Genomic DNA, 115,343 nt, shown 5'->3' on the forward strand with positions numbered 1-115,343 from the left:
CTGGCAATGGGATGGGTGAGTTTTTATAAAAAGAATGATATCCGCGATATTCTCGATATCCCACCGCATGTGGATCCTATTGCCCTTCTTTCTGTCGGATATACAGATGCATACCCGGATAAGCCTATTTTAGAAACAGCGAACTGGGAAAAGCGGTCGAGGTTAGGCCATCTTATTTTTGAAAATAGGTGGGGAAATTGTTGTGGGTCTCATAGTCAAATCAAGTAATTAAATAGCCGGGTCTCCGATAAGGATATAAGCTTCTAATTGTTGCCGAGACAACGATTGGTAGCTTTATTTTTTTATTAAACCACAAAAGCCTTGTTGGCAACAATTGGGGAGAAACTTTTTATTTCGGCTAACTATTTTGGGATTTAGGGGAATAGGCCCCGGTCAAACATTCTACATGAAGTAACCTTCCACGACCTGGTAAACCTCCCCTGGTATAATTATTAGAAAATTTGGAATAATCTGTTGCGATGTCAAACAAATCTTGCTAGAATAAAAAACACTACATAGGAAGTGTAAAAAAACTGTCTATTCTAATCGACTCTACTGGCTCAAAGTAGAGCGTTTCCTTAGAAAGAAACCAGTTTTATGCCTGGAGATAAGTATGTTCAAAATACTGCTCGTGTGCATAGAACTGGTTTTTTATTTCTTTTAAGAAAGTTTAACTTTTTAAAGGGTTAACGTATAAGAAAATACAAAGGCTTTCGCCATAAGTACTTGGCGACAAGCCAAGTTTTTCTAAAGGAAATGGAGGTAGTGCTTTGGATCATCTTATTGAACTCGACAGAAAGCATTTTTTACATCCGACTTCGTCCATCCAGCAACAGCAGGCGCAAGGTTCCAAGCTGCTGGTGGAAAGCGGAGAAGGGATTTTTCTGAAAGACCGGGATGGAAAAGCCTATATCGATGCGATGTCATCCCTCTGGAATGTTCATATCGGGCATGGCAGGGAGGAATTGGCAGGTGTCGCAGAGGCACAGATGAAAAAACTGGCGTTCAGTTCTGCCTTTTCTACCTTCACCCATGAGCCGGGAATCCTGCTCGCTGAAAAAATTGCATCAATCGCGCCTGGAGACTTGAATGCCGTCTTTTTTACTTCCGGTGGTTCGGAATCGAATGACACGGCGATCAAGCTGGTACGTCATTACTGGAAAATTCAAGGGCAGCCGAACCGCAGGAAAATTGTTGGCTTGAAGCGGGCCTACCATGGGGTAGCCGCTGCTTCCACCAGTGCGACAGGTATCCCTGAGTTCTGGGAGATGGCCGGTCATATGATGAATGATTTTACCCACGCGGAAACTTCCTATCAAAGTACAACGAAAGAAGCGGTGGCATCGTTACGGGAGAAATTCGAAGCGGAAGGTCCGGAAACGATTGCGGCTTTTATTGCAGAACCGATTCAGGGGGCTGGGGGAGTGCTGATTCCGCCTGATGATTACTTCCCTGCGATCCGTCAATTATGCGATGAATATGGGGTTTTATTTATCGCAGATGAAGTCATTACTGGTTTTGGACGGACAGGAAAGATGTTCGGGCTGGAACATTCGAACGTTGTGCCGGACGTCATGACCTTTGCCAAAGGGGTGACCAGTGGATATATCCCTCTTGGCGGGGTGGTAATTTCTGATTCCATTCATGAAGTGCTCCAAGTGCATTCCAAAGGTACCCTCTTTCATGGATTCACCTATAGTGGCCATCCAACTGCTGCAGCTGTGGGGTTGAAAAATATTGAATTGATCGAGAAGGAGGGGATGGTCGAAAATTCCAGTGAAATGGGCGACAAGCTGTTAGAAGGTTTTAAAAAGATCAAAGGGGATTTGGACATCGTAGGGGATGTAAGAGCCAAGGGGTTATTAGGAGCAGTAGAACTGGTGAAAAATCCGGAAACGAATGAAAGTTTCTCAAAAGATCAGGCAGTGGCACCGAAAGTCATTGAGGAATTGCATCAACGCGGTGTTATATGCAGAGCAGTCACCTACGAATCCAGTAACATCATCTGCTTTGCACCCCCGCTGATCATCACTGAGCAACAAATCAATGCCCTATTGGATAAGTTGCATGATTCCATTTTATCCATACAAAAACAACTATGAAGCACACGAATAAGTCAGAGGAGGAAGGAAATATGGATGAATCTGATCTGATATTTATTAATGGAACTGTATTGACGATGGATGACGAGGCACCCACGGCAAATGCTGTGGTCGTAAGGAATGAAGAAGTTGTCTATGTCGGGGAAACAGAAGCGGCCCTTGCCTGGAAGCAGAAACAGACAGAGGTCATCGATTTGGCAGGCAAGACGCTGATGCCCAGTTTCATAGAAAGCCATATCCATCCGTCCATTTATGGACTAACACTATTAGAAGTAGATTGTAAGCCGACAGCCACTCCGTCGATTGCAGCTATCACAGAAAAAATAAGTGAAAAAGCGGCCGACATCCCCGAAGGAAAATGGATACTGGGATGGGGCTGGGATGATAGCAAAATGGTGGACAAACGTAATCCTACGCGTTGGGACCTCGATCAGGTTGCGCCGAATCATCCGGTCGTCTTAAAGCGGACATGCGCCCATATGGCAGTCGCGAATTCCAAAGCACTGGAATTAAGCGGGATATCAGAAAATACGCCAAACCCGGAAGGAGGAAATATCGAGCGGGATGAGCAAGGCAGGTTAACAGGACTGCTGCAGGAGAAAGCTCAAGGGTTATTGAAAGCGCCAAAGTATGGGCCGGAGGATATGGCCAAAGGGATGAAATTAGCCCAGGAGCAGTTCGCCGCCTGGGGAATCACAACCGTCCATTGTATGTCTACGCAGACCGCTGATTTGCAGTTATATCAATCCTTATTAGAACAGGATGAATTGAATGTCCGGGTCAGACCCTGGATGTGGGCGATTGACCAGAATGGTTTCGACGGGTCGATGGAAGAAGTATTGACAGTCGGCTTGAGAAGCGGTTTTGGTAATGACATGCTGAAAATTCAGGGATTGAAGTTTATGCTCGATGGCAGTGTCGGCGGCAAAACGGCAGCTTTCTCTGAACCTTACCTCAGCACACAGGAAACAGGTATCCTCTATAACACCGTCGAAGAAGTCGCTCCCCTGATGAAGCGTGGAATTGAAGCAGGCTTAAGAATTGCCATCCATGCCATCGGCGATCGAGCCATTGATGTAGCAATCAATTCCTATGAACAAATCAACGAAACAACACCGATAAAGCATATGCGCAACCGCATTGAACATTGTATTTTTCCTACCACTAAGCAACTCCGACAAATGAAAGAACACGAATTAATGGCAGGCTCATCGATAGGTTTCCTCTACCATATTGGCGATAACTACCTGGCTAAGTTAGGGGAAGAAAGAATGAAGCATGCATTTCCTCATCAATCATTCAAACAGGCAGGTGTCATCGCACCGGGGAACTCTGATTTACCAGTCAATGATGGCAACCCATGGATGGGCATTTATGCAGCTGTCACTAGAAAAACTGCTAATGGCCAAGTCACCGGATCAGAAGAAAAAATAACCGTGTGGGATGCTTTGAAGGCTTTTACAACTGATGAGGCTTACAGTTCGTTTGAGGAAGAGACGCTGGGAATCATCAAACCAGGTGCAAAAGCCGATCTGATGGTACTTTCTCAAAATCCGTTGGATATCGATACCGAACAGCTGTTAGACATGGAAACAGAAGCAACTTACTTAGCAGGCAAGAAAATTTTTAGCAAGTCAACAACAAGAAAGGGTGGGTCTATTGTTCAGTAATCAGCAAGAGACGATTTTAATTACGATTATCGCTGTTTATTTTGTGTTCTTATTTGGGCTTTCTTTATTTGTCAACCGGAGTACCAAAACATATGAAGATTATAATGTCGCGGGCCGTTCTACCAAATTGATGCCGCTCATATTGACTTTTGTAGGGACGGCGATTGGCGGCTCGATTCTGCTTGGATACATGACAAAAGGGTATCTCTTTGGGATGGGCCAGCAGTGGCTGGCGATAGGGTTTACTTTGACTTCCATCGTGATAGCAGTATTTTTATTGAAGCGGATTCGTCTGCTTGGCGAGAAATACAATATGGTCACACTAGGGGACTTTACGGCGTTACGTTATGGAGAAGGTGCCAGGGTTCCGACGGTGATCAGTATTCTTTGCGCTTATTCTGCCATAACAGGTATGCAGTTTGTCGCGATCGCCACCATTTTGAATTTGACTATAGACCTTAACATGACTACCGGGATTTTAATCGGATGGGTACTTTTAACCTTGAAAACGTATTTCGGCGGGCTCAAGTCAGTCATGCTTCAGGATGCAATCCATGGAACCATCCAAACCGTTGGTATTTTCTTTTTATTATTTGTCATTCTCTTCATGGTCGGAGACTGGGAACCGGTTGCGGAAAATGCAAGAAATGCAGAAGGCGGGAATATGTTGAGCATATTCAATATCGGTACTTCCGAATTTCTGGTTTATATGCTGACGATCGGAGCTTACCAGTTTGTCAGACAGGATGTATGGCAGCGATTTTGGGCAGCTAAAGATAGTAAGACCGCAAAAACCGGTTTTTGGGCTGCCATTGTCCTCGGATTCCTGACAGCAGCTATAGCGGTTGTGATTGGATTTTTGGGCAAGTTCGGTTTGAATATGACGAATATAGATCCGGCATTGATTTACTATGAAATCATTGGGCAGGTGTTACCATTCCCGTTAGTGATTGTGATGCTGATTGCATTATTGGCTACGGTCATTTCCTGCGCGGATTCATTTTTCCTGGCTGCTTCTTCGTCGATTGTTAATGACATTATTAAACCTAGAGTTGGACACAAAGCCAGTGATAAGAAAATGCTGACTTACAGCAGGCTGTCCGTGGTTATCGTCTCCATCGTGTCCGTACTGCTTGCTCTATATATTCCACAGCTGGTTACGCTCTGGATCACGGGAAGTGCGATGCTGGTATCCGGTTTGCTCGCACCGGTGCTATTCGGGTTATTCTGGAAAAGAACTACGAAAACGGCAGGACTCTCTGCGATGTGGGGAGGACTAATGGTAGCTGTAGCCTGGCAGATCGCGGGTCATCCTTTCGGTCTCCATCCCGTTTTTCTCGGTTTGCCTATTTCAATCATCACTCTAGTGACGATTACGTTGGCATCGGAAGGCGAAAAAGAACATGCGATGTATTCAGAATTGAAGAAGTCAAGTTAATTATTAATACTTACAAAAAAGCCACAGTGCTATAGTCTCGAACCATGCACTGTGGCTTTTTAAACTTTGAATGATGGAAATGATTTAGCAGGAGTTCAGAAGTTGGCTGGGGAATTTGAAGAGATTAATGGCATGGATTGGACCTGGTTGTATTCGTAGTCTATATAAAACCGTTTTATTTTAAACGAAACACTTAAGTTAAAATGTGGAAATGTTTTCATGTGGGTAATATAGTTGTTCCAATCATCATCTTCCTTAAATATCCATTTAATGAAGCTGTATGAAGATTTACGCCTTCTTTTCTCTGATAATTTTCAACTTTTTTTAAAAATAGTTTAAGGCTATGAAGAATAATGATATCAATGATTGAACGCATTTCTATGGTCTGTTGATTCTTTTTAAATAAAACAATTTTCTAAATATTGTTGAAATTGCAAGGGTGTCTATGTATAATTCTTTTTAAGAAAGCGTTTTCTCATCTTTCATAAGGATTCATTCGGCCGAATGTGGAAACGTTTTTACATGCTGAAAAAGACAAGCTAATTGGATGAAAAAACAGTCGGGATGAAGGAGGTGGAGGTTGTAAACCGTCGTCGACCTTATGGCTAATTAAAAAGGAGGTATGTGATTTGAATATGATGAAGAAGAACTCAAGTTTCGTTGTTGCGATGATTCCAGCGGGAATTGCTTTGAACTGGGTAGCAAATTCCATTGTTGAAATGTTGAAGCTTCCGTTGTTTCTGAACAATATCGGCACTGTTTTAAATGCGATTGTTCTTGGTCCATTGTGGGGTGGAGCTACCGCTCTCATGACAAACGTCATCTTAGCATTGATTGTTCGTTGGACATACATTCCATTTGCCTTAGTAGGAATACTGGTAGCCTTTTTATCCTACTTTTTCTATAAAAAAGGCTGGTTCAAAAAAAGCTGGAAGGTTGTCGTTTCCGGTGCATTTACAGGTATTGTCGCCTCTGCATTAGCGACTGTAATTTCCGTCTATGTTTTCGGCGGATTTTCTGGACATACTGTCGATGTATTGACTGCAGGTCTAATTGCATCTGGACAACAAATTTTTAACGCAGCATTTATCGCCAACATCCCTGGCACAGTAGCTGATAAAGTACTTACATTCTGGATCGTCTGGATGATCCTGAAAATTTTCCCGGTCCGCTTCCTGCCAAATGCGAAAGAAATTCGCGAGAAGATTGGGATAGGAAAGAAAAATAATACCGGCAAGAAGATTTCTGCATAAAAAAAGAACATCAAATCAACATACAACTTGTGGGAGTAGTTGATTGATGCTCTAAACAGCTTATCTATTATTCTATTAGAAACTGAATGGAAATTCAATTATTAGTACTCAGCCTGGTTTGGTAGAGGGATAAAAAATATAATATATCCCTCTACTATACTATAAAGGAGCGATCATTAATGAAATTTGTTCGTTTTAAAACTGACAAAGAATCTGTGATAAAACAAGGCATACTGGCAGAGGGAGGAGTAAAGGAAATAAGGGGAGAGATTTTCACCCAATGGGAGTATACCGGAGAGAATTTACCGGAAGACTCAGTCCGATTAGCCGCGCCACTTGCTCCTAACCATATTATTGGGATTGGTGCCAATTTTGTAGCTAATGAAGAAGACTTGCCAGAGAAAGGGCCTGACATGCCAGTCTTTTTCTTTAAGCCAAACGCTTCTGTCATCGGACCGGGAGAAGAAATCAAATTGCCCGCCTCCGTAGATGAAGCGAAGTTTGAGTCGGAGCTGGCGGTTGTTATTGGGAAGGAAGCTTCCGGAATCAGTGAAGAGGAAGTGTTCGATTATGTGTTTGGTTATACAGTCGGTAACGATGTGACCGCGCCGAAGTTTTTCCATGAGGATGGGCACTGGACGTTAGGGAAATCGTTCGACACGTTCACGCCACTTGGTCCAGTTATTGAGACAGAGTTCGATGCGCTGGCAGCTCGTATCGAAGCTGTTCATAACGGCGAGAAAAAACAGGACAGCCCTACTTCTTTGATGATTGTTTCAATCCAGCGTATGATTGCTTATTTAAGTAATGTCATGACCCTTAAGCCAGGGGATGTGATTCTAACTGGAAGTCCAGTAGGGGCAGATTTTCTGAAAGAAAATGACGAAATCGCTTGTTCCATAGAAGGGATCGGTACGCTTAAGAATAAAGTGATTAAAGTAAAGCAAGCTTCAATCGTTTAAACATTCTTTTATAATTATATAAAAACGTTTCCACACGCTTCCCCCGGATAATAGAAATCAAATGCTGAAAATTATAATAAAAGTTTTCAGAAAATTATTGAATCATTTGCCCGATAGCCGTATAATAACCATAAGTAAACGTTTTCAAGACAGGCATAAAAAGAACAAGAGCGTTTTCTACTTATGCCTATAGGGAAACGTTTCCACAAATTATTTGGGGAAGTGAAAAATGTGGAAAAGACAGTAACGATTAAAGATGTTGCTCGGAAAGCAAACGTATCGATTTCAACCGTTTCCCGAGTATTGAATAACAGTGGCTATACCAGTGCAAGTGTGAAAGAGAAAGTTAACAAAGCGGTGGATGAATTGAAATTCCAGAAAAACATGGTGGCAACCGCGATGATAAAGAAACAGACATCGACCTTCGGATTGATCATACCTGATATTAAAAACATTTTTTACGGAGAGCTGACCAGGGCAATTGAAGATAAAGCCCATCAGCACGGATTCAATGTCATCCTTTGCAATACCGATAACAACCTCGAAAAAGAAAAAGAGTATCTGAACTTCCTGCTCCGGAAAGGGATTGATGGAATCATCTTTTCTACACCGGAAATTAATGATAGGAATATCCGGGAAGTAATGAAATCCAGACCGGATCTTCCGATGGTCATCCTCGGAAGTAAAGTGCAGAATGTCAGACTTGATGAAGTGTTAGTAGATAACGTTGATGGTGGTTACACAGCTACGGAGCATTTGATCGACCTCGGGCATGAAAGAATAGGGTACATTGGTGGTCAACCGGACTCTTATGCTACAGTCGAACGTTTAAAAGGGTTCAAGGCTGCAATGGAAGAACGGGCACTCCCGTTGGATAAGAACCATATCAAACTGGATGAATTTAAAATTCACAGTGGTTATGAAAAAGGAAAAGAGATACTTGCGGAGAATGATCGACCGACGGCAATTTTTGCTGGTAACGACGCAATCGCTGTAGGTGTTTATAAAGCAGCCCGTGAGTTGGGGATAAGAATTCCAGAAGATCTATCCGTTATTGGATTTGATGATTCTCAATTCGCGGAGATTGTCGACCCGGGGTTGACAACGATTCGAACGCCAATTGCTGAAATGGGAGAAAAAACAGTGGAACTGGCTGTTCAAATCATAAAGGAGAACAAGAACTTTAAAGAAAGCATCATGTTTCCGCCAACCTTGGTGGAACGTGCATCGACTGCCAGTGTCAAGAAGGTTCATTAAGCAATCACACGCAACAAGGCAAAGGAGGAAAATATATGAATAGTTTGTACATGCCGAAAGATAGTCTGATCCATAGCCTGGATCCAAGGACGAAGATGTTGTTTGTTGTATTTGTTGTCGCAAGTTCGTTCATCCTTAATGATCCTGCCTTACAGCTTGTTTTTCTGGTAGCGTTGTTTCCATTGGTGGTCATGGCGAAAGTAGTAAAACCGTACCTCATCTCGATTCAGTTTTTACTGCTGTTCGCCGTACTGATCATGACAGTGCATGGCATCTATAACCCGATTGGAGTCACTCCGGTTTTTGAAATTTTCGGAGGCCTGACCTTTAAATATGAATCGATGGTCTACGCATCTGTCATGTCCTTCCGGATTCTGGTTATCGGTACCGCCGCCGTGTTATTCGTCATGACAACCCACCCATCCGATATGGCGTCGGCACTTGTAAAGTGGAAAGTCCCTCACTCGTTCGCGTTTATATTATTATCAACCTTTCAGATCATCCCCATCATTGCCAGGGAAGCCAAAATCGTCATGGAAGCCCAGCAGGCAAGGTGCCTGGATGTGAAAGGAAGCCTCATACAACGTGTTAAAAATCTGGTTCCGATGTTCGCCCCCCTTTTTATTATTACATTCATGAAAGTGCATCAGCTATCCTACGTGCTCGAATGCCGTGCATTCAGTCGTAAGGGAGAAAAGACAAGCCTTCGCGAAACGAAAATTGGTTCACTTGACTATACCTTCCTCTTAGGAATGCTAGGGTTCCTGGCATTTGAAATTTATTTAAAATTATTCATGATGGGATCACTACAGCTTACGACTGATGCTTTGCTCACCTACTCATTGTTCGGAACATGGATCGTATTTGGATTCATGATCATCAAATTTGTGGTGAAACAATTTCAGGGAAAGATCGGAGGGGCTAACTGATGGCAGCAAAAGCAATAGAAGTGAACAATCTGACCTTCAGCTATCCGGACACCGATGAGCCGGTATTGAAAGATATCAATTTTTCTATTAACCATGGGGAAATTCTCGGTATCATCGGACCAACAGGAGCAGGAAAATCAACGCTCGCCATGTGCGTGAATGGACTGGTTCCACAAGTCATCAATGGAGAGATGGAAGGAACGGTAAAAGTGAATGGCTCTGAGGTAAGTGAAAGTTCGGTTGCCAAAATGTCGGAGGATGTCGGCTTCGTTTTCCAGGAACCGGAGAACCAATTGAGTCAGATGACAATTGAAGAAGAAGTAGCATTCGGAATGGGAAATCTGGGAGTTCCAAGAGATGACATGCGTGTCCGGATTACAGATGCTCTTGAGCAGGTCGGTTTGACCGGTTTTGAAAAAAGAAGTCCTTTGGCGTTATCTGGCGGCCAGCAGCAAAGGCTTGCGATTGCAGCCGTGCTGGCGATGCGGCCTTCGATCATGATTATGGACGAGCCAACTTCGATGCTTGATCCGAAAGGAAAAAATGAAGTGTATGATGTCTTGAAAAACCTGAAAGATTATGGGATGACCGGCATTATCATCGACCATGAAGTAGAGCGTATCGCCGCATACTGCGACAAAGTCCTTGTCCTATATGAAGGAGAAGTACAAATGTTTGCTCCTTCCGAAGAAGTATTTACAAATATTAAAAAAATGCATGAGCTTACTCTTAATGCTCCTCAAGTTACGGAGTTTCTGAGCAGCTATAATCAGGCTTTTGGCAAAGATGTAAAGTTGTCTACGACATTGGAAGAAGCAGTTGACAATTTTGAAAGCGTATGCAAATAAACACATGGAGGTGAAGTGAGTGGAACCATATATCTCAGTGAAAAATGTCTCTCATAAGTACCCGAACGGCGTGACTGCCATCAAAGATATTAACCTCGACATTCACGAAGGAGAAGTGGTAGCTATCCTTGGCAGTAACGGATCCGGCAAAACAACACTCGTCAAACATTTCAATGGCCTGCTCAAACCTACCAAAGGCGAGATAACGGTAGGTACGATGAATACCAAAAAAGAGAGGATTTCGAAGCTGTCCAGCCGGGTCGGTTATGTATTTCAGAATCCAAATCACCAGACATTCCTCCCATCGGTCAAGCAAGAATTGGCTTACGGTTGTAAAAATCTGAAGATGACGGAAGAGGATATAGAAACGCGTGTCCAAAAGGCGATCGATCTCTTTCGGCTGGAAGACCGCTTGGATGATAACCCGTTTGATTTGAATTCGAGCCAGCGGAAAGAAGTGGCGATGGCGTCAATCATGGCGGTATCACCGAAAGTGATCGTCCTGGACGAGCCGACTACCGGACAGGATCACAAAGGATGCAAGCGGGTGCTCGAGCTGGTACGGATGTTCCAGAGAGAAGGGCATATCGTTGTACTCATCACCCACGACATGCACCTGATTGGGGAACTAAACTGTCGGACGGTGGTCATGAATCAAAGCGAGAAGATCGCAGACGATCACGCAAGTGTTGTGTTTTCGGATAAAGGCATTATGGAGGAAGCCGGGCTGCAGCCACCGCAGATAACCCAGTTTGCCAATCAAATTACTAACCTGGATGAAATGAAAACCTATTTAACCGTCGAATCAATCATTGAATGGATGAAAGCGAATAAAGAGGAGGATGTAAAAGTTGGTACAGGATCTTAAATGGAAAGCTAAAGCAGATCGACCAGAGAACGCCGATCAATCACAATACCATATCCGTTGTCGCCCGGGTGATGTGGAGAAATATGTACTATTGCCAGGGGATCCAGAGCGAGTCGGGCAAATGGCGGCATTGTGGGAGGAAAAACGGCATGTCGCTACCTATCGGGAGCATGTGACCTATACCGGAAAAGTTGGAGGCGTTGGTATTTCTGCTTGTTCTACAGGGGCAGGCGGGCCATCAACCGCAAGTGCGTTAGAAGAACTCGCTGAAATTGGCGCCGAAACATTCATTCGCGTAGGCACTTGCGGAGCCATGCAGGAAAACATTGAACCTGGTGACTTGATCATCTGTGCCGGAGCGGTCCGTTACGACGGGACAAGCGACCAGTACGTCGATCATAAATATCCTGCCATCGCGAACCAGGAAGTCGTGATGGCACTGATCGAAGCGGCAGAACGCATTGGTGCGACTTATCACGTCGGAATCGGTTATACTGCAGCATCCTTCTTCTGCGGCCAGGGAAGATCCGGGTTTAACAACTACAGGCAAAGCTGGATGGAAACCATTATGGAAGATATGCAAAAAGCCGGTGTATTGAATTTTGAGATGGAAGCCTCAACTGTGCTGACACTAAGCAGCCTGTTCAACCTGAGAGCAGGTGCCGTGTTTACAGTAGTAGCCAACCGGGTGAAAGATGAATTTGAATACAAAGGGGAAGGCGTAGCCCAATCGATCGCTGTTGCTACAGAAGCGACGAAGATACTGAACGAATGGGATGAATTGAAAAAACGCTCAGGAAAACCTTACTTTTTCCCTTCATTATTACAGCAAGCCCAAAAATAGATTAGGAGGAATACTATGAAAATCGGTATTATCGGAGGAACAGGTTTTTATAATTTAGTAGATGATATGAAAGAAAGAACAGTGACAACTGAATATGGGGATGCCATCGTCTATGAAGGCGAACATGCTGGAAAGGAAATCTACTTTTTGCCAAGGCACGGTAAGACACATGACAGCCTGGCACATCAAATTAATTACCGCGCTAACATGATGGCGCTAAAGCAGCTGGACATTGATCATGTCATTGCGATGTGTGCGGTCGGATCACTGAACCCGGAAATTCCCGTTGGGAAACTGGCGCTGCTTGATCAGTTCTATGATGCTACGACTAACCGCATTAATACTTACGATAAATATTCCGTAGAAATCACACAGCCATATTGTCCTGATCTAAATCAGACGTTTAAGAATGCAGCGGAAACATTAGATATCGACTTAGTACCGAAAGCGAACTATGTCTGTGTCGATGGTCCACGATATGAGACAGCACTGGAAATTCAGTTGTACAAGCAATGGGGAATGGATGTCGTAGGCATGACGAATGCAACCGAAGCTATTTTAGCCCGTGAGCTTGGCCTGGCCTATGCCGTGGTAGTCATCTCTACTGACCTCGCGGCGGGTACAACGGATGTGCCACCTGATCTTGATACCCATAAAAATGTCGTCAAAGATAATCAGGAAAAAATCAAGGAGCTATTCTTGAAAACAGTAGAACTGGCGACAGACGACAAGCCATCGATTGCCCATGAAGCATATGAACGGGCGCTGGCAGCACGGGCGGAAAAGCTGAAAAAAGCACAAGTAACAAACGCGTAGGGGCCATGAGTGTTCTTATAAAAAATGCGGAAATGGTAACGATGGATGACCAGCGGGTGGCAACTGGCAATTTGCTGATCGAAGATGGCAAAATCAAGCATGTTTTTCCGGAAGGAGAGCTGCCAGCCTTCTGTCACGCAACGGAAGTGTTCAATGCGGAAGGAAAGCTAGTGATTCCTGGCATGACAAATGCCCACTACCACTCTTATTCCAATCTATTAAAGGGGACGGAAAGCACCTACCCGCTTGAAGTCTGGTCCCTGTTCACCGTTGCTTACGGACACTCGCTGTCGGATGAAGATATCCATGATGCTGTCCTGTTAGGTGCCGCGGAGATGATTCGAAACGGCATCACAGGCTGCATCGATCATTTCCCGCATTTTTCGAAAGCAGAAGCCGCATTGGAAGCTTACCAAAAGTCCAAAATGCATGTCGCTTTTGCACCGATGCTTCATGATGTTCCAGATTACGAGTTTTTGCAGATAGACTTTCCAGATACTATCAAACAAAAGTTTGCTGCTTCGAAACCACCGACACCGGAACGTATGAAAGGTTTTTATGAAGATTTAATCAATCGGTGGCACAGAAAAAACGAGCGGATTCAGATTATGGTCGGACCGAATGCACCGCAGCGGTGCAGCCGGGAAATGCTTCGAATATGCAGGGAACTTAGTGAATTATACGACCTGAATGTCCATACCCATTTACTGGAAACGTATATCCAACACGATTACGGTATGAAAGCCTACAAAAAAGGTATTATCGGTCATCTTGACCGCGCAGGCTTGCTAAACGAACGTTTATCCGCGGCTCATGCGGTTTGGCTTGCACCCGATGAAATCGATTTGTTGAAAGACCGAGGCGTATCCATCATCCATAACCCTGCCAGTAATATGATTTTAGGAAGTGGTACAGCTCCGATTATGACATATATGGAGAAAGGCATGCCAGTAAGTCTTGGTACCGACGCCAGCAACTGCGGGACAAGCCATACCTTATTCGAAAAGATGAGACTGGCGCTAATGATGCAGCGTAACAACGCTTCCGAATATAAGTGGTGGCTGACAGCACACGACATGCTTGAAATGGGGATCTGCCAGGGAGCGGCAATGATGCCAGGCAGGCGGGGTAAAATAAAAGTCGGTTATGATGCGGATCTTGTTTTTATCGATAAAAATAGCCCTACATGGGCGACTGTTAATAATACTCATGAACAACTGGTCTTCCATGAAAATGGCCAATCGATTGAGTCAGTGATGATCAAAGGCGAATGGGTCATGCGCGAGCGTAAAATCGTATCCTTTAATGAAGGAGAAGTGATCGACCGGGTGCGGAGGCGTTCTGCCTACCGACAGGAAAGCACTGCGGAAGCCTTAGCATTCGCTGAAGAACAGCAACCGTTTTTTGAAGCGATTTATAAATGAAGAGGAGGAATCACCATGTCACTAGATTTGTTGAAAAAAGAATTAGAGTACGTCTCCCATAAAGTCTATCAAAAAGGCTATACCCAGGCGACGGGCGGAAACATCAGCGTAAGAATTCCTGGTACGGATAACGTTTTAATCAAGCGAAGCGGTATCAGTTTAGGTGAAGTAAGCCGTGAAGACGCATTGATCGTCAATATGGAAGGCGAAGTGGTCGAGGGTCAGGGAAAGCCGTCGAAAGAAATCGGCTTTCACTTAGGTATCTATAAAGTACGCCCCGATGTCAATGCAGTCGTTCACTGCCATCCGAATTATGCTATTGGTTATGCCTGCCTCGGCATGGAACTTCCACTTCCAACCGTGACCGCGAGAAAACTTCTCGGACATGTTCCTGTCACTGATGTAGCACCTTCCGGATCAAAAGAACTGGCCCAGCATGTTACGGACGTATTCACCCAGTACCCTGATATTAAAATCTCTTTAATGAAAGACCATGGCGTCTGCTCAGTTGGCCCGACTCTTGAGGCTGCTTATAATGTGGTGGATCTCGCGGAAGCCACAGCGAAACAGGCGTTCATTCTATCTCAGCTGCAGGCGAATGTAGCAGTCACCAGCTAATAACGGAGGGAGGAATACGATGCGACTAATCGAAGAACTAGCCAATCGTCACCGGCAGTCTGAACTCGCTTTGCCGATCTGGTTTGAAAACGGAACATTGAAACTGCTTGATCAATTAAAGCTTCCTTTTGAAGAGGAAATCCAGTCAATAGCATCCATAGAGGAACTGGCCGAGGCAATCCGTTCGATGATGATTCGTGGCTCAGGAGCCATTGGGCTTTGTGGGGCTTATGGTGTTTACCTGGCAGCTTACGAGTCAAAAGGGGATGTAGAAAAGATCCGCCAGGCAGGTGACTTATTGAAAAGCACCCGTCCTACTGCTGTTAACTTAATGAAGACAGTTGATGAAATGGTGGCCACAGCTGAATCGACTCAAGGTGATGTTGAAGCACTTGAACAGAAAGCAGTAGAAATCATTGAGCGCCAGCTGGAATTTGAATACCAGCTCGGTAAATATGGCGCAGAATTGATTGAAGACGGCGATACCATTATGACTCACTGTCATTCGGGAGCCCTTGGAGGTGCCGGCTACGGCGGCAGAGCTTTATCGGTCATCCGGGCAGCCCATGAACAAGGGAAGAATATTCACGTATTCACCTGTGAAACCCGTCCGTACCTTCAGGGTGCCAGAATCACAGCCTACGAGCTGAAAAAGTTTGGTATTCCACATACATTAATTACCGATAACATGTCCGGGTTCTGTATGTCCACCGGAAAAATAGACAAAATCGTGGTCGGATCCGATCGGGTTTCAGCTAATGGGGATCTCGCTAATAAAGTAGGCACTTATATGCACGCGCTCGCTGCCAAAGAAAACGGCATCCCATTCTACACGGCCACCTCCAGTCACACGATTGATTTTAATACACCATCGGGGGATGCGATTGAAGTGGAAATGCGAAACGCCGATGAAGTGACAAAAATCAAGGGAGTGCGTATCGCACCTGAAGGTACCAATGCGCTGTATCCATCCTTTGATATTACACCGAATAAGCTCATTTCTGGAATCATTACGGAAACAGGCGTCATCACTGCACCTTTTGAGCAAAATTTAAACAGATTAAATAAAAAAGTGAACGTCTAGCTGGGAGGAGGTCTGCCTGATGGTAAGAGAAGCAGTACTTGCTTTGATCGCCGGAATGGTCATAGGTATAGTATTTAAGCTGATCAAACTTCCCCTGCCGGCACCTCCTGTGCTAGCCGGTGTGCTGGGTGTGGCAGGTGTGTATGTCGGGGGAAGGATTGTCGAAGCTTTTCTAGTAAGGTTCCATTAACTAGTTTTAAAAGGAGGATGATGGATGAGTAATTACGTACAAGCAGGAAGATTACAAGTCGATTCTGCTCTCTATGAATTTATTGTTTCCGAAGCACTGCCGGAAAGCGGGATATTACAAGAAGAATTTTGGGAAAACTTTGATAGGCTGGTGCATGACCTGGCTCCTGAAAATAAACGTTTGCTGGAAAAAAGGGATGAGTTTCAGGAGAAAATCGATACCTGGAACCTGGAGAATAAAGGAGACTTTGATTTAAATACTTATCAAGCGTTTTTGAAGGACATCGGTTACTTGGAAGCTCTGGTAGAAGATTTTGAAGTCACAACAGAAAATGTCGATGATGAAATCGCTAAGCAGGCAGGACCTCAACTGGTTGTACCAGTAGATAATGCAAGGTATGCGTTGAATGCGGCGAACGCCCGATATGGCAGCCTTTATGATGCCCTTTACGGAACGGATGTAATCAGCGAATCAGATGGGACAGAGCGTGGTGAATCTTATAACCCTGTGCGCGGACAAAAAGTTATCCAGTATGCGAAGGCATTTCTGGATGATGTTTTCCCATTGGAAAAATCCAATCATTATGAAGCGGCTGGTTATTCCGTTAAGGGTGGAGAACTGGTCGTAAAGCTTCTCAGCGATAAGCATACGAAGCTCGAGCATCCTGAAAAATTCAAAGGATACAAAGGATCGCCGGAGGAACCAACTGCCATTTTACTCGAAAACAATGGTCTGCATGTAGAAATCCAAATTGATTCGTATCACCCAATCGGTAAAACAGACAATGCGGGTGTGAAGGATATTTGCATGGAAGCGGCGACGACAACGATTATGGATTGTGAAGATTCGGTAGCTGCAGTAGATGCCGAAGACAAAGTCCAGGTGTATAGCAACCTGCTGGGCTTGATGAAAGGGACATTAAAGTCTACATTCAATAAAGGCGGAACGGCTGTGACCCGGACGCTTAACCAGGACCGATGCTATATCACGCCTGAGGGAGAGGACATCACCCTCCATGGCCGCTCGCTGATGTTCATGCGTAATGTCGGCCATTTGATGACCACTGATGCCATTTTAGATAAGGATGGCAATGAAATCCCGGAGGGCATCATGGACGGCGTAGTGACCAGCCTTGTTGCCAAGCATGACCTGCTTCGGAATGCAAAGTTCCAGAATTCCGAGAAAGGTTCCATTTATATTGTGAAACCTAAAATGCATGGGTCAGAAGAAGTGGCCTTTGCCAACAAGCTCTTTAATCGCGTAGAAGATATGCTCGGACTGGAGCGGCATACAATTAAAATTGGCGTCATGGATGAGGAGCGCCGTACCACACTAAATTTAAAAAATTGTATTGCCGAAGTGAAAGAGCGAATCGTCTTTATTAATACCGGTTTCCTGGACAGGACTGGGGATGAAATCCATACATCGCTGCAAGCGGGGGCGATGATCCGGAAGAAAGATATGAAATCCTCCAATTGGCTGAAGGCCTATGAGCAGTCTAATGTCCAAGTCGGACTGTCAGCAGGACTACAGGGACGTGCCCAAATCGGGAAAGGTATGTGGGCCATGCCTGAAATGATGAAATCGATGATTGATGAAAAAGGCGGGCAGCTGAAAGCAGGCGCAAACACAGCATGGGTGCCTTCGCCTACAGCAGCGACTTTGCATGCGATGCATTATCATTCTATCAATGTCAGGAAAGTTCAAAATGACATCAAAGCCCAAATGGAAGATGTACAAGGTGACATCCTCGATGTACCTGTTGCGAAAGAAACAAATTGGAGCAGCAATGAAATCCAGCAGGAACTTGATAATAATGCGCAAGGCATTCTTGGCTATGTTGTCCGCTGGATCAACCACGGTGTCGGCTGCTCGAAGGTACCGGACATCAACAACATCGGTCTGATGGAAGACCGGGCGACCCTAAGAATTTCCTCTCAGCATATGGCCAATTGGCTGCGCCACGGCATCGTCACGGAAGAGCAGGTAGAGGAAACCCTTTACCGTATGGCGAAGGTGGTGGATGAACAAAACGCCGGTGATCCACAATACCACCCGATGGCAGCTGATTATGAAGGATCGGTTGCTTTCCAGGCTGCCTGTGACTTGGTTTTTGACGGGGCCAACCAGCCAAATGGTTATACGGAACCGATCCTCCATCGCCGCAGGGCAGAAGCAAAAGCGAAACAAAAAGTAAGCCAAGTGTAAAAATAGGAAGGACGTAATCATATTTAAAGATTACGTCCTTTTTTCTGTATATGAGGTTATTGTCTTTGTAAGTGATGGATATTAGTTAGGTCTATATTCTCCTGATATACTTCCCTGATTTCTCAAAATCTCTTGTCATGTTCTTTGAACGGAAAGAAATACTACTCTATTATTTAAAGCCAAAACAGTCAGAGACTTTTTTCTATAGAATGGCACCTCCACAGGACTTTCTATGGAATTATATAGTCCTTTGTAAGTGATTCGATGTTATCTCGTTTTTTCGGGAATTTTGTCGGATAATAAACAGGAAAAGGAGGGAGTTGATGTGAAGTTAGAAAAAGTCCGTTCCAGACAGTTGCCAAAAAAGCCGGTTATTTATATGCCAGTGAAATGGTGCCGTGAAATAGACATTTGCATCGGGGAGCAGGTTGATATCAGGTTTCATCAAAACGACATCTTCATTGAAAAAGCAAATCCCGAAAGCCCACATAATAAAAGGTATGTGACCGAGACGACTGCGATCAACATACCAAAAGAGATTGAGAAAGAGTTACGTATAGAGCCTTATCAGCCTTATAGTCTGTATATCGATCGAACTCATAATCGTTTTGTCATTTCTCTTGAGCAGGAAGAGGAAGCATACATGAATTGATTTAAGTCGGCTAAGCCGCAGTGCTGTTGAAGGAATAACGGACTGTGGCTTTTTTGTGGCTTATTAGGCCAATTATATATTTGCGCACAGTAGGCAGGGGATATTTTTCTTTTACTTGCAGATGGAACAGCGGCCCCTTGACTAGAATCGATAGCCTACTAAAACGCTGCTATTACGGAAATTATTTAACTTTATTTAATAAGTATAAGCAAAAGATCTAGGGGATTAATTTAAAAATAGGACTGACATAGCCATCATGAGGGAAAAGAAAAACGGTCAAGGAGGTTTATGCTATATGGAACATAGAATTTCCCACAAGGGTATGGATGAGTTATTAAAGCAATTGGAAGATGACTATGTGAAAGCTGTCAAAGACAATGAAAGTACGACCGTAGAAGGTTTCATTGAGAAATTTTTGTATGATTCCTGGGACTATAATGAACAGAATATAGACAAAATCAAAAGCGTGTTGAGCCGTTACAAAAGTGGTGAAATTTATCAAAGGATCTTCAGCAGCGCCTTCAAGGAAATGGTCGATCATCTTCAGGTGAAATTGGAGCACCTCGATCAGGACAAGGTCTACCCTGTCCTTCACTCAAACCAGGGAGCTTCTTTGCTCGTCGCTTTCGTAGACGGTTTGGTCATCCAGTACTATTTAGGGGTGTATGACGCCGATCAGTTAAGGGAAATGACTCCATACGTAAAACGTGTTATTCTTCAAGCATTGAGAACGGAAGTCGATGGCTAAGGGGAACGGAATGTCTGGAAGATAAAAGGGGTGAATCCGGATAGTGGGTTCACCCCTTATTCATGGGTGGGGCATAAATAGAATGGATTTAAATTCAACTATAATAATGGGTGCTTTCATTTATTATGCTCATTGTGATTAACTAGTAAGTATCTTCATGTAGGATGCAAACATAGGAGTTTTAATGATAGTTTAAAAAAGAGGAATAATAAATGGCGTGTGCTCTTTTCTGAAACATGAGCAATAATTAAAAGTATTTCAAATAAAAGTAAAAGGATGGTTTTATGAAAGCTGTACAAGTGACAGGCTACGGAGACGTAGATCAATTAAAAGTAATGGAAACTTCCATACCTGAGCCCAAAGAAAACGAAGTCCTTGTAAAAGTAAAGGCTTGTGCTATTAATAACACAGAAATCTGGATGAGAGAAGGTGCTTACGGCACCGGTTCAAAATCTGGATGGAGACCAGAAGGAGTACAGTTCCCACGTACACCTGGATCTGACATAACAGGAAAAATAGTAAAAGTGGGAAATTCAGTAGAGGAATCGATGAAGGGGAAAGATGTTGTTTTATTTCCTTTTACCTCCAGTGGAGAGGAAGGTTCCGAACATATTGCTGAGGATATGTCTTTTATAGGTTCAGAATACGACGGAGGTTATGCCGAATACGTGGTTTGGCCAGCAGAGCTTTGCTATGACATGCCTCTCACCAGCTATGCAGAGAGTGCTGTCTTTTCAGTAAGCGGGTTAACTGCCTGGCATATGGTTAAACAAATTAAAGTTCAACCAGGTGAGACTGTTATGGTAACTGGGGCAAATGGTGGTGTAGGATCATTAAATGTACAAATTGCCTCTAAAGTCTTTGGTGCTAGGGTTATCGCAATCATTGGGGACTTAGAAGGGGAAGAAAAAATGAAGGAATTAGGAGCCACACACGTTTTATCATATAAATCCGATAAGCTTTCCGAAGAAATTTTAGAAGTGAATGGAAGTCCGGTCGACTCCGTGCTGGATGTTGTAGGAGATGCTTTGTTTTCCACCTCTCTTCAGGTTCTTAAGAAAGGAGGCAAGTTCTGTATTTCAGGATCTGCTGGCGGTCAGCAGACAAATCTTGATTTTAGAACGTTGTATCTAAAACATATTACCATGTATGGATCCGTACTGGGCACGAGGACAGAGTTTAAAGATATGCTTCAGACGATATCTGAAGGGAAAGTTAAGCCCGTCATTGACAAAGCCTTTCCTTTAGAAAAAGCAAGAGAAGCTCAAGTATATTTTAAGAATAAAGGGAAGTTAGGAAAAATTTTATTGCTGCCTGAAGAATAACCGTTCATTTAATTCAACCGTACAAGGACCCTTGGAGTGGCTTCAATTATTATCTATAAAATCAGCAGTAATTGCAGGTTTATTTACCTGAGCACAGAATTTTTCATTTCAGAAAAGGACCAAAGAAAGTTTATAGGAGCTCCCTCGGTAAATGTGGGAACTCCTATTATCTTTAGTAAGTCAATCATCGTAAGGGCTGATTTTTAAATTTCCTCATTTTTTGGTAAGGAATAACCGATCTCATCATTGGCATTATTAACCTCATTATTCCCTTGAGGAAGGTTATTCTGAATACTTTTCATAACTTGGCTATTTTGAGCATTTTGAGTCAGTTGCTGCAAACCACCATTGCGGTTCATCCTTGAAATGCCGTACATTGCTGCTGCTCCTACTACACCCGCAGTCCCGAGTGCTAACCACGTATTTCTTTGACCTTGATTACCATTCATTACATTCATCCCTTTTCTATTAATTATAGTTAGTTACTTCCGACGCAACAAACATTAGTTTAACTTAAATAAACACATATAAACTTCCTATTTCTCCCATAAACTCCAAAAGGCGCTAAAGTGTAAATTGCACATAATAATTGGAATTAGATACTCCATTTGACAGGGCTGAACAAGAACTGGACCTTAGAAAAAAAACATCCGAAGAAAGAAATTATCAGTAAAAGGCTGATGTTCGCTTCTAAAAATAATAGCCCCGACACTTGCAAGCTATATTATAGTTTCAAAAAGGAACCTCCTCATTTTATTTAATATAAAATGGATTCGTCAGTAAGGTAGTAGGGTATAAGCAAGCTGGGAAATTTAGCATATAGATGGATCTGGGCATGAGAACGTGAGAATCCCTGTATATAATGCCTGTCTTCCAGTTAGATAGTATATGGGGGGGCAGGCTTTTTATTATGCAATGAAAGAATTAAATTGCAGTAATATCTGAGTTTCTTAATAAAGATTATGAAAAACAATTTTTTAAATATGGAAAATAAACGGAAAGACACAATTGATATACAGTAAATGGAAAAAGTTTAAAGCGAGCGACATATAAAATGCGGCTAAAAAGACTGGTCAAGTGTTTAGGTGGTTTGTTTTTGTACAGACAAAAGCCTATTCGGGGGAACTGTACGTGTTTTAATATTCTAACAAATGGGAAGGTGGCTAAAGAGTTCATGTTGTTAGACCATTCAAAAATGCATAGGAGGCTTTTCAACGTTTATGGAAACAAAAAGGATCAGGTGGGCAGTTTTTTTGCCCATGGCTATTTTATTAACCATCACCGTCATGGTGGGAATTGTTAATCCTGCAGGGTTTTACAATGGGCAGACAGCCATTGTGGACTTTGCTTTCATCAACTTCGGGTGGCTATTCAATTTGACGGTGTTTTTAATCATCTTTCTTTGTTTATACTTAGGGTTTTCAAGGTTTGGTTCCATTAAGTTTGGAGGAACGGATGCCCAGCCAATAGTAAAAAAGTACACCTGGTTTGCGATTTCCCTAACCGCCGGTATTGGGGTAGGGATTTTATTCTGGGGACTTGCGGAACCGATTACGCATTTCAGTTCTCCACCGGAGGAGTTAGGGGTAGGCCCTAAAACCGAGCAGGCGGCTGTTTTTTCTCTTTCATCCGCTCTGACCCATTGGACGCTGGCACCTTACGCCATTTATGTCCTGTCAGGCATCGCTGTCGCTTACGCCCACTATAACTTGAAGCTTCCTTACAGTATCAGTGCCACGTTGTATCCGCTGATTGGAAAAAGAGCATTCGGATGGATTGGTACATTGGTCGATATTCTGGCTATGTTCGCTATTGCCGGAGGAATGGCAGCCGTGCTTGGGGAAGGCATTCTTCAGATTGGCAGCGGCATCGCCCATTTAACCGGGTTAAGTACAGGACCTTTGATGTGGGGATTATTGATTGCGGTCATAACGGCTACATATGTAATTTCCAGTTATACCGGCCTGCAAAAAGGGATACGGTTTCTGGCTGATCAGAATACGAAAATCTTTCTTTTCTTGCTCGTATTCGTGTTTGTGTTTGGCCCGACTGTTTTCATTTTGAACCTGGGAACACAGGCTACGGGTTATTTTTTGACTAATATGCCACAGCGCTTTCTATGGATGAGTGCGATGGAAGGTTCAGATTGGCCGAGATGGTGGCCGATTTTCAACTGGGCCATCTGGCTTGCCTATGCTCCGATTACCGGGATGTTCCTGGCTCGTTTAGCCTACGGCAGGACATTGCGTCAATTCGTGGTCGTCAACTTACTGCTTCCCTCACTATTTGGCATGCTCTGGTTTTGGGCATTTGGGGGGTCCGCTATTTTCTTCGATTGGAAAGGGGACGGCCAGCTGTGGAATCTTATTAATAATGAAAAGGGCGGTCTGGAGTTGTCCTTGTTTGTGTTCCTGGAACAACTGCCACTATCGACAATTATCAGCTGGCTCATGTTAATCACAATCTTTATCTCTTTTACAACACTGGCTGATTCATTGACAACCACTGTGTCAGCACTGACAACAACGGGCAACACGATTATGAGTCCGGAGCCACCAGCAAAAGTGAAAGTTTTCTGGGGTGTTGTGATGGGACTGATGGCACTCCTGACGATTACGGCTGGTACCGGGGGAGAAATTACCGGTGTGGATGCGGTCAAGCAAATGGCTACCGTCGCAGGTTTTCCTGTACTTTTCTTTGTGATCGTCCAGGCAGTTTCGACAGTGAAAGGCATCGTTAATCACGCCAACGTTGCCCGTCCTGGTTATCAGCCAGGTCCGGTCGAAGTAGAAAAGAGAAAGGTATCAAACTAGCGTTCAGTTAAGATAATGGAAAGGGGAAATAAAGGATGGAAACCACTTTGAGAGAAATGACACTAGCCTATAGGGAAATTAGAGGGCATACGGAAAAACTGGTGTCTAATCTGAACACCGAAGATTTTATGGTCCAGGCGGCTACCCATGTCAGCCCGACGAAATGGCATCTCGCCCATACAACCTGGTTCTTTGAAAAATTTATACTGGAGGCCTATCAGTCTGGTTATCGGCATTTCAATAACGAATTCAATTATTTGTTCAATTCCTATTATGAAACTGTTGGTGAACCATATCCGCAAAGCCAGAGAGGAGCGATTACCCGCCCGACGGTCGCAGAGACATTGAGCTATCGAAAGTATGTGGATGAGCAATTGCTGGATTTGTTGGAGAAGGTGGAAGGAAAGGACGCAGAAAAAATTAATCAGCTGGTGGAAATTGGTCTTCATCATGAGCAGCAGCATCAGGAATTGATACTGATGGATGTCAAATATAACTTTTCCTTCAACCCTCTCTATCCTGCCTTCCAGGAAAGAAAGGATCAGCCGTCATCAGAAGCACCGGAACTCCACTTTCATGACATTGAAGGTGGTTTAGTTGAAGTGGGGCATGATGGTAATGGTTTTGCTTTTGATAATGAAGGGCCCCGTCATAAAACCTACCTGGAACGATACCGGCTGGCGAATCGCCCAGTCACAAATGGGGAGTTTCTCGAATTTATGAATGACAATGGGTATCAAACCTCCCACTATTGGCTATCGGATGGCTGGCAGAAGGTGAACGAAGAGAAATGGAGCCATCCCCAATACTGGGTCAAGCAGGACGGAGAATGGTATATATTCACATTGGCAGGTTTGAAGAAACTGGACTTGCATGCACCTGTCGTTCATGTGAGCTTCTATGAAGCGGATGCCTACGCACGCTGGGCCGGTAAACGCCTGCCGACCGAGCAGGAATGGGAATATGCCATGGAAGACCAGGAAATAGAGGGGAACTTCATGGAAAACGGTAGTTATCACCCGAACGCTTATTATGATGGAGGAATGTTTGACAAAGCCTTTGGAGAAACGTGGGAATGGACGCAAAGTCCATATGTTCCTTATCCAAGAAACAAACCGCTTGATGGCTCCCTGGGAGAGTATAATGCCAAGTTCATGGCTAACCAGATGGTCCTGAAAGGCGGTTCGTGTGTAACCCCTCGTTCTCACACACGCCTGACCTATCGGAACTTTTTCTACCCGGATATGAAATGGCAGTTCAGCGGTTTCCGGCTGGCTGATAATGGCTAGGGCTGGAAGCTTAATATGCTTATCTAAAGCCGCTCCTACAAAGGGAGGCCACTGTAAAAGTCCTTTCCCATCTAAAAGAGCTTTTAAAGTTTGTTGTTGATTCTCACAAATCGCTTTTCGGTGGATGCTCGCCGCGGGCACGGCCTCAGCTAGCTTGGTCAAGAAGATCACTTGACCAAGTGGATTTTCGGCTCGCGCTATTCCCGCAGGCGTCACCACCGAACGCTCACCGTGGAATCAACAGAGGTAAAACGAAAAAGAGTGATTTTCTTTGATTTATAAAAGAAAGTCACTCTTGTTTCTTGTACAATGAAAGTAATACATAAAAGTGAGGGATTCGATGTTAGACCGTCAATTATCTATGAGTTTAAGCCAGTACGAAGGACTATCCGATAAAGGACCATCTTCTTCGGGAAATTAATGAGCTTATAGACTTTTCCTTCGTTTATGACGAACTGAAGAAAAAATACTGTCATGACAATGGACGGAACGCTGTTGATCCCATTCGTATATTCAAATACCCTCTCCTTAAAACATCTATACGTTGTCTGACGTGGATCTCGTGGAACGAGCTCAGGTCGACATGTCCTTCAAACATTTCCTCGAAATGGCTTCAGCTTATTAGCTTACTTCCGTTGCAAACGTCTAAAAGACAAAAATCTTTTAGATCTTCTGATTGGAAAAACCGTGGAGGTTGCTCTTGAGAAAGGTGTGATTAATTCAATCGAAGTTTCTCATCCTCGATGCAACGCACACCAGGGCTCGATACAATCAAACCTCTCGTCAAGAAGTATTGCGTACCCGTTCTAAGAACGTCTGTAAAATGATTTATTCTGTCGATGAATCGATGAAGAAAAAATTTCCTGAGAAACCAACCGAAGATACGCTTAAAGCTGAGCTGGACTATTCGGATCGTCTTGTTGAAGTCATAGAAAAGCAGCCGAAGTTGTCTTTATCCCTAAAATCAAAGAACCATTGAATTTACTTAAAGAGACGATTACAGATGACCAACTGGAATAACAGGAATCCCAAGATCCTGATGCCCGTTTGGGGCATAAATCAGCTGACTCTGCTTTCCTTTGGATAATAAGATACACCTCCGCATGTCTCAGGAACGTATCATAAGGCGTGATGGCGATTTTCACAGCTGATTCGAAACGAATCGTTAAACTAATGAAGGAATAGAGGGTACAAACAACTATAAATTAGACGAAAAGCGGTCTGTATAGAAATTACATTCCACATAGACCGCTTTTTTAAAATTCTACTTTTCGATGGAAGGAAAAGCCGAGGGGTGTTGAACTAAACACATGCCTCGGCTTTCTTTTTTTATCTTACAATTAACTGGTAAAGCAATTAAGTCAAAAATGAACTAATTTTCTAAATATAGAAGGATAACTTCTTTTTATTTTATTATATTGGAGAAAATATTCACATACAGACAAATATGTGCTATTCTTAAATTATGAAAAGGCTTACAAAAAAGAGGTGGTGATCATGCGGAGTGTTTTACAGAGCTATGATATAGCAAGTACGCACCTGAACAAGAGCTTCACTTATCGTATATTGAAACCCAAAAAGATGCTATCCGATGAAGTTGATCTTCTTCTAGTACATGATGGCGATGATTACTTGGAAATCGGGAAGCTACAAGAAACGTACAATCACCACTTGGAAAAAGGCCTTGGTAAAAATACATGCTTTGTACTTTTACCACCAGGTTCTTCAGAGGATCGTTGGCATTATTACCATTCAGATGGGAATTTACACAAAGCTTATCAGCGGTTTATCTACGAGGAATTGTTACCGGAACTTCAAACGAGTATGAAAACTGCAAAGCTGGGTATGCTTGGTGATTCGCTTGCTGGAGCGGTCAGTCTTAGAATAGCTATAGAAAATCCCGGAATATGGTCGCATTTGCTTCTGCAGTCAGCTGCTTTTTCAGAAGAAGATATGAAGCTAAGCGAAAGTCTGGTAAGAAAGCTGCCTTGGACGGTTTATCAATCGGTAGGAACACTGGAAGATGAATTTATCTCACCAATCACACAAAAATGTCTTTACATACTAACTAGAAATCGTCAAATGCCTCATACTATACGGCCTGAGAATTATGTGTATGTGGAAAAGGACCACGGACACTTGTGGGAGTGCTGGCGTGAAGATCTTTCTTCCGCCGTTGAAATATTTTATCAATATTAAAAAAGGGGTTGAGGAGTTTGAAAAAGTTTCCTTTATTGTTTGCGATGGCTTTTGCTTTGATTCTTGTACTTGCAGCCTGCTCCGGTTCAAGTGAAGATACTTCAGCAGAAGGGGACAGCAATGACGATTCAGCTAATGAAACAGAGAAAGAGGAGTCAGTTGAAATTGAGTTTTGGACTATGCAGTTGAAACCGACATTTACAGATTATATTGAAGGGGTTATAGCAGACTTTGAGGAAGAGAATACTAACATTACTGTAAAATGGGTAGATGTCCCTTGGGGCGACATGGAGAAGAAGATACTTTCAGCGGTAGCTTCAGAAACAGCACCTGATGTAGCAAACCTAAACCCGCAATTTGCTTCTAAACTTGCAGAGCTGGATGCACTGATAAATATGGACGAAGCTGTACCAGAAGATAAGAAGGGTGAGTATTTTGAAGGAATCTGGAAATCAAATTCCTTCGGAGGGGAGACTTTTGGAATCCCTTGGTATCTGTCTTCCCAAGTGAGTATGTATAACAGCGATATTCTAGAAGAAGCTGGCCTAACTGGAGAAGATGTGCCAACTAAATATGCGGATGTAGTTGAATTCTCTAAAACTATTAAAGAAGAGACTGGACAGTATGCTTTCTTCCCTCCGATTGATGGAAGTCATTTGTTAGAAACAATGGTAACCATGGGTGTGGAGCTGACCAACGAAGATATGACAAAAGCTGCCTTCAATACAGCTGAAGGTAAAGAAGCGTTCCAATTTTTTGTTGATATGTATGAGAATGAGTTGATCCCACGTGAAGTATTGACTGAAGGACATGGTAAGGCGGTAGATATGTACCAAGCTGGTCAATTAGCTGTTCTTGCAACCGGTCCGCAATTTTTGAATACGGTACAGGAAAACGCTCCGGATATTTATGATGCTACTGGTGTAGCACCAATCATTACGGGAGAAACCGGTCTGATGAACGTAGCTGCTATGAACCTTGTTGTACCTAAAAAGACGGAACATAAAGATGCAGCGGTCCAATTCTCTCTGTTCATGACTAACGCAGAAAATCAAGTGGAATTTGATAAGATTGTACCGATTCTTCCTTCTATTGAAACAGCGCTAGATGATCCTTACTTCAATGACCTCCCGGAAGATCCATCTCCTGAAGACGAAGCACGTATTATTTCTGCAGAGCAACTGAAAGACTCTGAAGTGCTTGTGCCTCCAATGAAGAACTATACAGACCTGCAAAAGGCTATGACAGATGCACTGCAAGCTGCTATGCTTGGTGAAAAATCTATTGATGATGCACTGGCAGACGCTGAACAAAAATGGAATGCTGCTTTGCAATAAAGTTGTTCCAGAAGAAGGAAGAGCGGCTGTCTCTTCCTTCTTTCATGGAAATGTATCATTTGCAAGAGAGAAGCTAAGGCATGGTGGTGAAGAGATGATAAAGGACGAATTTTTTAAACAAGTAAAAGGCAATCTTATTGTTTCGTGCCAAGCCCTGGAAGATGAACCCTTACATGGGTCATCTATTATGGCGAAAATGGCGCTGGCTGCTGAAATGGGTGGAGCATCTGCTATCCGTGCAAATGGTTACCAGGATATTAAAGCAATTCGAACGGTCACTAATTTACCAATCATCGGACTTGTCAAACAAAATTATATTGATTCTGAAATTTATATTACCCCTACTAAAAAGGAAGTAGATGAACTGATTCAAGCTGGAGTATCAATAATTGCATTAGATGCTACAAGTCGTAAGCGTCCAAATGGAGAGAGATTGAAAGATTTAATAACCTATATAAAGAAGAAACAAATAGGTGTTATGGGTGATGTATCAACAGCCGCAGAAGCTCTTAAGGCTGAAAACCTTGGAGTTGACTGCATTGGTACGACTCTGTCTGGTTACACACACTACTCTCCTCAGCAAGCTGGACCTGATTATAAGCTGGTGGAACGTTTAGTAGAAAGTGTAAACGTTCCAGTAATAGCAGAAGGTAAGTATTGGATTCCGGAGGAAGCGTGGCATGCACTGGATCTCGGTGCTCATGCCGTTGTAGTAGGTTCCGCAATAACAAGACCACAATTAATTACAAAGCGATTTACAGACTATTTAAATACGAAAGCAGGTGCTCAACATGACACAGAAGTTGTTGGAGGGGAATTTATTAAACGTAATTCGTAGTTATTACCCTTCTTTGACAAAGTCGGAACAAAAAGTAGCAGATACTGTATTGGATGATATCAATAGTGTTCTGTATTGTTCTGTTACAGACTTGGCAGATAAATCAGGTGTTGGTGAAACTACTGCACTGAGGTTCTGCAGAAAGCTGGGATTCAAAGGTTATCAGGAGTTTAAACTTACTCTTGCTAAGACATTGTCAAATGACAACAAAGAGGAAGTAGTGGAAGAGGGAGTGCACCATCAGATAGCTAAGAATACAAAAGCTGTCATAGATGAGACCCTGGAAATGGTAGATGAGGATTTATTAAATTCATGTATCAGTGTAATCCACCAGGCGAAACAGCTTCGATTTTATGGGGTTGCAACTTCCGGATTAACAGCCCTGGATGCCAAAAATCGTCTGTTACGTATAGGCAAGGCCAGTGATGCAATCATTGATCCTCATATTCAGTCTATGGATGCTTCAACCCTTGGTTCAGGTGATGTCGTTGTCGGCATCAGTGTTTCAGGCAGTACCAAAGATACACTTGACTCTTTAGAAATAGCTAAGAAAAATGGAGCAACTGTCATTGCAATTACGTTTTATGCCCGCTCCCCAATTACACAAGTAGCAGATTACGTACTATTGAGTGGAGGTAAAGAATCCCCTCTTGAAGGAGGTTCATTAGCAGCTAAAATCTCTCAATTATTTATTATAGATCTACTGTGTACGGGGCTTGCACTGCATGATAAAGAAAAAGCATTACAAATGAAAGAAAAGACTGCGAGATCTGTTATTAACAAAATCTATTAAGTGCAGTATGAGGTGAAAGTATGTACGTAATTGGTGTGGATATTGGCGGCACAACTATAAAAGGTTTATTAGTTAACGAAGAACTGGAAACCATTCATAAAAAAATCGTTCCAACCCGAGCCATCCTGGGGAAGGAAATTATTTTAAGTAGTTTAAAAGAAGTTATTGATGAACTTTTACATCACAGCCCAGAACTTCCAGGCGTCATTGGTATTGGCAGTGCCGGAAGAATTAACTTCCAGACCGGGGAGGTTGTTTATGCAACAGAAAATTTACCTGGCTGGCATGGTTTCCCGTTAAAATCCTGGTTGGAAAACAGTTATCACCTTCCTGCTATCGTGGATAATGACGCTAATACAGCGTTGTTAGGAGAATTAATTTTGGGAGGAAGACTGCCTGATGAGGAACATACTATTATGTTGACGCTTGGTACGGGGGTGGGCGGCGCGAACTACTTTTTTGGCCGGATGGTACGTGGCGCTCATCACCAGTCCGGTGAGTGGGGACATACCATTTTATATCCTCACGGACGCTCTTGTAATTGTGGAAAGCAGGGATGTATCGAGCAATATCTATCAGGAAGTGCTTTAAAAAAAGAAGCAGAAAGAAGAACCGGCCGTATGTTTTCAAAAGGTGATGAAATATTTCAGCAATGGAAAAGTGACATGGAGATAAAAGAAGTAGTGCAGAAATTTATTAATGATCTTGCATTAGTGGTGGAGAACATTTCTACCAGTATTGATCCAGATCAGGTGATACTTGGCGGAGGTGTGGTGGATTCCTGTGATTATTGGTGGCCGGACCTGCTGAGAATCTTAAGAGAACGAGAGATAAAAACCAAAGTGAAAGCTGCTTCACATATGAATGTTTCAGGAATGTACGGAGCTGCTTACCTGGCATTAAAGCAAAGAGAAGAAAGTGAGGGAGGACGATGAAACATCGTAGGATAACACCGATTATGTTCTTGCTTCCAGGGTGCATCATACTTGGAGCGTTTATCTTTTATCCAATGATCCAGGCGATCTGGTTAAGTTTCACGAACTATAACATGGTGCAGCAAAACCCTGATTTTGTTGGAGTTGCAAATTACAAGGAACTGTTTGCTGATGCGTTGTTTTGGAAAGTACTCGGGCAAACGTTGCTGTATTTAATCATAGCCGTTCCTGCATTAGTGTTTTTACCAATTTTTTTAGCTATTCTTGTCAACCAGCAGCTGAAAGGGATTACTTTCTTTCGTTCTATCTATTATCTTCCTGTTGTTACTTCCATGGTGGTCGTAGGTATAGCATGGAAATGGATGTATGCAGACCAAGGTGTGTTAAATTATTTGCTAGAAACAGTGGGCCTTATTAATGAGCCAATACATTGGTTGACCTCTACTTCAACGTCTTTATTCGCAGTTATGGCTGTAACGGTATGGAAAGGTCTTGGTTATTATATGGTCATCTATCTTGCTGGTCTTCAAGCCATTCCATCGAATTTGTATGAAGCAGCTGAAATTGATGGTGCAAGTAAATGGCGTCAAATCATTCACATCACGATTCCACTATTAATGCCTTCCATAATGATTGTTACGATCATGTCCTCTATATCAGCAATGAAAGTTTTTGAAGAGATCTACGTTATGACCCAAGGGGGTCCGTTGAACAGTTCCATGACCCTGGTCTATTACATTTATAATGAAGCATTTGAAAGTCTCGAAATGGGGTTTGCCAGTGCGGCAGGGGTCATTCTTTTCATAGTCACGTTGATGTTCTCCATTGTAAATATTGCTTTTATGAATAAACGCGAGCAAGCGATGAAAGGGTGAGAGGAATGGAACAAAACTCCGGTGCACTAAAACAGAACCCAAAGCCGAATGTCCCGATAGAAGATCGTCAAAATCCAAAGTCTGATCCAACTGTAATCAAAGGACCGAGGAAGAAAACGAAACCAACACAAAGAAAAGTTATACAGAAGGCAGCTGCATATATTACTTTGATATTTGTTTCATTAATTATGGTAGGCCCGTTTCTTTGGCTGCTCGCCACTGCTTTAAAGTCTGGCTCGGAAAATATCTTTGCTTATCCGCCAAAGTTTATTCCGGAAAGCCCAACATTATCTAACTTCACTGCTGTTCTAGAATATTTTCCTTTTTTCACTTATTTAATGAATAGTACGATTGTAGCTGTGTTGACAGTGGGAGCAAATTTACTTTTCTGTTCATTAGCAGCCTATCCGCTTGCACGTATGAACTTTCGAGGTAAGAATATTGTATTCATTTTAATCATTAGTACGATGATGATCCCTTTCCAACTTCTTATGATTCCTATCTACATTCTGGCTCTGAATTTAGGGTTGCAGAACACTTACTTGGGATTGGTTCTCCCGCATGCTACGACTGCTTTTGGAATATTTCTCATGCGACAGGCGTTTTTGACCATTCCTTATGAATTGGATGAGTCGGCACGAATGGATGGAGCAAATGCATTCCAGGTATGGTGGAAAATCTTAATGCCACTTGTTCGCCCTTCCTTAGTCACTTTAGCGATTTTTACATTTATGATGGCCTGGGGAGATTTCTTATGGCCATTGATCATTTTGAATGACCAGAGTATGTACACATTGCCGCTTGGTGTCCAATCCTTACAAGGAAATTTCTCGTCTAACTGGCGTTATATTGCTGCTGGGTCGATTATTTCCGTGTTACCGATCATCATTGTTTTCGCCATTTTGCAACGGTACTTTATTGCAGGCGCAATGAAAGGAGCGGTAAAAGGATGAGAAAAGAATCTAGCACCTGTCATGTAGTGTTCCATACCCATTGGGACAGGGAATGGTACTTGCCTTTTGAATTGTTCCGTTACCGGTTTATCCATGTGATGGAACGAATCATTAAAGGAATAGACTCCGATGATATTGAAAAGTTTGTCCTCGATGGCCAGATGGCGGCCCTCGACGATTACTTTGAAGTATGTAGTGACCAGCAGCGGAAAAAAGTTGTTCGGCTTATTAAAAATGGGAAGATCATTATTGGTCCATGGTATGTGCTGGCTGATGAATTCCTCGTATCCGGGGAATCTCTATGGAGAAATTTAGAGATCGGGCTTGAAATGGCAAAAGAATATGGACAACCGCAAATGGTAGGCTACTTGCCTGACACATTTGGCCATAACAGTCAGATGCCGCAATTGTTGAATGCATTTCAAATTGAGAATGCTGTTCTTTGGCGAGGTATTAGTCCGGAAGCATCTGAGTTTTGGTGGCAAAGCCCGGATGGAAGTCGTGTATTTACTGCCTTTTTGCCTGAAGGTTATTACCAGCCGCTCCTTAATGAAGAAGACCCCAGTAAAATGGTGAACGAATACATTGATAAAGTGAAACCGTATGCTACAACCTCGCAATTGTTGCTTACCAATGGTGGCGATCATTTGATGCCTGCTTGGAATTCGATGAAAGAGCAGATGAATAAAGTCAGTAATGAAGAAGTAGAACTAGTGACCTCATCATATGAACAATTCCTGAAAGACATCCGGGAGGAGACTGGTAACCTTAAAACTTATAAAGGTGAATTGCGGTCAAACGACCACTTTTATGTGTTACCAAATGTGCTTTCCACAAGAACATATTTAAAAAAACAGAACCAGGAAATCGAGGATGAAATTACTGGTTATGTAGAGCCGCTGCTTGCGATTGCAGGTGTTTCCCATATGGAACGTTATCTTAATGACACGTGGAAGCTTCTCCTCCTAAACCATCCTCATGACAGCATTTGTGGGTGCAGTATTGATGAAGTACATAAAGAAATGCAAACCAGAACAATGAAATTGAAGCAGCGAATGGATGCCCTTAAACAAGAGGCTTTATATCGATTAGGAGCTCAAGAGTTATCTCTCTCAGGCGATAGTGGACGAAAACCTTTTACTGACATGAGTAAGTTCACTATATTTAACCCTCATGCCTATGAATATACAGGTTGGGTTGAAGGCGTGATTTGGCTTTATGAAGATGAATCATTTGTTATTAAAGACAATCAGGATAAGACACTTAACACAATTGTTTTAGATAAAGTACAAAGCCGACATTTTGCCTCACCTACGGATGGTTTCCCGGAATTCAAAAGTATGTGGAACTATGAAATTGCTATATATGTACAATCACTTCCTGCATTATCACTACAACCATTTTCTGTCGAACAAGGAAAGGCACAAATACCTGGCTTATCATCTACTGCAACGATCAGTAACAAGTATATGGAAATTAATTTAGAAAAAGCTTCACTTTCAGTCAAAGACTTAATGACAGGCGAAGAGTACAACGAATCAAACCGATTGTACAGCTCGCTGGATGCCGGAGATGAATACAATTATTCACCTCCTCTTAATGATCTTATTACCGAAGGAAAACTAGAGGGAGAGCCTGAAGTGAACGTAACAGATAGCTTCCAGGAACTGAGCTATCAATTGCTATTAGAACCACCTGCCTCACTTGATTCTGAGAGGAAAGGGCCAGGTGATAGAACGTCAGCTATCCATGCTGTTTTTACTATACGTCTTTATTCGGACGATCCGATAGCTAAAGTTGATATTCAGCTTCATAACGAGTGTAAAGACCAGCGGTTGCGCATTGTCTTTCCTCAAATAGGCGAAGTGAACGAAACATCTAGTGATACAGCTTTTGATCTAGTGACTCGCTATGCAGCCAAGGAAGAGGCTTTTGATGCTGAAAAAGGAACAGAGGTTCCTGTAGTAGTAGAACCGAGCTATTCGCTAATCTCTGTAAACAGGCTTGTTTTTATGCATCGTGGATTACAAGAATATCAGATTAATTCAAATAACGAATTAGAAATTACGTTACTACGAAGTGTCGGATGGCTTTCAAGAGAAGATCTCCGGACGCGCGGGGGTGGTGCTGGGCCTGGTTTTGAAACTCCAGATGCTCAATGTCTGGGAAGTTACTCTTTCAGTTATGGATTTGGGTTTCAGGAGTCAAAAGAGATAGCTTTAACAAAAGCAAAAGAATTCCGTTTACCGCCAGTTTTTTTGCCAGGAGAGGTGTCAACCGATCCGCTGATCAATTTTTCAGAATCAGTGTTGCAGCTCAGTGCTTTCCGGCAAAAAGACGAAGGAATGGAAGTTCGTGTCTGGAACCCAAAGGATAGTGACTTAAAAACAGATTTCTATTCTGACTGTTCTGTATATAAAGGATTAGAGAAATGCAACCATTCAATAACAATTCCTGCAAAAACAATCGTCACATTGAATCTAGAACGAAGGTGAGTGTAACCATGAAAAACAGGATTGCATTATTACCCGTGGATGGGCGCCCCGTGACAAGAAATCTGCCGATGGAGCTTGCACACCTGGCCGGGTGGCAGGTGGTGGCCCCGGAAGTAAATGACTTGGGGTTTCTGAAGCAACCTGCATGTGTGAAGGAAATTCGCGCATGGCTGATGGAAATAGCCTCCTATGTAGATGGTCTCGTACTATCTATAGATATGTTGTTGTATGGGGGCTTAGTACCTTCCCGTATCCATGTGTATCAAGTGGATGAGCTGATCCAACGTATGGGATTGTTAAAAGAACTAAAGGAAACGTATCCCGATATAACTTTAATGGCCTTTAGCTCCACAATGCGAATTTCCAATAACAACATCAATGAAGAAGAGAAATCATATTGGGAAGATTATGGGATGAAATTGTGGGCACTATCCTACCATTCCCATCGATACGAGAAGCTGGGAGAAGAACAGGATGGATTACTGGTTGAGAAGCTGAAGAAGGAAATACCAGAAGATATACTCCGCGATTACCGGAACACAAGACAGATTAATTTTACAGTGAACAAGTCATTATTGGATCTGGTTCAGGAGGGTGTGTTGGACCATCTGGTGTTCCCACAAGATGATACGAGTGAATTCGGCTGGAATGTCAAGGAACAGGAGGAATTGCAGTATATAATTCGCAATCGTTCTCTCGACAGATTTGTTTATTTATATCCGGGTGCGGATGAAGTTGCAAGCACCTTACTAACACGAATGGTTTTTCAATTGGAGCAAGAACCATTACCAAGCTTTTATCCAGTATATAGCGGGGAAAAAGGTGCGCTTGTTCCCGCCATGTATGAAGACCGACCAATAGCTGAGTCCGTGAAAGGGCAGCTTGTGGCAATTGGATCTCGTACGGAAGATGACTTCCAGGCAGCAGACATTATCATTGGAGTGAATGTGCCAGGCCAAAAACAAGGGGACTTAGCGCTTGGGCTAAATTTGCATCAGGTGGATACAAATGATCGAAATGTTAAAGAATGGATAGGGCGGCTGCATGCGTATAGGAAAAGAAAACCTGTAGCAGTCGTGGATGTAGCCTATGCAAATGGTGCTGATCCTGCAATGGTTCCACTTCTGCTCGATCAATTGGAATGGAAGGAACTCTTCGGCTTTGCAGCTTGGAATACGGCAGGTAATGCTATTGGCACTACTGTTTCCCAGGCCGCTTTGATCTGGTTAGCCGATAAAAAGGGAAAGTCTTCAGATGAAGATCGTATCAAACAGCTTGTGTTACGTATGCTTGATGATTATGTCTATCAATCTATTACTCGTCAGAAAGTGCGAGCAGAGCTTTACAAGGAGAATGCTGTTCAGTTAAATCAGGTAGCAACTCCGCTATATCAAAAAGAAGTTTCCCGGTTCCTGACGAAATATGCATCGGAATGGATGGTGGAAAGTATTTATTACCCATGGGAGCGTACGTTTGAAGTTGGGGTGAACATAAGAAAGGAGGGGTTGAATGAAGGCTGATATCCTTGTTATCGGAGGTGGGATAGGCGGAACACTTGCTGCTTTATCAGCAGCACGGCAGGGGAATACTGTAATTTTGACAGAGGAAACAGATTGGATAGGCGGGCAGCTTACCGCCCAGGCAGTGCCCCCTGATGAACACCCTTGGATAGAATCGTTTGGATGTACAGAAACCTATCGCAAATTCCGTAACAGTGTACGTGATTATTATCGGGAACATTACCCAATGAAAGAGGATGCAAAAGCAGTCGGTCATTTGAATCCTGGTTCGGCCTGGGTCAGTCGTATTGCCCACGAGCCACTGGTCGCTAAACATATTCTTGAGGATATGTTGCAGCCTTACAGAAGCAATGGACAAATAACAATACTTTTCGATACTCGTACGTGCTCAGTGGATATGGACAAGGATCGTATTAAGTCTGTTTATGTAAGAAAGGAAGAGAAAGAAACGCTTAAGCTTGAAGGAGAATTTATCCTGGATGCAACAGAATGTGGAGACCTACTTCCACTTGCAGGCGTTGAATACCGTATTGGAGCAGAATCGAAAGAAATGACAGGAGAGCCTCATGCCCTGGAGGTTTATCAACCGGATGATATGCAATCATTCACCCAAGTGTTTGCCCTGGAGTATCGTCCTGAAGAAAACCATGTTATTGAAAAGCCTGAAATGTATGAGGTGTGGAAATCCTATCAGGCGGATTTTCTCGATCATCTTCAGTTAAGTTGGAATATACCAGACGCTGATACAGGCAAATCAAAGAAGTTCCGAATGTTCACTCAAGGAGAGAAATTAGGGTTATGGGAGTATCGCCGGATCATTGACCCCGAATTATTTCAGGAAGGCTTCTTTCCAGGAGAAATTTCATTAATTAATTGGCCACAAAATGATTACTGGAAGGGTGCGATCATCGATGTGAATGAGAGAGAAAAAGACAAGCATCTTTATGCGTCCAAACAGTTGAGCCTGTCCCTTTTATATTGGCTGCAAACAGAAGCACCGCGTGAAGACGGTGATTCAGGCTATCCTGGTTTAAAGCTTCGACCTCATATAGTCGGAACAAAAGATGGGTTCGCTAAACATCCGTATATCCGCGAATCCCGGCGTATTAAAGCTTTAGAAACTGTGGTTGAACAAGATATTAACGCAGATGTTTCTCCTTATGAAGGAGTCCGTAGTCGTAAAAATTCGGTTGGCATCGGTGCCTATCGAATGGATCTGCACCCGACCACCAAAAGCCACCGTTTATTTTATGCCCGAAGCTACCCGTTTGAAATTCCCTTGGGAGCTCTAATACCGAAACGAGTGAAGAATTTGATCCCTGCATGCAAAAATATCGGATGTACCCATTTGACGAATGGTTGCATGCGCGTGCATCCTGTAGAATGGAATATTGGAGAATCAGCAGGTGCACTTGCATCCTTTGCACTAGAAAGGGGTCTGAATCTTAAGGAAATCTATCAAAATGAGGACTATACTTCTGCGTTTCAACAGGAATTAAAGAAATTGGGCATCCAGCTACATTGGCCTGAAGAAGTAGGAGTTATTTAGTGTTGGGTTAGTAATAGGAGTTTTTGTCTATTATACCTGGAGTCTTTTTTACTAGCAATGAAGAAAATATCCAACTTATCTATTGTTTTGAAGAATTAATTCACTTTTAGGGGGTGAGATATGATAGTATCTTTATAACTTCACATGACAGCGCTTGCAAAAAATTAAATGGAGGGATTACATGAAGAAATGGTTTGTTCTTTTGTTGACCACGTTTTTGGTATTGGTTAGTTCACTTCCGACTTTTGCAGCTTCCGACAAATCTCGTACGGAAGTTTTGAAGAGTTTAGTAGACCATGAAGAGTTTGAAGGAAGAGTATTATGGTACGATCTTTCAGCCAATATCAACAACTTAAGTTCACCAGAAAAGGTGAAAGATATCGTAACGAAAACAGCCGATGCCAACATTGATACAATCATCCTGGATGTGAAGAACTATACAGGATTTGTTGGTTACAACAGTGAGATTGCCCCACATATGAGTACCTCTACGATTAAAAACTACCACGAGTTCCCTGAAGGATATGACCTGCTCCAGACAGTTATTGAGGAAGCCCATGACCAAGGAATAGAAGTGCATGCAAACGTAAACGTGTTCTCCGAAGGAAATAATAACTATAAAGATGGCCCTGCCTTTGACAATCCAGAATGGCAAACCCAATTTTATATGGCAAACCGAATTCTTAAAACCTCTGAAGGTGAGACATACGATATTACTGGTATAAACAAGGAAAGGGGTACCAACCAGCTTGTAGTTTTTACTCCTGATCAATATGAAGTTTCCCCTTCCAATCAATGGGGGGTAGAAGTACAAGTCGTTGACGGAGTGATTACTGAGATAAGAGATCGCATCTCTGGTGCAGAACCTTTGGAGGTGCCTGATAATGGGGTAGTCCTTTCTGCACACGGAGACGCAAGAACATGGGTGCTGAATTCCTTGGAAGAAGGGGAAACCGTCGATTATAACGAAAGTGAGTCAAAAATTGTACCAGCGTCAGAATATCCTACGTTCTCTACGTTTGTGAACCCGATTCGAGAAGATGTAAAGAGTTATGAGATAAGCATCATTGAAGAAATCATAACTAATTATGACGTAGATGGAATTGTTTTGGATCGAGCTCGTTATTCAAATCAATATGCAGATTTCAGTGACTTAAGCAAAAATGCTTTTGAAGAGTATATCGGTGAAGAAGTACAGAACTGGCCCGAGGACATTTTTGAAATTGAATTGACCGAAACAGGCGAGGAAATAAATAAAGGAAAATGGTATAAAGAATGGATTGAATTCAGAGCACACAATATTCAGTCTTTCTTCAAGCAGGCTGAAGAATTTGTGCATGACTATGATGAAGATCTGTTTTTCTCTACTTACGTAGGAGCATGGTATCCCCTTTATTATAGTGAAGGCGTAAACTGGGCGAGCCAAACTTACCAACCGGATTATGATTGGGCTAGTGATGATTATCATGAAACAGGATACGCCGAGTATCTTGATTTCTTAATGACAGGAAACTATTTTACTCAAGTAACGAGAGATGAGGCAGTAGAAGCAGGCAATCCGGATTGGTATAGTGTGGAAGGTTCAGCAGATATAGCGATGGATGTAGTGAATGAAGCGACTCTATTATATGGCAGCCTGTACCTGCAACAATATGAAGGTGATCCGGAACAATTCCGAAAAGCTTTGCGTTCGGTGCTAGAACGGACACACGGCATTATGCTCTTTGACCTGGTTTATCTGGAACAATATGAATGGTGGGATATTTTAGAAGAAGAGTTTTCTGAGAAGAAAAAGTCTCCACATCAGAACCCTGGAATAATGAATTTGGTTCGGGGAGAAAGCTAGTCAGATAGCCAGGCAAGGGAAATATGTCTCTTGTCTGGCTAATTAAAAGGAGGAAGGCCAGTTGAGTAAAAAATTATTATATATCCTGTCTGTCTTAGTTTTATCTATTACTATTGGTGTTCTTTCTACTTCATTCATTATGGCTGAAGAAGCGGATGCCACTACAGTAACGAATGAAAATGGCGAGAGTATTAATGTAGATACCGAGAATGATCGTAATAACTCTAATAAACTAGTATTATTTGATCCGACTTTCAGTTATTTTACCGAAACCAATGATGATTCTTTAGAGGTGGTTCTAGAGAGGGTAGAAGGAACAAATTATCAAGTGCTTCGCAAAGGGAGTGGTGATCAGGCGATTCCTGAGAACGGGTTAGTGTTATCGACAGGATCTCAATCGACAGATACGATTATGAGTTTCCTTAATAGTCTTAGCGAGGGAGAAACTGTAAAAATAGGTGAACCTGTTGAAAAAGTTTATGAAAATTTACTAGATGACATTAATCCAACAGATGAATCAAACCCAGATGGGGCTCCTTTTCCAGGTAATCGCGGTGCTGATCAATTATTGCTGTATACAACAGAATTTGGTTCAAGTACGGGTACCAACCCTTATGGTTATGAAATTACGGTGACCGATGGCGTTGTGACAAAGGTAGGGGGCGGAGATAGTGCTATTCCTGCCAATGGGTTTGTTGTCAGTGGCCATGGAGTAGGTGCAGAATTTTTAAAGAAAGCAGAAATAGGAATGAAGGTAGTTTATGAAAATAATGGATACATTAAATTAATCAGAGATGCATCTATTTTCATTTTTAAAAGCGAGCAAGCATTGAATGAAGCGAAGCAGAGTATCGCTTTGGCTGAAGAAAACTATATAGATGCTGATTTTGATAAGGCTTATCGATCGATTGAAGAAGCGGAAGATTTGTTAGTAAAGGCTGATGAGTGGAAGGATAATGATCCACAGCGAGCATTAAATTATACAAAACAGGCTACGCAGGCCGCATATGATGGTTATTATTATTCCTTGCCATCAGAGGTAGGGGAGCAGCGTGCTATCTGGTACCGTCCTGAGGAAAAGGATTTGGAAGATGTCACTACTACTCTGAATAGGATGGAGCAGGCTGGATTTAATTCTCTTTATCTGGAAACTACATTTTGGGGCTACACCATTTTTCCAAGTGAAACGATGAAGTCCTATGGATTGCCTGAGCAGCATCCGATTTTTGCTGACCAGGATTATGGAAAGTATGGGTCCGATGTCCTTCAGGCTTTCATTGAAGAAGGTGAGAAACGGGGTATTACTGTTCAGTCATGGACAGACGGGTTTATGATTGGACATAGCAGCCTTGGGTTGCCATCTCAATTTAAAAAATATCCGGAATGGAGTGCTGTTCAAAGAAATGATGAACCAGGAACACCAGGATATGATTCCAGCAGTAATTATTATTGGCTTGATATTGCCAACACGGAAGTACAACAATTTATGCTGGAAATCTATGAAGAACAGCAAAAAAACTATGACATTACTGGCTTGAACATCGACTATATGCGATACCCTCACCATGATTTTGAACGGAGTTATAGTTTCAGCACAGCTAATAGAGAACAATTTGAAGCTGAATTTGGTACTTACCCGATAGAATTGAGTCCTTCCGATCAATTGTGGGAAGAGTGGGAGCAGTGGCTGCGAGAACAGGAAAATACTTTTGTTGAAAAGCTTCATGAACAAAGCAAAAGTATCGACGCTGCCTTTATGCTGACTGCCACCCCAGAACCAGGGCCCGAAGCTGTACTGATCAGTGACTGGGTAGATCATATCGATGGAGTCATTCCACAAGCATACGGCCATGATTTCAACAGCATTCAATCGACGGTAAAAGCAAGTAAAGAATTGACACCTTCATCCATGATGTATTACACAGGTATCTATTCCTTCTACCATCATGTCGATGAAAAAGCAGCCGTAGCTGATGTATTAGCTGCAGCCCATGGGACGTCAGGGGGGAATATGTTTGCGTTTGGTCAGGCAAGTGCACCTTCTGTGGATGCCTTAGGAAAAGGTCCGTGGAGAGAAGCGGCGGTCAATCCTGGAGAATCACCTAGAGAAGCAGTACTGGCAACGGTCCAACAATTGCAGAAGCAGACCGAAAACATCTACATTCCAAAAGGAGCAATTAACAAGAATGAGGGACAAGCTCTAGTAAACAATCTTCTTAAGTGGAAAGTGATGATGGAGCGCCCGTCTAAATCGTTAACACAGGAAAAAGTTAATAAAGAATTAGTAAAGACCATGGATAATATTGATGCTATGAACAGTTTGGATGACGTAGTGAAAGATCGGTTGTCAGAAAAGATAGAGAAAATGGAAAAATGGTTGAATTACTATTATGAAAAACAACGGTAACTAAACGTGCTGGAAATTAAGTTGAAGCCGCATTGCGCTTATTCACTATACGCAATGCGGCTTTTAAATTACACTAGTGTTTCTTCTTGACTGATATCTTAATTTTTATCTGAAAAAGGCCGAGCATAATAGCAAGTTAGGTGACTTCCTACAAGGGGAGTCTTTTTTGTAGAGTAAGCCTGTCTAATGACTATCATTAGATAGTATAAAGTTTATTATAGTGAAGAAACTCCCAGCGGACGGTCTTTATAAACGGGATAAGAACCGTAAGCATATAGCAACATTAAAAACTAAAAAAATGGCTGAAATCGAAAAAATTATTCTTATTTAGCAACCTCTTTATCATTATTCAAACAATAAAAACATATCATAAATGAATAATAATTTATTGTAAAACGATAAATGGTGTGATAGATTTTAACTGACAACAAATAAGTGAGGTGCTGTTTATGAAACGGGAAACACTCTTCTTGAAGATCGCTGTGTTTCTTATGGGGCTTCCCATACTTGCTTTGTGTATATTTGGGGTGCCTTCCATAGCTAAGGGAGTTTCGGAATTTCTTGGTATGTCTTATGTGCATTATCCTGTTTTGATAGTTTTGTACGCGACGGCGGCAGCGTTTTTCCTGGCGTTATATCAGGCTTATAGACTGCTGAGTTATATTGATAAAAATAAAGCTTTCTCGGATTTATCGGTAACTGCTTTAAAAAATATCAAATACTGTGCGATCACAATCAGCGGCTTTTATGTGCTGGCCATGCCGCTCTTTTATCTCGTCGCAGAGTACGATGATGCTCCAGGTGTGATTGTCATAGGATTAGTGATAATTTTCGGCTCCATGGTGATTGCCGTGTTTGCTGCTGTCCTTCAGAAGCTGCTTCGAACTGCCATTGATATAAAATCAGAAAATGATTTAACGGTCTGAGGTGAAGAACATGGCGATTATAATCAATATTGATGTGATGCTGGCAAAAAGGAAAATGAGCGTGACAGAACTGTCGGATAGGGTTGGCATTACGATGGCTAATCTTTCGATATTGAAAAATGGTAAGGCCAAGGCGATTCGAGTCTCCACACTGGATGCGATTTGTAAGGCTTTGGATTGCCAGCCGGGGGATATTCTGGAATACCAGCCGGATGAGGAAACGGATGAATAATTCCCTTCAGGATTTCTATATGGAAAAATCCGTTGGCGGCAGAATCAGGAGAGCGATCAAACAACTTTTTCATTTTGGCTGGGAACAAGCCTTATCCTGCCTGTTCTCGGTCGTCATTTTTGCTTCTTTGGCGATTACACAATTTATCCCTCTTCCATTTCTCCCACGTTATGATTGGCTCCTCATCATCTTTCTCTTGATGCAGGGCTGGATGATGCATTATGGACTGGAAACGCGGGATGAACTGAAGGTGATTACCCTCTTTCACCTGATTGGACTTGCGCTTGAAATTTTTAAAGTGCATATGGGTTCCTGGTCTTATCCGGAAGATGCGTATTCCAAAATTTATGGCGTGCCTTTGTATAGTGGATTCATGTATGCAAGTGTGGCGAGTTATCTTTGCCAGGCGTGGCGAAGGCTGAAGGTTGAACTGGTTCAGTGGCCGTCATTTTGGATCGTTGTGCCTCTTGCAGCTGCGATTTATTTGAACTTTTTCACACACCATTACTGGATCGATGTACGCTCGGGCTTATTGGTACTTGTAATCATCGTATTTTGGCGATCGTGGGTCATCTATTCGGTGAATGGAAGCCGTTATCGCATGCCGCTCGTCCTTTCTTATGTACTTATCGGGTTTTTTATCTGGATCGCTGAAAATATTGCCACATTCTTCGGAGCATGGGAATACCCGAATCAAACGGAGGCGTGGAGTCTCGTACATGTAGGCAAGGTAAGTTCCTGGCTCTTATTGGTGATCGTCAGCTTTTTGATCGTGGCGACGTTGAAGCAAGTAAAGGGGAAAATATATCAAGAGTAGGGAATGTATGATTTTGACGAAAAACCAATGTATGCATCGATGTGTACGTTTTAGGAAAAGGACAGAAAGGACAGCTTGAAATCCCAAGCTGTCCTTTTTGATTTACGAGTTTGACTGAAAAAATAGTGCCTCTCCCCTGATGAGTTAACGCTTTCCTCCAGTGGGATCAGGCACTTGCAAGGAACTGCATTGGCAAAATCATCTAAGCATGTTTTAAATCCCAGTTAATAAACATTTAAGGAAGGGGGAGATGAGATTGATTTTAAAAATGATAGACTTGAGTCTAATGGCAGAACACTTGCCTGTTCATAAAGCAGAACTGGATAAATTAGCGTCTTATATCTGTGTTCTACAAAATCAAGAGGTAAAGCAAGTGGCAGAAGAACAGTATATGATCATGCAAAATCATGTAAAAGTAATGATAGGACTAATGAATCCAAACGAAAATGAAACCATTGATGTGAATGCTTTACACCAATGGGAGCCGGTTCAACTCGACTGTCAGAACGTTTCACCTGGAATGACTCAAGAGAATATTTTGATTGAATTAATAGCATCTGCTGAAACAATGGCTAATAAAAACTTTAACTCAGGGCTTAGGATGAAAGCGGAAAATGTACGGAATATCCATGTTCACATGGCCTTGCAGCAAATGATGATTTTAAATCGTTATCTTGCTTTAAAAGATAAACTTCTGAAGGATACTGCACCACAGAGTACCTTGGAGAAACAGACTAAAACTTTTGAGGAATTTAAACGTATGTTTGACAAATAATTACTGGAGGTATTTCCGTTCAAGAAATATTACCCCGCCTGCTATTAAAAACGAAACCACAGTTTGTCGGTAAATGAGGAACTGTGGATTTTTCTATTACTCAAAAAATCACCCTCAAAGTAAACCATTTACCTTGATAGCTTCCAGGGCTATTATGGTAGATAGAGGATTAAAACTATTAATGGAGTAGATATGGGCCGGTTGGCGGCAAAATGCATGCTCCTAACGAATATATTGACCTGGACAGTTTGAAGACGGTGACGAATGTAATTGCTGATTTCATTTTGCGGTGGTGTGAAGAAAAATAATCAGCGCGAGGATTCTGGCTGGTCCTTTTGGTAGTACAAAATAAAGGAAATGCTCGGAGGATAAACTCCGAGCATTCTTTCGTTCATTAATATACATTACTTGTTAGGCAGCGGGGCTTCAGGCGAAACGAAGCCCTTGTCTACTAACGTTTCCCAGAATTCCTTCGGAATCTCCCGTTGGATCATTTCAATATCTTCTTTGATTCGGTCTGGCCGCGTGGAGCCTGGAATCACGGCTCTTACGGCAGGGTGGGAGGTAGAAAATTGCAGGGCTGCTGCTTTTAACGGGACATCGTATTGTTGTCCAATTTCCTTCAGTTTGTTGACATGTTCAATAATCTCTTGGGGAGCTTTTTCATAATTATAATGGTCTCCGCCGAGCAGCACACCGCTATTATATGGGCTGCCTACGACTATATCTACATTCTTTTCTTCCGCCTTTTTCATCATGCGCTGTAAAGCCTTCTCATGCTGCAGAAGGGTGTATTGGGTTGCAGACAAGCACATGTCCGGTTGTGTTTCCTCCAGTTCCATGGCAAGTTCAATCGGTTCGGTCGTATTGACGCCAAGTCCCCAGGAACGGATGACCCCTTCTTCGCGGAGCTGCGTCAATACTCGAAACGCTCCTTTTCTAGCCTCTTCGAATTTTTCAGTCCATTGATCCCCGTGAAAATCAGGGGAGACATCATGCACAAATACAAAGTCCAGCCGATCAGTTTTTAACCGCTCCAGGCTTTGCTCGATCGACCGCTTCGTTGCATCTTCCGTATAATCCGTAATAACTTTATTATCACGGGCATCCTCGAATAAACCCTCTTTTTCTTCTTTTTCATCGGTCATATAACGGCCTACTTTGGTACTTAACACATAGTCATCACGATCATAGTTGGATAACACCTCACCAAGGCGCATCTCTGCTAAACCAGCTCCGTAGAAAGGAGCGGTATCAAAGTAGCGTACCCCTTGATCCCAGGCGTTCTGGATCGTTTCCCGAGCTTCCTCTTTCGGAACGTCCCGGAACATGTTTCCTAAAGGCGCTGTGCCTAAGCCAATTTTATGTTGTAATGCCTGATCAAGTGATTTCATCATTATTCCTCCTCTTGTTTCATTGATATAGGACTATATCCAGCTGAATGAAAAATGAAACAAGGCGCATCGAAGGCCACCAATGGTGAAGGGGATTCGACTTATTGAAGCTTCCTTCGTTGAAGAATCTTATGTCACTGCTGGAATCATTGCAAATGGAAGATTTATTAATTAAAAGACAGGAAGAGAATCTATTATTCCATTTATTGGATTTGATGGAACATAGAACTAAATATTACAATGGATATGGAAAGATAATAAAATTAAAATCTACTAGGGGAGCCAGTTTAGCAGGCTGAGAAAAAAGCAAAGACACTTTTTGACCCTCAGGACCTGATCTGGATCATACCAGCGTAGGCAAGTAGTTTATGTATGTCATCTACTACAACCAGGTCCTGTGTGTGGGTCTGGTTGTTTTTTTATATAAGCCCCGAAAAATATGGAGGGTTAGACATGCAACTAAATAAACAGACCGTTCTGATTACAGGAGCAAGCAGAGGATTAGGCGCTGCAATAGCGGAAGCGTTTGCAAATGAAGGGGCAAATGTCATTGTTAACTATTTTAAAAGTAAACAGAAAGCGGAAGAGCTCGTTGAACGCTTAGGGGGTAACGCGATCGCTGTTAGAGCAGATATCAGGGACAAGAATCAAGTCGACGAAATGGTTGATCGTGCTGTAAGTCATTTTGGTACACCGTTATCAACCGTTATTAATAATGCCCTGGTAGATTTTCGTTTTGATCCTGTTTCCCAGAAGAATGCAGCAGAGTTAGAGTGGGACGACTTTCAGACTCAATTTGAAGGAACAATTAAGGGAGCTTTGAACGCAGTACAGTCCAGTCTGGATTATATGAAGGAGCTTGGGTTTGGGCGAATCATCAACATCGGTACCAACCTCCTGCAAAACCCTGTAGTAGCTTATCATGAGTATACAACCGGGAAGGCCGCTTTACTGGGTTTCACCCGGAATATGGCAAAAGAATTAGGGCAGTATGGGATAACCGTCAACATGGTGTCCGGCGGTTTATTAAAAGAAACAGATGCCAGTAGTGTGACGACAGAGGAAGTATTCGGAATGATTGAACTGGTGACACCGCTCCAGAGGGCGACTAGTCCCCAGGACCTGGCTGATACTGTATTGTTTTTTGCGTCGCCCTGGGCAAGAGCGGTCACCGGTCAGAATCTTGTTGTAGATGGCGGACTGGTAATGGATTAAGATTAACAAGATTGGAAAGTTTGAAGGAATCTTTCTAGTTGCTATCTTATTTTATATATATGATTTTTATCATCCTAACAATTAGGATACGATACCAGTTGCCTGCCCCCCTCGTTGATTAACATTTACTTCAGGGGGCAGGCACATAATAGCTACATAGATGGATGTTCTTTCCTGACCAGGCGATGTTCTGCCTTAACGCCAGGATGTTCCGACCTAACTCACATAGGTTCCTCCCTAACGAAGGAAACTTCTTCCCTAACGCGATAAAGTTCTGACTTAACTAAAATGGGCTGCCTGTCCACTGCTGATGAAAAATTTACTGCAGTGGGGCAGGCATGTTGGATGAAGACCGGTATTTGTATCCCTTAGTCGTTGTTTACTTTAGCGGCGTTAATGACATTCTTCAGTAGTTCCATATCGTTCATAATTTCTTCTTTTAGAAATTCACTTTCATTTTTTTGATAATCTTCTTCCAGCCGTTGGAGCTCTTTCATAAAGAGTTTCAATTCTATTTTATTTATCATTTTAAAATCCTTTCCCATAGGATGAAAAGTTTTCATGTTAGCCAATTAGACTTTCCATCGCCCATAAAAATAAAAAAGCCGAAAAGAACAGGGGTAGCCTGTTCTCTTCGGCTTATGACTGGCACATTGTTTCCAGTTCATTACTGCCTACATGTTATGCTTAGGTTTTATTATAAAAGTTATAATGCTTTTATCGAGTTCAAAATCCCAGTCGACAAACACATCCTGGATTTCCGCATCAAGGACGCTGGAAAAATGGGTACTTTTACTCAGCATTTCACCTTCCAGCTGTCTTTTGGCCACTCGCAATTTTTCATCAAATCCAAGCGCAATTAATTGTTTTTCAATTGGAACGATTATTCCTTCACGGATAACAATCAAGGCACGTGAACTGAGCATATAGGACTCTATACGATCCGGTACTTTTTCTGTCTGTTCACTGATATGGATAATTTCTTTGTGTACTTCTGATTTTCCTTCATAAGCGGAACTTTTTTCCGGACCTCTGTCTGGAATGGCAGGACTTGCACCAACGATTATCCCGGATTGATTCGCCAGATTCCAATCATAAAAAAAGTGTTGGATATCCATATCGGTAATCGCTTCAATTTGCCCGCACAGTTCTGGGGTCAAGGCTTTCATCAGATATTCCCTTGTTGTTTTTACCGTAATATCCTGTCCTTGCTCCAGTAGTACCTGTTCCATTTGGGAAACAAAACCACATATATAAAAAAGGACAAAGGGAGAGGATACCGTTACATGGATGGCTTCCGGTCCTTTACCGAATTTATCCCGCAGCAACTTGCCGAAATTATTGGCAAGCTTTTTCTGCTGTGCTTTCACTTCCATTTTACTGTCATCCTTTTTCAAGAAAGAAGCATCATATCTCCTTTCCTGTAATTTTATTGTAATATTTCCAGGGTTCTATGTAAATTGTTTTATTATATTCACTACCCTCCATCGACTATTAAAAAACACCAGATTACTATTAAACAATTTTCAATTTTTGCAGGGCATTATTAATCTATTGACGAATGGTGTAAATATGGATAATATAAATATTTGGGTATTAAAAATATGAGTTTAAATATATTCGGCAGTAATGTACTAGGCGATAGAACTGGTCATAAGCCAAAAGAAGGTACCTTGTCTTCTTTTGGCTTTTTTTAAAGAACTTTACAGGGAACCAATGTAAGCGAACGCTTTATGAAGGGGAGTCTGTTGATGGAAAATTCTATCGTCATTCCTATCACGTGTGAAGATGATATTGTCCTTGGCAGGAAAATGGGCAGGGAATTTTCAGAAAGGCTTGGTTTTTCTACGCTCAGCAAAACTAGAGTCATTACTGCTGTTTCTGAGCTTGCCAGGAACATCTATCGATATGCAGAAGATGGCTGGATTAAGTTGGAAGTGGTCCAGTCTTCACATAAAAAAGGACTAAGAATTACAGCAGTAGATAAAGGTCCTGGAATTAGAAACATAAGGGAAGCTTTGACGGTGGGCTATTCCAGTTCCGGAAGTCTCGGTGCCGGTCTGCCTGGAACAAAGAAAATGATGGATGAGTTTAAAATAGATTCTTCGCCAGATCTTGGCACGCAAGTCATTGCAGTAAAATGGGTGAATACAATATAGAGAGTGTCTGCCTTGAGGTAAAGCTGGTCCTTTGGGTAGACACTTTTTTCGTTTTTTGATTATTTTTTTAAGTGTGGGCGCTCGAATGCCGGTAGAACTTGCACAATTACAGCCCAAGGTCGCACGATTATTGGCTAAACTCGCACAGTTACAGATCTAAGAGGCAAATTTAAGATCACCTGCCTCACGTAATGTCAGCTTGGTACTCATCAGGATCTCCACGATATTCCCTCTACACAGCAAGATACCTCCCTAACGAGGAATCTAACTGTCTTAACTCAATGATATACTGACCTAACTAATATCCATCTAATATGGCATAGAAATAAAAATTGCCTGACCTTTCAGCTACGTCATACTCGGGAAATGGTCAGGCACTTTCTATAATAGTGAGGAGTATGGTTTTCGTTCTTTTGTTTTCCGCAAAGAAGACCGTTTCATTCGGAGCACCTGTCGTTTACTTGTTCAGGATGAATGAAATCGGTTACAATGATGACAATAGGAGGTGTGTTTATGGCGTCGTCTTTTTTACAATTGGAAGAAATTTTCAAAAGAACTCACGGAGCTTTAAACGAGTTTAAAGATATCATTACTCCAGTGATCGAGAAGGCTGAGGATGAGCACGAGCGCCTGTATTGGCATCATATTTATGAGGAAGAAGACCATCGTTCAGACCGTCTGGATCTGCTTCTGCCTCAATTGAATGAAATTAATGCTACTGAAGCAAGTGTTTCACCGGATAATAGGGAGTTGGTGTATCTGCTGCAAGACATCAGTCTGGAGAAGTTCGGATTACATAACTTCCTGGAGCATTTAGACCTTTCTTTATACACCTTTAAAGGTACAGAATTTGAACAACCGATTCAGAAATTACGTGATATGACTGCGGAAGATTACCAGCAGTCCAAGCAGCTTCTGGAACAATTGAATGAAGAATTCAAGACGGTTGACTATCAAGCTTCAGTTCCTACGGATGAAAAAGAGGATATTGATAAAAGTTTAAAAGTTGAAGCTTATTCCCGACCAGACAAGCAAGATGAAAAAAGAGAAGAACCAAAAAGGAATATGACAAGAAAGAGGCTGACCGTTGGAAGTTTAAAGCAGCAATCATAAGGAGGTCGAATGATGGATAAAACAACAATTTTTTCAGACTCGCCGTTAAGTAATGAGGAATGGAACGAATTGGACCAGACCGTGTTCGAACACGCAAAAAAACAGCTGGTCGGCAGACGATTTATTGATATTTATGGCCCATTAGGAGAAGGAGTCCAGTCGGTTCCGACAGATATTTATGAAGCGCCGGGACGCGGTGGAATCAGCCTGCAAGGGCAGGATTCTGAGCTTTCCAACCCAGCACGCCGTGTCAATCTCACAGTGCCATTGTTGTATAAAGATTTTATCCTTTACTGGAGAGATATACAACAAGCCAAAACCCTTGGCAGCCCGATTGATTTTTCAGCTTCTGCTAATGCTGCGCAGCAATGTGCGCTTGTAGAAGATGATCTGATTTTTAACGGTTCCAAAGAATTTGATCTGAAAGGTATCATGAACATAAAAGGGAAGCTTTCCCACATCCGCAATGATTGGATGAAATCAGGGAATGCTTTTGGCGATGTGGTAGAGGCAAGAAACAAACTGTTGAAAATGGGACATACTGGTCCATTTGCTTTGGTACTTTCCCCGGAACTATACGCATTAATCCATCGGGTTCACCAGGATACCCACGTGTTAGAAATTGATCATGTGCGCGAACTGATGACTGCCGGCGTATTCCAATCCCCAATGATCAGGGGAAGCCGTGGAGTTGTAGTCGATGCAGGTAAGCAAAATATTGATCTTGCGATAGCCAGTGACTTTGATACATCTTTTCTGGATGAAGAAAATATGAACTATTTATTCCGGGTATATGAAGCGATTGTTTTGAGAATAAAGCGTCCTACCGCCATATGTACGCTCGAATCTCCTGAAGAATAGAGTTAAATATAACAAGGTCAGGACTCGTGAAGGGTCCTGACCTTGTTATGCATATTTGTGATGTCGAGTTAGGCAATAGTATAAACCTTTTCTTTTGGATAAACGCCACTGACGTCTATTTCTTTCTTCACATTTTTCAGGCCGATATCTTTTATGACCAATAAGGCTTCCTCACGGAAAAGAGGGTTATAGCTTCCGTCATTCAATTCAAACAGGCGTTTTAAATATTTTAATTTTTGTTGCATCTTTGTATGTTTGAATAATTGATTACGTAATTCATGAATTCGTTTATGTCTAGGCTGATGGATGAGGCTGACTTCTTTAGCATTTACGATTAACAGCTGACCTTCTTCGGTAACGCATCCAATAGAACAGAGAGCAGATCCTAATAATTCGACCTTTGTGATGACGATATTATTATATTCTTCTCCAGTTGAAAGGCGGAGGTAATCGCTTTCAATGACTCCACCGACTTTTCTTTCGTTCGCAAGGATGGTATGCATATCTTCAAATCCGTTTATCTGACTTTCCATCATGATACCTCTCCTTTTCAGAAACATTAGTGATAACGATTCTCATTATCATCATTGTAAGTGATAATAAATGGGGGGTCAAGAACATTTTTGCATCAAGTTGACGATTATTATGCACAGAAAGGTGATCCAAGTGATAAAAAAGTTGACGATCAGTTCTTTAAAGCCAGGCAGTACAGCGAATACAGCGAATTTTAATCAGAAAGAGAAAAGCAAGTCAGCCCCTTTTCAACCAGCAAAAAAACAACTGGAGATAGAGCAGCATGGATCGAATTATAAAGTAAACCCTGTACATAACGTTACCGTGTTAGACTCCGCTTTAAACCAAAAAATTAACCTTGCTTATAAATGTAAAAAAGGAACGTGCGGAAAATGTCAGATAAAAGTGTTGAAAGGGGATACTTTGATTACTTCTGTAAATGACAGAGAGCAAAAAAAGCTGAGGGAAAAAACAAATGATGGTTATCGGCTTGCCTGTCAGGCTGTATTCAAAGAGAGGTAAAACCGTGTGATCCTGTCTAATTCTTATGCGGAAGTCGCGTGGCGCATGTTGGTTATATTAGAGAGAAACGGGGAAGTCAGCAGGGACAAGTACAAACAATCCATCAGATGAAATTGTTGAATTGTGGGATGTAGGTCAATCACCAGAGAATCAACCCTAATGAGAATTGGATTTATCTGTACAATAATTTCATCATAAGGAACGAACGGACATCTTTCCGTTTCCTGGCAAAGTTTAATGTGTTTTTTCTAAAAGTGTAATTTTCTCTTTTCAGATGAATACCATTTATCTGAAAGGGGGAAGGAAAATGAGTACGGAAGATTATGAGTATCACCCTCAAAATGAAGATACCAGGAACATGCATGATCAATGCAGGAGGCACATGAATTATCATGTCATTATTACAATGAAAGACGGAAGTTCGTTTGATGGAATCATTCTGGATGTAGGCTCGGATAACGTTAGTATATTAGCCGGTGAAGATGTAATGGAGCGGGAAAATGATGAGGATAACCGGCAATTCTACGGTGGCTATTACCGGCCAAGGAGAAGGTTCCGGCGCTTTAGACGTCGTAATTTCCCAATTGCTTCTTTAGCAGCATTGGCCCTGCTGCCTTATATTGCTCCATATCCGTATCCTTATTATCCATATTACCCGTATCCGTATTATTGAGTAACAAGAGTGCCTGCCCCTTTGCTAACGCTTTACTACAATGGGGATCAGGCACTTTTTTAAAAAAATATTTATGTTCACCTGGGCATTAGCTCTATGAATTTACTTACTAAACATTAGATTTTTTCTTCTTTTCAGCCTGGTCAATGGTTTCTCCATTGGCGATGTTATACAAACTGCTTTTAGGTCCATAGATTTTTTGAGATGGCCACAGTCCATGATGACCTGAAAATATAAAACTGACTAGACAAGCAACAAAAAAGTACTCTAACCCTTTTCCATCAAACATCTCCATTGCCAATAGGAAAGCTGCAATGGGGGTATTAGCACCGCCACTGAAGGCAGCAATCATTCCTAAACCAGCGAGAAAGGACATAGGGAAATCCATGAATGTGTGTAAGGTGTTGCCTAATGTTGCCCCCATGAAAAATAACGGTATGGCTTCTCCACCAACGAAGCCAGTCCCAAGCGTAACGGCTGTGAATACCAGTTTTGCCAGGAAGGCAAAGGGAGGAACGTCTTCTTTAAAAGATTGTTCAAGCATATCCAATCCTCGACCATTGTAGTCTTGTGAACTTACTATTAAAGTTAATACTACAATGATAAGTCCCCCAACAAAGGCTCTCTTCATATGGTTTTTCTTAAATATTTTCTCAGAAGTTTTTTGTATTCCATGCCTTAATTGACAGTATGAAATACTTAAAAGGCTGAAAATAACAGATACAAGTATAACTTTTGCAAATGTTATCATAGATGCTTCTGGTACAGTGTGGATAATGAATTCTGTGTGTTCAACTTTCCAAGCAGCTGTTGTCATATAGTAGCCAACAAAGCTAGCCACAAGGCAAGGAATGAGTGCTTCGAATTTCATCTTCCCTAAAGTGGCCATTTCCATCCCGAAAACAGCCCCTGCGATCGGTGCTCCAAACGCTGCACCAAACCCGGCACTTATGCCACTCATAAGAAAAATTTTAGTGTTTGATTTGTTTGCTTTGAAGAACTTGTTTACTGCTTCAGCTACGCTGCCACCCATTTGGACAGCGGCACCTTCTCTTCCTGTTGAACCTCCAAATAAGACGGTTATAAATGTTCCCAAATAGACGATAGGCCCCATTCTCATCAGGACCTTTTTCTTGCCATGAACTCCATCTATCACTAAATTATTTAATTCAGCAGCGTCATGCAGGGTGTTATTTAAATATACCTTCCCATAGTTCATATATATGTACCCTACGACAATTCCTCCTAAAGGAAGAAGGAGAATGAGCCACCCGCTTTCTTCTCGTACCTCTCCTAAAAAATCGTTAGTCTCTAATAAGAAAGCCGTTACCGATCCCACAACAATACCAATCAGGCCTCCGAAAAATATCCATTGACCAAGAACTATAAAAAAGTTTTTATATTTAAGATTTATATTCATTTGCATACCTCATTGTAAACCTTCTGGAGGTTCTTCCATATGGTTTTCATTTTTAACTTCTTTGAAAATATTATCTGAATCATCTGATTGCGTTACTGCTGTTTGTAAGGGGGAAGTAGACTGATTCGCTTGAATCATCGACATCAGCATTTGAATATCTTTCTTAGTAGAATATTGCATATCAGGTTTTAACATATATCCTAACTGACCATTTGATTCTATTGTTGCCCATTGTAAATCACTGATATTTTGAATGTTTTGTTGTCTTAATCGCACTTCAAGCATATCAACAGTTAAGCGCAACTTTTTTAAATTCTGTTCATTAATTACGCCATCTTCGATAACGATAAGAGATTTTCCGTAAATTAAAGTTTCTAACGTATCATATTTCAAAACGATATACTCAATAAAAATTAGGGAAAGTACCATTAAAAATGTAACCACCATAGTAATCCAGATGTTCCTATCGCCTACAGGTTGAATAATTAATGAACCAACTGCTATCATCATGACAGTCTGAGCAACTGTTAGCTGAGAAATTGATTTTCTTCCTGCTAACCGCAAAATAAGTACCCCACCTATGACAATGACAATAGATTTCCATATGAAATGTAAATCCAAAGAATATTCCTCCTTATAGAACCATCCTTATATAGCTTGTTAAGGATATTTGAATTTATACTAAAACAACTTTGTTTGAGTGGATATTCTGCCCTAAATGAAGCGATGTTCCTCCCTAACCCAACGATATACTGATGTAACAAAAATCTCACAATGTGTGATAGAGCCTTTACAAGTGTATGATTTATGAGGTTCAGCTTGCACGTACTCACTAGGTGCTACAAGGGCAGTTCGTTGTTTAGATAAGCCGGCTGCTTTTTTGGCAAAAAAGTAAGCACCTGACTGATGTCCCACTCATACGGTATACGGAGGTGATAAAGAAATGGCATATAGCGATGCAATCGTCTACGTGGGGCAACTGGGTGCGGATACTTACGTACAGTCATTGAATGTGTCCTGTATACGGAAGACCAAATCGGATTTATGGCAGACCGCATCCTTTGGACACAGGAGCAGATAGGGGAAATGGCAGATCGGATTGTGTATGTAATTGAACTCTCCCAATTCAATACCATCAAAGCAATGTATATGATCACGTCGCTCTCATTTCTTGGGTTTGATAGTTTGATGAATAACATGGCTCAATATAGTATTACTGTCCAACCGGTAAACTATATTCCCTGGCTTTAAAAATTAAAATCCCCACTACGTTTGTTTTTATTGAAGTGAAAAAATTACGCAGAGAGAATGTGTCGCCGTACAAATAACATTTACCCGGCCTGATTTTAAAACGGAAGCCGCAGCTTGTCGGTAAACGACGAACTGTGGTTTTTTCTATTACGCTATAACCGTCCGCCTTTCTATTCATTATTATCAGTGGTGAAAGAAGTTTAGAGAGTGTCTGCCTTGAGGAATGAGCGCATTCCCTTCGGGTAGATACTTTTTTGTTTCATCTATCTTCCTGACTTTATTGGTATCCATATAGTTTGTTTCCTCTTTCCTACCTCCTTGTCTACTGCTAAACAAGCCAATTGATCACAGATCGTAGAATATTGAATGAAACTATGTTATATTTTCAAAAATATGCTATCAAACAGTAGGAAAGCGTGGTGAGGGTAATCAATTCAGAGGTTAGTATGTTAGGTGTTTTAGTGGCAATGGCGTTAACGATTATCCTGATATTCAGAAGGATTAACCCTCCATATGCAATGATGGCAGGTGCTTTAGCTGGCGGAATCGTTGGGGGACTCAGCTTAGCGGCTACCCTGGACTTCATGATTGGGGGTGCTCAATTACTGACACCGGCAGTATTACGGATATTAGCAGCCGGAGTGTTAGTTGGCGTATTAATAGAATCTGGCGCAGCAAACGTCATTGCGAATACTATCGTCACCAAAATGGGGGAAACAAGAGCATTATTAGCTATTACGGTATCCACGTTAGTTTTAACAGCAGTTGGTGTTTTTATAGCAGCAGCTGTTATCACAGTCGCCCCGATAGCTTTAATGATAGCCAAACGAACCAAAGTATCCCGGCTGAGTGTTTTAATCGCTGTCGTATGTGGGGCGAGAGCAGGGAATGTGATGTCCCCTAACCCGAATACAATTGCAGCGGCTGAAAGCTTTTCCATACCGTTAACCAGCGTTATGTTTGCTGGAGTTGGACCAGCTGTCGTCGGAGCGGCATTTACATATTTCATTGCTAAAAAAATAAATGATAAAGGTTCGAAGGTCAATAAAATCAGAGAAGAAAAGACAGATGAGATGAAGCAGCCTTCCTTTTTGGCAGCCATTTCAGGACCATTGTTTGCCATCCTTATGCTATCATTACAGCCATTAGTTGATATTAAAGTTGACTCTTTACTTGCATTACCAGCTGGGGGGGTCTTTGGTGCGGTCGTAATGAGAAAAACCACAGATTTAAATTCTTATATGTCGAGCGGACTCCAAAAAATGTCTGGAATCTCCATTTTAATACTTGCAACGGGTACTTTAGCCGGCATTATCGTGAATTCCTCACTCAATCGTATGATTATGAGTGGCTTGAATACTTTTGATTTACCCATCTCTTCCATAGCACCTCTATCGGGTTCGTTTATGGCATTAGCAACAGCATCAGCAACATCTTCAGCTGCAATCTCCAGTAATGTGTTTGGAGAAGTATTATTAGAGAATGGCGTCAGTGCTTTAGCTGGTGCAACGATGATCAATGCAGGGGCAGTGGCTTTTGATCATTTACCACATGGTCCACTCTTCCATATTTCACGGGATAGCTTCTTCATGGATATGAAAGAACGACTGAAGGCACTACCATACGAAACAGTAATTGGGGTGGTTATCGTGATTGTTTCAACCATTATTTATGGAGGATTACTATAGGATTGAGGAGGTAGTTTTTAAGTAATTCATCAATTTAGCAGAAGGGCAGGGGTTTTCACTTTCATCCCCTGGGCGTACCCAATCTGGTTGCAAAAAGGCATGTGTTCCTACGCACGAGTGATTTTGAACGCTCGGTCAGATCAATAATTGGATAAAAGCTCAAAATATAAATCCAAAAAAGTGCCTGTCCCCCGATACAGTAAAGCGTTAACTGGTTGGGAAGCAGGCGCTTTTGTTAAAAACTTTATCGATGTCAAAAGACAGAACAGGATAAGGAATACTACCTATAATCCCTTCAAAAACGGTAAAGGATGTAAGTTGGTAAATAGGTTGTCCTATAAACAATGAAAATTTTTAGATAAATCGACTGTATTGTTTTGCTGCATTAATATGCTAATATTTTACCTGAGATAACTTTTCGCTCCCTATTATGGGGGTGTTTTATTTTGATTTAAAAAGCGGATATGTCGATACTATTAATTTCACATCAGTGACATAGCGTAAAAAAATAATCGAAGGTTGTGAGATGGAAATGGGAAATAAAGTGACACTGCTGCTTGTAATTGTCTTTGTGGGCCTTCCCCTGTTTGGAAAACCGGTAATGGCGGATACATATCAAGTGGAAGAAGGCGATACGCTTAAGAAAATCTCCGATAAATATGGGGTGGCACAAGAAAGGATCGTTAATTATAATCAATTGCTTTCTACAACGCTCCAAACTGGTCAATGGTTGGAAATTCCAAATGAGAAATTTAAAGAAGGAGCTGACCTCACTACTATTAACCTTGGTTTTTCTGAAGAAGATAGATTATTAGGTCCAGTTCCGGTTATAAACCCAGAACAAATAACCGGTCCCGTAACCAAAGAAATGGTTTATATGGGGGAGGACGATAAGAAACAGATTGCGCTTACCTTTGATGATGGGCCGGAAGATACCTATACGCCTCAAATCTTAAAAGTTTTGAGAGAAAAAGGGGTAAAGGCTACTTTCTTTGTCATGGGTCAGCGGGTAAGGGAGAATCCTGCTCAGCTTCAAAAGATTCAAAGAGAAGGTCATGCGATAGGCAACCATACATGGGATCACCCGCATTTATCAGAGCTTACTAAAGAAGAAATGCAAGAGAATATTCAAAATACCAACGCGGTTATCGAAGAAGTTACTGGGGTGAAAACAGATCTATTCCGACCGCCATTTGGAGAAATAAAAGAATGGCAGTTGGAACTATTGAATAAAGAGGGATACGAATCGATTATGTGGACTGCTGATTCCAAAGACTGGATGGGTATATCGGCAGAAGAAATTGTGGAAAGAGTCAAGAAGGATGCCAGTCCAGGGGTCATTGTACTGCAACATAATTACCATGTAAAGGGTAATTTTGAGACCGTTGAAGCGCTGCCGCAAATTATTGATGAATTACGTGCAGAAGGTTATGAGTTTGTAACCGTGCCAGAATTATTAGATTAATAAGTGCTGGCCAGCCAGTAAATAGAAATTAATTTCATACCAAGGAAAGTAGAAAGAAATGGCGTAATCCACGAGTTATGGATTACGCCAATTTTAAATGATTAGTAAGGATTTCTTCCTGTACAGGTAAGGCATCTACGAAAGAAAACAATCTTCATTAAGGAAAACTATCATCACAACCCGTCACAACCCTAAAGAGTGTTCCCTTCATTTAGTGGATAAGTGTGTTTCTCCAATCACTTCGCGAGAGAAGCTGACCTCGGAGCAGTGGGCTGATTAATAGTAGAGACAGCATCCACCCATGATGATCCACCCATGATGCCCATGACATCCACCGTGAAAGTCCCCATTTGCTTACAGATATCTCCCTAAACTGCATTTCCTTTATATGGATAAAAATTCGCGCGGAAGCCTTGATACATAACCTTTTAAACTACCGTTCAATTTTGCAAAGTCACCACTTACAAACTCTGCACACTGAAATCCCTTACAAAAGCATGAAATAGCCGTTATACTAAGGTCATAAGATGATCATCTAAATCACAACCGTATAATTCTGCAAAAATTACCGGGTAACAAACTAGAGTGAGGGGGATCCCCATGGTATTGGATAAAAGACGTGCACACTTATTATCCATCATTCAACAATCTACTGATCCCATCCCGACGAAAGATCTGGTTGCAAAAATGAATGTGTCCCAACGCACGGTTTATTATGATCTCGATCAGATCAACAGTTGGTTAGAGGATCAGGAATTAGAACCTATTGATAGCAAGCATGGTGAAGGGCTTTTTCTGCCTGAGCCATCAAAATCGAAATTGACCCTTCAAAAGGATGTGGGGTTTGAGGATTGGCAGTACCAATTATCGAAAGAAGAACGAGAAGTGCTCATTAAAGCGAAAATATTATTAGAAGAACAGGATGCCTCGATGCAGAGCTTCATGGATTTGACAAGCATGAGCCGAGGCACTGTCGCTAAAGTTCTCAAAGTCGTTAAAGACGAGTTCAGACAAGCTGGGCTGAAGTTGTACTATCAGAAAGGTTCCGGATACCGATTAAGTGGTCGGGAGGAAGCAAAAAGAAAGATGCTTTCCGATATCCTGGCGGTCATCTTTTCTCATCCGGAATGGCAGCATGTCCGGAATGAGATTCACCAAATGATCGAGCCGGGGACCGAGGAATCGTCCCAGGAGACAGATCAACGGCTCACCGTGAGAAATCTTCTTTATGAAGCGGAACAAACATTAGGGTTGACGTTGACCGATGAGATGGTAGAGATTCTTTCTTTGCAAATTTTAATGATCATGAAGCGCATCCAATTACAGAAGTATATCGTTGTGCAAGAAGAAGAAAAACAGGTGCTTCAACAAACGGAAGCTTATCAGGCATCCCTGCTCATTACAAATAAACTCAAGGATTTATGGGAGGTTTCCTTCCCCGATGATGAGATTTGCTTCATTACTATGAATCTATTAGGTTCTAAGGTTCAGCATGATGACTTCAGCCGTTATACGGAACGTGAACTATCCGGACTGCGGAATGTGGTTCGAGAGATGATAGCGGACTTCCAATTGTATTCCTGTGTCGTGTTTGATGATAAGGGAGGGCTTGAGGAAAACCTGATTTCCCATATTAAGCCTACGTATTACCGTTTGAAGTACGGCGTGAAAATCGCCAATGATTTAGCTGCAAGTATTCAGGAAAACTATCCGGATATCTTCCACTTAACGAAACGTGTGATGAAGCATTTAGAGCTTTATGTTGGAGAGACAATCCCAGATGAAGAGACGGCTTATATAACACTCCACTTTGGTGGGTGGCTGACAAAAGAGAAAAAACAGGTAGAAACAAAGTTCCGAGCAATCATTGTTTGTGAAAACGGGATTGGTACATCCAACATGCTACGCACCCAATTGGAAAATCTGATTGTCGGTTTGAATGTGATCACCACCATGTCCACCAGGGAATACCAATCGATCGAACCTGACGCAGACGTTATTTTTTCTACCAATTATATTAAGGCAAAAGACATTCCCGTTATCCATGTTCCAGCGATCTTGACCAATCTTGAAAAGGAACAGATTATGCGACGGATGAATGATCTTTTTCATTCGAAACAGCAAGAGAAGGATTCGACGGACCTGCTGATGGATGTAATCGAAAGATATGCAACGATTCATCAAAAAGACGACCTGAAAAGAGAACTGGTTCATCTTTTAGAACAAAATACCCCGCTGACAAAGGAGCTGCGAAAGCCTATGCTCAACGAATTATTAACGGAACAAACGATACAATTCAAAGATCATGTATCCAGCTGGGAGACGGCCATCGAAACGGCTGCTCAACCCTTGATCGACCAGCAATCGATTCGACCTGAGTATATTCAGGCGATGATTGATAATGTGAATGAATTGGGGCCTTATATCGTCATTGCCCCTAGAATCGCGATACCCCATGCGCGTCCCGAAGCCGGGGTTGAAAAACTGGGGATGAGTTTCCTGCGATTAAAAGATCCTGTTTATTTTTCAGACAAAGAAAAACACCGGGCCCAGCTAGTCATCGTCCTGGCGGCGATTGATAATCAAACCCACTTAAAAGCGTTGGCTCAGCTCACGGAAATGTTATCCAATGATGAAAATGTCGAGCAGTTAATTGCAGCCAATGACCCGAAGCATGTGATTGAAATCGTAAACAATACCGTTGAAGTTTAATAAATTCGAGGAGGAATTTGAAATGAAAAAAGTATTAGTAGTATGTGGTAATGGTTTAGGAAGCAGCATGATTGTCGAAATGAACGTGAAAGCCGCATTGAAGGAAATGGGGAAAGAAGCGGAAGTGTCCCACACAGACTTGACGACAGCAAAGTCAGAACAAGCGGACCTCTTCTTAGGTTCCGAGGATATTGTAGGCAGCCTGGAAGACGGAAATAAAAATGTGGTGAAACTGAAAAACCTGATGGATAAAAATGAGCTCCGTGAAGCATTAGAAAACAATTTGTAAGAGACGACGGGAATTAAATCTAAAACAAAGGAGCGTTACACATGATTGATTTAATAATGAAGGACATCTTAGGAACCCCTGCCATACTTGTCGGCTTATTCGCGCTGATCGGACTCCTTGTGCAACGCAAAGACTCAGGGGAAGTTGTTTCCGGAACACTTAAAACAGTGATGGGTTTTGTGATTCTTGGGGCCGGGGCGAATGTACTCGTCCAGTCCCTGGGTCAGTTCAGCAGCATGTTCAATGAAGCCTTTTCCGTAGACGGAGTCATTCCAAACAATGAAGCTATCGTTGCCCTTGCACAGGAAAGCTTCGGTACAGAGACGGCAATGATTATGCTGTTCGGTATGGTCGTCAATATTCTCCTCGCCCGCTTCAGTCCTTTTAAGTATATCTTTCTGACTGGTCACCATACGATGTTCATGGCCTGTTTAATCGCTGTCATTTTAATCACAGGCGGATTTTCCGGGCCGTCCATGATCATCCTGGGATCGATTATTCTTGGTTCTCTGATGGTGTTATCCCCAGCTATGCTGCAGCCGTTCACCCGTAAAGTAACGGGTTCTGACGACTTTGCCATCGGACATTTTGGATCATTCGGCTATCTGGTTGCCGCTTTAGTAGGGAAAGCTGTCGGTAAAGGTTCTAAATCAACCGAAGAAATTAAAGTGCCGAAATCCCTCAGCTTTCTAAGAGACACGTCAGTTTCCGTGTCCTTGACGATGGCCATCCTCTTCTTTGTCGTCGCAGGCGCTGCCGGACCTGCCTTCGTTGAAGGGGAACTAAGTGGCGGACAGAACTTTCTCGTCTTCGCCTTTATGCAAGGCCTTACCTTCGCTGCCGGTGTTTACATCATTTTAGCTGGTGTGCGTATGCTGCTTGGTGAAATTGTACCCGCATTCAAAGGAATTGCTGACAAGGTTGTTCCAAATGCCAAACCTGCACTGGACTGCCCGGCGATTTTCCCATTCGCAGGAAACGCGGTTATCATCGGCTTCTTCTTCAGCTTTATTGCCGGCCTGGTCAGCATGCTATTCCTGCCTTTGCTGGGATTAAAAGTCATTGTTCCTGGACTGGTACCGCATTTCTTCACAGGTGCCGCTGCCGGAGTCTTCGGTAACGCCACCGGCGGAAGAAAGGGAGCAATCATCGGTTCAATGGCCAATGGGGCAATCATCAGCTTCTTGCCAGCGCTGTTGCTGCCTGTACTTGGCTCTCTCGGATTCCAGGGAACAACCTTCGGAGATGCTGACTTCGGAGTCGTAGGTATTGTTCTTGGTAATCTGATCCGCATCGTTGAAGCGAATAGCGTTGTTTTCGCAGCTATTTTAATCATCTTAGCAATCCTTTTCTTCCTTGGTTCCAGGTCAAAAAGAAATGAGGAAGAGGACAGTACAGATGTAGCTTAATATTCTTTAAGAAATCCCTTCCTGCTTGCAGGAAGGGATTTTATGTTGTTACTTATACTTCTTCCCTAACGCAAGAAGCTTCCTCCTTAACGGTGGGATGTTCCTCCCTAACTTCATCAACTTCTGACTTAACGAAGGAATCTTCCGCCCTAACACAAAGACCTTCTGACTTAACGCCTTTCCCAGGCAGAATAATCAGCACTCCCTTCCTGTAAGCAGGGAGGAATTTTTATGCTGTTACTCATACTGCCTCGGAGGCAGCGCTTTTAATATTAATGAATCAATAATCTAATGTATACCCACAAGTACAATAGAGACTGTCTTATAGAAAAAACGCAATCCACGAGGATGGATTACGTTTTTAAGATGATTAGTAAGGGCGTTCTTCCTGAACAGGTAAGTCATCCCAGAAAGAAACATCCTTCTCCTGAATGCTGCCATCAGCGATCGCTCTGGATGCGGAATACATAGCAATTACTGCTTGTTTGGTGAGGTACCTATTGCTCTTTTGTCCTAATACTTCAAAGTCGTTGGCGTTATCCTGTGTGCCGCGTATTTCGAATAGCAGGGTAGAAATGTTGTAATCGTGCGCCAGTCCATATACGCTGATTCCGTTGTTGAAAGTGGAACCTTTCCCAGCATAGTTAGCCAGGTGTCCCCAGCCTTTCGGTTCAATGGCTTCGTAAACTACAGCGCCAAGCTGTTTGGAACCTTCCAACACTTCAGGTGCTGTGTGGTCAGGATGAGGAGGGAAGATAGCACCAGATACATATTTATCATCTTTTATCCATTGTGCTCCTTGATGATGGAGGTCCATCATATAATCGATTTCATATCGCTGCAGCACATTTTCATGAAGAGCCTGTGTTTCTGGCTGTGTTTTGGCGTCATGGTCACGGTTAAAATCAACGCCATTCGCATTCAAGCGGGTCAGATGACGATCGCCCTTCGCTGCATAATCTTCTAATTCGTAATTCACATCTCCCATTGCACCATCAGCATTATACATCGGGATAATCAGGATGTTTACATCATCTAAAATTCCTTTTGTCTTACCAGTGCCTAGCTGCTTGATGAATTCGAGAGAACCTTCTGTCGTCAACGCTTCGTCACCATGCTGCTGGGTGATATAAAGGATGGTCGGGTTGTCCAGGTTCTGCATATATTTCACCAGATGCATATCCCGTCCTTTTACTGTCTGCCCGATGACTTCGAGCTCCATGTTTGCCTGTTTCTTCTCCTGGGTCTCAAGGAAATCCACCTTCTCGCTGTATGTATGGAGAATGGATGTATTGATTGTCTCGTGTCCTTGGTAGTCTGGTCCATTTCCTGCCGCCTGGACAGTAGGCACTTCTGCCACCATTCCTCCAGCAAGGATTGTGCCTGATAAGGCGATTGTTGCTAGTTGCTTTTTCCTACATATTCATCCTTTATTTACATGTTTTAACAAAATAGATGCAATATCCCTGTTCTTTTAAATAAATTGAGAAAAAAGTATTAGAGCGAGAAATAGTTAGACTTAAAACATCACCTTGATCATTCAAGCTGATGTTTATATTCCACAAAACATTTCGACAAAGTTTATCGAGGTGCCTTTTACAATAAGTGAAAGCTATTTTTAAATCATCATTACCACCTTTCTCTGCGTTTCTGTTTTCTTCGTCTCTGCTTCTAAAAAGAAACAGCATAAAAAGATCAATAAAAGCTGAACTGTTCACCGGTGAGGGGAAACAGTTCAGCTTTTTTAGGTTGCCAGTCTAAAAGCATTACGGTTGATTGTCATTTTTCCCACCGATTCCATTTCCCACAGCTTGATTTTTTATTTACTGGTAGCCTGAGGCATTAACACAAGAGTTTTCACTGTTTCTCGAGTGCTTGCCATATTGACATCTATTATTTTGGATGCCAATGTTTTGGCAGCGTTCATCTGGGTAAAAGTTGTTCATAACGGGTAGATAGCGGCAGTTCTGCAACAAATAAACGCCCAGTCCTACTACGGATCCGGACGTTTTATTTTAATTTTTCTCCAATTCGTTTTCTGTCACCCATTTATGATTGGTGATCTCTTCGCCACCAACGGCTGGTGAATAATCTACCATATATACGGTTGTTTTTTCAGCAGATACAATTTCAGCCGTCGCCCCTTTCATGCCTTTTATGTGTGATGCTATCACCTTTACTTCATCACCAGGGAGAAAAGGTTCGTCTCCAGCTTCTTCAATCTCTTCATGGATGATCCATTTATGGCCTTCGACACGTTCTCCGCCATCTGCCGAATTATAGGAGATAACGTAGGCGGTGGTATCATAAGCACCGGCAATTGTTGCCTTAGCACCATCCATCCCTTCCATATGGGCAGCTTGGATGGTTGCTGTACTATCTATTTGAAATTTGGGATTTTTAGCTTCCTCTAAGCCTTCAGGAACGTCTCCCGAACCAGAATGCTCCATGCCTTCATGGCTGTCTGTTCCTTCCGCATTTTCTTCACCGGTGGAAACTTCATTTTCACCGGATTCTTCACTCTGGCCTGCTTCTTCGTTTTGCCCGCTTTCCTCATTATTCGCGCAAGCGGCTAATGTTAATAGCGATATCAAGAATAAAACTCCTACCAGCCATTTCTTATTTTTCATCATCCTTATCCTCCTTTTGCTTCAATACAGCTATTCACATATTACACGGATAATTTGCATTTTTTGCGCAGATTATCATTTTTTTACATTCATCTGCTTAAGCTTTGACTGAGCGTGTGATATTCGGAAAAATCTGAAAGTGCCTGACCCCCAGTGAGGTAACGCTTTACCTGCAGTGGGGGTCAGGCACTTTTTAATTCTTTGTAGTAGATGTCACGTAGTAGTGTTACTAACAAGTAAACTTTTGCAATTTACTAACCTAAAAACATAGCAGTGCTTTCGACTTACCTTTTCATGACATACCTACCAATTTTCAATGAAATACTTTGAATAATTTGAAAATTGTTACACAAACTCCCTACAATAAAAACTAGCAAACTAAATTTAGCAAAAAAGGGAGGAAGAGGAAGGTGAAACTTAGTAACGTCATTTTGACATGGATAGTTATATTGATTGCAGGATTTGGCACAACTTCTTTCGTAAATGCCGAAAGTCACTGTTATAACGAGGACGTGCCTCTAACACCGGAAGAACAAAGAATGGAAGATGGGGCCCCGATTCCTCAGCAGATTATGAATGATGCGGAGTTCACCCAATTTGCAGAAATATTTGAGGAAAGGCTTTGTAAAGTCAATAATGTGGACCAGGCGGAGAAATTAATTAGCACCCACGGAGAGCAGTTGTGGGATACTGCAATAGCTAGGGCACAAGGAAAACGTCCTGATCTTGGGGATCTTGATCGCTATGATGACCGTCCGTTATACTGGACAAGGTTACATATGACCAGTGCACTGCGTCAATGGGAACCTGAATTTTCAATTTCAGAAGCGGAACGAAATGAATTAATGAAAGAACTGGAATACACATCACGGGGCATCACTTCGATAGACTATCCAAAAGGGAAAAAAGTGAAACGAATTCTAGTGACAGGCTTTGATCCATACCGCTTGGAACAGGAATTCAGACGAAGCAATCCATCTGGAGCTGCTGCTTTACAACTGGATGGCAAAAAGGTGATGACAGAAGATGGTCCGGCTTTCATACAGGCCGCGAATTTTCCGGTGAGATGGGAAGATTTTGAGGAAGGAATTGTGGAAGATACTTTTGGCCCGTATTTAGAAGAAAGTAAAGAACAGGTTGACTTGATGATGACCATCAGTCAGGGAGGACCTCGTGTGATGGCGATCGAAGGGTTTGCCGGTCGCTGGCATACAGGAGTCGGTAACAACCTGGAAGAGCGATCCAGCGTGATACCAACCGTCGGAGATTGGCTGATGCCGGATGAGCTGCCGGAATTTATCGAGACTACTTTGCCAGTAGAAGAAATGGTTAATGCCGACACAGGTCCATGGCCGGTAGAGAGAAACGATGAAGTCTGTGAATGGCTGGCACCAGGTTACCGTGATGCAGCTTATGTTTGCCAAGATAATGGTCCAACGGAAGATTCAAAAGCACGAGCTGGGGGAGGAGGAAGTTATCTTTCGAATGAAAGTCAATACCGCTCTAACCGTGTAAGAATTGGTCTTGGTGCCTACGATATTCCAGGAGGCCATTTGCACGTAGCTGCACAGGAACATTATCCGGAAGATACAAGTGTTTACATCACCGACGAATTTATGGAGTTTCGTATGGATACGGTAGAACAGACCTTCGAGTTAGTGAAAGCTGCAGCCAACGCAGTAGATAAATAATTCGATTTCAAAAGCGATCACAGCTTCTAAAGGAGCTGTGATCGTCTTTTGAAGTGGACGCCTTTTTCTTTACTCGTTACAGATAAAGGAAGCACTGAGATAAATCGATGCCCAGGGAGAAATAGGGGGTGTTTATATGGATGAAGATAGATGTTTTTCCCTCATACCCCTGAGGCACATTTTGTAATATAAAAGTTTAATACTCGAAAAAATCAGAAAATAAACTAGACGATTCTATGAAATTAATGTAAAGTAAGAAATGAAGCGTTTACCAAAAACTGCATAAAAATATTCACTAGGGGTGCCTTTCCTTAAAGGCTGAGATCAAAGTATTAAACTTTGGGACCCTCTGAACCTGATCTGGCTTGAAACACCAGCGGAGGAAAGTGACGACGATGGGCGTCGTGAAAGAGCAAGTCTATGTTTCTTTCATGATGGTCATCTAAAGTAAATGGGACATACCACTTTTCCTCCGGGGGAAGTGGTATTTTTTATGGCTTAAAGGGTGTGCTGATATGAAACTGGTGGCAGTGACGAATGGAAAAATGAGAAGGCAGACGTTGTCAGCGGCAATTGAGGAAATTGAACAATTGGTAGATTCCATCATTTTAAGAGAACCTCACATGGCTGATGCTGACTATCGTTCGATGGTGGAGGAGTTAATCGCAAGTGGGGTTGATAGGGACAAGCTTTGTATCCATAGTCGACTAGACATTGGCCGTAAGACCGGTGTTTCGAACCTTCATCTCAAAGAAAAGGGCTCCGGGGTAAGGAAGGTGAAACAGGCGGATCCTTTTCTGAAGGTCGGGGTCTCGGTCCATTCCCTTCAATCGGCAAAACAGGCGGAGGAGGAAGGTGCGGATTATGTGATGTTTGGCCATGTTTATGCTACGAACAGCAAAATAGGACTTGAGCCAAGGGGCATCGAGGAACTTAAATCTATCACTACTTCGATTGATATTCCTGTTATCGCGATTGGCGGAATCACTCCCGCTAGACTGCAAGAAATACAGGAAGCAGGAGCCGCGGGAGCTGCTGTCATGTCAGGAATGTTCGGGGGTCCACAACCGCTTCAGGCTGTAAAACGGTATGTAAAGGAGCTAACGATTCATGAAGGAACATTATGATGTGGTGATTATTGGCGGTGGCATTATCGGTCATGCGATTTCCTACTATTTAAATGAGAGTAGTGTTCGCGCTATCGTTATTGAAAAACATGCGAGTGGAAGCAAAGCTACCAAAGCAGCAGCCGGGATGCTCGGGGTCCATACGGAGCATCGAGCATCGGATGCCTACCATCAATTTTGTCAACACAGCAGAGATTTATATCAGGACTTAAGCAAGGAACTTCATGAATTAACAGCCATCAATATCGGGCTATCCCCGTTTGGAATGATGGAAATCGCGATGGATGAAACGCATAAGAAGGAGCTGCTGGAGAAAAAACATGCGTTTACCAGCCTGGAATGGCTGGAAGCAAAACAGGTGAGGGGTAAGATTCCTGCTCTTCCGCCGGAGTTTTCCGGAGCATTGTTTATGACCAAGGACGGCCATGTAGAACCAGCAGCCACGTGCGAAGCTTTGAAACGGGCAGCCTTGCTGTATGGCGGCGACTTACTGGAAAACACGAATGTACTTGAGGTAACAAAAACGGAGGACATTTTCACTGTGCAATTAGAAAATGCTTCTGTAACAGCAAGCCAGGTCGTGGCTGCTTCTGGAGCGGACAGTGAGCGATGGTTTAAAGCCACAGGAATGGATAACCCGATCGTGCCTGTGAAGGGGGAATGCTTTTCGATTAAGCCAGGCAAGCATTATTTTAAGGAAGCCTTGTTCTTTAAGGACTTTTACATCGTCCCTAAACCGGATGGGCGTTATATCGCAGGAGCGACGTCCAAGCCTAATGACTTAAGTTCTGATACGATGGCTGGAGGACTGGCGGATTTGATGCATCGTGTGTTTGCTGTTTTTCCAGACCTGAAGGAAGAACCGATGCAGGAGTTCTGGTCAGGAGTCCGGCCGGGGTCTGCCGATGGTTTGCCGATTATAGGGGAGCACCCGACCCTTACAGGGTTCTATTTTGCCACCGGGCACTATCGAAATGGCATTTTACTGGCACCTGCTACAGGACAGATGATAAAGGACCTGATCACGAAGCAAGACGTACATCAGCCGTTCCAGGAGTTGTTTTCACCAGAACGTTTGGATAGGAAAGGAGCATCCAATTATGAATATTCATCTTAATGGAAAAAGCATTGATTTACCTGGTAACGTCACCACGGTGTCGGATCTGCTTGATTCCTATGACATCAAGAAAAAGATTTCCGTGGTGGAGCACAATAAAGAAATTGTACCTAAAGGGAATTATGAACAAACGACGCTTGCTGACGGAGACAGGATTGAAATCGTACATTTTGTTGGAGGAGGATGAACATGTTAACGATTGGTGAAAAGACATTTCGTTCAAGATTGATGCTGGGCACAGGGAAATATCCGAGTTTTGCGGTACAAAAAGAAGCGGTGGCCGCTTCGGAAACGGAAATTCTTACGTTCGCTGTCAGGCGAATGGATATTTTTGATAAAGATGAACCGAACCTGCTGGAAGAGTTGGACCTTGAAAAATACAGCCTGCTTCCGAACACGGCTGGTGCTAAGACAGCGGAAGAAGCAGTTAGAATCGCACGCCTTGCCCGTGCTTCCGGTTTATGTGACATGATCAAAGTCGAAGTTATCGGCTGTGACAAGACACTATTACCAGATCCGTTTGAAACGATGAAAGCTTCCGTGCAGCTGTTGGAGGAAGGGTTCACGGTCCTCACCTATACCTCGGACGATGTTGTGTTAGCAAAGCGATTAGAGGAAGCAGGCATTCATGCCATCATGCCAGGAGCTTCTCCAATCGGCTCCGGCCGGGGAATCATCAATGAGATGAATCTGCAATTCATCATCGAACAGTCGGAAATCCCGGTTATCGTCGATGCGGGAATCGGCTCTCCAAAGGACGCCGCCCATGCGATGGAGCTTGGGGCTGATGGTGTCCTGTTGAATACTGCCGTGTCTGGTGCTGAGGATCCTGTCAAAATGGCGGAGGCCATGAAGCTCGCCATTCAGGCAGGTAGACTTGGGTATGAGGCAGGAAGAATCGAGAAGAAGGAATATGGAATACAAAGCAGTCCGGAAAGCGGGCTGGTCACCTGATGGCTGAACGGTACTCGCGCCAGGAACGTTTTGCCCCGATCGGAAAGGAAGGACAAGCTTTATTAGCTGAAAAACATGTACTCATCGTTGGAGCAGGCGCCTTAGGCTGTGCCAATGCCGAAATGCTGGCGAGAGCAGGGATTGGTAAGATCACCATCATCGACCGCGATTATATCGAGTGGAGCAACCTTGGCAGACAACAGTTGTACACAGAAGAAGATGCTGCAAGCTCGAGGGCGAAAGCGAAAGCGGCGGAAGCCAGGCTGAAAGCGATCAACTCCAATATTGAAGTAAAAGGGATTGCAGAAGAGTTTGACCCTGAGAATGCAGAGTTGCTGTTGAAAGATATCGACATACTGATCGATGGGACCGATAACTTTGACACTCGTTTCATCATCAATGACGCTGCTTCCAAGTATAAAGTCCCTTGGATCTATGGCGGGTGTGTGAAAAGCCATGGCATTTCGCTTTCCATCTTGCCAGGGGAAACACCTTGTCTCCAATGCCTGATCGACCAGCTGCCCCAGGATGGAGAAACCTGTGAGACAGCTGGAATTATCGGGCCTGCTGTCCAAGTGACTGCAGCCTATCAGACGGCAGAATGCCTGAGGTTCCTTACCGGTCACCCGATGTCGACGCATTTGGTTTCTTTTGATGTCTGGGGAAGAGGCTACAGTGCGATTGATGTAGCAAAACTCAAAGATCCACAGTGCGCTTCTTGCTCTGACGCCGCTCAGTTTCCTTATTTAAAAAAGGAAAGAGGCATGCGAACCGCCGTCCTATGCGGAAGGGATACGGTCCAAGTCAGACCGGGCGGGAAAGAAAACGTCAACCTGGAGCGATTAGCCCGTCGGATCGAACCGTTTGCTGGGGAAGCCAAGGTAAATGAGGTACTCCTCCGGTTCCAAATGGAGGAGAAGAGGTTCGTCGTTTTTAGGGATGGAAGAACGTTGATCCATGGTGTGGATAATGTGCAGGAAGCGAAGAAGTTGTATCATCGATATGTGGAAGCGTAAGGAGGAAAAGTGCCTGACACCCAGTAGGGGCAGGCACTTTTTTATTATCTATTTTCCATTTTTAAAAGGGACGCTTCGATTTAAATATATGTCTGTGGTGATTGGTAGGTGATCAGAGGCCAGTGTATCCATTACTACTGATTGGCTTGGCTTAAGTGCGTTAGAGGTGAAAATATAATCAATTCTTTTTGTTGGATCCGCGGCTGGATAAGTATAAGCTTCTGGTTGGTCGGCAAAAGCGTCCTGGTAATGATGATATAAAGGCTGTAACTCTTCACTATCAGGGAGCGCGTTCAAATCTCCCATGATCACGTTTGGCCCATCTGCTTCATTTGCAATATCAATGATTTCCTCCACCTGAAGGTTACGCTCTTCAGTAGTCAATGCAAGGTGCGTGTTGAATACATTAATATGTGTACCCTTTACATTGATTCTCGCCTCCAGCAGACCGCGTTGCTCGGTATCTCCGATTTTGGGTAAAAAGTGATTCTCAGATTCCAAGATAGGGTAGCTGCTTAAAATAGCCGTACCGTATTGGCGATTGGGTTCATCTTCATCGGAAGATTCAATGTCAAGGTTAGCGCCATAGGCATAAAACATATCGAGACGCTCTGCAAGCTGTTTGGCCTGATCCTGAAAATCACTTCGTGAGGACCAATGGTTGTCCACTTCCTGCAGTCCTATAACATCAGCTTTAGATTCTTTGATTACTTCTGCAATCCGTCCTAAATCCAGTTCCCCGTCTACTCCTTCTGCATGGTGAATATTATAGGACATGACCTTTACCTTCACCGACTCTTCTCGCGGAAATTCTGGGGACTCCGCATAAACATTTCCAGCTGTAGAAACTAACAATAACAGTAACATAGAAAAACATAAAACCCGTGACATCATCTTCATGTGCCCATTCCTCCTTACTTATTTTGTTACCAGTGTAGAAGAGAACCAGATGACTTTCTATGGTGGAAGTGTTATTTTTTGTAAAGATTAAATACACAAACCGTTTAATTCCCTACTCACCTTGCATTCAAAATCACTATCTCTCAGGCTGATATTCCTTTAAGATTTGGTCAAAGACAGCTGCATCATAATAGACACTATTATTTTGAATCAGCATCTTGAATGATATTTCCTTTCTCATCAAAGTGAATCGTCTGAACATCATCATATACCCGGCGTTCCGTACGAACCAAGTCATAGTTATCATCCAGAATTGGGAAGATATAGACTGGTGTTAATGTTAATTCCACGCCATCTGACTTTTTCACGAAGTCCATCTGTAGATGGCCGTAATGTAACCCGCCATCAATTAAGTGTTTGACGCCATTTTCATTCGTTTCCCAATACTCCGGCTCATCTTTGGTGGCGCTCCATTGCGTGTGCGTATTAAATTCTTGAGGCACAAGGCTGCCGTTTTCATCTCTAATCATTTTTTCTCCTCGTAAGCCGTCAGCAGCTACACCTACGTCATAAGAATGAAAACCATTGCCGTCCCCGTCTAAATCGACCCAGCTGCGTTCAAACATTTCATCATGACCGGAGATGACAGCAGCTACGCCATATTCTTCAAACATTGGAGAATAGACACGCATGGCGACACCAGATTGGTTGTCGGCATATTCGTGATTTGGCGGTGCTCCATGGACGCCACTGGAATAAGCGGCATGGTGGAATTGGACTAAAACGATCTGTCCTTGTTCACGTGCGTCTTTCAACTGTTCTTCTGCCCATTTGTATTGCTCCGTGCCTGGGTTGAAGTTTGGCAAGTCTGAACCCTCGACTGATAGCCCGTTGAAAAGCTTTGTGAAAGCATGATTATAAGCATCGGTTGTAAATTGTCCCTGCGTATCGGTAGTGATATATGGATCCCCATCCACGCCTTGTTCTGCCCAAACGGATTCGTTTAGTATCGTGTCATTTTCACTGTATACTTCACCGGTCAAGGTCCCGGTTGCTGTAGACTCATCAGGGATACCGTTGGTAGAATCCAAGGTTAATAACGTGATCGGCCCGATATCTGTCCGGTAGTAGGAATCTTTATAGTGAGGGTTGTCCTCATCCCCAGGAGTATCGAAGTATTCATGGTACTTATTACGAGAGATAACCGCCGGTGAACGATCTTCTTCACTACCATATCCGCCATTTATGGAGGCGTAAGTTTCCCAGTTTCCTATAGCAGGTAATAACGGTGTATGCGTCGCGAAATCAGTAAAGTCACCAGCAAAGTGCCGCCAAAACTCATCCCAGGCGGGCTGGTATCCGGAACCTTGTGATAAGTCACCAGCAATTAGTAACGCATCTGGATCAGCTGCTTCGATATGAGCTAAGTTTTCATTTAAAGCCGTTTGCTGATCCAGCGGATAACGTACCAGGAACATATCATTTCGGTCCTTATTTCCATACTTTTCATCAAAAGCAGATCCTTCACCAGGACGCTCCTCGGAACCCGGAGCATAAGGGTTGACCGGATGCAATTCCCACTCTCGATGTTCTAATTCTCCGTATGGTTCGGTCTCCGTATCAGAAAAGGCGATTAAGGATAATTCATCCCAATTCTCTTGATCGGGAAAAGTTTCAAATTTAGACGTGTGTGTCTTTTTTCCTTGTTTAACAATGATGTTGTAGGTTGTATCAGGTTCTAATCCATCAATGGTTACCGAATGTTTATAGTTGGAATTGGATTCTAACCAGGAGCCTGGAGGAAGTGTTTCTATTACACCATTGCCGCTATCGTAGGTTAATTCCTGTTCCAATTCTTTCTGTGTATACTCCATTAAATCCATGTAACGTGGCGTAGAAATCATCTTTTTTGCTTTCATTCCAGGACCAGTTACGATCACTCTGCTAGGTTCATCTAATTCGGATACCCAGTTAATTGTCATTGAAGTGCTGGTTGGAGATTGTAAATAGGGTAAGACACGAAAGCCGGTTTCAGGTTCACGGACGGTGGATTCGGACGCTTGCTCGCCTGCTTTTCCTTTTGAAGCTGCATCTATACTTGGAAGCGGGCTGGATACTGCCAGGAATGAAGCAATGGCAGGAATAACGATCCTGCGCAAAAATGCATTCTTCTTCATAATATCTCTCCTTATTTTTTTATTGCAGATACCTTTTTGAAAAAAATGGATGGATCACGGTCAATAACGAGGTGAAAAGTCTAAAGGTGTGAGGGTAATCTGAGAGGATTGAATCTGGTTGTCACTATAAACATGTCCAGGTAAAATTTAGATAAGCGCAGATTTCATGTGGGCATCTCCCCTATGGAATAATATTGATTAAAGACTACCATAAGGGTTTTGGAAAAGAATCGGATTTTGGTAGATAGTGATAAAATAACTATGAAATTGTAACTAAGTTACTAGCTCCATGAATAATAGAACAAGTGAAGCTTGCCCCTATGATATAAGGAGCAGGTTTCATTATGATGTCTCCAGCTCTTTAAGTATTGGAGATCAATCTAAAACAGATGCCTGAGGTCACTTTATTGCTTTGGATTTCATCTAGGCAGATGAATCAATTCCTGGATGAATGTACCCGAACGAAAAGAAAAATGAATAGGATGATGATGTATATCAAGGAGGCGAATGACACATGTATGATTATTACAATCCTTATCAACCAGTCGGGTACAGTTACAGACAGCAAAATGGAGGGCAAGGACAAGGTCCAATGGTATGCTTTCCCGAGGGCAGTGCCCCTCAAATAGAAGGTGGTCTGGAAGGGACAGTCACGGTTAATGATGAAGAAGTTACCGTTACCTGCTACCCTGTGCCAGCCCAGGGGATGGGAGGAGGTCCTCAAGGCCAGCCTGATGGGCAAGGGCAGGAAAACGGCCAAGGTAATGGCAATGGGCAACAAAACGGCGGGCAGCCCGACATACCATATGGCGATATTTTGGAACAGCTTCCTTTACCGGGACAGGGAGGGAATGGTCAAGGAGGAGGCATGCCCGGTGGAATGATGCCGCAACTTCCTTTCCCAGAACAGGGAGGAAATGGTCAAGGAGGAACGTCGGGATTTCCATTCCCTGGGCAGGGGAATGGTCAGGGAGGTATACCTGGCGGAGGAATGATGCCTGGGCTTCCTGGTCAGAACCAGGGTCAGCAAGGGGGCAGATTTGCGTCCAGACAGATACCATCTCCTTTGCATTATACTGAAATTCCATATTATTGGTGATCTATGAATGGATAAAACTTAAGTAAAAAGGCCTAAGCCCAATCAAAATTTACCGTGGTGGGTTCAGGCGCTTTTTTTGAAAAGTAAAATAGGAAATCCCGGCTAAAGGATTTCCTATTTATCTAATATAATATAGTAGAAACTCTTTAATATGGCCGCTCTTCCTGAACAGGTAAGTCATCCCAGAAAGAAACATCCTTCTCCTGAATGCTGCCATCAGCGATCGCTCTGGCTACGGAATCCATCGCAATTACTGCCTGCTTCGTCAGATAGCCATTACTTTTTTGACCTAATACTTCAAAGTCATTGGCATTATCCTGCGTTCCTCGCATTTCGAATAGCAGGGTGGAAATGTCGTAATCGTGTGCCAGTCCATAAACGCTGATTCCATTATCAAAGGCAGAACCTTTGCCGGCATAGTTAGCCAGGTGTCCCCAGCCTTTTGGTTCGATAGCATCGTATACTGCAGCTCCCAGCTGTTTGGAACCTTCCAACACTTCAGGTGCTGTATGATCAGGGTGAGAAGGGAAGATGGCTCCGGATACATATTTATCATCTTTTATCCATTGTGCACCTTGATGATGGAGGTCCATCATGTAATCGATCTCATATTGCTGCAGCACATTTTCATGAAGAGCCTGTGTTTCTGGCTGTGTCTTCGCATCGTGATCCCGGTTCAAATCTACGCCATTAGCATTCAGACGAGTCAGGTGACGATCGCCCTTCGCTGCATAATCTTCTAATTCATAATTAACATCTCCCATTGCACCGTCGGCATTATACATCGGGATGATCAGGAGATTGACGTTTTCTAATATGCCTTTTGTTTTACCAGTGCCTAGCTGCTTGATGAATTCGAGAGAACCTTCTGTCGTCAGGGCTTCATCCCCATGCTGCTGGGTGATATAAAGGATGGTCGGGTTGTCCGAGTTCTGCATGTACTTCACCAGGTGCATATCCCGTCCTTTCACCGTTTGCCCGATAACTTCGAGCTCCATGTTTGCCTGTTTCTTGTCCTGGGTTTCCAGGAAATCCACCATCTCACTGTATGTATGGAGAATGGATGTATTAATCGTCTCGTGTCCCTGGTAGTCTGGTCCATTCCCTGCCGCCTGGACAATAGGCACTTCTGCCACCATTCCTCCAGCAAGGAGTGTGCCTGATAAGGCGATTGTTGCTAGTTGCTTTTTCATACATATTCCTCCTTTATTTACAGGTTTCGACAAATTGTGCTTTAATCCTTTTCGCCGTTATGTAATTAAGAAAATGGTCTTAGTATGCTGGTAATTGGTCACAAGGATAAGGAATATAATGACAGTATAAAAGGGGGAGAGAAAGGTGAAAAAGCTTCTTAAATCAAAAGCTGCTCAAGTTACTTTCGTCAGTATAGCCGTCGTAATCATCTCATCTATATTTTATGCTGTTGGAACAACCCAGGCCAAAGGCGAATTCGAGGATTCTAAAGTGACCCTTTCTGAATTGCTTACAAAAATCGGCGAGGCGGAAGGAGAGCTGGTAAAACTGGAAGAAGAGGTAAAGCAGGCAGTCGAAGAGCAGGAAGAGAAGATGACGGAGACCGAAGAAGAGATTCGAGATACAGAGAAAAAGCTGGATAAAGTGAAGGCAGATTATAAAAAGGAAAAGGAAACGTATAACGAAGCGGTAAAAGTCATTGCAGAACGTGATACAGCTGAACAGGAGCTTTCCACTTTCCAGACGGAGATCGGTGAGTTCGATGCTACGATCAAGGCTAAAAAGAAAGAAGTATCCAATTTAAAAAACGAGATTGAAAGACTGACCAATATAATAGTAGAAACCGGCGAGGCCCCTAAAGAATTTGCAGCCGGACAATACCTCGTTGGTCAGGATTTTCCGGAAGGGAGATACAAAGCTGTACCAGTAGGAGAAGGAAGCAACTTTGTAATCTTTAATGGGAGTTCCGGGCTTGCGGATGTAAACACCATCTTAGGGGATGGGAGTTTTGGAGAAACAGAGTATATATTCTGGACGTCTGATGGAGACATGATGGAAACAGCTGCAAGGGTAAAATTAATTCCACTTAAATAACAGTTATCGTATGCCCGACCCTACTGAGTTAACATTTTACTACAGAGGGGTCAGGCATTTTTAATATTTACCCCAGGTCCTCCAGTAAATGGTAATATAGCAGAAAGGGAGTGGTGGATAGGTGAATAAGAATCTGAAAGAGCAAATAAAGGAACTGGAGAAGAGCCATTTGAATCTGGAAGTACGTAAATCTTCAGAAGAACTGGATAAAATTCTAGCCGATGACTTTTTTGAAATAGGAAGCTCAGGGAGAATGATCTTTAAGGAAGAATGTATTACCAGCGGGGTTGATCTTGATGAAATGGAGTTATTTGAGTTTGAGCTTCACCCCCTGGGACCAGATGTCGTCTTGACAACTTACTTCATTCATAACAAAACGAAAAAACGGAATACACTTCGCAGCTCAATTTGGAAGCAACGGGATGGAAGGTGGCAATTGTATTTCCATCAGGGTACGGTTACTAAAAGCCTGATACCTGGTTAGAAAATATACATAGATATACAATAACTTAACCTCAATAGTCCCGCGATTACAGAAAGAAGTTGCACAAATAGCACTTAAAGAAGCGCGATTACAGCATAATCACACATTTATTTCATATGTAGTGCCTGCTTCCCAATGAATTAACGCTTTACCATAATGGGAGTCAGGCACTATTTTTTTTAGGGTGTTTTTTAAGACTAAATCAACTGCTTATCCCTTAGATATATAGGTTATGCAGGCCCCCCAATCGGGTACTGCATTATTAAGTGTATGAAAAAAGAGAAGCGAGACGTTGTACGGATTCTTGGACTTTATTATCATTCATATTGGCGAATCCGATAATGAGTTGTTTTTTATTGCTTTGCGGCATATGAAACTCCTTCAGGTAAAAACGGCGAATGGTATATAATTCAATTCTTTTCTCTTTTGCCCGCTCCTCAATGTCTTTATAGGAGAGATCAGTGTTGATTTCAACTAGAAAATGAAGACCGGCAGGAATATCATGTATCGTTATTTTATCTCCAAAAACCCGATGCAACTCACGAATGAGCTTCGCTCGTTTCGCTTTGTAGCGCGCATTCATCCGTTTCATATGCCTCCCGTATTCCCCTTTATCGATAAAATACTTCAGTGTCCATAGGTTGAGACCTGATGGGCCGTCAATCCAATTGCCGAATGCGCTGCGATAGCGTTTTAACAATTCAGGAGGAAGAATCATATAGCTGATACGCAGGCTCGGCAGCAGTGTTTTGGAAAATGTTCCTGTATAGATGACCTGTCGGTTTCGATCTAAACTCTGAAGAGAAGGGATGTGGTCCGTCTCGTACTTAAATTCACTATCATAATCGTCTTCAACGATGTAGCGATCTGGCGATTCAGCAGCCCAGTTTAAAAGTTTTATTCTTCGGTTAATTGGCATGATCGTTCCTGTTGGAAACTGGTGTGAGGGGGTAACAAAAACCCACTTAGGATCCTTTTCCCTAATAGTGTCAACAGAAATCCCCTGGTCATCGAGATCGATTGGCTCTACCTTAAAATCCATATCTTTTAAAAGTTGATAGAAGCGCTGATATCCTGGATTTTCCACAGCGATGGCGGTAGACCTTGGCTGCAGGCACATTAGTTTGTGAATCAGTGGCTGGGTTCCGGAGCCGATGATAATCTGTTCTGGTCTGCATCGGACACCGCGGGTAAGGGCGATCATTGTAGCAATCGATTTGCGGAGTTCATAAGGTCCCTGGGGGTGCGGGAGCAGGGAAAGTTGTTTTTTGTGATTATCGATTACTTTTTGTTGATACCTTCTCCATTTCTTGAATGGAAAATACTCCGCATCGGTTGCAATATGTGAAAAAGTAACCTCTGGGCGGAAGCTTTCTTTCTTGCCGTTTTCTTTCAGCTCATCAGGGAATGGGTCGTTCTCTCCGTCCTTTTTAATATAACGCGTAATATCTTCAACCATATATCCTTTTCGTTCAACGCTGTATATATAGCCTTCCGCCAGCAATTGGTCATAGGCGTGAGCCACAGAATTTACACTCACACCCAGGTCCTGTGCAAGTTTCCGTTTTGACGGCAGCTTCCGTTCGGTGAGGGCTTCCTCGAGAATGAGTTCTTTCATTTGTGTATAGATTTGTTTGTAGATAGCGGGATGTTCGTCCCCCTTTTTTATTTGAAAGAACACAAATGTTCCCTCCTTCTTTAATCCTGATACCATAAAATTTAAAAAACTGGTCCTTTTAATTATACCAGATAATTGTCATAATAATCTTCAAATTAAAGGGAGGGTTACCAGTGACTGATCAAACTTTAACAAAAAATGATTTACAACAAAAAAGAAAGAAATATATACCAAAAGGATTAGGAAATGGAAATACAAATATAGCTGACTATGCAAAGGGAGCGACAGTGGTTGATAACGAAGGTGGCAAATGGATTGATTTTGCGGGAGCCATCGGAACGCTTAACGTTGGGCACAGTCATCCCAAAGTGACTGAAGCAGTAAAAAAACAGGTCGACCGCTATCTTCATCCAGGATTCAACGTTATCATGTACGATAGTTATATCAACCTTGCGGAAAAGCTATGCACGATTACACCTGGTTCTTTCGATAAAATGGCAATACTTTTTAATTCCGGAGCAGAAGCCGTTGAGAATGCGGTGAAAATCGCTAAAAAATATACCAATCGCCAGGCAGTGGTTTCATTTGAAAGAGGTTTTCACGGACGTACGAACCTGACAATGGGGATGACAAGTAAGGTGAAGCCTTATAAGTTCAACTTCGGTCCATACACTCCAGAAGTATACCAGGCTCCCTTTCCATATATGTCGAATAAACCCGGGCAAATGACCGATGAGGAGTATATTGATTTCAGTATCAATCGCTTCAAAGAATTCTTTGTAACCTCGGTTGCTCCCGAAACGGTAGCTTGTGTAGTTATGGAGCCGGTACAAGGGGAGGGCGGCTTCGTCATACCTCCGAAACGCTTTGTTCAGGAAGTGCAACAGTTCTGCAAGGAGCACGGAATTGTGTTTGTAGCGGACGAAATCCAGACAGGTTTTTCCCGTACAGGGAAGCTGTTTGCGAGCGAGCATTTTGATGTCGAGCCAGATGTCATGACCCTATCGAAATCACTTGCGGCTGGTCTTCCACTTAGTGCTGTAGTTGGTAAGGCGGAAATCATGGATACCTCATCTCCAGGGGAACTCGGTGGGACGTATGCGGGTAATCCGCTTGCCTGTGAAGCAGCACTGGCAGTGATTGATATCATTGAGAAAGAAAACCTGAACGAAAAAGCGGAACAGATTGGTGCTGTACTGGAAGAGAAATTGATTGATCTGAAAGCCCGTCACAATTTCCTTGGTGATATTCGCCGTCTAGGAGCAATGGTCGCTGTAGAAATCAACGATGCAGAAGGAAATCCTGACAAAACAAGAACAGGAGCGATTACTTCTTATGCGAATGATAATGGCTTACTACTGCTCTCCGCCGGTGTAAAAGGTAACGTCGTCCGTTTTCTTTCCCCGCTTGTTATCACGGATGATGAGCTGAAAGAAGGAATGGAGATTCTGGGGAAAGCATTTGACGCAGCTGCAGACTGATAAAGAAAGGAAGAGTCCTAATGAGTAATACAATTAAAGTGAATAACCCCGCTACCGGGGAAGTGGTTAAAGAAGTGGCAATCACACCGGCTGCCGATATAGAAATAGCAATAAAGGAGGGAGACGAAGCTTTCAAGTCATGGTCCAGAGTGAATGCTCATCAGAGGTCCGCGCTTTTAAAAGAGTGGTCAGCTAAGATCAAAGCTGAGACCGAAAATTTAGCAGAAGTAATGACATTGGAAAGCGGAAAGCCATTGAAAGAGTCGCGCGGAGAAGTCGCATATGCAGCGAGCTATATCGACTGGTATGCGGAGGAAGCGAAGCGTTTATATGGGCGGACCGTTCCCGCCCATACGGAAACGAAGCGGATAATCGTTACGAAAGAGCCGGTCGGGCTGGTAGCGGCGATTACGCCGTGGAACTTCCCTGCAGCGATGATGACGAGAAAAGCTGCTCCCGCATTAGCTGCCGGCTGCACGTTTATCGTGAAACCTGCCGAGGAAACGCCTCTTACTACGATGAGACTCGTAGAATTGGCACATCAGGCAGGCATTCCGGAAAAGGTTGTTCAGTATGTAAATGGGTACGGTAAAGAGATCGGTCCGATTTTCACTGACAGCAAATTAGTTCGTAAAATTACCTTCACAGGCTCCACGCCGGTCGGTAAATTATTGATGAAAAACAGTGCGGCCACCATGAAGCATGTGTCTATGGAGCTCGGAGGGCATGCCCCGCTTATCGTCACAAAAGATGCAGACATCGATTTCGCCGTAGAACAGGTGCTTGCTTCGAAGTTTCGTAATGCGGGTCAGACGTGTATCTGTGCGAACCGCGTGCTCGTCCATGAAGACATCGCTAATGAATTTTCCGAGCAATTAACCTCACGTGTGCAGCAGCTGAAGGTCGGAAACGGACTTGAGGAAAATACGGATGTAGGCCCGGTCATAAATGCGGAAGGATATGAGAAAATTAATAGACAGATTGAAGACGCTGTCGCTAAAGGTGCCAGGGTGCTCTATGGTCATCAATATGACAAAGATGAGGCAAAAGGTTATTATTTTGTCCATCCGACTGTCCTCGAAAACGTCCAGGGAGAAATGGATATCATGCAGGAAGAAACGTTCGGTCCGGTTATCCCTTTGACGACGTTCCGGGAAAATAAGGAAGCAGTAGAAATTGCCAATAATACTCCATTCGGTCTGGCTGCCTACTTCTTCACCAATGATTACCGAACCGGCATCTATTTTCAGGAACATCTGAAATTTGGAATTCTCGGCTGGAATGATGGAGCGCCTTCTGCAGCTCATGCTCCGTTCGGTGGAATGAAAGAGAGCGGCATCGGTCGTGAAGGCGGTCCTGAAGGAATTGAGCCATACGTAGAAACAAAATATCTGTCCATTGGGGGCATTCAATAGGCTTTATTTTTAAATGGAGGTGAAATGATGAATATCGAAGTTTTGATATTATTTTTAAACGCGACACTGGTGACAGTCGTTTCTACGATTGTTGTTATAGCAATTCTGAGAAAGCAGTACCTTCCTGTAATCAGGGAGTTGGAAAAGAAAGAGGAGCAAGAAGTAAAAGGGGAAGATGAGAATAAAAACATCAAGAGTAATATTTAGGGGGGATGACATATGGCGTTAATTATATTTGGGTTAGTTTTATTACTTTATGTTGTTGTAGGGGCGTTCATTGCCCGTTTCGTAAAAAATAGTGACGACTTTTATACGATGGGAGGAAGGGGATCGACATTATTAATCGTTGGTACCCTTGCAGCCACATATCTTAGTGCCGCGACTTTATTAGGAATTGCCGGAGTTTCCTATGCAGAGGGACCTCTGGTTATCGCAACACTTGGTTCTTTCGGTGCCTGGATCGGAACGTTGCTTGCGGTTGTATATGTGGGAAGAAAAATGAAAGCGTTAAATTGTAAGACAATGCCAGACTTCTTTGATAAACGGTTCAATAACAAATGGGTAAGCATCATCGCTATCCTTATTATGATTGTTGGATTAGTCGGGTACGGGGTTATCCAATTCATTGGAGCAGGACTAGTACTCAGTGAAATTACAGGAATAAATTTTAAATTGCTTATTGTACTGTTTACGGTCGCTTTAATTGCTTTCACTGCTTTTGGAGGAATGTACGGGGTTGTGGTGACCGATACGTTAATGTTTTTCACGATGCTGGCTATCTCCGTTGTCATTGCTCCAATGATCATTGGACAGGCAGGTTTTGAACAGATGAAAGGTCTTTCCGAGACATTGCCAAACTTCTGGACGATTGGCGGTACGGAAGATCGATCCATCGGATGGTCGATTTCGCAGTTCCTTGTATGGATTCTTTTCTTTACTTGTATGCCTGCGATTGTATCCCGTGTGTTTCCGGCCAAAAATGACTTCGTCATTTTGAAAACTGCTATTATCGGTGTGTTTTTTGCACCGTTCATGCAGCTGACAGTTTTCATTGCTGCAGGTGGTATGCAAGTGCTTAAACCTAACATTACTCCAGCAGATAATGCTATGATCGTTGGGTTTATGGAATTCACCACCCCTGCGGTTGCTGGGGTAGGCCTCGCTGCTTTAATGGCTTCTATTATGTCCACGGCTTCAACCCTTTTTGTTCTGGTAGGTTTCGCGTTATCCCGAGACTTGTATGAAAGATTGTTTGAAAAAGAACTCAATGAAAAACAGAGCCTTACTGCCGCCAGAATCGGTCAGGTAATTGTAGCAATTGTCATCTGTGCAATCGCCATCGCACAGCCGTCTGCTATCTACTGGATTTCCATTTATGCCGGTTCCATCTTTGCTGTGGGCTGGCTGCCAACCATTGTAGCTTCCTTCGAATGGAAGAAAATGAATAGTAAAGCAGCATCCATCAGCATGGTTGCAGGCGTGGCTTCTTTCATCCTATTCGGGGAGCTGATTAAAGCGGGAATAATGACACTCCCGACCGGCATTGATGAACTTATGCTGGCCCTTCTCGTCTCGGTCGCTACGCTAATTATTGCAGCTCTGGTAACCAAACCAAACAAATACGAACTGAATTACTATGCGGAAATGAAGAATACTGGTATGGCAAAAATAACTATTCAAGAATTCTTGAAACAGCCGGACGGTCTTCAAAAGATTAAAAAACAGTATAAACAGATCATTACAATTTCTGTATTATTCACATTTATATCCGTCGTGGTGTGGGGGTATTTCTTCATTAAACTCGGCTTGTAGAAAGAGGAGTGAAAACAAGAGATGGAAACTTTGAACAACATCAATAAGGAAAGGTTATTTCATACTCTCTCCAAAAGCTCGGAAATCGGTGCTATTCCTGGGAAAGGGTTAAAACGTTTGGCTCTTTCCGATGAGGATAAAGAAATGAGAGATATATTTAAGGGTTGGTGTCAAGAGGCTGGCCTGACCTTACGGGTAGATGATTTCGGAAACATGTATGGCAGAAGAGAAGGAAAAAAAGCCCTTCCTCCAGTAGTCCTTGGTTCCCACCTGGATACCCAGCCGGAAGGAGGCAGGTTCGATGGTATACTTGGTGTACTGCTGGCTCTGGAAGTGGTCAACACCCTGAATGATCATAACATGGAAACAGACAGGCCTGTGGAAATTGTCAATTTCACGAACGAAGAAGGAGCCAGGTTCGAACCTCCCATGTTGGGGTCTGGCGGTGTAGCCGGTGTGTTCGACCAGGAGTATGTGTATAGCAGAAAAGACCGTGAAGGACACAGCTTTCTGGAAGAGATGCAAAGAATCGGCTACAAAGGTGAAGAAGAAAACAGACTTGGAGATTTTCATTCTTTTCTGGAACTTCATATCGAACAGGGACCGGTTCTCGAAGAGGAAAATAAGCAAATTGGAATCGTGGAAGGTATTCAGGGCATTAGCTGGATGGGAGTAACCATAACGGGGGAAGCAGACCACGCGGGTCCTACCCCGATGCATTTACGTAAAGATGCCCTCATGGCTGCAGCGGAAATCATGCACAACATGGAAAAGAAAATCGCGAATACAGAAGTTACGGTAACCGTCGGCAAAATTTCCGCATCACCCGACACGGTCAATTGCGTTCCTGGGGAGGTTTATTTCACCGTGGATATCCGCAGCACCGATGATCAGCTTCGGGAAGGCGCGGTAGAACAAGCGAGAGCCCTTATAAGTGAAGTTTGCCACGAAAGGCAAGTGGACGTTGAGACAGCCGAGCTATGGGAAACGGAAAAAATCGATTTTGGCAAAGGGATTATCGATGCCATTGAAAAGAGCGTCGAGACTCTAGGCTATTCATCAAGAAGAATGGTCAGTGGAGCCGGCCATGATGCGAAGTATATTAACAATATTGGTCCGACTGCGATGATTTTTCTCCCAAGTGTCAACGGCAAGAGTCACGTACCATCGGAACTGACGCTGGATGAAGATATCATAAGCGGTGCCAACGTGCTCTATCAAACTGTTTTGGCATTAGCTGAAGAATAGAACAGAATATCGGAATAAGGTGGTCATTAGTGATGGGAACAAACAATGAACTAGTGAGAAAGAAAATAGATGAATTGTGGGACGAAGAGAAACTGTTCCTGAAAACGCTCGGGAGTTTTCCGAGTACGTTAGGAAATGAAAAAGAAGTACAGGAATTTATTTATCATTATTTGCAGGATATGGGAATGGAGACGGAGTCGGTGGCAGTCGATCCGGAGAGGTTGAGAGACTATGAAAACTTCGGTGAACCCGACTGGTCTTACGAAGACCGCCCGGTAGTTGTAGGAGAATGGAAAAGCACGGGTCCGAAAAAGGGGAAAAGCCTGATCCTGCAAAGTCATATGGATGTAGTAAGTGCCGGGCCTGAAGATCAATGGGATACGAACCCATATGCTCCTGTTATCAAGGACGGCAAGATGTATGGAAGAGGCCTGCTTGATATGAAAGGTGGCTTTGCTGCGATTGTGTTCGCAGTCAAAGCCTTACGTAATGCCGGTGTAGAACTTGGCGCAGACCTGCAAATACAAAGTGTCATCGAAGAGGAATGTACCGGTAACGGGGCGCTGGCCCTACTGGACCAGGGTTACACTGCTGATGGAGCTTTGATCCCTGAACCAACTAATTTGCGTCTGCTTCATTCCCAAGTGGGCGTCATGTGGCTTCAAGTGAAAGTAAAGGGAGCGGGTGCTCATGTGGAACGTGCAGAGAGTGCGCAAAATGCGATTATGAAGGCGCAAAAACTGATGGATTCGTTGATGGCGTATCGCGAGCATATCAATAGCCAGCCGAAACACCCTGATTTTGAGCATCATCCGCATCCGCTCAATGTCAATGTCGGTAAAGTAGAAGGGGGAGACTGGGCCTCCAGTGTACCGACAGAATGTACTTTCGACGCGAGAGTAGGTTTTTATCCAGGAACCGATCCAGAAACTATCCAGAAAGAGGTCAAGCAGTGGCTGTTGGATGCAGCTAAGGAAGATGAGTGGCTGAAAGAGTCGACGCCGGAAATTACATTTTTCGGGTTCTCTGCTCCAGGCTATACGATTTCGAATGAAGAGGAAATCATGAAGGAGATAGGTTCCTCTCATAACAATGTGACCGGTAAACAAGCGGAGAATCTGGCTTTTACGGCTACCACCGATTTGCGGGCATTCGGAGAGTTTGACATTCCGGCTACCTGCTATGGTCCAATTGGCGCCAATATGCACGCTCCAAATGAATACATTGAGCTTGACAGTTTAAAGACTATGACCAATGTAATTGCTGATTTTATTTTACGGTGGTGTGAAGAAAAATAAACTGGCACGACCTACTAAGGCAGAGGAGTGCGGTTAAGGGAGGAAATACGTATGAAACCTTTTAATGTAGCTATCCCAACACCTTTCTTCCGTGATGAGCAGTTAAACGTGGATGGGTTTAAAACGATCATGAACCACTTGAAAGAAAATGGGGTAGAATCCATAATCATCTCCGGGACAACCGGTGAGCAGCACTCCATGAGCATCGAGGAAAGATTGCAAATTATCGACTACTTTAATGAACAGGATTTCAAAGATATGGAGCTCATCTTTGGTGTGGCTGCCACGAGGCTGAAAGACGCAGAAAGACTTGTGAAGAAACTGGAAAATTCGGTTTTTGACGGAATACTGCTTGGATTTCCTCCTTATATTAAACCGACCCAAACCCAGGCAGTTTACTATGCAGGAAAATTGCTGAGTCTGACCACCAAGGAAGTGATCCTTTATAATAATCCCCCGAGAACCGGCTTTGACTTGAGCACAGAGTCCTTCCGGGAGCTTCTTAGCAGCCACTCGAATATCGCAGGGTTGAAAGACGGTGGAGATAAAAGACGGCATGCTGATATAGAACTTCCTGATAATTTTATCCTGTATGCGGCAGGAGACATGCAGGCTGACCAGCAGATAAAAGATGGATGTAACGGGCTCTCCAGCATGGTCGGAAATATCTATCCACAGGAAATGAAAAGCATGCTGTCTGACCTGTGCAAGAATAAAGGTAGCAGGTATGAAGATTATAAGCGGCTGATTGATGAAGCTACAGAGCGGCCGTTAATTGAAACGATAAAAAATCACTATAATAAACTTGGGATAGAGGCAGGTATCTGCCGTTCCCCTCTATAGGCTAGTAAGAATACTTGTAATCCAGCTATTTATTTTCAGTATTTTTTGTACAGGTAAATGCCTGCGCCCATACATGGGGAGCAGGCATTTTTATTTAAGTTGTGTGAGACTGATAGCCCACTAGGACCTTTTCTTAATTGCGTAATGGCAAAAAGGATTAAAGTGGAAATTGTCAAAACATGTAAATAAAGGAGGGGTATTTATGAAGAGGCAACTAGCAACAATCGCTTTATCTTTTCCAGATGGAAGCGAATCAAAAGTAACTTAAAGATTACGTGCAAGTTTAATCCCTTTGGAATAATAGGACTATTGGCTATACACTTGCCCCCAAAGGTTTAAGAGTAAACCTATACCAAACTCAGGAATGACGGTGCCTCACCCCTACTGTGCTAATGCTTTAGCATGCTGGGGGTGCAGGCCGCTGAGTTTATCCTATTATTTCTATTTAGGCTGGTCCCTATAGCAATTGACGAATCGTGTAGAAATATAGGATTTACAACGTAATTGTTTTACTGTAAAGTGTTAAAGAGTGAAGGTTTTAAATATTTTAATTCTTATGAAGAGTGACCGAGGGATAGGCCTGTTGACGTCACAGCAACCTTCCTGTTGGAGTGGTGCTAATTCCTGCAGACTCATAGATTCTGCGAGATAAGAGTTTGGCAGTTCATAACTAAACTCTTTCTTAATTGGAAAGAGTTTTTTATTTAAGGCTCTGTGATTCAAAAGCCGATGATGAGTACATTAATTAATCTTAAAAAGGGGGGCATAAGATGATTTCGATTGAGCAGCTGTGTAAAGTCTATCAAACGAAAGACCGCAAGATTATCGGCGTCGATAACGTAACGATGACGGTCGAAAAAGGAGAGATTTTCGGAATCGTCGGGTATAGCGGGGCAGGGAAAAGCTCTTTGCTTCGCTGCATGAACATTTTAGAAAGGCCGACAAGCGGGAAAGTGACATTGGACGGAATCGACCTGTTATCCCTTTCTCCAAAGGAATTAAGAACCGCTCGGCAGTCGATCGGTATGATTTTTCAAGGATTTCACTTAGCGATATCAAAAACTGTATTGGAAAATGTCGCGTTTGCCTTGAAAGCCTCAAAGGTGGGAAGGGTTGAAAGAAAAAGGCGTGCCTTAGAGCTTCTCGATCTTGTTGGGCTCTCTGATAAAGCCGATCAATACCCTGCCCAATTAAGCGGGGGGCAAAAACAGCGGGTCAGCATCGCTCGAGCACTGGCTAACAATCCGAAGGTGCTTTTATGTGACGAGGCAACTTCTGCTCTCGATCCAAACACCACGCAGTCCATTCTTAAGCTGCTGAAGAAAATCAACCGGGAACTCGGTTTAACGATCGTTTTGATTACTCACGAAATGGAAGTCGTCAAAGAAATCTGCGACCGTTGTGCGGTGATGGAAGAAGGTCGGATTGTGGAAGAAGGCAAAACATATGATATGTTCGCGTATCCGCAAAATACATTAACGAAGCGTTTCATCCAAACAGTGCTTGATTTCAACCTTCCGAAAGAACTGTTGGAACATAGTAAAGGGACAATCGTCCATATGAAGTTCACAGGTAAGCTTGCGGGAGAATCCGTCGTATCTGACCTTTTGCAAAACTATGAAGTTCGCGGCAATATTCTTCACGGAAAAGTCGACTATATCCAAAATAAAGCGTTAGGGACGTTCGTCATAGAATTAACAGGCGAAGACAAAGAAGTGCAACAGGCCATAGAGAGTGTACGAAAGAAAGTAGAAGTGGAGGTGTTGCCGCATGATGGATCAGTTCATCACTCTGCTGCCGGAGCTGAATAAATCGTTTCTTGAAACACTAATTATGGTTGCTATTGGTCTAGGCGTTGCCTTAATCGTCGGCTTACCGTTAGGCCTTTTACTTTTCGTAACAGACCGCGATTTATTCCTTGAGAATAAATGGATAAAAGGTGTGACAGGCGTTATTGTGAATCTGGTGAGATCCGTACCATTCATCATTTTACTTGTCTTTTTATTTCCTTTTACTAATTTCCTGGTTGGTACAACGACGGGGCCAGTGGCCGCATCGGTCGCCTTATCAGTGGCAGCTATTCCTTTTTATGCCCGAATTGTCGAAGCCTCTGCCCGGGATATCGACCGTGGGGTTATCGAAGCAGCGATCGCCTGTGGAGCTTCGCCCTGGTTGATTATTAAAGATATTATTTTTCCGGAAATTAAGTCGGGTTTGATCAGTGGGCTGACAATTACCGCTATAAGTTTAATCGGCTATTCTGCGATGGCAGGAGCGATTGGCGGAGGAGGCATCGGTGATTTAGCCATCCGTTATGGCTATTACCGTTATGATAACTTTGTCATGTTTACAACAGTCATTTTATTAATTGTCATGGTTCAAGTCATTCAGTATGTGGGTGACTTCTTAGCAAAATACGTAAAAAAAGGGTAATACATTTTAAGGAGGATACAACATGAAAAGATTATTCGTTTTATTATTACTTCTTTCCGCTACTTTTTTAACCGCTTGTGGAGAAGATGAGGGAAATGCAGGTTCATCAGATGGGAAAGATACGATTAAATTTGGGGCGACAGCTGGTCCGTATAGTGATATGGTGACGCAAGCCATCGCTCCGCTGCTCGAAGAAAAAGGGTATGAAGTAACAAACAAAGAGTTTACAGACTATGTTCAGCCTAACAAAGCCCTGGCCAATGGAGACTTGGATGCCAATCTTTTTCAACATAAAATTTATTTAGATTCTTTCGCGGAAGAGCACGGCCTGGAATTGTCTGAGGTTATTATTGTGCCAACCGCTCCTATGGGAATTTACTCAAATACTTATGAAGACTTCGATAGTGTGGAAGAAGGAAGTACAATTGGCGTTCCTAATGACCCGACAAACCTAGCGAGAGCATTGATTGTACTGGAAGATGAAGGTCTTGTGAAAATCAAAGAAGATGTCGACCCTCTGCGTGCTTCCTTAGCAGATATTGAAGATAATCCAAAATCCCTCGATTTCGTAGAAGTAGAAGCTGGTCAACTGCCTCGACTCGTAGACAGTGAAGACTTAGCGGCTGTGCCGGGGAACTATGCGCTTGCAGCAAAGATGGATTTGCTAGATGCCCTGGCTCTTGAAGATATGCCTGACGATTACCGTAACCGTGTTGTTGTAAATACAGAAGATATGGATGCGTCCTATGTGAAAGATATCAAGGAAGTGATCCAGTCGGATGAATTCGAAGAGATTATCGATGAAGAATTTCAAGGATTTGGTAAACCGGAATGGATGAAAGAAGAATAGATGTAAAGGAAACCCATCAACTATAGAGTCATCCTCCTAAGGGTGGCTCTTTTGTATTTATTATGTCCACAGGTGGTCATTCATTGTTAATAGCAAGTGCCTGCCCCCCACTAAATTAACGCTATACAATCGTGGGATCAGGCACTTTTTTAAATTTTAAGTCGTCTCACCCTGAATCAGCTCGACATCAAGAATCACATTCTTATTTTTGCCAGCCTCAGGATTTTCAATCAGTTCGATTAGTGTGGAACAAAGGCTGTTGCCTATGGCATCAATCGGCTGACTGATGGTCGTTAAAGCAGGTGACCGCAGCATTCTCGTAAAGCTGTGATAATCATAGCCGATGATTTTCAATTGTTCTGGCACGTTTATGCTATGTTTATCTGCATAGACATAAAGCGTATAGGCCATGATATCGTTACTGCAAAATACACCGTCGTATGCTCTGAGCTTTTGTATCCCGATGTTTTTATCAATGAACTCCCAGTTGTCTTCAAAGGTGGCTTTGATGTGAGCTCCTTCCACGTAATCCCCTTCTACATCATTTCTTATGCAGGTTAACTGAAACGCGTCACTTCTACGGTTTGCCAGTAATTCGTATTCCAATGGGCCGGAGATATGAAGGAGCTTTTTGCAACCTCTGTCAATCAGGTGCATGGTGGCCAGTTCTCCGCCTTTATAATTGTCGCTGGCTACATAAGGAATGTTGGAGGAAAGTACGCGATCAAAGGAGACAATCGGCATTCCGGTATCCTGATAAGATGCTACATCCAGTGTATGGCTGGCCATTACAATACCATCCACACGGTTTTGTCTAAGCATACTGATATAATGCAATTCTTTTTCTTTGTCATTCAATGAATTGCAGACCAGCAATTTATAATTTTTTTCACTTGCATAAGATTCAATCCAGTTGACCAGTTCAGCAAACAGGGGATGAGATACATCAGGTATGATCACACCAAGCAGGCTGGACTGATTTTTAAGTAAAGCACGTGCGATTTGATTAGGCTGGTAATTTAACTGAAGCATTGCGTCTTCTACTTTCTGTCGCGTTGCTTTCCCGATATATCCTCTATTGTTCATCACTCTCGAAACGGTAGTGACAGACACTCCTGAAAGTTTTGCCACATCTTTAATGCTTACCATTTTGCTTCACTCCGATTCCATGAGGTAGAACGCCTCATTCCTATAATTATATCAGTATTTATCAATTAATTGTATGTCAATCGTTTTCATAAGTATAACATATTATGTAGCATCCTTATACCTTTGGATTAAAGAGATGCATTGGTATTAAAGGGTTTTATTTTTAGAAAAATATAAATATTATATATGAAAACGATTGACATATATTTTTACTCGGGTATAATTTCACTTGTAAACACTTTCATAGGAATTAAGGAAGTTTGATGAATGGCAAATGGTCTTTATGTACTTTTCATTTAAAAACGGAAAGGGATGGCGATTATGAAAATGAAAGCGATGGTGTCTAGTCTGGTAGTTTCTGGTATTTTACTTGCTGGTTGTTCTTTTTCTTCAGGAGAATCTGCTTCTGAAGATAAGATTTCAATTGAGGTTTTCCAAGGTAAAGTTGAGTTTAATGATCAGTTCAATGAATTGGCTGAAGAGTATGAAAAGGAAAATCCTGATGTTGATATTAAGATCACGAGCGTAGGAGGCGGAAGTGACTATGCAGGCTCATTGAAAACAAAGTTCTCTTCCGGAGATGAACCGGAAATTTTTAGTGTTGCCGGACCGACTGAGGCTGAGCAATTTGGAGATTACTTAACGGATATGTCCGATACAGAACTTGCCGATCTGGCGTTAGAGGGTACTTTAGAGCCAGTAACGGAAGATGGGAAAGTACAGGGGGTACCTTATAACCAGGAAGGATATGGGTTGATCTATAACAAAGAAGTATTCGAAAAAGCTGGTATCGACCCCAACAGTATATTGACTTATGAAGACTTAAAAAAAGCTGTGAAAGAACTGGATAGTAAAAAAGAAGAACTCGGAATTGACGCGGTATTCGCCTTCCCGGCAAAAGAAGCATGGGTTCCTGGCAGTCATTTAGCTAATGCGTTTTTAGCACCAGAATTCGACCATAAAGTTCTCGAAGCCTATAACGCTGAGTCTGTAGGCTTTGATAAAGGGGAAGAGTTTAAGAAGATGGTAGATCTTCAAAATGAATATTCCATCCAGCCAACTTTAAGCTTGGATTACTCCCAGCAGGTGGAAGAATACTTTTCCCTGGGCCAAGTGGCAATGATTCAGCAGGGGAATTGGATCTATCCATCTGTCAAACAAATGGATGAGGAGTTTGCAGCTGAAAACATGGGTATTCTTCCTATCCCGGTAGAAGGACAGGAGGGAAAGATTCCTGTTGGAGTTCCGAATTATTGGGCGGTTAATGATAATAACAATGAAGAAGTGATACAAGCATCAAAAGATTTTCTCGATTGGATTTACACCTCTGATATAGGAAAAGAATATGTACTTAATGAGTTTAATTTTATTCCAGCTTATGAGGGGTATGATTCATCAAAAATTGTGGATCCGCTATCCAAAAAGATTTATGAATATGCTTCAGAAGGTAACACGATAGGGTGGGTGTTCCTGGGTTATCCGACAGCATGGGGAGATTATCTGGGAGCCAACGTACAAAAGTACATTAGCGGAGAGATGACTTGGGAAGAGTTAGAAGAGGATTCCAGCAATAGGTGGGAATCACTTAGGAAATAGTCTGTAAGAGAATGAGCTGACGGAGCTGAATAAACTGCTTCGTTAGCTCTTTTTATAAAAACGCTCTACTAAATTTTTAAATCTGAATCAATATAGGAGGAATTTGATGAGTAACCGCAGCATGGCGTTCTGGCTTTTCCTTACTCCTGTCATTCTTGCCTTGGCTATCGTGGTAGTGATTCCATTCGTCTATGGTTTTTTCTACTCGTTTACGGATTGGAACGGTTTGAGTGCGACTAAGTTTATCGGATTCGAGCATTATATCAATTTGTTCCAGGAAAAAGAGTTCATGAATTCGATCTGGTTTACGATAAAGTTTGCCGTAGCATCGGTATTGCTTTTGAACTTTTTTGGCCTGGCTTTGGCCTTGATCGTTACTCGTAATATTAAGACGAACAATTTGCTTCGTACTGTATTTTTTATGCCAAACCTGATCGGTGGCCTGATTCTCGGTTTCATCTGGCAGTTCATTTTTGTCAGTGTGTTCGGTGACATCGGGGATATGCTTGGGGCAGAAGGCATGCAGGGCTGGTTGTCTACGACAGAAACCGGTTTTTGGGGTTTGGTCATCCTGACATCATGGCAGATGGCTGGTTATATCATGATTATTTATATCGCTTATTTGGAGAACATTCCAAAAGAGTTGATCGAAGCGGCAAAAATTGATGGGGCCAGCAGCTTCCAGCGATTTAAAAAAATTACGTTCCCGCTGGTGGCACCAGCTTTCACGATCAGTATGTTCCTGACACTTTCCACATCATTTAAGATTTATGATCAGAACTTATCACTGACCAACGGCGGACCGTATAATTCCACACAGATGGTTGCGATGGAAATAGTCCGGACAGCTTTTTCAGACAACCAAATGTCCTATGCACAGGCGAAAGCGGTCATTTTCTTCCTGATTGTTGCCGTCGTGGCTCTGACACAGGTTTACTACAATAAGAAACGAGAGGTTGAGATGTAATGAAAAACCAGGAAAAGAAAAGCTTATTCTCAATCGAAATTCTTGGTATCATCCTTGGATTGTTATGGATTGCGCCGTTTTATTTGATGGTTGTCAATGCGTTCAAAACAAAGCGGGATATTTTCAGCGGGGTACTTGGTCTGCCGGAAACATGGGAAGTCGAGAACTTTGTAAAGGCGTTCATCGACCTGAGTTTCCTGAAATCGTTGTTTAACTCTGTTTTGATCACTGGACTCAGTGTCGGCATCATCATTATTTTTTCTTCGATGGCTGGATATGCTCTGGCCCGGAACAAAAGTAAAATCAGCGGGGTTTTATTCTTTGTATTCGTAGCTGCCATGCTGATTCCCTTCCAATCGGTCATGATTCCGCTGGTATCGATGTTTGGACAGGCAGATATGTTGAATGCTGCCGGATTGATCTTCATGTACCTTGGTTTTGGGTGCAGCTTGTCGATTTTCCTTTACCACGGTGCGATGACAGGTGTATCCAAGTCATTGGATGAAGCAGCAATCATTGATGGTGCCAGTCGCTTCCAGTTATTCTGGAAAATCATCTTCCCGTTGTTGAAACCTATATCTGTGACTGTTGGAATTTTGAATGTTATCTGGATTTGGAATGATTACTTATTGCCGTCCCTTGTGTTAGGTGAAGCGAATGCGACGATACCATTGAAGATGTTCTATTTCTTCGGTCAGTATACGAAGCAGTGGCATTTAGCACTGGCTGGCTTGACGATTGCGATCATTCCGGTCATCGTCGGATACTTTTTCGCACAGAAACAAATCATCAATGGGGTGTCCGAAGGGGCTGTCAAATAACATTAGGGGAGTCAGGAGAGATATAAATGAAGAGAACGTGGTGGAAAGAAGCGGTAGTTTATCAGATTTATCCCCGTAGTTTCAAAGATTCAAATAATGATGGGATCGGGGATCTGCAAGGGGTGATTTCAAAATTAGACTATTTAAAAGAGCTGGGAATAGATGTTATTTGGCTTTCGCCTGTCTATGAATCACCGAATGATGATAATGGTTATGATATCAGTGACTATCAGGATATTATGGCAGAGTTTGGAACCATGCAAGACTTTGACGAATTGCTGGAAGAAGTTCATAACCGTGGGATGAAGCTGATCATGGATCTTGTCATCAATCACACGTCTGATGAACACCCCTGGTTTATTGAATCACGAGCTTCCAAAGAAAACCCTTATCGTGATTATTATATTTGGCATCCTGGAAAAGAAGGGAAAGAGCCGAATAACTGGGGGTCCATTTTTGGAGGTTCCGCATGGGAATATGATGAAGGTACAGGAGAGTACTATTTGCATGTATTTTCACGAAAACAGCCTGACTTGAATTGGGAAAATGAAAAAGTTCGCCAGGAATTATATCACATGATTAACTGGTGGCTGGATAAAGGAATCGATGGTTTTCGTGTTGATGCCATTTCCCATATTAAAAAGGTTGCCGGCTTTCCGGATGTACCTAATCCGAATAATGAAAAGTTCCCTTCTTCATTAGATGGTCATCTTAATAAAGAAGGTATTCATGAGTTTTTGGAAGAAATGAGCGAGCATACCCTTGACCATCATGACATTATGACTGTCGGTGAAGCCAATGGTGTCAGCAGTGAAGAAGCCCCTCTCTGGGTGGATGAAGAAAAGGGTAAATTTAATATGATTTTTCAATTTGAAGCTACCGACTTATGGGGCCAGGGCAACTCAGAGCCCATTGATATTCATAAGCTGAAGAAAATCTATACCAAATGGCAAAATGCTTTAGATGGCATAGGGTGGAATGCCCTTTTCCTGGAAAACCATGACCTTCCCCGGTCTGTTTCCATATGGGCAGACGATACCGTACACCGAGAAAAAAGTGCTAAATGTCTTGCAACGTTTTACTTTCTCATGCAAGGGACACCGTTCATCTACCAGGGTCAGGAAATTGGAATGACTAATGTCCAGTTTCCTTCTATTGAAGATTACGACGATATAGCAATCAAGAATTTATATTGGGAAGAAAGGGAAAAAGGCCGCACCCATGAAGAAATCATGCCAATCATTTGGAAGAATGGCCGCGATAATTCACGTACGCCGATGCAATGGAATGACGAAGAAAATGCAGGTTTCACAACCGGGACTCCATGGCTGAAAGTCAATTTAAATTATCCATCGGTTAATGTGCGAAAGGCTATGGCTGATTCTGATTCCATTTATCACTTTTATAAAAAACTGATTGCTTTGCGTAAAGAAAACCCAACCCTTTTGTACGGTAAGTTTGACTTAGTACTCCCAGACCATGACAGCGCGTTTGCTTACACAAGAACTTTGAAGGACGAAACTTTCTTAATTCTGACTAATCTCTATGCGGAACAGACTTTGGTAGAGCTGCCGAACCCTTTAGTGCATACCACCAAAGAGTTAGTGTTAAGTAATGGGGAATCTACAAAAGAGGAGGATAACCGGATAATCAATATGGAGCCATATGAGGCCCGAGTATATAAATGGAATAACTAACATAAAGACTTGGAACACGCCAAGATATGTGAATGCTGATAAAAAGGGAGTGGAACTGTGCCAGCAAAACATCAAAACGATATACGAAGACAGGCTGATGAATTTATTGCCAAACAGAAGGGTAAAGTGAGCAGCCATCCGTGGTACCTGCAGTATCACGTCATGCCACAGGCCGGATGGATGAATGACCCAAATGGCTTTTCATATTTCAATGGAGAATACCACTTGTTTTACCAGCACCATCCGTACGATCCGACATGGGGCCCGATGTATTGGGGACATGTAAAAAGTAAGGATCTCGTCCACTGGGAGCACTTGCCGGTTGCATTAGCACCGGACGAGGAGTATGACAGGGACGGATGTTTTTCCGGCAGTGCCATTGAAAAAGATGGCAAGCATGTGCTCCTCTACACAGGGAATGTTTGGACGGAGAGGGATGAGGATGATAACTTAATTCAGGTGCAGGCCACGGCGGTGAGTGAGGATGGCATCTATTATGAGAAGCCAGGGGACAATCCAGTCATTGCGTCCGCCCCGGAAGGTGACATCCATCCGCTCCATTTCCGGGACCCGAAGGTTTGGCAGCATGAAGATGATTATTACATGGTCCTGGGATCAAAAACGAAAGCGAATACCGGCCAAGTGCTATTATACCGTTCCCCTGACCTGCTTGAATGGGAATTCGTTGCTGTGATGGCAAAAGGAGAAGGGAATTTCGGTTTTATGTGGGAATGCCCGGACTTGTTTGACCTGGATGGTAAGGATGTGCTAGTCATGTCTCCACAAGGAGTGGAACCGGAAGGGGATGCCTACCATAATCTTCATCAATCCGGTTATGTTATTGGTAATTTGGATTATGCTACGGGAAAGCTCGATTACGGGGCGTTCCATATGCTTGATCATGGGTTTGACTTCTATGCACCCCAGACGACGATGGATGAGAAGGGCCGGAGAATTTTGATTGCCTGGATGGATATGTGGGAGAGCGAGATGCCGACCCAGAACGCTGGGTATGCGGGAGCGATGACGATCCCACGTGTCGTAACAAGAAAAGCGGACAAACTGTACATAACACCTCTGCCGGAACTTAAGAATCTTCGCGAAAACATGGTTGCCCATCAACAGGTGAAAGTGGAAGGAGAAACATCGCTTCCAGAAGTAGCTGGGGATTGCATCGAGCTAGAAATGACATTGGACACAAGCCAAGCTTCCGAATTTGGCATTAAACTCCGGGTGGATAAAGCTGCAGGACAAGAAACCGTCTTGCAGTTCAATAAAGATACCGGTCTTGTGATATTAGACAGGAATAACTCGGGGGAAGGCCCTGGTGGAGTAAGAAAAGCGAGTCTTGAAATAACAGATCTATTGGACGTACAAATTTTTATTGATAAATCATCGGTGGAAATTTTTCTTAATGGTGGAGAGCGAGTAATGACTACACGTATCTACCCGACTGAACAAGCTAAAGGGGTTTCTTTTTTTACAGATAAAAGCCTGACGCTGGTAAGCCTGAAGAAGTGGGATTTGAAGCAAGCAATTAAATAAGTAACTATGCAGGTAAGAAAGTGGTGCTCCCATAAGACTTATGGGATTTTCCCACTTTACAACCCTCTGTCATATTTTAGGTGCCTGGCACCGCTCAGTTAACACACTGTAGTGGGGTCAGGCAATTTTTGATATAGAGGTCAGCTCCATAGGATAAAAATGTGCTAAAAAAGAAGTACCATATGCTTTGCGTTCACATACATTATAGAAACTCAAAACCGACTAAACCACTCGCATTAATTGGTGGTTGAGTTCTGTACTACAAAGTATGACTAAATTAGAGAGGTGAACGAATTATGGCTAAGTGGGTTGGTACTGATCCCACGTTTTACCCTTCTGCTAAATCAGCAATGGAAGCCCCTAGGGAGAAGCTTGGCTACGTTGCGCTCCTGCAGCCGGATGCCCTTGGGGTAATCGATCTTGACCCTGACTCAGAGACTTACGGACAACTGATTCATCAATTGCTTTTACCCGGGGAGGAGGAAGACGAACTTCATCATTTTGGCTGGAATGCCTGCAGTTCTGCGCTTTGCCCCACCGCTTTTCATCCCACGCTTGAAAGACGTTATTTAATTCTGCCTGGTATCCGTTCTTCCCGTATCTATATTGTCGATACGCAGCCAGATCCTAAGCGTCCCCGTATTGTCCGAACCATTGAACCGGAAGAAATCAAGGAACGAACGGGTTACAGCCGATTGCATACCGTTCATTGCGGGCCGGATGGAATCTTTATCAGTGCCCTCGGTTCTGGGGATGGGGACGGTGGCCCTGGCGGTATCCTTGTTTTAGACCATTTTAACTTTAATGTGTTAGGTGCATGGGAAATGGACCGCGGGCCACAGCATTTTTCCTATGACTTTTGGTGGCATATTGCGCATGATGTGACGGTAACCAGTGAATGGGCAACACCGGATCTTTTTGAAAATGGATTACAACTGGATGCCCTCTTGCAGCGAAAGTACGGACATAAAATGCATTTCTTTGACAGCCGTTCCAGAAAGCATCTGACTGAAATTGACTTTGGCGATCAGCATCAGATGGTATTAGAGCTTCGCCCGGCGCACAATCCTAAGAAAACGTATGGATTTGTAAGTGTTGTCACCGATGTCACCAATCTGGCCAGCTCGATTTGGACGTGGTACCAGGAAAATGGGAAATGGGACGTGAAGAAAATTATTGAAATACCTGCCCAGCCGGCAGAACCGGACCAGCTTCCGCCAGCACTCAAGGACGTTGGCGCCGTACCTCCTTTAGTGACCGACATTGTACTCTCCCTTGATGATCGTTATCTTTATGTCCCGTGTTGGGGGACCGGGGAACTAAGGCAATATGACGTCAGTGACCCCTTTAACGCGAAATTGACTGGCAAAGTGGAGATTGGAGGAATCGTAAACCAGAAAGCACATCCGAATGGAAAAAAGATAACCGGTGGTCCGCAGATGGTGGAATTAAGCCGGGACGGAAAACGGCTTTATTTCAGTAATTCCCTCTATAGTTCCTGGGACGATCAATTTTATCCGGAAGGCATTAAAGGAGCAGTGGTAAAAGTAGATATCCTTGCCGAAGGAGGAATGGAAATCGATCCAGACTTCCTGATTCAATTAGAAAAGGGCAGGGCCCATCAAATCCGTCTAGATGGGGGAGACTGCTCCACGGATACGTTCTGCTATCCATGATCTTGATCGGAGGAAAATAATATGGAAATGCTGGTTTCTGAGGGCAGTCAGATTGCCATTGCTGCTCTTCTTGGTGCCTTTCACGGACTGAATCCTGCGATGGGATGGCTCTTCGCCGTTTTCCTGGCCGTTCAAAAAGACGACTGGCGGGTGCTCATTTATGCGATTATCCCGATTGGCATGGGGCAAATGTTAGGGGATGGAGCGGTCGTCCTCCTTCAGACGATTGCTCGATTTCAATTTCCTTTGCATATCGTCCATTTGAGCATCGCTTCCATCGTGCTTGGCTATGGCGTCTATCGTTTGTTTCGCTATTTTCGTCATGTGAAATGGACTGGGGGATTGAAGGTAGGGTACGGACAGCTGCTACTTTGGTCGTTTCTCGCTGCTTCTACCCATGGTTCCGGTCTGCTGCTCTCTCCGTTCATCTTAGGAGCGGATCATATTGCTGATATTTTGCCGCTCTATTTATTTCATGAGCTTGCAATGCTTACTTCGATGACGGTGGTTGCCTTTATTGTGTACCATATTGGAATGATGAAAATACGAAAATATATCGTTAATTTTGATTTGATCTGGGCAGTTTTGTTAATCGTTGTCGGTCTGATTCTCTTCCTGATGAATGTAAACATGGGCGGAGAGATGCCAGGTCACATGCACTGAGGTTTGATAATCTGGTCCATTTTTAAAGAGCCTGACCCCAGTGAGTTAATGCTTTACTACAGTGGGGGTCAGGCACTTTTGATTCAGGCATGGGGAAGAGAAAAATACGACAATCTAGTATAATAAACCATAAAAAGAATTAATAGGAAATGAGGTAGTGTCATGAGTAATTCTGTTTACGATAAACTAGAAGCAAAAATTAGTTCTCTAAAAGAGATGTTAAGCAAAACTGATACTGAATCTTTAATTGGCTTGATAGCTACTGAATTTGGAAATATGATAAACCCAGCAGAGGATATTTTTACTAAGACAAATTTAAGCTCTCCCTTTAAGCAATACCTGTATGTAATAGGGTTAATTTTATCTAGTGAAGAAAATGAAAGGTTAATAATACTCCAAGAAGATAGAATTGAAAGAATCAAAGGAAACCTAAACGAAATAGTTGATTTATATAGTGAGTTATTTGAACCCGAAGAGGGTGAAGATGTTAATGAACAATGGATTAAATCAAGAGAAGTAAGCATGCAGGTTTTTTTAAATTATTTTAATACAAATTCTCTTACATATGAAGAACAAGTAATAGATAGATTAAATGTATGGTTTTCACCTTATTCAAATTATATTAAGGGTCAAATTGGTATAACAGTTGAGGAACTAATTAATATTTTTCGTTTTATCCAAAATAATATTCAGAAGAGAATGGATAATATTAAAAGTCTCCAAAAAAAAGTAGGGGAAGACCATGATTTTTTACTTGGAAAAGAATTACAGTTAATGCACCAGGTCAAAGTTGATGATTTAATCAATGAATTTGGTGAAGGGGTAGCTGGAAGATTTATTGAGTTGTTCTCAATGGAAAGGAAGAAAAGAGATTTTTTTTATTATACGGAAACAAACCCTTTTGAGAAATCACCTATTTGGAAGAAGACAGACAAAGTATTATTTGTTCCTTTATATAAACAAGTAATACATGCTATTTACCTACAGCTTATTACTGTAGTGGAAAGCAGTGAATTGAAATCAAATTTCTATAGAAACAGAGACCATCAAACTGAGAAAAAAGCCGAGAATTTATTTAAAGGTTTTTTTAAAGAGAAGGGAAATTATTATACATCGGTATTTGAGGATAATCAGTCGCAAAAGGAACATGATTTAGTGATTAAATTTGAGAATTATTTGTTAATCGTTGAAATTAAAGCTTCTAAGGTGAAAGAACCATTCAGAAATCCTGATAAAGCTTTTAAAAGAATTAAGGGGGACTTTAACAGTGATGGTGGGATTCAAAAAGCATATAACCAAGCAAATAATCTAAAGAAGCTTATAAATTCTAATGAAACAACGGTCTTGTATAATTCAAAGGGCGAAGAATTGGTTACTATTGAAAGAAGTATGTTGAAAAAAGTCTATAGTATAGTTGTTACCGCGGAAGACATGGGAATCATAGGAGTTAACTTATCATATTTACTTAAAAAAGAGGATAATGAACCATACCCATGGGCTACAAATATATTTGATTTGGAAACTGGATTAGAAGCTATTAAATATATGAAAAAGAACCAAAGTGAATTCATAAATTATTTGGATGAAAGAGAAAGATATCATACTTACCTCATTACTACCGATGAGTTAGAGATACTTGGATATTACCTAGAAAATGGGAGTTTTGATGATTTGAAAGCTTCTAAACCTAATCACTTTATTTTTTTTGACCCAAATTGGTCTATGGTATTTGATGATATATATTTTGAAAAAAGAGGTCTTATTCCTCCATCTGTTAAGGATCGTGCAATTATTAAGCAGCCTAATCCAAATACAAAGAAAAGAAAGTCAGGCAAAAAAAAATTTAAGCTTAAACAAGCCAAGAAAAGTAGAAAAAGAAATCGTTAAAAGGAAAGACGAATGAACCAATTTAGTAAATGAGGTGTTATATGAATACAGGTCAAATATTTAATTTAATACCATTCTTATTGATATTTCCCTGCTACTTGTCACTTTTGGTAATGTACTATTTGCTAACGTAATGTTCAGGTTATTGAGTCGCCCAGGTTGGTAGTTACAAAAACTAAGGAAAAATTGACTAAAGAAGACCAACACATAGTGAGAGTAAATATGAAAATATTGGTAATGGTATTGCACTTAGAACATATCTAATTGTGCAAATAAAAGATAAACAATTTTAAAAAAACAAAAAAATTATGATTATGAAGAAGATAAATTAGAGTTTTACTAAAATGAGGAAGAGTAGAATGGAATTGAACGTACGTGGCTATAATTTAAGGAAATATTAAAGAAAATGAACTTATCGGTTAAATATAATTCTATAAGTGAAAAAGGGATTGAAAAGCCTAAGACTTATCTTTCAGGTGGCATAAAGTTAGATTTTTCGACGAATTCCCAGGAGCGGCAAAGGATAAGAGATTATCACAACATAAGGAATTGCTTTGTCCATAGTGAAGGAATAGTGAAATATGAAGATAACAAATTAATAAGGTCAATAGAAAAGGTAGATAATGTAAGCATTTCAGGTGATGATTTTTTAGGAAAAATATAGGTTTAGGAAAAGTTCATATCTAATTTTATTGAACCAATTTAGGCTTTTAGGGGAATTGAGGAACAATATTTAGAGTTACTTTATCCCATTAATTATTAGTACAAAAATAAAGGACGCTATCCATAACGGCCAACGTCCTTTTGTCGGAGAATCATCATAGCTTACTATTAGGTAATATCCAATTACTTGAGTTTATTTTAAAATTAAATATTGTTTCTTTTTTGTTATTTTCCAAGAAGGTAATGTGCTTTTCTTCTTTTTTATCTATATCCAAGAAATATTGCATTTTTTCTCCCTTAATAGTTGAATAATTTACTTTAACACTCTTAACATATACCTTCTCGGCTTTACCTTTTACTATTGGAATAAATACATCAATATCCTTTTCAAAAATTCCAATGTGTGCTTCAATTTTATAAGTTTGTTTGTAACCTTCATCCTCTGATAATTCACATTCTACACTACAATCAAGTATTATCTCTGGTATTCCCCTATGGTTAATTTTGTAATAAGGAATACTTATGCTTTTCAGTTCAGCTTTTGAGTAATTGGATTTGAATTCTTCGTAATATTCATTTAGAACTAACTTACTAAATTCTTTATGTTTTGTATTTGATAAATCAACAGGGGCAGTAAATTCCTCGACAATTATATAAGAACGGTTTTCTTTCAATTCTTTATTATTAGCTGAATTCTTTTGTTTTTCTATTTGATAATAGGCGATAAAAAACGCAGTTAAACCTCCAATAATAGAACCAATGTAACTACCAAAAAAGCTTTCCCAATTACTACCGAAAGTAATTGGCGTGGAAAACGATAATAATAAATTAACCACAAAAGGGGCTACTAATATACAAAAAATAATCCCTATAAACAAGTTACGTATTTTCATTACATTTCTCCCTCTCACATCTATACTTTCAATTATACAACTATTGGAAGCAAATGGGAAAATGAATTTAAAGAATGGTTGCAAAAAAAGTGTTAAAAATTATAATACTCCGGAAATATGGCTTATTTACCCAGTAAATGAAGGTTTGGAGATGCTGAAATAAGTTTTGAATCTTTCAAAATGTCGATAGAGTTGAAACTAGGGTGCAATTGTTTTTCGTTGATGTGGAAAATATTCAACCAAGTCTTTCGGTGTTAAGAGAAAAATTGATAAAAGGAGTACATTATAAATAATAAGCTAAGGTGCCCGATATCCAGACTTTAAATGCTTACATTCGCTAGAAAAAGAACATGTTTAGGTGTTATCCAGACAAATTGGATGGCAACTTATTTATTACTGTAAGTAATTCTCCTATAATCTAATTTACTATTTTTATTATGTTATACTTGGGGAATAGACATAATTTTACAAAAGATTGTTAACAACATAAGAAATCTTAAAAGAGGTGATTCTATGAACATAGATGATGCTATTAGATTTGTGGTAGATGAAGTAGAAGACCCCGCTTTAGAACACCCTTATTTAGAAGAGACTTATAAAAATAAAGTGAAACGCTCCAAAATAATCGTTAATCGTATTAAAAAGATCGGTGACTTAAATAGGTACTTAAAGAGATTTGAAATTGTACCGCCAGTTGGTGATCCAAAAAGGGATCTTTATGATCGATTTAAAGAATTAAACCTTAAAACATATGAAGACCTCTATTCAGAGTTTGTTCAGAAGTTCGCTCCATATATTGATGATGTAACGGTACTCGATGATTTTGTAATAGGTAAAGATTATACTTCTTGGGATATATCGATATTTGCTCAAACATACGATACGCAATCTGGAATTTACTTGATTGGCGAGGAACCAAATTACCAAGCTATTTTCGTAAAAGCAACATTTGAAGAGGGTAAATATCCTAATAAATGGATCGAACCAAATAATCTATTGAAATACTATATGTATAGTGCCAGGAAAGTGTTTAATAAAGATTATAAATATAATAGAGCAATATTAAATTCAAATACTACCAATACTCCTATTTATGTATTTCAAAAGGAAGGTACAAGGCTGATCTTAAAAGGTATTTTCCGTTATGAAAAGGACGAATATGATCCAGAAGATGGTTCCAGATGGTTTATTCTCCAAAAAATTAATACAATTAGCACTGAAAAGATAATGACAGAGGCAGAGTATAACCAAGAGATTCAAAAGCTAGTTAATAAATCAAAAAGAGATTCTGATAGTAATCGGAGGCAGCGTTTAGCTAATGCTGACAATGTGCCTGATAAGTTAACTGTAACTTCTACACAATTTAAACGTAATGCCGATGTTATTGCAGAAGTGTTAAAGCGGGCCGATGGTGTTTGTGAAAAATGCTATAAACCAGCACCGTTTCTTAGAGCTAATGACTACACTCCTTATTTAGAAGTTCATCACCTGAAACCTTTAGCCGAGGGAGGAGAAGATACAGTTAAGAATGCGGTGGCACTTTGCCCCAATTGTCATAGAGAATACCATCACGCAGCTGATGTTATATCCGTTACCGCTGGGATAATAATAGAAGATGGAAAAGTATTAATTGCTAAAAGAGCGGGAGAAGATAAACTTGTTGGGAAGTGGGAGTTTCCAGGGGGAAAGGTAAAACCAAACGAAACTTATGTAAGAGCTCTTCGTCGTGAATTACGAGAGGAGTTAGGAATAAAAGTTAAAGTAAGTAAGTATCTTGGTGAAAGTATTTACAAGTATGATTCTGGTGTAATTAGACTTATGGCTTTTTATGTGAAGAGGGTTGCTGGGGCGTATGAGTTAAATGTCCATGAAGAAATGAAATTTGTGCCTGTTAATAAGTTAAATGGTTTTGATTTTCTGCCTGCTGATGTACCTATTGTTCACAAGTTAATAAAAAATGGCTAAGTCACTGGGAAAGAAAGGGAAATCCTATCGAAGTGGACGACGTCGTCCTGATGTGCTGCTATTTTTTGTAAAGCATCGAACAAACTAAGTTTTGATTGTGCTAGTAGCTAAGAGAACTGATAATGATGGTAAAGATGAATGTAATAATTTTATAGTGCAAGTCACTGAAAATACATGAAATTAGAAGTTTATTTTTTCTGTCTTTAATTAACGTTGAACTTTCACTGAGTCAAAAATAAATAATATGGAAGAAAATGAAGCGTCTCGTGTTATAGACGCTTCATTTATTTTTCTTTTCGATAATGCTTATTATAAACATTCCATAATGTCTTTCTATCTAGTTCATGACCTTCAACTAAACGAAGTCTTTTTCCTTCATACTTTGAATCACTATTCCAATGCCTTACAGTTATACCATCTGCAGGATCGATGTATATAGAACCATCATCAAATAAACTATGACAAGAAGGGCATACAACGATTTCATTACCATGATTTGGCGACACTAATACACCACCTGGGCCGACAGGGTCTAAATGATGTACCTCTGATTTTTTTCCTTTCCTACCTTCCAATATATGTTCATCATCTACCTGACAGATATGATTATACTTTTCTTTTAATTCTCGTAATTCTGGAGCATATCGAATTTGTTGGTTAACCATTCTTATTTTCTTGGTGATATAACGTGTGGTGGTTAAATTTAACGAATCATTGCGAGGATCATCATAGAACTCTTCACTTTCTAGTATGTGTGGTTCCAATGTATAAATTAACTTCTCGAATCCATCCTCACCGGTAATAGTATCTAAGTTAACAACTCTCCAAAACCCCCAATCTCTATATTTGTTACTAGTACCTTGAAATACACGTACAGGAACATCATCCTCTAAGTTAAGTGAAAGTGCTCTATTATCGTAATCATTCAGGGTTTGGTCTCTTTCTCGACCACGACCAAAATAACTTAATATCAAATCATCACTTAGATTGTCATCGTAATTACGTTCAACTTCACCAACATTCGTAACTATAGTACGTACATGCTTCTCATCTTTTGGTTTATAGATACCACCTTGGTGTCTATGTCCTCTTTCACGTATTTGGTTATATGTAAGTATAGGTAAATTAAATAAATCTTCTTTGTTCATTTATGTTTACCTCCTTATAATATTTTAAGTCTATCTTACCAATAAATTTAAAAGGTTTAAAATACTGCCAGAGTCGATCAGTATTATTTATGAAAAAGTAAGTAAACTTGAATTAGTCTAAAAGAATCACATAGGGGCACGTTACTCTTCATAGTCACCATTTCAATTTCATTTTGACGTTTCTTTTCGCGAATGAAACAAAGCATACGCCGTATTATAATTAAAAAATGGGGAGAAAAAAAAGGCTGTCGAGACTTTCTCGACAGCCTTAAGGTTCCCTATTAGGGGCTCATTTTTTACTTTAATAAAAGTTTAAGCATACTCAACATTATGCTCATAGGATTGTTTGATCAAATCCATAACTTGTTCCAGATTTAAATTAGGGGTAATCTTTAGCTCTAAATCACCATTCCCTCGATGACCTATATTGGATACATCTTTGGTTAAATGGTGAGGATCATGCAAACTATTTGCTTTTACATTTAACCAAATCTTTAAATGTGCTTTTAGAGGTTCGATGTCTACAAAATTTCGCCCCTCTATTTTATAAGCAATATAGTGTTTCTTAAATTCCTCTGTTATCTCACTATCAAAATTTAAAATTCTCATTTTTAACTCTTCATAGATTCTAAAAGTTTCAGGACTGAAGGAATTTTTGTGATAATTTAAGCTATACCCTTGTTCATTATTGCGAGAATTTTGTAATCTGTATTTAGATAGTTCTTCCTCACTCAAGTCAGGAGAAGGCCATACTTTGAGTGCTCTTTCAGCTAAAATTTTTGCTCTTTCCTTAATAGCAGATTCTTCCCACTTTTCTTTTATTGCAATACTACGATTTAACCATAATGGACTATCCTTGAACCCACCTTTAAGATTTGATTTTTCTTGAAATGATCGATCGCTTAATTCTGAATTGTACCCAGTGAGTGTTAAATTACCAAGAGTGTGTAGGAATACTTCATGAGTTTGTTTCCATTCAGATCCTAGTTCATACTGCCATTCCACTGATAAATTTTTATTTTGTGGCATAATATGTTCAATCGTATAGTTCTCTACACTGATTGGTTCTTTCCTATCAAAATTTTCTAGCTTCCGCAGTAGAGTATTACGATTCCTAAAGTTGTAAACATCTTTTATAACTAATTCACGTTTGAATTCTTCATTAGATGGAAAACGGCGATAGCTTGTTTTTACTAATAGGGAAGCCTTTAAACTGTTTATATAATTTGATTCATCGACTTCTTTAATGAATGAAGCGAATGTATTGTTCAGAGAGTTTGTAGGAATCCCGCATATAGCTCGTCGAAACACATAACTGCTTATAATTGTGAGAACCTCTATAAATTCTTCCTTATCAATAACCTTCCTCGTATAGTCATCGTACACTTTAAGAAGGAACGGGTAAGAAACATCGACTTTTAGTGTGCGTATATCTTTAAACTTTTCTTCCAGCAAATGATCATCTTCTCTTAGGGTTAAATTTATATAATAATTCCCATATTTAAATACATCTTGGATAATCTCATCGATTGAGTTATGTGGATTTTGCTGAACATAACTCTTAAAAGCTTCGTATACAAATCCAATTTTCGGAATGTTCCCTGTTTTAAGCGTTAAATAATCACGAATAAAGCGGTCAAAATAGCGGGTATCTTCTAAATGGCCAAACCTTTTCTCGAGCTTATACCAATAATTCTTATACAACCTTTGTTGTTCTTTTTCTTCCAATCCCATCAGGAAATAGTTGCGGATTAAGTCAGCTTGTGAGAGGTCAAGACCTGTGGAGTTTAAGCTTTCAAATATCAATTGGGGATTGTCTTTGTCTCGATCTAATGAAATATCTACCATAATTAATTTACTAATGCCTTTATATATTTCATCTAAAGTCAACTCACTTCTCTTCATGGTTTCTTTAAAGAAATAATGATTCTCTACTACTCTATTTGAATATTCCTGATCTAATTCTCTTTTCTCCAATAAATCTATATAAGTATTTCTATCTTTCTGGGTCAGAAGGAGTTTATAGTGTTCTTCCTCTTCTTCATCTTGGTTTAATAGATAGTAGTTCCTTGTTTTTTTAGCAGTTATTAAAGTCGCTTTTTTTTCCTCTTCTTCGATTAATTGAGAAAAAGCATTGAGAATTAAACTGAGAGTCGTTAAACGTTGTTGGCCATCAATAACTAATAACTTAGGGACTGAGGTTACATGATAAAGCCCCTTTTCTACGTAAACGACCGAACCCATAAAATGTCCAGATAAATTTTCGTTCTTGGCCGCTCTTTCAATATCTCCCCAGAGTTGTGCACACTGTTTCTTAGTCCAACTATATGTACGTTGATAAATAGGAATAACAAATTGTTTTGGCCCTTTTAGAAATTGCAATAGGTTAGTTTCTGTTGCTTTCATTTAACTCACCCCATTTGGATTATTATCTTAATTATATCAAAATTTATGTAGAAGCTATGAAACGAATGTTTTAAGCGTCTAGGTTTAGTAAATTAAGAAAACTTACACATCCTTGTGTGAAGACAAAAAAGCATTAATGTCATAGAACCAGAGCAAATGAAAGAGCTCATGAATATTATGGCGAGGACTAAATGCTCCATAGAAATAAAAACGCCGAACTATTTAAAGAGGTGATCAATCAATTGACGGAAGGGATGGAAAAGAGCATCTCCAATCACTTTCATTCTCCTGAACAAATGAAAGAGTATCTGATTCTCAGTTTCCAGGTGCTGAAGCTGTAGGTTCCTATGCATTCTGGAAAGAAAGAGTATTTCCCGTAAACAAAGGAGAGAAAAGTTTAAAAATTCTCGCGCCCAATCGATTAGGTCAGCAAATTCAAAATGAAGAGGGTGAATGGAAAACTTTAAAGTATGCGACGAAAAAAGAAAAGCAATTAGTTAAAGACGGTCAACTCGACAAACGAGATGGCCGTCTTATTTATTCTACAGGAAGTGTATTCGATGTTTCACAAACATCAGCTACTCAAAAAGATCTACCCCAGATTTTTCCTAACAAATGGATAGATGGAAAGGTTGAAAACTACAGTCAGCTTAGAAGAGGGATGGAGGATATAGCTGAGAAAAATAAGATACGAATTGTAGTGCCTTATAAAGAGTTAGGGGCAGCCAAAGGAGTGAGTTATACCGGGCTAGGAGAAGTAGCTCTTAATCCACGTAATTCGGAGCGACAGGACACAAAGACTCTGTTACATGAACTAACTCATGCCAAGCTTCATACAAAGGAAAACATGAATGACTACACTAAACCAGAGAAAGAATTTCAAGCAGAAATGACTGCTTATACCGTTGCATCTTATTTCAATATTGATACCAGTGACTACTCATTGGATTATCTGCATCACTGGACAAAAGACCATGAATTTAAAGACCATGAAAAGCTATTCTATTACAAGAGGTTCAGTCAACAGCAAAAGAATTCTTTATGACCATTGGAGAATCAATGGAACAAGAAATGGAAGGGGAGAAAAGTATGGAAGCTAAAGAGCAAAAACATGAAGTGGAAGAGGAGAAACAAGAAAGGGAGAAGTTACCTTCAGAAAAGCTTCGGGATATGTACAGAAGCCAAGTGAGCAAGTCTGAGAGGTATAGCGGAACGTTTGGCAAGGAAAAAAAGCAAGAAGAGTAGTATTCCCACCAAGACTTCAAAGACTCTTATAAGAAGGAACTCATGAACTATATTGAACCCACGGTCGGAAAAGAATTAGATAAAGAAGGAAACGCTGACCGACAAGTACGACTAAACCAGATGCGTGCTTTTCAAGAGACTCACAGCAAGGAAGAGGTGTACCAGCTTAAGAAAGAATCTCTTCAAGAATTAAAAGAACTACCATTAACGGAGCGTGGAGAACAGCGACTATCTCAAATTGAAAGTAAGTTGGATCGAGAGTTCCATGAAGAGAAAGAAAAAGAAAGCACCACTTCGGAAATGAAGAATGGAAAGGGGGAATAAGGAGGATTTTCAGCAGAAGGAAAAACAAAAAGTAGAGGTTGAACGCTAGGCAGGGAGTTTTCTCCCTGTCTTTTTTTATATCTAATTTTAGAGAGGAGGAAGTGCTGCATGGCCAAACATGTAAGCGCGGACCAAGTGGAAGTTGCTGATAATTATAGGATGAAATAAGGATAAGGGGTAAAAAGTATTATATATATCTACAAGGAACCTAATGATGTTAATTCAGTGATATTGAAAATTCCTAAGAAATCACATAATTTAATAAGAGGTACCCTTAAGGGGCACCTCTTATTGGATAATTGAATTCATGAATTTTTCTTGAAGATCATTCTGTTGATCTAATTGTTCTTCTAATTGATTGCATAATAAGAACAATTTATTAATTTCATGTACAATCTGTTTTTGTTCAGAAATTGGTGGAAGCCCCACTTCAATATTGACAAACTGTGATTTTGTGACATGTTTCAATCCGACCCCGCCTCTTGCTTGACTTATCATAATTTCTAACACCGCGTTTATAGCGTGCTTCAAGTAAACTGGATCTAAATTACTTGAGAATAGCTTAGCTTTAAATATATGCTGATTTAGGTATGAAAAACCTCTATCCCATATAAAAGCACCAAAAGAGGTGCCAGGGGTACCAGACCAACCAATTAATAAATCACCTGTACTAACATGATATTTTTCGGGGATTGCAGTTTCACCATTATAATAATTAAATGGGGCGTGTTTATTATTTAGGTTTTGTATTCTTATAATAGGGACACCCTCGTTTGACCATTCGCTGGTTTTGAACGATTTTCCATTAATTGGCTCCATTAAGTCGCCGATTTTAACTTTTTTCCAATTTTCAGGTATATCGGTAGTTACTGAATGTTCTTTATTTAATTTAGAAACCCTTAGGCTTTTATTTTTAATTAATCTATTTTTTTCTTCTTTCATCTCTTCTAATAACTTACTAGCAGAATCATCACTTGGATTACTTACAGATAACTTTCCTCTAATACCAAGGCTTAAAATTGCTTTGCGAAGTAGAGAAATATCTTCTTTATTTTCTAAAAGGTCATTAATGTTATCTACTATGAAATTAAGATTTTCATGCATGTTATCATTGTTATGACCAAGAACTTCTGAAAATATTGTTTTGTTTAATTTTGTTGAATGCTTGTTTTTGTATTGAATATCTATCGCTAATTTATCGCACAAAGTAAATAATTCTTTTACTTTAGTGATAATTGATTCTTGTTCTTCGTATGGAGGTAACGGGAAAGGAATTCTTTTTATTGCACGAGTTCCAAGGTTTCCTTGATTAGCTGTTCCTGTTTCAAACGTAAAGACTAAATCTAAAATGGATTTTGATTTAAGAAATATGTTTACTAATTCAGGCTTAACTGAATTGTTAGCTCTTAATATCCCTACTCTTTGATTAAGAAAGAATTGTTTGTTGGTTTTTTCTTCAATTTTACTGTCGAATAAACAAGTATAAAAATAATCTCTTTTCCCTTTAGTACCTGTCATAGTAACTAAAATATCTTTATCCTTGATTCTAAAATCTTTACAACTTAAGGCAATTTCTTTTGGTATATATACTTCTTTATTTTCCACAAGTAATTTATCATTCTTTACATTACCTAACCTTATTACTTGGTAATTTGAGTTTTTTATATAAGTGTCACTTTTAAAAGCATAGCCATTCTTAAACATAAGAATATCTTCTAACGTAACCCATCTCCAGGACTTAGGTATCTCGTAAAGGGTTTCCTCCTCATTATCTCCTTCAATAGTATTTTGGTGTTTAAGTTCAGAGGAGGAGTTGTCAATTAATTTACCTCTTACTGCAAGGTTTAAGATGTACTGCTTTAATTTATTTACGTCTTCTTCTGTATGAACTGCATTAGATAAATAATGAGTGAGGTTTT

At 41.8% G+C, this 115,343-nt stretch carries 102 protein-coding genes and 3 riboswitches (2 of these 105 cut by a window edge); of the genes, 84 read left to right on the top strand and 18 right to left on the bottom strand.

From position 1 onward, the window contains the following. From bluB to BLV00_RS00695, 20 genes are all read left to right on the top strand, one after another. Nucleotides 1–228, top strand: partial view of a 5,6-dimethylbenzimidazole synthase gene (bluB, locus tag BLV00_RS00600; protein WP_093041108.1) — the end only. Its footprint begins 438 nt before the window's first position; 228 of the gene's 666 nt are visible here — the last part of the coding sequence; its start codon lies beyond the left edge, outside the window; its stop codon occupies nucleotides 226–228. A gap of 542 nt (nucleotides 229–770) precedes the next feature. Next, a complete protein-coding gene (locus BLV00_RS00605; RefSeq protein ID WP_093041111.1) occupies nucleotides 771–2,102 on the top strand; it encodes an aminotransferase family protein in 1,332 nt (443 codons plus the stop codon). Between the two features lie 32 nt (nucleotides 2,103–2,134). Beyond that, entirely contained in the window at nucleotides 2,135–3,772 is a 1,638-nt protein-coding gene (locus tag BLV00_RS00610) for an amidohydrolase (RefSeq protein WP_176791271.1), read from the top strand. Beyond that, entirely contained in the window at nucleotides 3,762–5,210 is a 1,449-nt protein-coding gene (locus tag BLV00_RS00615; RefSeq protein ID WP_093041116.1) for a sodium:solute symporter family protein, read from the top strand. Before BLV00_RS00610 ends, BLV00_RS00615 begins: the two co-directional genes overlap by 11 nt. Nucleotides 5,211–5,839: 629 nt before the next feature. Next, a complete protein-coding gene (locus tag BLV00_RS00620; protein WP_093041119.1) occupies nucleotides 5,840–6,463 on the top strand; it encodes an ECF transporter S component in 624 nt (207 codons plus the stop codon). A gap of 179 nt (nucleotides 6,464–6,642) precedes the next feature. Further along, the gene (locus tag BLV00_RS00625; RefSeq protein WP_093041121.1) at nucleotides 6,643–7,425 is read left to right on the top strand and encodes a fumarylacetoacetate hydrolase family protein; all 783 of its coding nucleotides are present in this window, start codon (nucleotides 6,643–6,645) and stop codon (nucleotides 7,423–7,425) included. Between the two features lie 231 nt (nucleotides 7,426–7,656). Continuing rightward, on the top strand, nucleotides 7,657–8,682 hold the full coding sequence (locus BLV00_RS00630; RefSeq protein ID WP_218131871.1) for a LacI family DNA-binding transcriptional regulator: 1,026 nt from the start codon (nucleotides 7,657–7,659) through the stop codon (nucleotides 8,680–8,682). 35 nt (nucleotides 8,683–8,717) lie between these two features. After that, a complete protein-coding gene (locus BLV00_RS00635; RefSeq protein ID WP_093041128.1) occupies nucleotides 8,718–9,611 on the top strand; it encodes an energy-coupling factor transporter transmembrane component T family protein in 894 nt (297 codons plus the stop codon). Then, nucleotides 9,611–10,459 carry an energy-coupling factor ABC transporter ATP-binding protein gene (locus BLV00_RS00640; protein WP_093041130.1) on the top strand — a complete coding sequence of 283 codons (849 nt, stop codon included), beginning with the start codon at nucleotides 9,611–9,613 and terminating at the stop codon, nucleotides 10,457–10,459. Before BLV00_RS00635 ends, BLV00_RS00640 begins: the two co-directional genes overlap by 1 nt. Before the next feature lie 19 nt (nucleotides 10,460–10,478). Beyond that, complete coding sequence (locus BLV00_RS00645; RefSeq protein WP_093041132.1) at nucleotides 10,479–11,327, top strand: energy-coupling factor ABC transporter ATP-binding protein; 849 nt, start codon at nucleotides 10,479–10,481, stop codon at nucleotides 11,325–11,327. Further along, on the top strand, nucleotides 11,311–12,171 hold the full coding sequence (locus BLV00_RS00650) for a nucleoside phosphorylase (protein WP_093041135.1): 861 nt from the start codon (nucleotides 11,311–11,313) through the stop codon (nucleotides 12,169–12,171). The genes BLV00_RS00645 and BLV00_RS00650 overlap by 17 nt, the downstream gene beginning before the upstream one ends. A 15-nt stretch (nucleotides 12,172–12,186) precedes the next feature. After that, complete coding sequence (locus BLV00_RS00655; RefSeq protein ID WP_093041138.1) at nucleotides 12,187–12,987, top strand: MTAP family purine nucleoside phosphorylase; 801 nt, start codon at nucleotides 12,187–12,189, stop codon at nucleotides 12,985–12,987. A gap of 5 nt (nucleotides 12,988–12,992) precedes the next feature. Beyond that, nucleotides 12,993–14,411 carry an amidohydrolase family protein gene (locus tag BLV00_RS00660; RefSeq protein WP_093041143.1) on the top strand — a complete coding sequence of 473 codons (1,419 nt, stop codon included), beginning with the start codon at nucleotides 12,993–12,995 and terminating at the stop codon, nucleotides 14,409–14,411. 15 nt (nucleotides 14,412–14,426) lie between these two features. Then, entirely contained in the window at nucleotides 14,427–15,029 is a 603-nt protein-coding gene (locus BLV00_RS00665) for a class II aldolase/adducin family protein (protein WP_093041145.1), read from the top strand. A 19-nt stretch (nucleotides 15,030–15,048) separates the two neighbouring features. Beyond that, nucleotides 15,049–16,113 carry an S-methyl-5-thioribose-1-phosphate isomerase gene (gene mtnA / locus BLV00_RS00670; protein ID WP_093041148.1) on the top strand — a complete coding sequence of 355 codons (1,065 nt, stop codon included), beginning with the start codon at nucleotides 15,049–15,051 and terminating at the stop codon, nucleotides 16,111–16,113. Nucleotides 16,114–16,132: 19 nt separating this feature from the next. Then, nucleotides 16,133–16,303 carry a DUF1427 family protein gene (locus BLV00_RS00675; protein ID WP_093041151.1) on the top strand — a complete coding sequence of 57 codons (171 nt, stop codon included), beginning with the start codon at nucleotides 16,133–16,135 and terminating at the stop codon, nucleotides 16,301–16,303. Nucleotides 16,304–16,327: 24 nt separating this feature from the next. After that, nucleotides 16,328–18,511: a malate synthase G gene (locus BLV00_RS00680; protein ID WP_093041153.1), complete on the top strand. Its 2,184-nt coding sequence runs from the start codon at nucleotides 16,328–16,330 to the stop codon at nucleotides 18,509–18,511. A 325-nt stretch (nucleotides 18,512–18,836) separates the two neighbouring features. Further along, nucleotides 18,837–19,163, top strand: coding sequence for a hypothetical protein (locus BLV00_RS00685; RefSeq protein WP_093041156.1), 327 nt, complete (start codon nucleotides 18,837–18,839; stop codon nucleotides 19,161–19,163). 295 nt (nucleotides 19,164–19,458) lie between these two features. Further along, a complete protein-coding gene (locus BLV00_RS00690; protein WP_093041159.1) occupies nucleotides 19,459–19,911 on the top strand; it encodes a TetR family transcriptional regulator C-terminal domain-containing protein in 453 nt (150 codons plus the stop codon). Between the two features lie 284 nt (nucleotides 19,912–20,195). Next, nucleotides 20,196–21,236, top strand: coding sequence for a zinc-binding dehydrogenase (locus BLV00_RS00695; RefSeq protein WP_093041161.1), 1,041 nt, complete (start codon nucleotides 20,196–20,198; stop codon nucleotides 21,234–21,236). Nucleotides 21,237–21,439: 203 nt separating this feature from the next. Here BLV00_RS00695 and BLV00_RS00700 read toward each other — a convergent pair whose 3' ends face one another. Beyond that, nucleotides 21,440–21,685, bottom strand: coding sequence for a hypothetical protein (locus tag BLV00_RS00700; protein WP_093041164.1), 246 nt, complete (start codon nucleotides 21,683–21,685; stop codon nucleotides 21,440–21,442). An 810-nt stretch (nucleotides 21,686–22,495) separates the two neighbouring features. On the opposite strand from BLV00_RS00700, the gene BLV00_RS00705 reads away from it, so the two are divergent. The 20 genes from BLV00_RS00705 (at nucleotide 22,496) to BLV00_RS00790 (ending at nucleotide 45,835) form a co-directional block, all read left to right on the top strand. Then, complete coding sequence (locus BLV00_RS00705) at nucleotides 22,496–24,049, top strand: BCCT family transporter (RefSeq protein WP_245728685.1); 1,554 nt, start codon at nucleotides 22,496–22,498, stop codon at nucleotides 24,047–24,049. A gap of 35 nt (nucleotides 24,050–24,084) precedes the next feature. Then, nucleotides 24,085–25,338 (top strand): ergothioneine biosynthesis protein EgtB, encoded by a 1,254-nt coding sequence (gene egtB / locus BLV00_RS00710; RefSeq protein ID WP_093041170.1) that lies wholly within the window; start codon nucleotides 24,085–24,087, stop codon nucleotides 25,336–25,338. A 392-nt stretch (nucleotides 25,339–25,730) separates the two neighbouring features. Beyond that, nucleotides 25,731–26,042 carry a transposase gene (locus tag BLV00_RS22790; protein WP_483887627.1) on the top strand — a complete coding sequence of 104 codons (312 nt, stop codon included), beginning with the start codon at nucleotides 25,731–25,733 and terminating at the stop codon, nucleotides 26,040–26,042. Between the two features lie 143 nt (nucleotides 26,043–26,185). Further along, the gene (locus tag BLV00_RS22450) at nucleotides 26,186–26,317 is read left to right on the top strand and encodes a hypothetical protein (RefSeq protein ID WP_281242959.1); all 132 of its coding nucleotides are present in this window, start codon (nucleotides 26,186–26,188) and stop codon (nucleotides 26,315–26,317) included. Nucleotides 26,318–26,835: 518 nt separating this feature from the next. Then, nucleotides 26,836–27,537: an alpha/beta hydrolase gene (locus tag BLV00_RS00715; protein WP_093041173.1), complete on the top strand. Its 702-nt coding sequence runs from the start codon at nucleotides 26,836–26,838 to the stop codon at nucleotides 27,535–27,537. A 17-nt stretch (nucleotides 27,538–27,554) separates the two neighbouring features. After that, nucleotides 27,555–28,874, top strand: coding sequence for an ABC transporter substrate-binding protein (locus BLV00_RS00720; RefSeq protein WP_245728686.1), 1,320 nt, complete (start codon nucleotides 27,555–27,557; stop codon nucleotides 28,872–28,874). A gap of 94 nt (nucleotides 28,875–28,968) precedes the next feature. Continuing rightward, nucleotides 28,969–29,712 carry an N-acetylmannosamine-6-phosphate 2-epimerase gene (locus tag BLV00_RS00725; RefSeq protein ID WP_093041928.1) on the top strand — a complete coding sequence of 248 codons (744 nt, stop codon included), beginning with the start codon at nucleotides 28,969–28,971 and terminating at the stop codon, nucleotides 29,710–29,712. Then, nucleotides 29,666–30,505 (top strand): MurR/RpiR family transcriptional regulator, encoded by an 840-nt coding sequence (locus BLV00_RS00730; RefSeq protein ID WP_245728688.1) that lies wholly within the window; start codon nucleotides 29,666–29,668, stop codon nucleotides 30,503–30,505. Before BLV00_RS00725 ends, BLV00_RS00730 begins: the two co-directional genes overlap by 47 nt. A gap of 20 nt (nucleotides 30,506–30,525) precedes the next feature. Then, entirely contained in the window at nucleotides 30,526–31,440 is a 915-nt protein-coding gene (locus tag BLV00_RS00735; protein WP_093041175.1) for an ROK family protein, read from the top strand. Next, nucleotides 31,437–32,315, top strand: a complete 879-nt coding sequence (locus tag BLV00_RS00740; RefSeq protein ID WP_093041177.1) for a carbohydrate ABC transporter permease — start codon at nucleotides 31,437–31,439, stop codon at nucleotides 32,313–32,315. Before BLV00_RS00735 ends, BLV00_RS00740 begins: the two co-directional genes overlap by 4 nt. Nucleotides 32,316–32,320: 5 nt before the next feature. Next, a complete protein-coding gene (locus tag BLV00_RS00745; RefSeq protein ID WP_093041180.1) occupies nucleotides 32,321–33,268 on the top strand; it encodes a carbohydrate ABC transporter permease in 948 nt (315 codons plus the stop codon). Next, complete coding sequence (locus BLV00_RS00750) at nucleotides 33,265–35,763, top strand: glycoside hydrolase family 38 N-terminal domain-containing protein (protein ID WP_093041184.1); 2,499 nt, start codon at nucleotides 33,265–33,267, stop codon at nucleotides 35,761–35,763. Before BLV00_RS00745 ends, BLV00_RS00750 begins: the two co-directional genes overlap by 4 nt. Nucleotides 35,764–35,771: 8 nt before the next feature. Then, nucleotides 35,772–37,283 carry a DUF4127 family protein gene (locus tag BLV00_RS00755; RefSeq protein ID WP_176791272.1) on the top strand — a complete coding sequence of 504 codons (1,512 nt, stop codon included), beginning with the start codon at nucleotides 35,772–35,774 and terminating at the stop codon, nucleotides 37,281–37,283. Continuing rightward, entirely contained in the window at nucleotides 37,273–38,832 is a 1,560-nt protein-coding gene (locus BLV00_RS00760) for an FAD-dependent oxidoreductase (protein WP_093041188.1), read from the top strand. The genes BLV00_RS00755 and BLV00_RS00760 overlap by 11 nt, the downstream gene beginning before the upstream one ends. A gap of 181 nt (nucleotides 38,833–39,013) precedes the next feature. Further along, complete coding sequence (locus tag BLV00_RS00765) at nucleotides 39,014–40,678, top strand: alpha amylase family protein (RefSeq protein WP_093041191.1); 1,665 nt, start codon at nucleotides 39,014–39,016, stop codon at nucleotides 40,676–40,678. 61 nt (nucleotides 40,679–40,739) lie between these two features. Then, a complete protein-coding gene (locus tag BLV00_RS00770) occupies nucleotides 40,740–43,085 on the top strand; it encodes a glycoside hydrolase family 10-like protein (protein ID WP_093041193.1) in 2,346 nt (781 codons plus the stop codon). A 449-nt stretch (nucleotides 43,086–43,534) separates the two neighbouring features. Then, nucleotides 43,535–44,011: a DUF2975 domain-containing protein gene (locus BLV00_RS00775; protein WP_093041194.1), complete on the top strand. Its 477-nt coding sequence runs from the start codon at nucleotides 43,535–43,537 to the stop codon at nucleotides 44,009–44,011. A 10-nt stretch (nucleotides 44,012–44,021) separates the two neighbouring features. Next, complete coding sequence (locus BLV00_RS00780; protein WP_093041196.1) at nucleotides 44,022–44,243, top strand: helix-turn-helix domain-containing protein; 222 nt, start codon at nucleotides 44,022–44,024, stop codon at nucleotides 44,241–44,243. Next, the gene (locus tag BLV00_RS00785) at nucleotides 44,236–45,060 is read left to right on the top strand and encodes a DUF817 domain-containing protein (RefSeq protein WP_425441621.1); all 825 of its coding nucleotides are present in this window, start codon (nucleotides 44,236–44,238) and stop codon (nucleotides 45,058–45,060) included. Before BLV00_RS00780 ends, BLV00_RS00785 begins: the two co-directional genes overlap by 8 nt. A gap of 256 nt (nucleotides 45,061–45,316) precedes the next feature. Continuing rightward, nucleotides 45,317–45,835 carry a hypothetical protein gene (locus BLV00_RS00790; RefSeq protein WP_093041197.1) on the top strand — a complete coding sequence of 173 codons (519 nt, stop codon included), beginning with the start codon at nucleotides 45,317–45,319 and terminating at the stop codon, nucleotides 45,833–45,835. Between the two features lie 404 nt (nucleotides 45,836–46,239). Here BLV00_RS00790 and BLV00_RS00795 read toward each other — a convergent pair whose 3' ends face one another. Further along, nucleotides 46,240–47,229 carry an aldo/keto reductase gene (locus tag BLV00_RS00795; protein ID WP_093041200.1) on the bottom strand — a complete coding sequence of 330 codons (990 nt, stop codon included), beginning with the start codon at nucleotides 47,227–47,229 and terminating at the stop codon, nucleotides 46,240–46,242. A 265-nt stretch (nucleotides 47,230–47,494) separates the two neighbouring features. Beyond that, nucleotides 47,495–47,606, top strand: a riboswitch (TPP riboswitch). A gap of 76 nt (nucleotides 47,607–47,682) precedes the next feature. Here BLV00_RS00795 and BLV00_RS00800 point away from each other — a divergent pair. Next, nucleotides 47,683–48,444, top strand: a complete 762-nt coding sequence (locus tag BLV00_RS00800) for a 3-oxoacyl-ACP reductase (RefSeq protein ID WP_093041201.1) — start codon at nucleotides 47,683–47,685, stop codon at nucleotides 48,442–48,444. Between the two features lie 368 nt (nucleotides 48,445–48,812). Here the strand turns inward: BLV00_RS00800 and BLV00_RS21785 are convergent, their stop codons facing one another. Together BLV00_RS21785 and BLV00_RS00810 are read right to left on the bottom strand one after the other, a co-directional pair. Then, the gene (locus BLV00_RS21785; protein WP_176791273.1) at nucleotides 48,813–48,971 is read right to left on the bottom strand and encodes a hypothetical protein; all 159 of its coding nucleotides are present in this window, start codon (nucleotides 48,969–48,971) and stop codon (nucleotides 48,813–48,815) included. 147 nt (nucleotides 48,972–49,118) lie between these two features. Further along, nucleotides 49,119–49,820, bottom strand: a complete 702-nt coding sequence (locus BLV00_RS00810) for a Na-translocating system protein MpsC family protein (protein WP_093041205.1) — start codon at nucleotides 49,818–49,820, stop codon at nucleotides 49,119–49,121. Nucleotides 49,821–50,195: 375 nt separating this feature from the next. Between BLV00_RS00810 and BLV00_RS00815 the strand changes: the two genes are divergently transcribed. The 3 genes from BLV00_RS00815 (at nucleotide 50,196) to BLV00_RS00825 (ending at nucleotide 52,577) form a co-directional block, all read left to right on the top strand. Next, on the top strand, nucleotides 50,196–50,603 hold the full coding sequence (locus BLV00_RS00815; protein ID WP_093041207.1) for an anti-sigma regulatory factor: 408 nt from the start codon (nucleotides 50,196–50,198) through the stop codon (nucleotides 50,601–50,603). 513 nt (nucleotides 50,604–51,116) lie between these two features. Further along, on the top strand, nucleotides 51,117–51,716 hold the full coding sequence (locus tag BLV00_RS00820) for an IMEF encapsulin system ferritin-like cargo protein (protein ID WP_093041210.1): 600 nt from the start codon (nucleotides 51,117–51,119) through the stop codon (nucleotides 51,714–51,716). 12 nt (nucleotides 51,717–51,728) lie between these two features. After that, a complete protein-coding gene (locus BLV00_RS00825; protein WP_093041212.1) occupies nucleotides 51,729–52,577 on the top strand; it encodes a family 1 encapsulin nanocompartment shell protein in 849 nt (282 codons plus the stop codon). A 68-nt stretch (nucleotides 52,578–52,645) separates the two neighbouring features. Here BLV00_RS00825 and BLV00_RS00830 read toward each other — a convergent pair whose 3' ends face one another. Further along, a complete protein-coding gene (locus tag BLV00_RS00830; RefSeq protein WP_093041937.1) occupies nucleotides 52,646–53,110 on the bottom strand; it encodes a hypothetical protein in 465 nt (154 codons plus the stop codon). A 70-nt stretch (nucleotides 53,111–53,180) separates the two neighbouring features. On the opposite strand from BLV00_RS00830, the gene BLV00_RS00835 reads away from it, so the two are divergent. Together BLV00_RS00835 and BLV00_RS00840 are read left to right on the top strand one after the other, a co-directional pair. After that, nucleotides 53,181–53,612: a 2Fe-2S iron-sulfur cluster-binding protein gene (locus tag BLV00_RS00835; protein WP_093041216.1), complete on the top strand. Its 432-nt coding sequence runs from the start codon at nucleotides 53,181–53,183 to the stop codon at nucleotides 53,610–53,612. A gap of 307 nt (nucleotides 53,613–53,919) precedes the next feature. Beyond that, on the top strand, nucleotides 53,920–54,285 hold the full coding sequence (locus tag BLV00_RS00840) for a hypothetical protein (RefSeq protein ID WP_093041220.1): 366 nt from the start codon (nucleotides 53,920–53,922) through the stop codon (nucleotides 54,283–54,285). Between the two features lie 109 nt (nucleotides 54,286–54,394). On the opposite strand, the gene BLV00_RS00845 is transcribed toward BLV00_RS00840, so the two are convergent. Both BLV00_RS00845 and BLV00_RS00850 read right to left on the bottom strand, forming a co-directional pair. Then, nucleotides 54,395–55,705, bottom strand: a complete 1,311-nt coding sequence (locus BLV00_RS00845) for a chloride channel protein (protein WP_093041223.1) — start codon at nucleotides 55,703–55,705, stop codon at nucleotides 54,395–54,397. Between the two features lie 9 nt (nucleotides 55,706–55,714). Then, complete coding sequence (locus BLV00_RS00850) at nucleotides 55,715–56,326, bottom strand: DUF421 domain-containing protein (protein ID WP_093041225.1); 612 nt, start codon at nucleotides 56,324–56,326, stop codon at nucleotides 55,715–55,717. A gap of 423 nt (nucleotides 56,327–56,749) precedes the next feature. On the opposite strand from BLV00_RS00850, the gene BLV00_RS21620 reads away from it, so the two are divergent. The 6 genes from BLV00_RS21620 to BLV00_RS00875 all read left to right on the top strand — a co-directional run bounded on the left by BLV00_RS21620 (nucleotide 56,750) and on the right by BLV00_RS00875 (nucleotide 64,519). Then, complete coding sequence (locus BLV00_RS21620) at nucleotides 56,750–56,956, top strand: hypothetical protein (RefSeq protein ID WP_143030657.1); 207 nt, start codon at nucleotides 56,750–56,752, stop codon at nucleotides 56,954–56,956. 428 nt (nucleotides 56,957–57,384) lie between these two features. Continuing rightward, nucleotides 57,385–58,644 carry a GntP family permease gene (locus BLV00_RS00855; RefSeq protein WP_218131876.1) on the top strand — a complete coding sequence of 420 codons (1,260 nt, stop codon included), beginning with the start codon at nucleotides 57,385–57,387 and terminating at the stop codon, nucleotides 58,642–58,644. Nucleotides 58,645–59,170: 526 nt separating this feature from the next. Further along, a complete protein-coding gene (locus tag BLV00_RS00860; protein WP_093041230.1) occupies nucleotides 59,171–60,109 on the top strand; it encodes a polysaccharide deacetylase family protein in 939 nt (312 codons plus the stop codon). A 600-nt stretch (nucleotides 60,110–60,709) separates the two neighbouring features. Beyond that, the gene (locus tag BLV00_RS00865; RefSeq protein WP_093041232.1) at nucleotides 60,710–62,821 is read left to right on the top strand and encodes a BglG family transcription antiterminator; all 2,112 of its coding nucleotides are present in this window, start codon (nucleotides 60,710–60,712) and stop codon (nucleotides 62,819–62,821) included. Between the two features lie 22 nt (nucleotides 62,822–62,843). Continuing rightward, nucleotides 62,844–63,110, top strand: a complete 267-nt coding sequence (locus tag BLV00_RS00870) for a PTS sugar transporter subunit IIB (RefSeq protein ID WP_035550936.1) — start codon at nucleotides 62,844–62,846, stop codon at nucleotides 63,108–63,110. Nucleotides 63,111–63,151: 41 nt separating this feature from the next. Then, complete coding sequence (locus tag BLV00_RS00875) at nucleotides 63,152–64,519, top strand: PTS ascorbate transporter subunit IIC (protein ID WP_093041234.1); 1,368 nt, start codon at nucleotides 63,152–63,154, stop codon at nucleotides 64,517–64,519. A 370-nt stretch (nucleotides 64,520–64,889) separates the two neighbouring features. On the opposite strand, the gene BLV00_RS00880 is transcribed toward BLV00_RS00875, so the two are convergent. Both BLV00_RS00880 and BLV00_RS00885 read right to left on the bottom strand, forming a co-directional pair. Beyond that, entirely contained in the window at nucleotides 64,890–65,882 is a 993-nt protein-coding gene (locus tag BLV00_RS00880) for a M14 family zinc carboxypeptidase (protein WP_093041236.1), read from the bottom strand. Nucleotides 65,883–66,534: 652 nt separating this feature from the next. Continuing rightward, nucleotides 66,535–67,149 carry a YdhK family protein gene (locus BLV00_RS00885; protein WP_093041940.1) on the bottom strand — a complete coding sequence of 205 codons (615 nt, stop codon included), beginning with the start codon at nucleotides 67,147–67,149 and terminating at the stop codon, nucleotides 66,535–66,537. A 410-nt stretch (nucleotides 67,150–67,559) separates the two neighbouring features. On the opposite strand from BLV00_RS00885, the gene BLV00_RS00890 reads away from it, so the two are divergent. The 6 genes from BLV00_RS00890 (at nucleotide 67,560) to BLV00_RS00915 (ending at nucleotide 73,054) form a co-directional block, all read left to right on the top strand. Beyond that, nucleotides 67,560–68,840: a C15 family peptidase gene (locus tag BLV00_RS00890; protein ID WP_093041238.1), complete on the top strand. Its 1,281-nt coding sequence runs from the start codon at nucleotides 67,560–67,562 to the stop codon at nucleotides 68,838–68,840. Between the two features lie 287 nt (nucleotides 68,841–69,127). Beyond that, a riboswitch (TPP riboswitch) is annotated at nucleotides 69,128–69,242 on the top strand. 113 nt (nucleotides 69,243–69,355) lie between these two features. Then, nucleotides 69,356–69,967 carry a thiamine phosphate synthase gene (locus BLV00_RS00895; protein ID WP_093041241.1) on the top strand — a complete coding sequence of 204 codons (612 nt, stop codon included), beginning with the start codon at nucleotides 69,356–69,358 and terminating at the stop codon, nucleotides 69,965–69,967. Beyond that, nucleotides 69,951–71,084, top strand: coding sequence for a glycine oxidase ThiO (gene thiO, locus BLV00_RS00900; protein ID WP_093041244.1), 1,134 nt, complete (start codon nucleotides 69,951–69,953; stop codon nucleotides 71,082–71,084). Before BLV00_RS00895 ends, thiO begins: the two co-directional genes overlap by 17 nt. Then, nucleotides 71,068–71,271 (top strand): sulfur carrier protein ThiS, encoded by a 204-nt coding sequence (gene thiS / locus BLV00_RS00905; protein ID WP_093041247.1) that lies wholly within the window; start codon nucleotides 71,068–71,070, stop codon nucleotides 71,269–71,271. The genes thiO and thiS overlap by 17 nt, the downstream gene beginning before the upstream one ends. Next, nucleotides 71,268–72,038: a thiazole synthase gene (locus BLV00_RS00910; protein ID WP_093041249.1), complete on the top strand. Its 771-nt coding sequence runs from the start codon at nucleotides 71,268–71,270 to the stop codon at nucleotides 72,036–72,038. The genes thiS and BLV00_RS00910 overlap by 4 nt, the downstream gene beginning before the upstream one ends. After that, entirely contained in the window at nucleotides 72,038–73,054 is a 1,017-nt protein-coding gene (locus BLV00_RS00915) for a ThiF family adenylyltransferase (RefSeq protein WP_093041252.1), read from the top strand. The genes BLV00_RS00910 and BLV00_RS00915 overlap by 1 nt, the downstream gene beginning before the upstream one ends. 48 nt (nucleotides 73,055–73,102) lie before the next feature. Here the strand turns inward: BLV00_RS00915 and BLV00_RS00920 are convergent, their stop codons facing one another. Together BLV00_RS00920 and BLV00_RS00925 are read right to left on the bottom strand one after the other, a co-directional pair. Further along, the gene (locus BLV00_RS00920) at nucleotides 73,103–73,954 is read right to left on the bottom strand and encodes an endonuclease/exonuclease/phosphatase family protein (protein WP_093041254.1); all 852 of its coding nucleotides are present in this window, start codon (nucleotides 73,952–73,954) and stop codon (nucleotides 73,103–73,105) included. A 200-nt stretch (nucleotides 73,955–74,154) separates the two neighbouring features. Then, nucleotides 74,155–76,131 (bottom strand): metallophosphoesterase family protein, encoded by a 1,977-nt coding sequence (locus BLV00_RS00925; RefSeq protein ID WP_093041256.1) that lies wholly within the window; start codon nucleotides 76,129–76,131, stop codon nucleotides 74,155–74,157. 514 nt (nucleotides 76,132–76,645) lie between these two features. Here BLV00_RS00925 and BLV00_RS00930 point away from each other — a divergent pair. Beyond that, nucleotides 76,646–77,230 (top strand): hypothetical protein, encoded by a 585-nt coding sequence (locus tag BLV00_RS00930; RefSeq protein WP_093041259.1) that lies wholly within the window; start codon nucleotides 76,646–76,648, stop codon nucleotides 77,228–77,230. A 146-nt stretch (nucleotides 77,231–77,376) separates the two neighbouring features. Here the strand turns inward: BLV00_RS00930 and BLV00_RS00935 are convergent, their stop codons facing one another. Beyond that, complete coding sequence (locus BLV00_RS00935; protein ID WP_093041261.1) at nucleotides 77,377–78,423, bottom strand: M14 family zinc carboxypeptidase; 1,047 nt, start codon at nucleotides 78,421–78,423, stop codon at nucleotides 77,377–77,379. 145 nt (nucleotides 78,424–78,568) lie between these two features. Between BLV00_RS00935 and BLV00_RS22190 the strand changes: the two genes are divergently transcribed. Continuing rightward, entirely contained in the window at nucleotides 78,569–79,297 is a 729-nt protein-coding gene (locus BLV00_RS22190) for a coiled-coil domain-containing protein (RefSeq protein WP_245728690.1), read from the top strand. A gap of 121 nt (nucleotides 79,298–79,418) precedes the next feature. Then, nucleotides 79,419–79,781 carry a nuclear transport factor 2 family protein gene (locus BLV00_RS00945; RefSeq protein WP_093041264.1) on the top strand — a complete coding sequence of 121 codons (363 nt, stop codon included), beginning with the start codon at nucleotides 79,419–79,421 and terminating at the stop codon, nucleotides 79,779–79,781. 262 nt (nucleotides 79,782–80,043) lie between these two features. On the opposite strand, the gene gabR is transcribed toward BLV00_RS00945, so the two are convergent. Then, a complete protein-coding gene (gabR, locus tag BLV00_RS00950) occupies nucleotides 80,044–81,462 on the bottom strand; it encodes a MocR-like transcriptional regulator GabR (RefSeq protein ID WP_093041266.1) in 1,419 nt (472 codons plus the stop codon). Between the two features lie 110 nt (nucleotides 81,463–81,572). On the opposite strand from gabR, the gene gabT reads away from it, so the two are divergent. The 10 genes from gabT (at nucleotide 81,573) to BLV00_RS01000 (ending at nucleotide 92,779) form a co-directional block, all read left to right on the top strand. After that, on the top strand, nucleotides 81,573–82,880 hold the full coding sequence (gene gabT / locus BLV00_RS00955; protein ID WP_093041269.1) for a 4-aminobutyrate--2-oxoglutarate transaminase: 1,308 nt from the start codon (nucleotides 81,573–81,575) through the stop codon (nucleotides 82,878–82,880). A gap of 20 nt (nucleotides 82,881–82,900) precedes the next feature. Beyond that, complete coding sequence (locus BLV00_RS00960; protein WP_093041271.1) at nucleotides 82,901–84,295, top strand: NAD-dependent succinate-semialdehyde dehydrogenase; 1,395 nt, start codon at nucleotides 82,901–82,903, stop codon at nucleotides 84,293–84,295. A gap of 27 nt (nucleotides 84,296–84,322) precedes the next feature. After that, nucleotides 84,323–84,502 (top strand): hypothetical protein, encoded by a 180-nt coding sequence (locus BLV00_RS00965; protein WP_093041274.1) that lies wholly within the window; start codon nucleotides 84,323–84,325, stop codon nucleotides 84,500–84,502. Between the two features lie 12 nt (nucleotides 84,503–84,514). Beyond that, the gene (locus tag BLV00_RS00970; protein ID WP_093041277.1) at nucleotides 84,515–86,107 is read left to right on the top strand and encodes a sodium:solute symporter family protein; all 1,593 of its coding nucleotides are present in this window, start codon (nucleotides 84,515–84,517) and stop codon (nucleotides 86,105–86,107) included. A 21-nt stretch (nucleotides 86,108–86,128) separates the two neighbouring features. After that, nucleotides 86,129–87,355: a Zn-dependent hydrolase gene (locus tag BLV00_RS00975; RefSeq protein ID WP_093041280.1), complete on the top strand. Its 1,227-nt coding sequence runs from the start codon at nucleotides 86,129–86,131 to the stop codon at nucleotides 87,353–87,355. A 32-nt stretch (nucleotides 87,356–87,387) separates the two neighbouring features. Further along, nucleotides 87,388–88,653, top strand: coding sequence for a M20 family metallopeptidase (locus BLV00_RS00980; protein WP_093041281.1), 1,266 nt, complete (start codon nucleotides 87,388–87,390; stop codon nucleotides 88,651–88,653). Between the two features lie 51 nt (nucleotides 88,654–88,704). After that, nucleotides 88,705–89,496: a dihydrodipicolinate synthase family protein gene (locus BLV00_RS00985; protein WP_093041284.1), complete on the top strand. Its 792-nt coding sequence runs from the start codon at nucleotides 88,705–88,707 to the stop codon at nucleotides 89,494–89,496. Between the two features lie 551 nt (nucleotides 89,497–90,047). Continuing rightward, nucleotides 90,048–90,151: riboswitch (SAM riboswitch) on the top strand. Between the two features lie 115 nt (nucleotides 90,152–90,266). Continuing rightward, nucleotides 90,267–91,307, top strand: coding sequence for a methionine ABC transporter ATP-binding protein (locus BLV00_RS00990; protein ID WP_093041287.1), 1,041 nt, complete (start codon nucleotides 90,267–90,269; stop codon nucleotides 91,305–91,307). Beyond that, on the top strand, nucleotides 91,267–91,929 hold the full coding sequence (locus BLV00_RS00995) for a methionine ABC transporter permease (RefSeq protein WP_093041289.1): 663 nt from the start codon (nucleotides 91,267–91,269) through the stop codon (nucleotides 91,927–91,929). The genes BLV00_RS00990 and BLV00_RS00995 overlap by 41 nt, the downstream gene beginning before the upstream one ends. 22 nt (nucleotides 91,930–91,951) lie before the next feature. Further along, nucleotides 91,952–92,779: a MetQ/NlpA family ABC transporter substrate-binding protein gene (locus BLV00_RS01000; protein WP_093041292.1), complete on the top strand. Its 828-nt coding sequence runs from the start codon at nucleotides 91,952–91,954 to the stop codon at nucleotides 92,777–92,779. 156 nt (nucleotides 92,780–92,935) lie between these two features. Here BLV00_RS01000 and BLV00_RS01005 read toward each other — a convergent pair whose 3' ends face one another. Next, nucleotides 92,936–93,928, bottom strand: coding sequence for a LacI family DNA-binding transcriptional regulator (locus BLV00_RS01005; protein WP_093041295.1), 993 nt, complete (start codon nucleotides 93,926–93,928; stop codon nucleotides 92,936–92,938). 321 nt (nucleotides 93,929–94,249) lie between these two features. Between BLV00_RS01005 and BLV00_RS01010 the strand changes: the two genes are divergently transcribed. The 8 genes from BLV00_RS01010 to BLV00_RS01045 all read left to right on the top strand — a co-directional run bounded on the left by BLV00_RS01010 (nucleotide 94,250) and on the right by BLV00_RS01045 (nucleotide 104,780). Then, a complete protein-coding gene (locus BLV00_RS01010; RefSeq protein ID WP_093041298.1) occupies nucleotides 94,250–95,524 on the top strand; it encodes an ABC transporter substrate-binding protein in 1,275 nt (424 codons plus the stop codon). Between the two features lie 106 nt (nucleotides 95,525–95,630). Beyond that, nucleotides 95,631–96,491 carry a carbohydrate ABC transporter permease gene (locus BLV00_RS01015; protein WP_093041300.1) on the top strand — a complete coding sequence of 287 codons (861 nt, stop codon included), beginning with the start codon at nucleotides 95,631–95,633 and terminating at the stop codon, nucleotides 96,489–96,491. Further along, nucleotides 96,491–97,312 carry a carbohydrate ABC transporter permease gene (locus tag BLV00_RS01020; RefSeq protein WP_093041301.1) on the top strand — a complete coding sequence of 274 codons (822 nt, stop codon included), beginning with the start codon at nucleotides 96,491–96,493 and terminating at the stop codon, nucleotides 97,310–97,312. The genes BLV00_RS01015 and BLV00_RS01020 overlap by 1 nt, the downstream gene beginning before the upstream one ends. A gap of 26 nt (nucleotides 97,313–97,338) precedes the next feature. Then, nucleotides 97,339–99,009 carry a glycoside hydrolase family 13 protein gene (locus BLV00_RS01025; RefSeq protein WP_093041304.1) on the top strand — a complete coding sequence of 557 codons (1,671 nt, stop codon included), beginning with the start codon at nucleotides 97,339–97,341 and terminating at the stop codon, nucleotides 99,007–99,009. 57 nt (nucleotides 99,010–99,066) lie between these two features. Beyond that, nucleotides 99,067–100,554, top strand: coding sequence for a glycoside hydrolase family 32 protein (locus tag BLV00_RS01030; protein ID WP_093041305.1), 1,488 nt, complete (start codon nucleotides 99,067–99,069; stop codon nucleotides 100,552–100,554). A gap of 296 nt (nucleotides 100,555–100,850) precedes the next feature. Further along, nucleotides 100,851–102,230: a selenium-binding protein SBP56-related protein gene (locus tag BLV00_RS01035; protein WP_093041308.1), complete on the top strand. Its 1,380-nt coding sequence runs from the start codon at nucleotides 100,851–100,853 to the stop codon at nucleotides 102,228–102,230. Between the two features lie 21 nt (nucleotides 102,231–102,251). Then, nucleotides 102,252–102,893, top strand: coding sequence for a hypothetical protein (locus BLV00_RS01040; protein ID WP_093041311.1), 642 nt, complete (start codon nucleotides 102,252–102,254; stop codon nucleotides 102,891–102,893). A gap of 162 nt (nucleotides 102,894–103,055) precedes the next feature. Further along, nucleotides 103,056–104,780 (top strand): hypothetical protein, encoded by a 1,725-nt coding sequence (locus BLV00_RS01045; RefSeq protein WP_093041312.1) that lies wholly within the window; start codon nucleotides 103,056–103,058, stop codon nucleotides 104,778–104,780. 818 nt (nucleotides 104,781–105,598) lie between these two features. Here the strand turns inward: BLV00_RS01045 and BLV00_RS01055 are convergent. Continuing rightward, nucleotides 105,599–106,336 (bottom strand): hypothetical protein, encoded by a 738-nt coding sequence (locus tag BLV00_RS01055; RefSeq protein ID WP_093041318.1) that lies wholly within the window; start codon nucleotides 106,334–106,336, stop codon nucleotides 105,599–105,601. A 513-nt stretch (nucleotides 106,337–106,849) separates the two neighbouring features. Here BLV00_RS01055 and BLV00_RS01060 point away from each other — a divergent pair. Then, entirely contained in the window at nucleotides 106,850–108,301 is a 1,452-nt protein-coding gene (locus BLV00_RS01060; RefSeq protein ID WP_218131872.1) for an NUDIX domain-containing protein, read from the top strand. A 284-nt stretch (nucleotides 108,302–108,585) separates the two neighbouring features. Here BLV00_RS01060 and BLV00_RS01065 read toward each other — a convergent pair whose 3' ends face one another. Beyond that, nucleotides 108,586–109,449, bottom strand: coding sequence for a YDG/SRA domain-containing protein (locus BLV00_RS01065; RefSeq protein ID WP_093041321.1), 864 nt, complete (start codon nucleotides 109,447–109,449; stop codon nucleotides 108,586–108,588). A 312-nt stretch (nucleotides 109,450–109,761) separates the two neighbouring features. Further along, nucleotides 109,762–111,855: a DUF262 and DUF1524 domain-containing protein gene (locus BLV00_RS01070; protein WP_093041325.1), complete on the bottom strand. Its 2,094-nt coding sequence runs from the start codon at nucleotides 111,853–111,855 to the stop codon at nucleotides 109,762–109,764. A gap of 191 nt (nucleotides 111,856–112,046) precedes the next feature. On the opposite strand from BLV00_RS01070, the gene BLV00_RS22195 reads away from it, so the two are divergent. The 4 genes from BLV00_RS22195 (at nucleotide 112,047) to BLV00_RS22210 (ending at nucleotide 113,424) form a co-directional block, all read left to right on the top strand. Next, nucleotides 112,047–112,196, top strand: coding sequence for a hypothetical protein (locus tag BLV00_RS22195; protein ID WP_245728692.1), 150 nt, complete (start codon nucleotides 112,047–112,049; stop codon nucleotides 112,194–112,196). Between the two features lie 320 nt (nucleotides 112,197–112,516). Then, nucleotides 112,517–112,900 (top strand): ImmA/IrrE family metallo-endopeptidase, encoded by a 384-nt coding sequence (locus BLV00_RS22200; protein ID WP_245728694.1) that lies wholly within the window; start codon nucleotides 112,517–112,519, stop codon nucleotides 112,898–112,900. Next, nucleotides 112,897–113,100, top strand: coding sequence for a hypothetical protein (locus tag BLV00_RS22205; protein ID WP_245728696.1), 204 nt, complete (start codon nucleotides 112,897–112,899; stop codon nucleotides 113,098–113,100). Before BLV00_RS22200 ends, BLV00_RS22205 begins: the two co-directional genes overlap by 4 nt. Before the next feature lie 42 nt (nucleotides 113,101–113,142). Continuing rightward, on the top strand, nucleotides 113,143–113,424 hold the full coding sequence (locus BLV00_RS22210; protein ID WP_245728698.1) for a hypothetical protein: 282 nt from the start codon (nucleotides 113,143–113,145) through the stop codon (nucleotides 113,422–113,424). Nucleotides 113,425–113,712: 288 nt separating this feature from the next. Here the strand turns inward: BLV00_RS22210 and BLV00_RS01080 are convergent, their stop codons facing one another. After that, on the bottom strand, nucleotides 113,713–115,343 hold the 3' portion of the coding sequence (locus BLV00_RS01080) for a restriction endonuclease subunit S (protein WP_093041327.1). The gene runs 4 nt beyond the window's last position; only the last 1,631 of its 1,635 coding nucleotides appear in the window; its start codon lies beyond the right edge, outside the window; its stop codon occupies nucleotides 113,713–113,715.

Source organism: Thalassobacillus cyri, assembly GCF_900107755.1.
Taxonomy (GTDB): domain Bacteria; phylum Bacillota; class Bacilli; order Bacillales; family Halobacillaceae; genus Thalassobacillus; species Thalassobacillus cyri.

Excerpts from the sequence above, each read along its gene's own strand:
- BLV00_RS01000 (WP_093041292.1), top strand. The coding sequence starts at position 91,952 with ATGAAAAGATTATTCGTTTTATTATTACTTCTTTCCGCTACTTTTTTA.
- BLV00_RS00840 (WP_093041220.1), top strand. The coding sequence starts at position 53,920 with ATGAGTACGGAAGATTATGAGTATCACCCTCAAAATGAAGATACCAGG.
- BLV00_RS00860 (WP_093041230.1), top strand. The coding sequence starts at position 59,171 with ATGGAAATGGGAAATAAAGTGACACTGCTGCTTGTAATTGTCTTTGTG.
- thiO (WP_093041244.1), top strand. The coding sequence starts at position 69,951 with ATGAAGGAACATTATGATGTGGTGATTATTGGCGGTGGCATTATCGGT.
- BLV00_RS00845 (WP_093041223.1), bottom strand. The coding sequence starts at position 55,705 with ATGAATATAAATCTTAAATATAAAAACTTTTTTATAGTTCTTGGTCAA.
- BLV00_RS22200 (WP_245728694.1), top strand. The coding sequence starts at position 112,517 with ATGGAGGATATAGCTGAGAAAAATAAGATACGAATTGTAGTGCCTTAT.
- BLV00_RS00635 (WP_093041128.1), top strand. The coding sequence starts at position 8,718 with ATGAATAGTTTGTACATGCCGAAAGATAGTCTGATCCATAGCCTGGAT.
- BLV00_RS00895 (WP_093041241.1), top strand. The coding sequence starts at position 69,356 with ATGAAACTGGTGGCAGTGACGAATGGAAAAATGAGAAGGCAGACGTTG.
- BLV00_RS00780 (WP_093041196.1), top strand. The coding sequence starts at position 44,022 with ATGGCGATTATAATCAATATTGATGTGATGCTGGCAAAAAGGAAAATG.
- BLV00_RS22205 (WP_245728696.1), top strand. The coding sequence starts at position 112,897 with ATGACCATTGGAGAATCAATGGAACAAGAAATGGAAGGGGAGAAAAGT.
- BLV00_RS01010 (WP_093041298.1), top strand. The coding sequence starts at position 94,250 with ATGAAAATGAAAGCGATGGTGTCTAGTCTGGTAGTTTCTGGTATTTTA.
- egtB (WP_093041170.1), top strand. The coding sequence starts at position 24,085 with ATGGAAACCACTTTGAGAGAAATGACACTAGCCTATAGGGAAATTAGA.
- BLV00_RS00830 (WP_093041937.1), bottom strand. The coding sequence starts at position 53,110 with ATGGAAAGTCAGATAAACGGATTTGAAGATATGCATACCATCCTTGCG.
- BLV00_RS00925 (WP_093041256.1), bottom strand. The coding sequence starts at position 76,131 with ATGAAGAAGAATGCATTTTTGCGCAGGATCGTTATTCCTGCCATTGCT.
- BLV00_RS00705 (WP_245728685.1), top strand. The coding sequence starts at position 22,496 with ATGGCTATTTTATTAACCATCACCGTCATGGTGGGAATTGTTAATCCT.
- BLV00_RS00785 (WP_425441621.1), top strand. The coding sequence starts at position 44,236 with ATGAATAATTCCCTTCAGGATTTCTATATGGAAAAATCCGTTGGCGGC.
- BLV00_RS00815 (WP_093041207.1), top strand. The coding sequence starts at position 50,196 with ATGGAAAATTCTATCGTCATTCCTATCACGTGTGAAGATGATATTGTC.
- BLV00_RS22450 (WP_281242959.1), top strand. The coding sequence starts at position 26,186 with ATGAAGAAAAAATTTCCTGAGAAACCAACCGAAGATACGCTTAAAGCT.
- BLV00_RS00715 (WP_093041173.1), top strand. The coding sequence starts at position 26,836 with ATGCGGAGTGTTTTACAGAGCTATGATATAGCAAGTACGCACCTGAAC.
- BLV00_RS01060 (WP_218131872.1), top strand. The coding sequence starts at position 106,850 with ATGAACATAGATGATGCTATTAGATTTGTGGTAGATGAAGTAGAAGAC.
- BLV00_RS00980 (WP_093041281.1), top strand. The coding sequence starts at position 87,388 with ATGGGAACAAACAATGAACTAGTGAGAAAGAAAATAGATGAATTGTGG.
- BLV00_RS00745 (WP_093041180.1), top strand. The coding sequence starts at position 32,321 with ATGGAACAAAACTCCGGTGCACTAAAACAGAACCCAAAGCCGAATGTC.
- BLV00_RS22195 (WP_245728692.1), top strand. The coding sequence starts at position 112,047 with ATGCTCCATAGAAATAAAAACGCCGAACTATTTAAAGAGGTGATCAAT.
- BLV00_RS00910 (WP_093041249.1), top strand. The coding sequence starts at position 71,268 with ATGAACATGTTAACGATTGGTGAAAAGACATTTCGTTCAAGATTGATG.
- BLV00_RS01065 (WP_093041321.1), bottom strand. The coding sequence starts at position 109,449 with ATGAACAAAGAAGATTTATTTAATTTACCTATACTTACATATAACCAA.
- BLV00_RS00810 (WP_093041205.1), bottom strand. The coding sequence starts at position 49,820 with ATGGAAGTGAAAGCACAGCAGAAAAAGCTTGCCAATAATTTCGGCAAG.
- BLV00_RS01035 (WP_093041308.1), top strand. The coding sequence starts at position 100,851 with ATGGCTAAGTGGGTTGGTACTGATCCCACGTTTTACCCTTCTGCTAAA.
- BLV00_RS21620 (WP_143030657.1), top strand. The coding sequence starts at position 56,750 with ATGGCAGACCGCATCCTTTGGACACAGGAGCAGATAGGGGAAATGGCA.
- BLV00_RS00825 (WP_093041212.1), top strand. The coding sequence starts at position 51,729 with ATGGATAAAACAACAATTTTTTCAGACTCGCCGTTAAGTAATGAGGAA.
- BLV00_RS00625 (WP_093041121.1), top strand. The coding sequence starts at position 6,643 with ATGAAATTTGTTCGTTTTAAAACTGACAAAGAATCTGTGATAAAACAA.
- BLV00_RS00930 (WP_093041259.1), top strand. The coding sequence starts at position 76,646 with ATGTATGATTATTACAATCCTTATCAACCAGTCGGGTACAGTTACAGA.
- BLV00_RS00640 (WP_093041130.1), top strand. The coding sequence starts at position 9,611 with ATGGCAGCAAAAGCAATAGAAGTGAACAATCTGACCTTCAGCTATCCG.
- BLV00_RS01005 (WP_093041295.1), bottom strand. The coding sequence starts at position 93,928 with ATGGTAAGCATTAAAGATGTGGCAAAACTTTCAGGAGTGTCTGTCACT.
- BLV00_RS00875 (WP_093041234.1), top strand. The coding sequence starts at position 63,152 with ATGATTGATTTAATAATGAAGGACATCTTAGGAACCCCTGCCATACTT.
- BLV00_RS00965 (WP_093041274.1), top strand. The coding sequence starts at position 84,323 with ATGAATATCGAAGTTTTGATATTATTTTTAAACGCGACACTGGTGACA.
- BLV00_RS00935 (WP_093041261.1), bottom strand. The coding sequence starts at position 78,423 with ATGAAAAAGCAACTAGCAACAATCGCCTTATCAGGCACACTCCTTGCT.
- BLV00_RS00915 (WP_093041252.1), top strand. The coding sequence starts at position 72,038 with ATGGCTGAACGGTACTCGCGCCAGGAACGTTTTGCCCCGATCGGAAAG.
- BLV00_RS00765 (WP_093041191.1), top strand. The coding sequence starts at position 39,014 with ATGAAGAAATGGTTTGTTCTTTTGTTGACCACGTTTTTGGTATTGGTT.
- BLV00_RS00835 (WP_093041216.1), top strand. The coding sequence starts at position 53,181 with ATGGGGGGTCAAGAACATTTTTGCATCAAGTTGACGATTATTATGCAC.
- BLV00_RS01015 (WP_093041300.1), top strand. The coding sequence starts at position 95,631 with ATGAGTAACCGCAGCATGGCGTTCTGGCTTTTCCTTACTCCTGTCATT.
- BLV00_RS00990 (WP_093041287.1), top strand. The coding sequence starts at position 90,267 with ATGATTTCGATTGAGCAGCTGTGTAAAGTCTATCAAACGAAAGACCGC.
- BLV00_RS00755 (WP_176791272.1), top strand. The coding sequence starts at position 35,772 with ATGAAAAACAGGATTGCATTATTACCCGTGGATGGGCGCCCCGTGACA.
- BLV00_RS00760 (WP_093041188.1), top strand. The coding sequence starts at position 37,273 with ATGAAGGCTGATATCCTTGTTATCGGAGGTGGGATAGGCGGAACACTT.
- BLV00_RS00690 (WP_093041159.1), top strand. The coding sequence starts at position 19,459 with ATGGAACATAGAATTTCCCACAAGGGTATGGATGAGTTATTAAAGCAA.
- BLV00_RS00880 (WP_093041236.1), bottom strand. The coding sequence starts at position 65,882 with ATGGTGGCAGAAGTGCCTACTGTCCAGGCGGCAGGAAATGGACCAGAC.
- BLV00_RS00655 (WP_093041138.1), top strand. The coding sequence starts at position 12,187 with ATGAAAATCGGTATTATCGGAGGAACAGGTTTTTATAATTTAGTAGAT.
- BLV00_RS00960 (WP_093041271.1), top strand. The coding sequence starts at position 82,901 with ATGAGTAATACAATTAAAGTGAATAACCCCGCTACCGGGGAAGTGGTT.
- mtnA (WP_093041148.1), top strand. The coding sequence starts at position 15,049 with ATGCGACTAATCGAAGAACTAGCCAATCGTCACCGGCAGTCTGAACTC.
- BLV00_RS00695 (WP_093041161.1), top strand. The coding sequence starts at position 20,196 with ATGAAAGCTGTACAAGTGACAGGCTACGGAGACGTAGATCAATTAAAA.
- BLV00_RS00675 (WP_093041151.1), top strand. The coding sequence starts at position 16,133 with ATGGTAAGAGAAGCAGTACTTGCTTTGATCGCCGGAATGGTCATAGGT.
- BLV00_RS00610 (WP_176791271.1), top strand. The coding sequence starts at position 2,135 with ATGGATGAATCTGATCTGATATTTATTAATGGAACTGTATTGACGATG.
- BLV00_RS00995 (WP_093041289.1), top strand. The coding sequence starts at position 91,267 with ATGATGGATCAGTTCATCACTCTGCTGCCGGAGCTGAATAAATCGTTT.
- BLV00_RS00975 (WP_093041280.1), top strand. The coding sequence starts at position 86,129 with ATGGAAACTTTGAACAACATCAATAAGGAAAGGTTATTTCATACTCTC.
- BLV00_RS00660 (WP_093041143.1), top strand. The coding sequence starts at position 12,993 with ATGAGTGTTCTTATAAAAAATGCGGAAATGGTAACGATGGATGACCAG.
- BLV00_RS01025 (WP_093041304.1), top strand. The coding sequence starts at position 97,339 with ATGAAGAGAACGTGGTGGAAAGAAGCGGTAGTTTATCAGATTTATCCC.
- BLV00_RS00970 (WP_093041277.1), top strand. The coding sequence starts at position 84,515 with ATGGCGTTAATTATATTTGGGTTAGTTTTATTACTTTATGTTGTTGTA.
- BLV00_RS00820 (WP_093041210.1), top strand. The coding sequence starts at position 51,117 with ATGGCGTCGTCTTTTTTACAATTGGAAGAAATTTTCAAAAGAACTCAC.
- BLV00_RS01045 (WP_093041312.1), top strand. The coding sequence starts at position 103,056 with ATGAGTAATTCTGTTTACGATAAACTAGAAGCAAAAATTAGTTCTCTA.
- thiS (WP_093041247.1), top strand. The coding sequence starts at position 71,068 with ATGAATATTCATCTTAATGGAAAAAGCATTGATTTACCTGGTAACGTC.
- BLV00_RS00870 (WP_035550936.1), top strand. The coding sequence starts at position 62,844 with ATGAAAAAAGTATTAGTAGTATGTGGTAATGGTTTAGGAAGCAGCATG.
- BLV00_RS00740 (WP_093041177.1), top strand. The coding sequence starts at position 31,437 with ATGAAACATCGTAGGATAACACCGATTATGTTCTTGCTTCCAGGGTGC.
- BLV00_RS00700 (WP_093041164.1), bottom strand. The coding sequence starts at position 21,685 with ATGAATGGTAATCAAGGTCAAAGAAATACGTGGTTAGCACTCGGGACT.
- BLV00_RS00665 (WP_093041145.1), top strand. The coding sequence starts at position 14,427 with ATGTCACTAGATTTGTTGAAAAAAGAATTAGAGTACGTCTCCCATAAA.
- BLV00_RS00795 (WP_093041200.1), bottom strand. The coding sequence starts at position 47,229 with ATGAAATCACTTGATCAGGCATTACAACATAAAATTGGCTTAGGCACA.
- BLV00_RS00775 (WP_093041194.1), top strand. The coding sequence starts at position 43,535 with ATGAAACGGGAAACACTCTTCTTGAAGATCGCTGTGTTTCTTATGGGG.
- BLV00_RS00920 (WP_093041254.1), bottom strand. The coding sequence starts at position 73,954 with ATGAAGATGATGTCACGGGTTTTATGTTTTTCTATGTTACTGTTATTG.
- BLV00_RS21785 (WP_176791273.1), bottom strand. The coding sequence starts at position 48,971 with ATGATAAATAAAATAGAATTGAAACTCTTTATGAAAGAGCTCCAACGG.
- BLV00_RS01055 (WP_093041318.1), bottom strand. The coding sequence starts at position 106,336 with ATGAAAATACGTAACTTGTTTATAGGGATTATTTTTTGTATATTAGTA.
- BLV00_RS01040 (WP_093041311.1), top strand. The coding sequence starts at position 102,252 with ATGGAAATGCTGGTTTCTGAGGGCAGTCAGATTGCCATTGCTGCTCTT.
- BLV00_RS00800 (WP_093041201.1), top strand. The coding sequence starts at position 47,683 with ATGCAACTAAATAAACAGACCGTTCTGATTACAGGAGCAAGCAGAGGA.
- BLV00_RS00985 (WP_093041284.1), top strand. The coding sequence starts at position 88,705 with ATGAAACCTTTTAATGTAGCTATCCCAACACCTTTCTTCCGTGATGAG.
- BLV00_RS00730 (WP_245728688.1), top strand. The coding sequence starts at position 29,666 with ATGACACAGAAGTTGTTGGAGGGGAATTTATTAAACGTAATTCGTAGT.
- BLV00_RS00680 (WP_093041153.1), top strand. The coding sequence starts at position 16,328 with ATGAGTAATTACGTACAAGCAGGAAGATTACAAGTCGATTCTGCTCTC.
- BLV00_RS01070 (WP_093041325.1), bottom strand. The coding sequence starts at position 111,855 with ATGAAAGCAACAGAAACTAACCTATTGCAATTTCTAAAAGGGCCAAAA.
- BLV00_RS00725 (WP_093041928.1), top strand. The coding sequence starts at position 28,969 with ATGATAAAGGACGAATTTTTTAAACAAGTAAAAGGCAATCTTATTGTT.
- BLV00_RS00735 (WP_093041175.1), top strand. The coding sequence starts at position 30,526 with ATGTACGTAATTGGTGTGGATATTGGCGGCACAACTATAAAAGGTTTA.
- BLV00_RS00885 (WP_093041940.1), bottom strand. The coding sequence starts at position 67,149 with ATGAAAAATAAGAAATGGCTGGTAGGAGTTTTATTCTTGATATCGCTA.
- BLV00_RS00865 (WP_093041232.1), top strand. The coding sequence starts at position 60,710 with ATGGTATTGGATAAAAGACGTGCACACTTATTATCCATCATTCAACAA.
- BLV00_RS00750 (WP_093041184.1), top strand. The coding sequence starts at position 33,265 with ATGAGAAAAGAATCTAGCACCTGTCATGTAGTGTTCCATACCCATTGG.
- BLV00_RS01020 (WP_093041301.1), top strand. The coding sequence starts at position 96,491 with ATGAAAAACCAGGAAAAGAAAAGCTTATTCTCAATCGAAATTCTTGGT.
- BLV00_RS22210 (WP_245728698.1), top strand. The coding sequence starts at position 113,143 with ATGAACTATATTGAACCCACGGTCGGAAAAGAATTAGATAAAGAAGGA.